Annotated in this window: 93 protein-coding genes, 1 pseudogene and 1 riboswitch; of the genes and pseudogenes, 43 read left to right on the top strand and 51 right to left on the bottom strand. The window is 73.0% G+C overall.

Features of this window, described 5'->3' with window-relative positions; translation table 11 throughout:
• Positions 1-353: 353 nt before the first annotated feature.
• Positions 354-995, bottom strand: a complete 642-nt coding sequence (locus AB0D45_RS13295) for a DNA-3-methyladenine glycosylase (RefSeq protein WP_361610124.1) — start codon at positions 993-995, stop codon at positions 354-356.
• 134 nt (positions 996-1,129) lie between these two features.
• Here AB0D45_RS13295 and AB0D45_RS13290 point away from each other — a divergent pair, with 134 nt between their 5' ends.
• The 3 genes from AB0D45_RS13290 to AB0D45_RS13280 all read left to right on the top strand — a co-directional run bounded on the left by AB0D45_RS13290 (position 1,130) and on the right by AB0D45_RS13280 (position 3,138).
• Positions 1,130-1,912 carry a sporulation protein gene (locus tag AB0D45_RS13290; protein ID WP_361610123.1) on the top strand — a complete coding sequence of 261 codons (783 nt, stop codon included), beginning with the start codon at positions 1,130-1,132 and terminating at the stop codon, positions 1,910-1,912.
• 40 nt (positions 1,913-1,952) lie between these two features.
• Complete coding sequence (locus AB0D45_RS13285) at positions 1,953-2,486, top strand: YbhB/YbcL family Raf kinase inhibitor-like protein (RefSeq protein WP_361610122.1); 534 nt, start codon at positions 1,953-1,955, stop codon at positions 2,484-2,486.
• A 148-nt stretch (positions 2,487-2,634) separates the two neighbouring features.
• Positions 2,635-3,138, top strand: coding sequence for an HNH endonuclease (locus AB0D45_RS13280; RefSeq protein ID WP_361610121.1), 504 nt, complete (start codon positions 2,635-2,637; stop codon positions 3,136-3,138).
• Positions 3,139-3,201: 63 nt separating this feature from the next.
• Here AB0D45_RS13280 and AB0D45_RS13275 read toward each other — a convergent pair whose 3' ends face one another.
• The 4 genes from AB0D45_RS13275 to AB0D45_RS13260 form a co-directional block, all read right to left on the bottom strand.
• Positions 3,202-3,978 carry a sulfite exporter TauE/SafE family protein gene (locus tag AB0D45_RS13275; RefSeq protein WP_362458043.1) on the bottom strand — a complete coding sequence of 259 codons (777 nt, stop codon included), beginning with the start codon at positions 3,976-3,978 and terminating at the stop codon, positions 3,202-3,204.
• Positions 3,979-4,075: 97 nt separating this feature from the next.
• The gene (locus AB0D45_RS13270; protein WP_361610120.1) at positions 4,076-5,050 is read right to left on the bottom strand and encodes an SPFH domain-containing protein; all 975 of its coding nucleotides are present in this window, start codon (positions 5,048-5,050) and stop codon (positions 4,076-4,078) included.
• Positions 5,051-5,134: 84 nt separating this feature from the next.
• Complete coding sequence (locus tag AB0D45_RS13265; RefSeq protein ID WP_361610119.1) at positions 5,135-5,560, bottom strand: NfeD family protein; 426 nt, start codon at positions 5,558-5,560, stop codon at positions 5,135-5,137.
• Between the two features lie 73 nt (positions 5,561-5,633).
• The gene (locus AB0D45_RS13260; protein WP_361610118.1) at positions 5,634-6,434 is read right to left on the bottom strand and encodes an ABC transporter ATP-binding protein; all 801 of its coding nucleotides are present in this window, start codon (positions 6,432-6,434) and stop codon (positions 5,634-5,636) included.
• A gap of 133 nt (positions 6,435-6,567) precedes the next feature.
• On the opposite strand from AB0D45_RS13260, the gene AB0D45_RS13255 reads away from it, so the two are divergent.
• Positions 6,568-7,341 carry a hypothetical protein gene (locus tag AB0D45_RS13255; protein ID WP_361610117.1) on the top strand — a complete coding sequence of 258 codons (774 nt, stop codon included), beginning with the start codon at positions 6,568-6,570 and terminating at the stop codon, positions 7,339-7,341.
• A 159-nt stretch (positions 7,342-7,500) separates the two neighbouring features.
• Here AB0D45_RS13255 and AB0D45_RS13250 read toward each other — a convergent pair whose 3' ends face one another.
• The 3 genes from AB0D45_RS13250 to AB0D45_RS13240 form a co-directional block, all read right to left on the bottom strand.
• The gene (locus AB0D45_RS13250; protein WP_361607130.1) at positions 7,501-7,746 is read right to left on the bottom strand and encodes a chaplin; all 246 of its coding nucleotides are present in this window, start codon (positions 7,744-7,746) and stop codon (positions 7,501-7,503) included.
• Between the two features lie 149 nt (positions 7,747-7,895).
• On the bottom strand, positions 7,896-8,555 hold the full coding sequence (locus AB0D45_RS13245; protein ID WP_361607127.1) for a response regulator transcription factor: 660 nt from the start codon (positions 8,553-8,555) through the stop codon (positions 7,896-7,898).
• On the bottom strand, positions 8,548-9,696 hold the full coding sequence (locus AB0D45_RS13240; RefSeq protein WP_362458024.1) for a GAF domain-containing sensor histidine kinase: 1,149 nt from the start codon (positions 9,694-9,696) through the stop codon (positions 8,548-8,550). The genes AB0D45_RS13245 and AB0D45_RS13240 overlap by 8 nt, the downstream gene beginning before the upstream one ends.
• A 471-nt stretch (positions 9,697-10,167) precedes the next feature.
• Between AB0D45_RS13240 and AB0D45_RS13235 the strand changes: the two genes are divergently transcribed.
• Complete coding sequence (locus AB0D45_RS13235; RefSeq protein WP_361607121.1) at positions 10,168-10,821, top strand: transglycosylase SLT domain-containing protein; 654 nt, start codon at positions 10,168-10,170, stop codon at positions 10,819-10,821.
• 86 nt (positions 10,822-10,907) lie between these two features.
• On the opposite strand, the gene AB0D45_RS13230 is transcribed toward AB0D45_RS13235, so the two are convergent.
• Positions 10,908-13,412 (bottom strand): FHA domain-containing protein, encoded by a 2,505-nt coding sequence (locus AB0D45_RS13230; RefSeq protein ID WP_362458021.1) that lies wholly within the window; start codon positions 13,410-13,412, stop codon positions 10,908-10,910.
• 377 nt (positions 13,413-13,789) lie between these two features.
• On the opposite strand from AB0D45_RS13230, the gene serB reads away from it, so the two are divergent.
• The 5 genes from serB to AB0D45_RS13205 all read left to right on the top strand — a co-directional run bounded on the left by serB (position 13,790) and on the right by AB0D45_RS13205 (position 19,081).
• A complete protein-coding gene (gene serB, locus AB0D45_RS13225; RefSeq protein ID WP_361607115.1) occupies positions 13,790-14,989 on the top strand; it encodes a phosphoserine phosphatase SerB in 1,200 nt (399 codons plus the stop codon).
• 235 nt (positions 14,990-15,224) lie between these two features.
• On the top strand, positions 15,225-16,019 hold the full coding sequence (locus tag AB0D45_RS13220) for an SDR family oxidoreductase (RefSeq protein WP_362458018.1): 795 nt from the start codon (positions 15,225-15,227) through the stop codon (positions 16,017-16,019).
• Positions 16,019-17,311, top strand: coding sequence for an aminotransferase class I/II-fold pyridoxal phosphate-dependent enzyme (locus AB0D45_RS13215; RefSeq protein ID WP_362458015.1), 1,293 nt, complete (start codon positions 16,019-16,021; stop codon positions 17,309-17,311). The genes AB0D45_RS13220 and AB0D45_RS13215 overlap by 1 nt, the downstream gene beginning before the upstream one ends.
• On the top strand, positions 17,308-18,255 hold the full coding sequence (locus AB0D45_RS13210) for a diiron oxygenase (protein WP_362458012.1): 948 nt from the start codon (positions 17,308-17,310) through the stop codon (positions 18,253-18,255). The genes AB0D45_RS13215 and AB0D45_RS13210 overlap by 4 nt, the downstream gene beginning before the upstream one ends.
• Complete coding sequence (locus AB0D45_RS13205; protein WP_362458009.1) at positions 18,248-19,081, top strand: tryptophan 2,3-dioxygenase family protein; 834 nt, start codon at positions 18,248-18,250, stop codon at positions 19,079-19,081. The genes AB0D45_RS13210 and AB0D45_RS13205 overlap by 8 nt, the downstream gene beginning before the upstream one ends.
• A 61-nt stretch (positions 19,082-19,142) precedes the next feature.
• On the opposite strand, the gene AB0D45_RS13200 is transcribed toward AB0D45_RS13205, so the two are convergent.
• The 4 genes from AB0D45_RS13200 to AB0D45_RS13185 form a co-directional block, all read right to left on the bottom strand.
• Positions 19,143-19,664, bottom strand: coding sequence for a histidine phosphatase family protein (locus tag AB0D45_RS13200; RefSeq protein WP_362458007.1), 522 nt, complete (start codon positions 19,662-19,664; stop codon positions 19,143-19,145).
• 88 nt (positions 19,665-19,752) lie between these two features.
• Positions 19,753-19,947 (bottom strand): hypothetical protein, encoded by a 195-nt coding sequence (locus AB0D45_RS13195; protein WP_362458004.1) that lies wholly within the window; start codon positions 19,945-19,947, stop codon positions 19,753-19,755.
• 157 nt (positions 19,948-20,104) lie between these two features.
• Positions 20,105-20,224: an SGM_5486 family transporter-associated protein gene (locus AB0D45_RS13190; protein ID WP_361607094.1), complete on the bottom strand. Its 120-nt coding sequence runs from the start codon at positions 20,222-20,224 to the stop codon at positions 20,105-20,107.
• A 5-nt stretch (positions 20,225-20,229) separates the two neighbouring features.
• The gene (locus AB0D45_RS13185) at positions 20,230-21,510 is read right to left on the bottom strand and encodes an MFS transporter (RefSeq protein ID WP_362458001.1); all 1,281 of its coding nucleotides are present in this window, start codon (positions 21,508-21,510) and stop codon (positions 20,230-20,232) included.
• A gap of 84 nt (positions 21,511-21,594) precedes the next feature.
• Here AB0D45_RS13185 and AB0D45_RS13180 point away from each other — a divergent pair, with 84 nt between their 5' ends.
• A complete protein-coding gene (locus AB0D45_RS13180; protein WP_362457998.1) occupies positions 21,595-22,272 on the top strand; it encodes a FadR/GntR family transcriptional regulator in 678 nt (225 codons plus the stop codon).
• A 12-nt stretch (positions 22,273-22,284) separates the two neighbouring features.
• Here the strand turns inward: AB0D45_RS13180 and AB0D45_RS13175 are convergent, their stop codons facing one another.
• The 5 genes from AB0D45_RS13175 to AB0D45_RS13155 form a co-directional block, all read right to left on the bottom strand.
• Entirely contained in the window at positions 22,285-22,716 is a 432-nt protein-coding gene (locus AB0D45_RS13175) for a hypothetical protein (protein WP_362457995.1), read from the bottom strand.
• 226 nt (positions 22,717-22,942) lie between these two features.
• Positions 22,943-23,713, bottom strand: a complete 771-nt coding sequence (gene fabI, locus AB0D45_RS13170) for an enoyl-ACP reductase FabI (protein WP_361610519.1) — start codon at positions 23,711-23,713, stop codon at positions 22,943-22,945.
• A gap of 5 nt (positions 23,714-23,718) precedes the next feature.
• Positions 23,719-24,438, bottom strand: a complete 720-nt coding sequence (fabG, locus tag AB0D45_RS13165) for a 3-oxoacyl-[acyl-carrier-protein] reductase (RefSeq protein ID WP_362457992.1) — start codon at positions 24,436-24,438, stop codon at positions 23,719-23,721.
• Between the two features lie 125 nt (positions 24,439-24,563).
• Positions 24,564-25,871, bottom strand: a complete 1,308-nt coding sequence (locus AB0D45_RS13160; protein ID WP_362457989.1) for a hypothetical protein — start codon at positions 25,869-25,871, stop codon at positions 24,564-24,566.
• 184 nt (positions 25,872-26,055) lie between these two features.
• Positions 26,056-31,629: a hypothetical protein gene (locus tag AB0D45_RS13155; protein ID WP_362457986.1), complete on the bottom strand. Its 5,574-nt coding sequence runs from the start codon at positions 31,627-31,629 to the stop codon at positions 26,056-26,058.
• A gap of 399 nt (positions 31,630-32,028) precedes the next feature.
• Between AB0D45_RS13155 and AB0D45_RS13150 the strand changes: the two genes are divergently transcribed.
• Genes AB0D45_RS13150 through tyrS form a run of 3 tightly spaced genes read left to right on the top strand, consistent with a single transcriptional unit; the run spans position 32,029 to position 36,268 of the window.
• The gene (locus tag AB0D45_RS13150) at positions 32,029-33,552 is read left to right on the top strand and encodes a TldD/PmbA family protein (RefSeq protein WP_362457984.1); all 1,524 of its coding nucleotides are present in this window, start codon (positions 32,029-32,031) and stop codon (positions 33,550-33,552) included.
• Positions 33,552-34,946, top strand: coding sequence for a metallopeptidase TldD-related protein (locus AB0D45_RS13145; protein ID WP_362457981.1), 1,395 nt, complete (start codon positions 33,552-33,554; stop codon positions 34,944-34,946). The genes AB0D45_RS13150 and AB0D45_RS13145 overlap by 1 nt, the downstream gene beginning before the upstream one ends.
• A gap of 53 nt (positions 34,947-34,999) precedes the next feature.
• Positions 35,000-36,268, top strand: coding sequence for a tyrosine--tRNA ligase (gene tyrS, locus AB0D45_RS13140; protein ID WP_361610512.1), 1,269 nt, complete (start codon positions 35,000-35,002; stop codon positions 36,266-36,268).
• Between the two features lie 90 nt (positions 36,269-36,358).
• Here the strand turns inward: tyrS and AB0D45_RS13135 are convergent, their stop codons facing one another.
• Complete coding sequence (locus AB0D45_RS13135; protein ID WP_362457976.1) at positions 36,359-36,637, bottom strand: GlsB/YeaQ/YmgE family stress response membrane protein; 279 nt, start codon at positions 36,635-36,637, stop codon at positions 36,359-36,361.
• Positions 36,638-36,814: 177 nt separating this feature from the next.
• Between AB0D45_RS13135 and AB0D45_RS13130 the strand changes: the two genes are divergently transcribed.
• A complete protein-coding gene (locus AB0D45_RS13130) occupies positions 36,815-37,147 on the top strand; it encodes a DUF3099 domain-containing protein (RefSeq protein WP_362457974.1) in 333 nt (110 codons plus the stop codon).
• Positions 37,148-37,285: 138 nt separating this feature from the next.
• A complete protein-coding gene (locus tag AB0D45_RS13125) occupies positions 37,286-37,519 on the top strand; it encodes a hypothetical protein (protein ID WP_361605886.1) in 234 nt (77 codons plus the stop codon).
• A gap of 6 nt (positions 37,520-37,525) precedes the next feature.
• On the opposite strand, the gene moaA is transcribed toward AB0D45_RS13125, so the two are convergent.
• From moaA to AB0D45_RS13110, 3 genes are all read right to left on the bottom strand, one after another.
• On the bottom strand, positions 37,526-38,515 hold the full coding sequence (gene moaA, locus AB0D45_RS13120; protein WP_361605889.1) for a GTP 3',8-cyclase MoaA: 990 nt from the start codon (positions 38,513-38,515) through the stop codon (positions 37,526-37,528).
• A gap of 164 nt (positions 38,516-38,679) precedes the next feature.
• Entirely contained in the window at positions 38,680-40,317 is a 1,638-nt protein-coding gene (locus AB0D45_RS13115) for a cation acetate symporter (RefSeq protein ID WP_362457972.1), read from the bottom strand.
• On the bottom strand, positions 40,314-40,679 hold the full coding sequence (locus AB0D45_RS13110; protein WP_362457970.1) for a DUF485 domain-containing protein: 366 nt from the start codon (positions 40,677-40,679) through the stop codon (positions 40,314-40,316). The genes AB0D45_RS13115 and AB0D45_RS13110 overlap by 4 nt, the downstream gene beginning before the upstream one ends.
• A gap of 254 nt (positions 40,680-40,933) precedes the next feature.
• On the opposite strand from AB0D45_RS13110, the gene AB0D45_RS13105 reads away from it, so the two are divergent.
• Positions 40,934-42,478: a S8 family serine peptidase gene (locus tag AB0D45_RS13105; protein ID WP_362457968.1), complete on the top strand. Its 1,545-nt coding sequence runs from the start codon at positions 40,934-40,936 to the stop codon at positions 42,476-42,478.
• Between the two features lie 72 nt (positions 42,479-42,550).
• On the opposite strand, the gene AB0D45_RS13100 is transcribed toward AB0D45_RS13105, so the two are convergent.
• From AB0D45_RS13100 to AB0D45_RS13070, 7 genes are all read right to left on the bottom strand, one after another.
• Positions 42,551-43,594: a zinc-dependent alcohol dehydrogenase family protein gene (locus AB0D45_RS13100; protein ID WP_361605901.1), complete on the bottom strand. Its 1,044-nt coding sequence runs from the start codon at positions 43,592-43,594 to the stop codon at positions 42,551-42,553.
• 25 nt (positions 43,595-43,619) lie between these two features.
• On the bottom strand, positions 43,620-44,330 hold the full coding sequence (locus AB0D45_RS13095) for a lysoplasmalogenase (RefSeq protein WP_362457965.1): 711 nt from the start codon (positions 44,328-44,330) through the stop codon (positions 43,620-43,622).
• The gene (locus AB0D45_RS13090) at positions 44,327-45,244 is read right to left on the bottom strand and encodes a sterol desaturase family protein (protein WP_362457962.1); all 918 of its coding nucleotides are present in this window, start codon (positions 45,242-45,244) and stop codon (positions 44,327-44,329) included. The genes AB0D45_RS13095 and AB0D45_RS13090 overlap by 4 nt, the downstream gene beginning before the upstream one ends.
• Positions 45,245-45,451: 207 nt before the next feature.
• Entirely contained in the window at positions 45,452-46,669 is a 1,218-nt protein-coding gene (locus tag AB0D45_RS13085) for an amidohydrolase family protein (RefSeq protein WP_362457959.1), read from the bottom strand.
• Between the two features lie 2 nt (positions 46,670-46,671).
• The gene (locus AB0D45_RS13080; protein WP_361605913.1) at positions 46,672-47,970 is read right to left on the bottom strand and encodes an amidohydrolase family protein; all 1,299 of its coding nucleotides are present in this window, start codon (positions 47,968-47,970) and stop codon (positions 46,672-46,674) included.
• Positions 47,971-47,982: 12 nt separating this feature from the next.
• Entirely contained in the window at positions 47,983-48,867 is an 885-nt protein-coding gene (locus tag AB0D45_RS13075; RefSeq protein ID WP_362457956.1) for an SDR family NAD(P)-dependent oxidoreductase, read from the bottom strand.
• Position 48,868: 1 nt separating this feature from the next.
• On the bottom strand, positions 48,869-49,666 hold the full coding sequence (locus AB0D45_RS13070) for an acetoacetate decarboxylase family protein (RefSeq protein WP_362457953.1): 798 nt from the start codon (positions 49,664-49,666) through the stop codon (positions 48,869-48,871).
• Between the two features lie 136 nt (positions 49,667-49,802).
• On the opposite strand from AB0D45_RS13070, the gene AB0D45_RS13065 reads away from it, so the two are divergent.
• The 5 genes from AB0D45_RS13065 to AB0D45_RS13045 all read left to right on the top strand — a co-directional run bounded on the left by AB0D45_RS13065 (position 49,803) and on the right by AB0D45_RS13045 (position 53,481).
• The gene (locus tag AB0D45_RS13065) at positions 49,803-50,426 is read left to right on the top strand and encodes a TetR family transcriptional regulator (protein WP_362457951.1); all 624 of its coding nucleotides are present in this window, start codon (positions 49,803-49,805) and stop codon (positions 50,424-50,426) included.
• A gap of 109 nt (positions 50,427-50,535) precedes the next feature.
• A complete protein-coding gene (locus tag AB0D45_RS13060; protein WP_362458040.1) occupies positions 50,536-51,519 on the top strand; it encodes a DEDDh family exonuclease in 984 nt (327 codons plus the stop codon).
• A 97-nt stretch (positions 51,520-51,616) separates the two neighbouring features.
• On the top strand, positions 51,617-51,850 hold the full coding sequence (locus AB0D45_RS13055; RefSeq protein ID WP_361605925.1) for a hypothetical protein: 234 nt from the start codon (positions 51,617-51,619) through the stop codon (positions 51,848-51,850).
• 79 nt (positions 51,851-51,929) lie between these two features.
• Positions 51,930-52,715, top strand: coding sequence for an SURF1 family protein (locus AB0D45_RS13050; protein WP_362457949.1), 786 nt, complete (start codon positions 51,930-51,932; stop codon positions 52,713-52,715).
• 10 nt (positions 52,716-52,725) lie between these two features.
• Complete coding sequence (locus tag AB0D45_RS13045; RefSeq protein WP_362457946.1) at positions 52,726-53,481, top strand: SDR family oxidoreductase; 756 nt, start codon at positions 52,726-52,728, stop codon at positions 53,479-53,481.
• Between the two features lie 115 nt (positions 53,482-53,596).
• On the opposite strand, the gene AB0D45_RS13040 is transcribed toward AB0D45_RS13045, so the two are convergent.
• The 3 genes from AB0D45_RS13040 to AB0D45_RS13030 form a co-directional block, all read right to left on the bottom strand.
• A complete protein-coding gene (locus AB0D45_RS13040) occupies positions 53,597-54,376 on the bottom strand; it encodes an enoyl-CoA hydratase/isomerase family protein (RefSeq protein ID WP_361605934.1) in 780 nt (259 codons plus the stop codon).
• Between the two features lie 206 nt (positions 54,377-54,582).
• On the bottom strand, positions 54,583-54,804 hold the full coding sequence (locus AB0D45_RS13035) for a helix-turn-helix domain-containing protein (RefSeq protein WP_007263382.1): 222 nt from the start codon (positions 54,802-54,804) through the stop codon (positions 54,583-54,585).
• A 353-nt stretch (positions 54,805-55,157) separates the two neighbouring features.
• Positions 55,158-56,756 carry an ABC-F family ATP-binding cassette domain-containing protein gene (locus tag AB0D45_RS13030; protein WP_361609019.1) on the bottom strand — a complete coding sequence of 533 codons (1,599 nt, stop codon included), beginning with the start codon at positions 56,754-56,756 and terminating at the stop codon, positions 55,158-55,160.
• A 256-nt stretch (positions 56,757-57,012) separates the two neighbouring features.
• On the opposite strand from AB0D45_RS13030, the gene AB0D45_RS13025 reads away from it, so the two are divergent.
• Positions 57,013-57,903 carry a neutral zinc metallopeptidase gene (locus AB0D45_RS13025; protein WP_362457942.1) on the top strand — a complete coding sequence of 297 codons (891 nt, stop codon included), beginning with the start codon at positions 57,013-57,015 and terminating at the stop codon, positions 57,901-57,903.
• A 60-nt stretch (positions 57,904-57,963) separates the two neighbouring features.
• Positions 57,964-58,359 carry a VOC family protein gene (locus AB0D45_RS13020; protein WP_362457939.1) on the top strand — a complete coding sequence of 132 codons (396 nt, stop codon included), beginning with the start codon at positions 57,964-57,966 and terminating at the stop codon, positions 58,357-58,359.
• 74 nt (positions 58,360-58,433) lie between these two features.
• On the opposite strand, the gene AB0D45_RS13015 is transcribed toward AB0D45_RS13020, so the two are convergent.
• Together AB0D45_RS13015 and AB0D45_RS13010 are read right to left on the bottom strand one after the other, a co-directional pair.
• Positions 58,434-59,759, bottom strand: a complete 1,326-nt coding sequence (locus AB0D45_RS13015) for a hypothetical protein (protein ID WP_361609021.1) — start codon at positions 59,757-59,759, stop codon at positions 58,434-58,436.
• A 231-nt stretch (positions 59,760-59,990) separates the two neighbouring features.
• Entirely contained in the window at positions 59,991-61,121 is a 1,131-nt protein-coding gene (locus AB0D45_RS13010) for an alpha/beta fold hydrolase (protein WP_361609013.1), read from the bottom strand.
• Between the two features lie 386 nt (positions 61,122-61,507).
• Here AB0D45_RS13010 and AB0D45_RS13005 point away from each other — a divergent pair, with 386 nt between their 5' ends.
• From AB0D45_RS13005 to AB0D45_RS12975, 7 genes are all read left to right on the top strand, one after another.
• On the top strand, positions 61,508-62,782 hold the full coding sequence (locus AB0D45_RS13005) for an inorganic phosphate transporter (RefSeq protein ID WP_362457936.1): 1,275 nt from the start codon (positions 61,508-61,510) through the stop codon (positions 62,780-62,782).
• 28 nt (positions 62,783-62,810) lie between these two features.
• The gene (locus AB0D45_RS13000; RefSeq protein WP_362457933.1) at positions 62,811-63,032 is read left to right on the top strand and encodes a hypothetical protein; all 222 of its coding nucleotides are present in this window, start codon (positions 62,811-62,813) and stop codon (positions 63,030-63,032) included.
• 157 nt (positions 63,033-63,189) lie between these two features.
• Positions 63,190-63,276, top strand: a riboswitch (cobalamin riboswitch).
• Positions 63,277-63,334: 58 nt separating this feature from the next.
• The gene (locus tag AB0D45_RS12995; protein WP_362457930.1) at positions 63,335-64,324 is read left to right on the top strand and encodes a cobalamin biosynthesis protein; all 990 of its coding nucleotides are present in this window, start codon (positions 63,335-63,337) and stop codon (positions 64,322-64,324) included.
• Positions 64,321-65,841, top strand: coding sequence for a cobyric acid synthase (locus AB0D45_RS12990; protein ID WP_362457927.1), 1,521 nt, complete (start codon positions 64,321-64,323; stop codon positions 65,839-65,841). Before AB0D45_RS12995 ends, AB0D45_RS12990 begins: the two co-directional genes overlap by 4 nt.
• A 220-nt stretch (positions 65,842-66,061) precedes the next feature.
• The gene (locus AB0D45_RS12985) at positions 66,062-68,182 is read left to right on the top strand and encodes a putative cobaltochelatase (protein ID WP_362457924.1); all 2,121 of its coding nucleotides are present in this window, start codon (positions 66,062-66,064) and stop codon (positions 68,180-68,182) included.
• Positions 68,182-68,781 (top strand): cob(I)yrinic acid a,c-diamide adenosyltransferase, encoded by a 600-nt coding sequence (gene cobO / locus AB0D45_RS12980; RefSeq protein ID WP_361610884.1) that lies wholly within the window; start codon positions 68,182-68,184, stop codon positions 68,779-68,781. Before AB0D45_RS12985 ends, cobO begins: the two co-directional genes overlap by 1 nt.
• Before the next feature lie 5 nt (positions 68,782-68,786).
• Entirely contained in the window at positions 68,787-70,145 is a 1,359-nt protein-coding gene (locus AB0D45_RS12975) for a cobyrinate a,c-diamide synthase (RefSeq protein ID WP_362458037.1), read from the top strand.
• A gap of 20 nt (positions 70,146-70,165) precedes the next feature.
• Here the strand turns inward: AB0D45_RS12975 and AB0D45_RS12970 are convergent, their stop codons facing one another.
• The gene (locus AB0D45_RS12970) at positions 70,166-70,948 is read right to left on the bottom strand and encodes a ZIP family metal transporter (RefSeq protein ID WP_362457921.1); all 783 of its coding nucleotides are present in this window, start codon (positions 70,946-70,948) and stop codon (positions 70,166-70,168) included.
• Positions 70,949-71,064: 116 nt separating this feature from the next.
• On the opposite strand from AB0D45_RS12970, the gene cobC reads away from it, so the two are divergent.
• Positions 71,065-72,474 (top strand): Rv2231c family pyridoxal phosphate-dependent protein CobC, encoded by a 1,410-nt coding sequence (gene cobC, locus AB0D45_RS12965; protein ID WP_362458034.1) that lies wholly within the window; start codon positions 71,065-71,067, stop codon positions 72,472-72,474.
• A gap of 129 nt (positions 72,475-72,603) precedes the next feature.
• Positions 72,604-73,788 (top strand): CapA family protein, encoded by a 1,185-nt coding sequence (locus AB0D45_RS12960; protein WP_362457918.1) that lies wholly within the window; start codon positions 72,604-72,606, stop codon positions 73,786-73,788.
• A gap of 3 nt (positions 73,789-73,791) precedes the next feature.
• Here AB0D45_RS12960 and AB0D45_RS12955 read toward each other — a convergent pair whose 3' ends face one another.
• Positions 73,792-74,694 carry an SCO1860 family LAETG-anchored protein gene (locus AB0D45_RS12955; protein ID WP_362457915.1) on the bottom strand — a complete coding sequence of 301 codons (903 nt, stop codon included), beginning with the start codon at positions 74,692-74,694 and terminating at the stop codon, positions 73,792-73,794.
• A 197-nt stretch (positions 74,695-74,891) separates the two neighbouring features.
• Positions 74,892-75,986: an amidohydrolase family protein gene (locus AB0D45_RS12950; protein WP_362457912.1), complete on the bottom strand. Its 1,095-nt coding sequence runs from the start codon at positions 75,984-75,986 to the stop codon at positions 74,892-74,894.
• 64 nt (positions 75,987-76,050) lie between these two features.
• Between AB0D45_RS12950 and AB0D45_RS12945 the strand changes: the two genes are divergently transcribed.
• Complete coding sequence (locus AB0D45_RS12945; RefSeq protein WP_362457909.1) at positions 76,051-77,121, top strand: aminotransferase class V-fold PLP-dependent enzyme; 1,071 nt, start codon at positions 76,051-76,053, stop codon at positions 77,119-77,121.
• A 19-nt stretch (positions 77,122-77,140) separates the two neighbouring features.
• Here AB0D45_RS12945 and AB0D45_RS12940 read toward each other — a convergent pair whose 3' ends face one another.
• The 8 genes from AB0D45_RS12940 to AB0D45_RS12905 form a co-directional block, all read right to left on the bottom strand.
• Positions 77,141-78,208, bottom strand: a complete 1,068-nt coding sequence (locus tag AB0D45_RS12940) for an aminotransferase class V-fold PLP-dependent enzyme (protein ID WP_362457906.1) — start codon at positions 78,206-78,208, stop codon at positions 77,141-77,143.
• A 70-nt stretch (positions 78,209-78,278) separates the two neighbouring features.
• Positions 78,279-78,983 carry a DsbA family oxidoreductase gene (locus AB0D45_RS12935; RefSeq protein WP_362457903.1) on the bottom strand — a complete coding sequence of 235 codons (705 nt, stop codon included), beginning with the start codon at positions 78,981-78,983 and terminating at the stop codon, positions 78,279-78,281.
• A 72-nt stretch (positions 78,984-79,055) separates the two neighbouring features.
• Entirely contained in the window at positions 79,056-79,544 is a 489-nt protein-coding gene (locus tag AB0D45_RS12930) for a GNAT family N-acetyltransferase (protein WP_362457900.1), read from the bottom strand.
• Positions 79,545-79,607: 63 nt separating this feature from the next.
• Positions 79,608-81,056 (bottom strand): penicillin-binding protein 2, encoded by a 1,449-nt coding sequence (locus AB0D45_RS12925; RefSeq protein WP_362457897.1) that lies wholly within the window; start codon positions 81,054-81,056, stop codon positions 79,608-79,610.
• 62 nt (positions 81,057-81,118) lie between these two features.
• Positions 81,119-81,781 carry a response regulator transcription factor gene (locus AB0D45_RS12920; protein ID WP_362457894.1) on the bottom strand — a complete coding sequence of 221 codons (663 nt, stop codon included), beginning with the start codon at positions 81,779-81,781 and terminating at the stop codon, positions 81,119-81,121.
• Positions 81,778-83,148, bottom strand: coding sequence for a histidine kinase (locus AB0D45_RS12915; RefSeq protein ID WP_362457891.1), 1,371 nt, complete (start codon positions 83,146-83,148; stop codon positions 81,778-81,780). Before AB0D45_RS12915 ends, AB0D45_RS12920 begins: the two co-directional genes overlap by 4 nt.
• Positions 83,149-83,278: 130 nt before the next feature.
• A complete protein-coding gene (locus AB0D45_RS12910; RefSeq protein WP_362457888.1) occupies positions 83,279-84,400 on the bottom strand; it encodes a hypothetical protein in 1,122 nt (373 codons plus the stop codon).
• A gap of 95 nt (positions 84,401-84,495) precedes the next feature.
• Positions 84,496-85,296 carry an IclR family transcriptional regulator gene (locus tag AB0D45_RS12905; RefSeq protein WP_362457885.1) on the bottom strand — a complete coding sequence of 267 codons (801 nt, stop codon included), beginning with the start codon at positions 85,294-85,296 and terminating at the stop codon, positions 84,496-84,498.
• A gap of 137 nt (positions 85,297-85,433) precedes the next feature.
• Here AB0D45_RS12905 and AB0D45_RS12900 point away from each other — a divergent pair, with 137 nt between their 5' ends.
• From AB0D45_RS12900 to AB0D45_RS12885, 4 genes are all read left to right on the top strand, one after another.
• Positions 85,434-86,972, top strand: a complete 1,539-nt coding sequence (locus AB0D45_RS12900; protein ID WP_362457883.1) for an aldehyde dehydrogenase (NADP(+)) — start codon at positions 85,434-85,436, stop codon at positions 86,970-86,972.
• Positions 86,973-87,013: 41 nt separating this feature from the next.
• On the top strand, positions 87,014-87,235 hold the full coding sequence (locus tag AB0D45_RS12895; protein ID WP_361599216.1) for a hypothetical protein: 222 nt from the start codon (positions 87,014-87,016) through the stop codon (positions 87,233-87,235).
• 53 nt (positions 87,236-87,288) lie between these two features.
• The gene (locus AB0D45_RS12890) at positions 87,289-88,542 is read left to right on the top strand and encodes a TerD family protein (protein ID WP_362457880.1); all 1,254 of its coding nucleotides are present in this window, start codon (positions 87,289-87,291) and stop codon (positions 88,540-88,542) included.
• A gap of 113 nt (positions 88,543-88,655) precedes the next feature.
• Positions 88,656-88,835 carry a hypothetical protein gene (locus tag AB0D45_RS12885; protein ID WP_361599210.1) on the top strand — a complete coding sequence of 60 codons (180 nt, stop codon included), beginning with the start codon at positions 88,656-88,658 and terminating at the stop codon, positions 88,833-88,835.
• 89 nt (positions 88,836-88,924) lie between these two features.
• On the opposite strand, the gene AB0D45_RS12880 is transcribed toward AB0D45_RS12885, so the two are convergent.
• Positions 88,925-90,373, bottom strand: coding sequence for an alkaline phosphatase PhoX (locus tag AB0D45_RS12880; RefSeq protein WP_362457877.1), 1,449 nt, complete (start codon positions 90,371-90,373; stop codon positions 88,925-88,927).
• Between the two features lie 225 nt (positions 90,374-90,598).
• Positions 90,599-92,104: a hypothetical protein gene (locus tag AB0D45_RS12875; protein WP_362457874.1), complete on the bottom strand. Its 1,506-nt coding sequence runs from the start codon at positions 92,102-92,104 to the stop codon at positions 90,599-90,601.
• 350 nt (positions 92,105-92,454) lie between these two features.
• Here AB0D45_RS12875 and AB0D45_RS12870 point away from each other — a divergent pair, with 350 nt between their 5' ends.
• From AB0D45_RS12870 to AB0D45_RS12860, 3 genes are all read left to right on the top strand, one after another.
• Positions 92,455-94,296 (top strand): endonuclease/exonuclease/phosphatase family protein, encoded by a 1,842-nt coding sequence (locus tag AB0D45_RS12870; RefSeq protein ID WP_362457871.1) that lies wholly within the window; start codon positions 92,455-92,457, stop codon positions 94,294-94,296.
• A gap of 56 nt (positions 94,297-94,352) precedes the next feature.
• Positions 94,353-94,820: a GNAT family N-acetyltransferase gene (locus AB0D45_RS12865; RefSeq protein WP_362457868.1), complete on the top strand. Its 468-nt coding sequence runs from the start codon at positions 94,353-94,355 to the stop codon at positions 94,818-94,820.
• 137 nt (positions 94,821-94,957) lie between these two features.
• A complete protein-coding gene (locus AB0D45_RS12860; protein WP_361599196.1) occupies positions 94,958-95,212 on the top strand; it encodes a hypothetical protein in 255 nt (84 codons plus the stop codon).
• An 83-nt stretch (positions 95,213-95,295) separates the two neighbouring features.
• Here AB0D45_RS12860 and dapD read toward each other — a convergent pair whose 3' ends face one another.
• Both dapD and AB0D45_RS12850 read right to left on the bottom strand, forming a co-directional pair.
• A complete protein-coding gene (dapD, locus tag AB0D45_RS12855) occupies positions 95,296-96,276 on the bottom strand; it encodes a 2,3,4,5-tetrahydropyridine-2,6-dicarboxylate N-succinyltransferase (protein ID WP_362457865.1) in 981 nt (326 codons plus the stop codon).
• 9 nt (positions 96,277-96,285) lie between these two features.
• Complete coding sequence (locus AB0D45_RS12850) at positions 96,286-97,542, bottom strand: MFS transporter (RefSeq protein ID WP_362458031.1); 1,257 nt, start codon at positions 97,540-97,542, stop codon at positions 96,286-96,288.
• 95 nt (positions 97,543-97,637) lie between these two features.
• Here AB0D45_RS12850 and AB0D45_RS12845 point away from each other — a divergent pair, with 95 nt between their 5' ends.
• On the top strand, positions 97,638-98,552 hold the full coding sequence (locus AB0D45_RS12845; protein WP_362457862.1) for a winged helix-turn-helix transcriptional regulator: 915 nt from the start codon (positions 97,638-97,640) through the stop codon (positions 98,550-98,552).
• A gap of 91 nt (positions 98,553-98,643) precedes the next feature.
• On the opposite strand, the gene AB0D45_RS12840 is transcribed toward AB0D45_RS12845, so the two are convergent.
• Positions 98,644-99,183, bottom strand: a complete 540-nt coding sequence (locus AB0D45_RS12840; protein WP_362457859.1) for a TetR family transcriptional regulator — start codon at positions 99,181-99,183, stop codon at positions 98,644-98,646.
• On the bottom strand, positions 99,183-99,506 hold the full coding sequence (locus tag AB0D45_RS12835) for a multidrug efflux SMR transporter (protein ID WP_361599184.1): 324 nt from the start codon (positions 99,504-99,506) through the stop codon (positions 99,183-99,185). Before AB0D45_RS12835 ends, AB0D45_RS12840 begins: the two co-directional genes overlap by 1 nt.
• A gap of 106 nt (positions 99,507-99,612) precedes the next feature.
• Here AB0D45_RS12835 and AB0D45_RS12830 point away from each other — a divergent pair.
• Positions 99,613-100,138, top strand: a pseudogene (locus AB0D45_RS12830) (hypothetical protein); the annotation flags it as partial.

Here is a 100,138-nt window from a genome sequence, read left to right as displayed (position 1 = left end):
TTCTCAAGGAACGGACGCTTCCTTTGTACTCACCCTCTCGGGCTTTCCTCCGGGCTTTCGTTCTGTGTTGTTCTTGCGTTTCCGACTCTATCAGACTCTTTCGCCGTGTCGTTTCCGACTCGGTTTGGAATTCCGATGGCCTTCTGAAGGGCCTTGCCTTTCGGCGTTGTCACTACGTTAACGCTTTTCCCTTGCGGCTCATAATCGAGCCCGTCGGCGGGAAATCCGGGCATGCCGAATGGGACCCCGCCAGGGGTAAGTCGTAGGTAGTGGTTTGGCCGCTCTGGGGGTCTGCGGAAGGCAGCGCCCCGTTCAAGCGGCTCGGGCTACGTTAGGCGTCGGCCAGGGCCGAGTCAAGTCGAGCGGCGGCGCGGCGCGTGGGCGCGGTACGGGCTCACCGTCGGGTCTCCGGTGATCCAGTAGCGGTAGGGGTGGGCGGCTCCGGCTCCGCTCACTCCTGTGCGGGGGCCGTTGCCGACCAGGTCGGGCGGCGTGGAGGTGCCGGTCAGGAGGGACAGCGGCGCGTCGGGGCCGTCGCAGAGGTCCGCACCGTCGAGGGAGCGGTCCACGTCCAGGGCCGTGGCCAGACGGGCCGGCCCCTTGGCGAGTTCGTGCGGGTTTCTGGCTGAAAGCCGACGTTTCGCGGCCAGGTCAGCGCCCACCGTCACCTCCCCCGCCCGCAGCAGCACCCCGCTCGCGTGGCCCGGTGGTCCGCACACCAGGTTGAGGCTGAACCACATGCCGTAGATGAAGTAGACGTACGCGTGGCCGGGCGGTCCGAACATCGAGGCGTTGCGGGCGGTGCGGCCCCGGAAGGCGTGGGAGCCGGGGTCGGCCTCGCCCGCGTACGCCTCCACCTCCGTGATGCGCAGTTCCATGGGGCCGTCCGGGGTCCGGCGTACCAGGATCCGGCCCAGCAGATCGGGGGCCACCGTGAGGACCGGGCGGTCGAAGAAGGACCGGGGCAGGGGCGTACGGTCGGGTCGCGCGCTCATCCGGTCGAGCGTACTGGAAGGCGCGCCCCTGCAACCGGGGCCTAAGGTTCCGCGTTGGTAAGGGGTAGACGCGACGCAGTCAGCAGGGCTGGCCTGGTCGCCAGGTCCTTAGATCCGTATAGGGGAGATTGAGCATGGGGTTCAGGAAGCTGTTCGCGAGCCTGGGTGCCGGCGGGGCGTCGGTGGACACGATCATCACGGAGCCGAACGTCGTGCCGGGCGGGATCGTCCAGGGCGAGGTGCGCATCCAGGGCGGGTCCGTGGAGCAGCAGATCGAGGGCCTGTCCGTCGGGCTCCAGGCGCGGGTGGAGGTGGAGGGCGGCGACAGCGAGTACAAGCAGGACATCGTCTTCACCAAGCAGCGCCTCGGCGGTGCCTTCAAGGTGCAGGCCGGTGCGCTGCACGTGGTGCCGTTCGGGCTGGAGATCCCGGCGGAGACGCCGATCACCCACTTCGGGGGCCAGCACCTGCACGGGATGAACATCGGGGTCAGCACCGAGCTGGAGATCGCGCGCGCGGTGGACGCGGGCGACCTGGACCCGATCAACGTGCACCCGGTGCCGGCGCAGCAGGCGATCCTGGACGCGTTCCGGCAGCTGGGCTTCACCTTCCGCAGCGCGGACATGGAGCGCGGGCACATCCGCGGGACGCGCCAGACGCTGCCGTTCTACCAGGAGATCGAGTTCCTGCCGCCGTCGCAGTACCGGGGGCTGAACCAGGTCGAGCTGACCTTCGTCTCGGACGGGCGCGAGATGGACGTCGTCCTGGAGATGGACAAGAAGCCGGGGCTGTTCAGCGAGGGCAGCGACACCTACCGCTGCTTCCAGGTCGGCCTGCAGTCGTACGAGGGGACCGACTGGGCGGCGTACCTGAACCAGTGGATCGCCTCGGTCGGTTCACAGCGCAACTGGTTCTAGGCTCGGGCCCGTACCCCTCATCCGATCCAGGAGGACAGCAGTGGCCGAGCAGAACAGGGCGCCCCTTCCGCACGCCTTCCACCCCGAGGTGGAGGCCTTCACCGTGACCAGTGCGGACGTCGCGCCGGGTGCGGATCTGGCGGAGGCGCAGGTGCTGACGGGGGGCAACGTCTCGCCGGAGCTGCGGTGGGAGGGCTTTCCCGAGGGCACGAAGAGTTTCGCGGTGACCTGCTTCGACCCGGACGCGCCGACGGGCAGCGGGTTCTGGCACTGGGTGCTCTTCGACATCCCGGCCTCGGTGACCTCGCTGCCGGCCGGCGCGGGCAGCGGGGACTTCGAGGGGCTGCCGGAGGGGGCCGTGCACGCGCGGAACGACTACGGCACCCGGGACTTCGGCGGTGCGGCCCCGCCGCGCGGAGAGCGGCACCGGTACGTGTTCACCGTGTACGCGGTGGACCGGGAGCAGCTCGGGACGGACGAGGACTCCTCGCCGGCGTCGGTCGGTTTCCACCTCCGGTTCCACGCCATCGGCCGTGCGCAGCTGATCGGCGAGTACGAGTCGCCGGCCGGCTGATCGTTCTTGATCTGTTTGCCCGGTCCTGGTCTAAAGGAGGCCAGGACCGGGCATTTTTATTGCGTTGTCCCGCGTGGCGCGCGCGGCCAGAGTGGTTGCGGGCCTTGCCGCCAGGGTGGTCGCGGGCCTGCACACGGAGGTGGGCGAGATGCGGGACACGCTGGTACTGAACGCGAGCTTCGAGCCGCTGTCGACGGTGACGCTGAACCGGGCCGTGGTGCTGGTGCTCCAGGACAAGGCCGTGGTCGAACAGTCTCATCCGGAGCTGCGCGTGCGGGCGGCGACCATGGAGCTGCCGATGCCGCGGGTGATCCGGTTGTGCCGCTACGTGCGGGTGCCCTTCCGAAGACATGCTCCCTGGTCGCGGAGGGGGGTGCTGGTACGGGACCAGCACCGGTGCGCGTACTGCGGCAAGCGCGCGACGACCGTGGACCACGTGCTGCCCCGGGCTCAGGGGGGCGGTGACACCTGGCTGAACACGGTGGCCTCCTGTGCGGAGGACAACCACCGCAAGGCGGCGCGGACGCCGGAGGAGGCGGGGATGCCGCTGCTGCGCAAGCCCTTCGTGCCGTCTCCGGCGGACGCGATGCTGCTCGCCCTGGGGGTGCGGGGGCAGGACGCGCTGCCCGACTGGCTGGCGCGTTCCGCCTGAGTCGCGTCTGCCCCGTCCGTCGTGGTGTGCCGCGCGCTGGGCGACGTATCTCCTCTACGTCGCTCAGCGGAGCAGCAGCTGGACGATGGCCAGGATCCCGACCGTGACGATGACTCCGCGCAGGGCGGTCGGGGGGAGCCGGCGGCCGACCTTGGCGCCGATCTGGCCGCCGATGGTGGAGCCGACGGCGATGAGGAGCACGGCCGTCCAGTCGAAGTCGGCGACGAAGAGGAAGAAGACGGCGGCGATGCCGTTGACGAGGGCGGCGACCACGTTCTTGACGGCGTTGATCCGTTGCAGGTCGTCGTGGAGCAGCAGGCCCATCAGGCCGACGTAGAGCACGCCCTGCGCGGCGCCGAAGTAGCCCCCGTACGCGCTGGAGAACAGCATGCCGGCCAGCAGCGCCGGTCCGCCGTCCGCGCGGCCCGGACCGCCGCCGGCGGCTTCCTGGCGGCGGCGCAGGGCGACGGCGAGGCGGGGCTGGAGGACGACGAGCACGAGGGCCAGGCCGATGAGGACGGGCACGATCGTGTCGAAGGAGTCCGGGGGCAGGACCAGGAGCAGGACGGCGCCCGCGAGTCCGCCGACGAGGGAGACGGCGCCGAGCCGGACGATGCGGGCGCGCTGGCCCTGGAGTTCCTTGCGGTAGCCGATGGCTCCGCTGAGGGAACCGGGCACCAGGCCGAGGGTGTTGGAGACGTTGGCGGTGACCGGGGGCAGGCCGGTGGCGAGCAGCACCGGGAAGGTGATCAGGGTGCCGGAGCCGACGATGGTGTTGATGGTGCCGGCGCCGATTCCGGCGGCGAAGACCGCGAGCGATTCCCAGAGGGACATGGACATGGACATGGACGGAGCCATCCCCTTTGCGTGAGTGAGTCGCCTCCCCGCCGTGAAGGTCGAGGGGCCTCACCGATCATGCCCGAAGGGGAGGGCCGCGTCAGTCGATGGGGGGCTGTTCCCGGCGCTCGGCGGGACGGTCCTGGGCGGGTACGCCCTTGCCGGGGTTCTGCGGGTTGAAGCCGGCCGAACCGCCGCCGAGGGGGCCGAAGTTGCCCATGGCGCCCGAGAGGCCCTTGAGTGCGTCTCCGATCTCGCTGGGCACGATCCAGAGCTTGTTGGCGTCGCCTTCGGCGATCTTCGGGAGCATCTGGAGGTACTGGTAGGCGAGGAGCTTCTGGTCGGCGTCGCCGGCGTGGATGGACTCGAAGACCGTACGGATGGCCTGCGCCTCGCCCTCGGCCCGCAGCGCCGCGGCCTTGGCCTCGCCTTCCGCGCGCAGGATCGAGGACTGCTTCTCGCCCTCGGCGCGCAGGATCTCCGACTGCCGGACACCCTCGGCCTGGAGGATCGCGGCGCGCTTGTCGCGGTCGGCGCGCATCTGCTTCTCCATCGAGTCCTGGATGGAGGTCGGCGGCTCGATGGCCTTCAGTTCGACGCGGTTGACGCGGATGCCCCACTTGCCGGTGGCCTCGTCGAGGACCCCGCGCAGGGCGGCGTTGATCTCCTCGCGGGAGGTGAGGGTCCGCTCCAGGTCCATGCCGCCGATGATGTTGCGCAGGGTGGTGACGGTGAGCTGCTCGATGGCCTGGATGTAGCTGGCCACCTCGTACGTCGCGGCGCGGGCGTCGGTCACCTGGTAGTAGATGACGGTGTCGATGTTGACGACCAGGTTGTCCTGGGTGATGACCGGCTGCGGCGGGAAGGGGACGACCTGCTCGCGCAGGTCGATCCGGTTGCGGATCGAGTCGATGAACGGGACGACGATGTTGAGGCCCGCGTTGAGGGTGCGGGTGTAGCGGCCGAACCGCTCGACGATGGCCGCGCTGGCCTGCGGGATCACCTGGATCGTCTTGACCAGGGCGATGAAGACCAGTACCACCAGGATGATCAGGACGATGATGATCGGTTGCATGCTGTTCCCCGTGCCCTTCCGGCTGTCTGTGCTGCCCCGTTGAGCGGAGTCTCGCAGACCCCGGGGCCGCGGGTGGGCTGCTTGCTACATGACGACCGCGGTCGCTCCGTCGATGTCGATGACGTCGACGGACTGGCCGGGTTCGAAACTGGTGTCCGAGTCGAGGGTACGGGCGGACCAGATCTCCCCGGCCAGCTTGATGCGGCCGCCGCTGCCGTCGACCCGTTCGAGCACGAGGGCGGTCCTGCCCTTCAACGCCTCGATGCCGCTGCGGTGTTGGGGCTGGTCCCGGTGGCGGTTGGCGAGGGGCCGGACGACGGCGACCAGGGCGACCGAGACGATCACGAAGACCAGGACCTGGGCCACCGCTCCCCCGCCGACGGCCGCGGTGACGGCGGCCGCGACCGCGCCGACCGCGAACATGCCGAACTCCGGCATGGCGGTCAGGACGAGGGGGATGCCCAGTCCGACCGCGCCGATGAGCCACCACACCCATGCGTCGATGTCCACATGGTCATGGTAGGTCGGGCGGGCGCGGCCGGACAGGGCGCGAACGGCGGCCTTGGCGCCGGGCCCGGGCCGTCTAGCGCAGCGGCAGGCCCTGGGCGCTCCAGCGGTCGTGCTCGTTGCGTTCGACGACGAGCGGGAGGCCGAAGCAGAGGGAGAGGTTGCGGGAGGTCAGCTCCAGCTCGATGGGACCGGCGGTGACGACCTTGCCCTGGCGGATCATCAGGACGTGCGTGAAGCCGGGGGCGATCTCCTCGACGTGGTGGGTGACCATCACCATGGAGGGGGCGAGGGGGTCGCGGGCCAGGCGGCCGAGGCGGCGTACGAGGTCCTCGCGGCCGCCGAGGTCCAGGCCGGCGGCGGGCTCGTCGAGGAGGAGCAGCTCGGGGTCGGTCATCAGGGCGCGGGCGATCAGGGTGCGCTTGCGCTCGCCCTCGGAGAGGGTGCCGAACTTGCGGTCGAGGTACTCCGTCATGCCGAGGCGGTCGAGGAACGCGCGGGCGCGCTGCTCGTCGATGTCCTCGTACTCCTCCTGCCAGGTCGCGGTCATGCCGTAGGCGGCGGTGAGCACGGTCTGCAGGACGGTCTGCCGCTTCGGGAGCTTGTCGGCCAGCGCGATGCCGGCGACGCCGATGCGCGGGCGCAGCTCGAAGACGTCGCTGCCGGGCTTGCCGAGGGTGCTGCCGAGGATGGTGGCGGCGCCCGTGGTGGGGAAGAGGTAGCTGGAGGCGAGGTTCAGCAGCGTGGTCTTGCCGGCGCCGTTGGGGCCGAGGATCACCCAGCGCTCCCCCTCCTTCACCGACCAGGAGACCTGGTCCACCAGAGCCCGGCCCTCGCGGACCACGGATACGTCCACCAGCTCCAGAACATCGCTCATGAGCGTGTTGTCACCCCTTGCAGTCACGGTTCTCTGTGCGCCGGCAGGCGCAGCCCCAGGGGAAAACCTACGCCACTGGCGGAGGGCTCCGGGCGCCAGGCCGGGTCGGGGCGCCGATCCGTAGAGTGGGGGGATGCTTTTCGAACCACGTTCAGGGCGGCTGGCCGCCTGGGGGAACGCTCTGCTGGCCGGTCTGGTCTCGCCCGACGAGGCGGCGCTGTCGATCGTGGGCGAGGACGCCGTGCACCGGGTGGCCGGGCTGCCGGGGGAAGCGGAGCCGGTGGGGCTCACGCTGGCGCTCGGGCGGCTGCGGGCGCTGGGGGCGACCGGGCTGCGGGTGGCGCTGCCGGTGGCGGGGCATCCGCTGGGGCTGAGCGGGCCGCCGGAGTTCAACGCGCGGGCGCTGGAGGCCGAGGAGGCGGTGGTGTGCGCCGGGGCCGCGCTGGGACTGGTGCCGGAGGTCTCGGAGGCGGGCCCGGCCGGTGACGTCCACGTCTCGGTGGTGTGGCACTGCCTGCCGGTACGGGAGGCCCCGCCGGCGGACGTGCCGTCGCTGGGCGAGGCGGAGCGGGAGCTGGCGGAGGCGCTGCGGGAGGCGACGGTGGTGCTGACCCGGCTGGACGTGGCGGCGTCGGGGCCGGTGGCGGACGCGGCCCTGTCCGCGTACCGGGCGCGGGCGGAGGCGGGGCGTGACGTACTGGCGCCCGGGTATCCGGCGCGGGCGGTGCGGGTGCTGGCGCTGGCGCAGCGGGTGGACCTGATGGTGTCGCTGGCGTACGAGCGCGGGCACGGGGGCGCGGTGGCCGCGTCCGAGATGGCGGCGCGGGCGGAGGCGCTGCGGCCGGTGGAGCGGGTGGCCCGGCGGGCGCTGGTGGCGGCGTACAACGCGGCGGTGGAGGAGCGGTAGCCTCCGGCGCTTCCGGCGGGTCCGGGCCGCCGCCGTGCGCGGGCTGCTCCCGTCCTGCGCCCTTTAGCGGGGGCTCCGCGTCCCGAACGCCGACGCGAGGGAAACGGTACGGCCCCGCTTCCAGGGGAGAGGGGGAAGCGGGGCCGGCGGGGGCGCGGGTCAGGCGTTGACGCCGGTGTTGCCGAAGGCGCCGTTGAGCAGGCCGATCACGTTGACGGAGTTGCCGACCACGTTCACGGGGACCTGCACGGGGACCTGGAGCAGGTTCCCGGAGGCCACGCCGGGCGAGTTCAGGGCCTCGCCCTCCGCGGACGCACCGCCGTGCGCCGAGGAGACACCGGCGCCGGCGGCGAGGAGGCCGCCCGCGACCATGGTGACGGCTGCGGCCTTCTTGAAGTTCTTCACGTTCTCGTCCTCCAGTACGTCTGCCGCGACCAGCCGCCGCGGCACGCCATGGAGAACGGCCGCCCCGCCGCCCGGATACGCCATGTGGGCTACATACACCCGACCGTATGAATCTCAGCTCAGCCCACGACTTCAGGCGGCTTGGCCCGCTACTCCGTGATGCCGTGCCTGACCGCCCACAGCGCGGCCTGCGTCCGGTCGGAGAGGTCGAGCTTCATGAGGATGTTCGAGACGTGCGTCTTGACCGTCTTCTCCGACAGGACGAGGGCCCGGGCGATCTCCCGGTTCGAGCGCCCGTCCGCGATCAGACCGAGCACCTCCCGTTCGCGGTCGGTCAGCGCCCCGGGGCGTCCCCCCGGCCCGCTCTGGTCGTCCTGGGCCGCGAGCAGCGCCTCCGCCACCTCCGGCTGGAGCAGGACGTGGCCGGCGTGCACGGAGCGGATGGCTCCGGCCAGGGCGTCGGGGTCGATGTCCTTGTAGAGGTATCCGGCGGCGCCGGCCCGCAGCGCGGGCACCACGGTCCGCTGTTCCGTGAAGCTGGTGACGATCAGGACGCGCGCCGGGTTCCCGAGGTCCCGCAGCCGGCGCAGGGCCTCGATGCCGTCGGTGCCGGGCATCTTCACGTCCATGAGGATCACGTCGGGGCGCAGTTCCTCGGCGCGGGCGGTGCCCTCCGCCCCGTCGGCGGCCTCTCCGACCACCTCGATGTCCTCCTGTACCTCCAGGAAGGTGCGCAGGCCGCGTCGGACCACCTGGTGGTCGTCGACCAGCAGGACGCGGATCCGGCCGCGGCCGGGGACGTCAGCCACCGGGGACCTCCATTTCGATCGTGGTGCCCTCGCCGGGCTCCGAGCGGACCTCCAGCCGGCCCCCGGCACCGCTCGCGCGGTCCCGCATGGAGACCAGCCCCAGGTGGCGGCCGGCCTTGCGCACGGTGGGCGGGGAGAAGCCCCGGCCCCAGTCGCGCACGCGCAGGACGGCGCCGCCCTCCAGGGTGCGGGCCAGGGTGACCTCGACGCGGTCGGCGCCGGAGTGGCGCAGGGCGTTGTGGAGGGCCTCCTGGGCGACGCGCAGCAGCGCCTCCTCCTGGGCGGCGGGCAGCGCCCGTACGCCGTCGCAGGTGAAGGTGACGCGTGCGGTGTGGGCGCGGTCCAGTACGCGGACGTGGTCGCGCAGGGTGGCGACGAGGCCGTCCTCGTCCAGTGCGGCCGGGCGCAGCTCGGTCACGGCGGCGCGCAGCTCGTCGGCGGCCTGCGCGGCGAGCGCGGCGACCTGCTGGAGCTCGCCCTTGGCGCGGCCCGGGTCGCGGTCCACGAGCGCGGCGGCCGCCTGGGCGGTCAGGCGCAGGGAGAACAGCTTCTGGCTGACGGCGTCGTGCAGCTCGTGGGCGAGCCGGGAGCGCTCCTCGGCGATGGTCAGCTCGCGGCTGCGCTCGTAGAGGCGGGCATTGGTCAGGGCGATGGCCGCGTGCTGGGCGAGGAGGGAGAGGAGCTCCTCGTCCTCGTCGGTGAAGCCGCGGCCGGCGCCCGGGGCGCCGCGCTTGTTGGCGAGGAAGAGGGCGCCGAGGTTCTCCTCCCCGTCGCGGATGGGCAGGCCGAGGAAGTCGGACATCTCGGGGTGGGCGGCGGGCCAGCCCCCGAAGCGCGGGTCCTTGCGGACGTCGGCCAGCCGCTCGGGGGTCTCCTCGTGGAGCATCGCGGCGAGGATGCCGTGCTGGCGGGGCAGCGGGCCGATGCGGCGCCACTGCTCCTCGCTGATGCCGTCGACGACGAACTGGGCGAAGCCCCCGTGGTCGTCCGGAACGCCCAGGGCCGCGTATTCGGCGTCCAGCAGTTCGCGGGCGGAGGCGACGATCGTGCGCAGGACGTCCTGGACCTCCAGTCGGCGGCTCATGGCCAGCAGCGCGGTGCTGACGGCCGCCAGTCCTCCCGTAGCGGGTCCGTTGTGCATGGGGTCACCGTACCGGCGGCCCTGACCTGGGGTATCGGGCTGCGGGTGTAGGTCCGGGGGCGGAGGGCATACGGCTTGGGGAGGGGTTGGGGGGGCGGTTCTCTGCCCTGGGGATGAGGCCTGCGGGCGGGCAGGTCGTCCGGAAGTCGGAGTTCGGTCACCCATTGAATTGCGGGAGCAACTCTGGGTGAAACCGTTACGTGCCCGATGTGAGCCCGGGCATAGGACGCACATCACTTACGAAGCCGCGTAGTGGACGAATAAGGGCGCGGTCAGTGCTGCTGCGCCTAGCGGCGGGGGCGTAAATGCCGCTCCACCGGGGGGCCCTGATCCACTAAGCGGGATCGTACGTCACACCTTTGCCATGCGATTTTGCCGCCGCTAAGAATGGCTGCCGTCGCACAGCGCCGCGGATCCCGGATCCGAGCGGCGCTTTCCTGCGGCCCCCGCTATTCGAAGAGGTTGCCCCGCATGTCTGCTTCCAGCACTCCCGGTCACAGTCGTCTGACGAAGGCGTACAAGCTGTCGATCGCCGGTGTCGCCACCCTCGGTGCCGCTGCCCTCGCCTTCTCCCTCGTCCCCGCCGAGACCGGTACCGGGACCGCTCAGGCTCAGACGATCGCGGTCGCCCCGGTGGCCTGGACCCAGTCCGTGCAGCAGAACGTCGGCGCCCAGCAGGCCGTCGCCGACCAGAAGGCCAAGGACGCCGCGGCGAAGGCCAAGGCCAAGGCGGAGGCCCAGGCGAAGAAGGACCGCGAGGCCAAGGCGGCGGCGAGCCGTTCCGCGGCCCGCACCCCGGTCTTCGCGAACAACCTCGACGGCTGGATCAAGGAAGCCCTCTTCATCATGAAGCGCGAGGGCATCCCCGGCACCTACGCCGGCATCCACCGCAACATCATGCGCGAGTCGAGCGGCAACCCGCGCGCGATCAACAACTGGGACATCAACGCCCAGAACGGCATCCCGTCCAAGGGTCTGCTCCAGGTGATCGCCCCGACCTTCAAGACGTACCACGTCAAGGGCACCAAGTTCGACCAGTACGACCCGGTCGCGAACATCGTCGCCGCGTGCAACTACGCCGCCGACCGCTACGGCTCGATGGACAACGTGAACAGCGCCTACTGAGCGCACCCCACGCCCCCCATGCGCCTCAGGGCGGCCCCCGGAGTCCCGGGTGCCGCCCTGAGGCGTTCGGTGCGTCGGCGCACCGGCTACTTGCGCATGACCTCGGGCTCGTGGCGGCGCAGCAGGCGGGCCACCGCGAAGCCGCAGATGACGCCGAGCAGCACCAGCACGGAGATGTCGAGGAACCACTGGCCGGCGGTGGGGTCCCACAGCGGGTCGGTGTTCGTGGGGTTCTCCGGGTCCCACGGCGCCATGAGCTTGCCGAGGTCCAGCGTGGTGCCGGCCGCGGCGACCGACCAGCGCGACGGCATCAGGTAGGCGAACTGCTCCAGCCCGATCTTGTCGTACAGCTGGAAGAGGATGCCGGTGAAGACGACCTGGATGATCGCGAACATGACCAGCAGCGGCATGGTCTTCTCGGCGGTCTTCACCAGCGAGGAGATCACCAGGCCGAACATCATCGCGGTGAAGCCGAGCGCCGTCACCGAGATGCAGAGCTCGGCGGCCGGCGACATGAACAGGCCCTCGGCGGGCAGCTTGCGCGGGGTGAAGCCGATGGCGCAGATGATCACGCCCTGGACGGCCGTGATCACGCCGAGGACGATCACCTTCGACATGAGGTACGCCGACCGGGACAGGCCGGTCGCGCGCTCGCGTTCGTAGATGACGCGTTCCTTGATCAGCTCACGGACCGAGTTGGCCGCGCCCGAGAAGCACATGCCGACCGCGAGGATCAGCATGATCGTGCCCGCGTCGCCGTTGAAGCGGGACGGCTTCACCGGCGGGGCGAGGCCGAACTTCGCGGGGATCACCGTCGAGACGATGCCGAGGACGGCGGGCAGCAGCACCATCAGGGCCAGGAAGCCCTTGTCGGAGGCGATCACCGAGACGTAGCGGCGGATCAGCGTCCACAGCTGCGAGCCCCAGCCCTGCGGCTTCGGCGGGTTCAGCTGCTGCGGCGTGGGCATCGCGACCGGCTGCGGGGCGACCGCGTCGAGGTCGGCGGCGTACAGCTGGTAGTGCTGGGAGCCCTTCCAGCGGCCGGCCCAGTCGTACTCGCGGTAGTTCTCGAAGGCGGAGAACACGTCGGCCCAGGTGGTGTAGCCGAAGAAGTTCAGCGCCTCGTCCGGCGGGCCGAAGTAGGCCACGGACCCGCCCGGGGCCATCACCAGCAGCTTGTCGCACAGGGCCAGCTCGGCCACGGAGTGGGTGACGACCAGGACGGTGCGGCCGTCGTCGGCGAGGCCGCGCAGCAGCTGCATGACGTCGCGGTCCATGCCCGGGTCGAGGCCGGAGGTCGGCTCGTCCAGGAAGATCAGCGACGGCTTGGTCAGCAGCTCCAGGGCCACGGACACGCGCTTGCGCTGGCCGCCCGAGAGCGAGGTGATCTTCTTGTCCTTGTGGATGTCGAGCTTGAGCTCGCGCAGCACCTCGTTGATGCGGGCGGCGCGCTCGGACTCGGCGGTGTCGCCGGGGAAGCGGAGCTTGGCCGCGTACTTCAGGGCGGTGCTGACCTTCAGCTCCTTGTGCAGGATGTCGTCCTGCGGGACCAGGCCGATGCGCTGGCGGAGCTCCGCGAACTGCTTGTACAGGTTGCGGTTGTCGTAGAGGACGTCACCCTGGTCGGCGGGCCGGTAGCCGGTGAGGGCCTTCAGCAGCGTCGACTTGCCCGAGCCGGAGGGGCCGATGACGCCGATGAGCGACTTCTCGGGGACGCCGAAGGTGACGTCCTTGAGGATCTGCTTGCCGCCGTCGACCGTGACCGTGAGGTGGCGCGCCGAGAAGGAGACGTCACCGGTGTCGACGAACTCCTCGAGCCGGTCGCCGACGATCCGGAACGTCGAGTGGCCGACGCCGACGATGTCGTTCGGGCCGAGCAGCGCGGTGCCGGACTTGGGCAGCGCCTGACCGTTGACGTAGGTGCCGTTGTGGCTGCCGAGGTCGTGGATCTCGAAGCGGCCGCCGGTGGAGCGGAACTCCGCGTGGTGGCGCGAGACCTGGAGGTCGGAGACGACGAGCTCGTTCTCCAGGGCACGGCCGATGCGCATGACGCGGCCCACGGCGATCTGGTGGAACGTCGTCGGGCTGCGGTGGTCGCTGTAGCCGGGGGCCGCGGACTGCGCGGGGGCGCCGCCGGCCTGCTGCGGCGGCACGTACGGCTGCTGGTGCTGCGGCTGCTGCTGCGGCTGGTCCCAGGCGGGCTGCGGCTGCTGGTGCTGGTGCGCCGGGGCCTGGTAGGCAGGTGCCTGTGCGTGCTGTTGCGCCTGGTAGGCCGGCTGCGGGGCGGGCGCCGCCGCGGCGGCCGCGCTCAGATCCAGCCGCGGGCCGTCGGTCGCGTTGCCCAGGTGGACCGGCGTGCCGGCCACGAGCTCCGTCTGCTGGACCCGCGCGCCGTGCACGTAGGTGCCGTTGGTGCTGCCGTGGTCCTCGATGGCCCAACCCCGGCCGTTCCAGCTGATGGTGGCGTGCCGCCACGACACCCGGGCGTCATCGATCACCACGTCTCCCTGGGGGTCGCGCCCCAGCGAGTACGACCTGGACGGATCGAGCGTCCAAGTCCTTCCGTTCAATTCCAGTACGAGTTCCGGCACTCCAGCCCCACTTAAGTCCCCCGAGAATCCCCCTGGCGTCAGGGAGTCCGACGTCAGGGAGTCTAGGGATGGCGAACATCCGGGGGAACTATTTCAGGCCTGGGGCCACATGTGGAATCGGGGCCTTCGCGGGCGGGGGCGAAAGGCGCCCGGAGAGTGAGATACGGGACGTCTCACCCCCCGGCGCCCGGTCCCGCGGTGGCCGCGCGGCGCGTGGTGAGCGGGTGGCTCGGGGCGCGGGTCCCGCCCTTCGCCCGTTCCCCGGGGCTCCGCCCCGGACCCCGCGCCTCGAACGCCGGCGGGGCCGGCGCCGGCTGCGCCCGAAAGGTGGGACGGGGGTCCAGGGGGGCGGGGTGGGAAGATACGGTGTGGGCACCATGAGCGCTTCGCAGACCTCCGACGTCCCCACCCTCCTCGTCAAGATCTTCGGCAAGGACCGTCCCGGGATCACCGCCGGGCTGTTCGACACCCTCGCCGCCTACTCCGTCGATGTCGTCGACATCGAGCAGGTCGTCACCCGCGGCCGCATCGTCCTGTGCGCCCTCGTCACCAAGCCCGCCGCCGGCTCCGAGGGCGAGCTGCGCTCCACCGTGCACAGCTGGGCCGAGTCGCTCAAGCTCCAGGCCGAGATCATCTCCGGCACCGGTGACAACCGGCCCCGCGGCAGCGGCCGGTCCCACGTCACCGTCCTCGGGCACCCCCTCACGGCGGAGTCCACGGCCACCATCGCGGCCCGGATCACCGCGACCGGCGGCAACATCGACCGCATCTTCCGTCTCGCCAAGTTTCCGGTGACGGCGGTCGAGTTCGCCGTCTCCGGCGTCGCGACCGAGCCGTTGCGCACCGCTCTCGCGACCACCGCCGCGCAGATCGGCGTGGACGTGGCCGTGGTGTCGGCGGGGCTGCACCGCCGGGCGCAGCGCCTGGTGGTCATGGACGTGGACTCGACCCTGATCCAGGACGAGGTCATCGAGCTCTTCGCCGCGCACGCCGGCTGTGAGGCCGAGGTCGCCGAGGTGACCGAGCGGGCCATGCGCGGTGAGCTGGACTTCGAGCAGTCCCTGCACGCCCGGGTCGCGCTGCTGGCGGGGCTGGACGCGTCGGTGGTGGACAAGGTCCGCTCCGAGGTGCGGCTGACGCCCGGTGCCCGGACCCTGATCCGGACGCTGAAGACGCTGGGCTACCAGGTGGGTGTGGTCTCGGGCGGGTTCACGCAGGTGACGGACGACCTGCGGGAGCGGCTGGGGCTGGACTTCGCCTCGGCCAACACCCTCGAGATCGTCGACGGGAAGCTGACCGGGAGGGTCACCGGCGAGATCGTGGACCGGGCGGGCAAGGCGCGGCTGCTGCGCCGCTTCGCCGGGGAGGCCGGGGTGCCGCTGTCGCAGACGGTGGCGATCGGTGACGGCGCCAACGACCTGGACATGCTGAACGCCGCCGGGCTGGGTGTGGCCTTCAACGCCAAGCCGGTGGTCCGCGAGGCCGCCCACACCGCCGTGAACGTGCCCTTCCTGGACGCGGTGCTGTACCTGCTCGGCGTCACCCGCGAGGAAGTGGAAGCGGCCGATCTGGCCTGAGGCGCCCACGGCGCCCGAGCCGGCGCCGACGCCGGCTCCCCGTACGCCCGGCCGGATCCCTCCGGCCGGGCGTCCGTCGTCCGGTGACCCCGCGCGAGGCGGAGTCCAGGCGCCTCCGATCCGAACTGGCTTCCGCTGAAGTCCACTTGGCCTCACATCACTGACCGCGTTGTCGGATCCCGACAACGGCGACCGGTCAGCCTTGATCGCCAAGGGGACGACGTTGACTCGTAGTGTGCTCATCACCGGAGGCTCGGGCGGGATCGGCCGGGCCTGCGTGGAGAGGTTCGCCTCGGAGGAGGACTGGACGGTCTGGTTCACCTACCGCAACGGCCGGGAGCGGGCCGAACGGCTGGTGCACGAGCTGGCCCTCACCGGCCGGGCCAAGGTCGAGGCCTTCCCCTTCAGCCAGGGGGACTGGGACGAGCACGAGCAGCTGTTCGACCGGCTGCCGGGCCCGGTCGACGTCCTGGTCAACAACGCCGCCGTGGGGTCGAAGACCATCGAGCACTACACCGACGGCGCGCCGCAGGACAAGGCCGCCGCGTTCTTCCGGATCAACGCGGTGGGCCCGCTCTGGCTCAGCGAGCAGGTGCTGCCGGGGATGCTGGAGCGCGGCTTCGGCAAGATCATCAACATGTCCAGCGTGGGCGGCGGCATCTTCCAGTTCCCCGGCTTCCACCCGGCCGACGGGATGAGCAAGGCCGCTCTGACCTATCTGACCCGTCACCTCGCCGCCGAGCTGGTGCACACCCCGGTGCAGGTGTTCGCCCTCTGCCCCGGCGCCGTCGACACCACCATGTTCCGGGCCAGCACCCTGGAGAAGCTCTCGCCCGAGGAGCGTGCCGCCCTCTCCGCGCGGCTCCCCCAGGGCCGGATGATCACGTCCCGGGAGATGGCGGAGCAGGTGTGGTGGCTGGCGGGTGAGCATTCCGCGCCCCTGCACGGCGCCGTCATCGACGCCTCCATGGGTCTCGGCGTCCACCCGGGCCTGCTCACCGGCGCCGGCGTCGACAGCGGGAGGGCCTGATGGCCGCCCCCCGCCCCCGCGTCTCCCGCCAGGCCGCCCGGCTCCTCGCCGACACCCCGGCGATCGCCGAGGCCCACTTCCGCGCCGAGGCCGAGCCGTACGACGCCCGCACCCGCCCCGACGGCTACCTCAACCTGGGCACCGCCGAGAACCGGCTCCTGTGGGACCTGCTCGAGGACCGGCTGGCCACACTGGAGCCCCTGAACGAGGCCACCGCCCGGTACGCGCCGCTGCACGGCACGGACGTGCTGCGCGAGCGCGTGGCCGCGCTGCTCTCCGGCACCTGCCGCACCCCGCTGGACCCGCAGGACCTGGTGGTGATCAGCGGGGCGACCGGGGCACTGGACGCGATCGCCTCCGTCCTGTGCGACCCGGGCGAGGCCATCGTGGTGCCGGCCCCGTACTACGGCGCCTTCGACACCGACCTCGGCGGCCGCTCGGGCGCCCGGATCCTGCCCGCCCCGCTCGGCGCGGCCGACGGCTTCCGGCTGACGGCCGCAGCGGTCGACCGGGCGCTGGTGGAGGCCCGGTCGCGGGGGATCACCGTACGGGCGGTCGCGCTCTCCTCCCCCTCGAACCCGATCGGCGAGGTCCACCCGCCCGAGGTGCTCGCCGCCCTGCTGCGCGTGGTCCGCGAGCACGACGTCGACCTGGTCTCGGACGAGATCTACGCCCACGCGGTCTTCGGCGAGCAGGCCTTCACCAGTGCCGCCGACCCGGCCGTCAACCCCGACTGGGCCGAACGCACCCACGTGGTCTGGGGTTTCGCGAAGGACTTCGGGCTGCCCGGCCTGAAGACCGGTGTCCTGCACACCCGCGATCCGCGGGTAGGGGAGGCCGCGCGGGCGATGGCGTACTTCGCGCCCGTCTCCACCGCCACCCAGCAGACCCTCGCCGGGCTGCTCGCCGATCCGGAGTGGGTGGCGTCCTTCCTGGCGGCGGGCCGCCGGCGGCTGGGGGCCTCGTACGAGCACCTCGTCACCCTGCTCGACGCGCACGGGATCCCGTACGCCCCGGCCGCAGCGGGGTTCTCCGTCTGGCTGGACCTCGGCCGGTGGCTGCCCGGCAGCGGGTTCGAGGCCGAGCGGCTGCTGTGGCGGGAGCTGTTCGAGAAGGCCAGGGTCAGCATCCTGCCCGGCGGGGCGTTCCGCTCGCCCGAACCGGGCTGGTTCCGGCTGTGCCACACCGTCGAGGCCCCGCTGGTCGCCGAGGCGGTCCGCCGGATCGCCGCCCACCTGGACACCGCGTCCCCCTCCCCCGTCCCCTCCTCGTCGAACGGATCGCGCCCATGAGCACCGCCCCCGGCCCCCTGGACCGCTGGTACGAAACCGCCGGCGTGCGCGGCGGAGTACGGCGGATCTTCCACGCCGAGGCCGAACAGGGCCGGGTCTTCTTCCCGGACGCCCTGGTACCGCACCTGTCCCACCCCGAGGTGAAGGCGCTGGCCCCGGAGCGGGTCCGGGAGGTTTCCGTACGGCACCTGTACCAGTTCCTGCACTCGACCACCCACCTGGAGACCCGGGTGGTCAACGGGGCCGCCGAGCCGGTCGCCAACGGCAACGCGGGACTGCACTTCCCCACCGCGCTGCGGATGGACGCCTTCAAGGTGTACTGCGACGAGGGCTACCACGCCCTGTACAGCCTCGACCTGGCCGACCAGGTGGCCGCCGTCACCGGCATCGCCGTCCCGGACGTCGACTACGGCGGCTTCGTCACGGCGCTCCAGGAGACCGGCCGGCGGCTGCTGCCCGAGGATCCGGTGCTGGCCGGGCAGTTGCAGGCGGTGGTCTTCGAGACGCTGATCACCGCCGTCCTCAACGAGGTGCCGCAGGACCCGACGGTGGTGAGCACCGTACGCGAGCTGATGCGCGACCACGCCAAGGACGAGGGGCGCCACCACCGCTTCTTCTCCGCGTTCTTCCTGGAGCTGTGGGCGCGGCTCGACGGGCGGCGCCGGGTCCTCGCGGCCCGTGCGCTGCCCGCCATGATCCGCGCGGCGCTCGACTGGGACCTGGAGCCGGTGCGGGTGTCGCTGCGGCTGGCGGGGCTGGACGAGGACCGTGTGGACGCCGTCCTCGCGGACAGCTACGGCGGCAGCGCGGGCGTGGACCGGATCCAGACGATCTCCCGTTCCACCCTGCGGCTGTGCGCCCAGGCCGGCGCCTTCGACCTGCCCGGTGTCGCGGACGCGTTCGCCGCCCACGGACTGCGCGCCCCGGAGGACACCGATGTCTGAGACCGCCACCCGCCCCGGGCCCGTGACGTACTCCGGCTACCTGCGGCTGCCGGAGCTGCTGGCGCTCCAGGTGCCGCTGGCCGACGGGGTGGACGACGAGCTGCTGTTCATCACGGTCCACCAGGTGCAGGAGCTGTGGTTCGGCCAGCTGCTGCGCGACCTGGCCGGCGCCCGCGACCGGATGCTGGAGGGTGATCCGCGGGGCGCCCGGGCACGGCTGGTCCGCTCGGTCGCCCTCACCCGGGCGTCGGTCGCGGCGATCCTCCCGCTGCGGGCCATGCCGCCGCGGGAGTTCCACGCCTTCCGCGGGGCGCTGGGCACCAGCAGCGGTGCCCAGTCCGCGCAGTACCTGGAGATCGCGGCGCTGTGCGGTGCGGACTGGGTGCACGGGGAGTACGGCTCCCGGGTGGTCGCGGGGCTGACCCGCGACGAGCGGGAGCGGCTGCGCGGGCGGCTGGCGGAGCCGACCCTGTGGGAGGCGTTCGTGGGGCTGCTGTCCAAGGCCGGTTTCGCGGTGGCGACGCGGGAGGAGCGGTGGGAGGCGTACGCGCGGCTCGCGGGGCGCCCGCGGGACGGTGACCCGGCGCTGTGGGCGGAGCTGGCGGAGCTGGCCGAGGCGCTGGTCGACCACGACGAGGTGTGGACCGAGTGGCGGGGCTGCCACGCGCTGCTGGTGGAGCGGCAGATCGGCGGCCGGCCGGGGACGGGCGGCAGCAGCGGAACGGCCCACCTGCGGGCTTCGGTGTACCGGCGGTTCTACCCGGAGCTGTGGGAGGCCCGCGACGCGGGCTTCTCCGCGCCGGCGGCCCGCTGCCCGCTGGGCTGAGGACGGACGGGAGCCCGGGGCGCGGGGCCCCGGGCTCCTGCGGCGTGCGCGGACCGGTGGCTCAGTGCTCCTTGGGCGTCCAGTAGTCCAGCAGGGTGCCCACCCCCGGTTCGAGGGACTTCCACGATCCGGTGAAGGAGACGACGGCCAGCGCGGCGGTCGGGAAGCCCGTACGGGTCATCCGTGTCAGGGTGTCGCCCTCGGCGCGCCCGGAGAGGGTGTCGGCGAGGGCGTGCATGGCGGGGTTGTGGCCGATGAGCACGACGTCGGCCACCTCGTCGGGGGTCTCGTTCAGCAGCGCGATGAGCTCGCCCGGCGAGGCCTCGTACAGCCTGTCCTCGTACACGGTCCTCGGCCGGGCCGGCAGTTCCTGGACGGCGAGCTTCCACGTCTCCCGGGTGCGGACGGCGGTGGAGCAGAGGGCCAGGTCGAAGGTGATGCCGGTCTCGGCGAGCTTCAGTCCCACGGCCGGCGCGTCCTTGCGGCCGCGTTCCGCCAGCGGGCGGTCGTGGTCGGACACGTCGGGCCAGTCGGCCTTGGCGTGCCGGAGGAGGGCGATCCTGTGGGGTGTGTCGGCGCTCATGGCTCCCAGCTTCGCACGAAACGAGCCACGGGGCGCAGGGTGTTGGGGGGCCGTCCCCCTGCCGTGGGGCGTGTCCGGCGCATGCGGGTCAGCCGACGGCGCGCAGCAGCTGCCGGCTGACCTGGACCAGTGCGGAGGGCTCGCCGGGGGCGGCGTGCGCCTGCGCGGAGCCGGCGAGGAGGAGCAGGAGGAGGCCGAAGGCGAGCGCGGGCAGGGCCAGCGTCCACCAGTGCAGGCGGGCGTCGCGGCCGAAGGCGCGGGGAGCGGGTGTGGGGGCCGGCATGGCCGCCTCCTGGGGTGTGCGGGTGGGACGGGCTCGCTGCCTCGAATCTATGGATCCGAGGGTGCGGTTCCCATCGGGGGCACACCCCAGCCGACCCTGAAACGGGCCCCCTAGGGGGTGGTGGGGTTATCCCCACCCTCCCCGTGGGCCCCCGGTGTCAGGGGGAGGCGATGGTCGCGACGACGGAGATGACCACGGTCACGATGAGCATCGCGCCGAGCACGAGGCCCAGCTTCTTGTGGCCGTTCTGGGGGTTGGGTTCGAGTACGGGCGACATGCCGTTCAGTCTCGCATGCCGCATTCGTCCTCGATCGTGCGGTCCCGGCCCGCCAGGACGCCGAGGGCGATCTGGGGGACGAGCAGGCCGGCCATCAGGGCGAGCGGCAGGTCCCAGCCGCCGCTGTGCTGGTAGAGGGTGCCGATGACCAGGGGTCCGGGGATGGAGATGAGGTAGCCGGTGCTCTGGGCGAAGGCGGAGAGCCGCACGACCCCGGCCGGGGACTTGGCGCGCAGCCCGATCATGGTGATGACCAGGGGGAAGGCGCAGTTGGAGATGCCGAGCAGCAGGGCCCAGGCCCAGGCTCCGCCGGCGGGGGCGAGGTAGAGCCCGAGGTAGCCGGCGAGTCCGAAGACGCCGAGGACGGCGGCGATGGGGCCCTGGTGGCGCATCCGGCCGGCGAGGCCGGGGATGACGAAGGCCAGGGGGACGCCCATGACCATGGTGACGGCGAGCAGGACGCCGGCGGTGGAGGCGGAGACGCCGGCGTCGCGGAAGATCTGCGGGAGCCAGCCCATGGTGACGTAGGCGCCGGTGGCCTGGAGGCCGAAGTAGCAGGCCAGGGCCCAGGCGGTGCGGCTGCGGACGACGGAGGGCCCGGCGTCCGCGGCCCGGGCCGCGGGCGCGGCGGCCTTCTCGCGGCGGCTCGCGGCGGCGACGGGAAGCCACGGCAGTACGGCGGCCGCGGCGAGGGCCGCCCAGACCAGCAGGCCGGTGCGCCAGCTGCCGCCGAGGGCGTCGGTCAGCGGGACGGTCGCGGCGGCGGCGAGGGAGGTGCCGGCGGCCAGGGCCATGGAGTAGAGGCCGGTCATGGTGCCGACCCGGTCGGGGAAGTAGCGCTTGACGATCACCGGGAGCAGCACGTTGGTCAGGGCGATGCCGGCGAGGGACAGGGCGCTGGCGGCGAGGAAGCCGGCGGCGGCGTCCGCGAAGGGGCGGATCAGCAGGCCCGCGGCGACGGCCGCCATGCCGGCGCAGACGACGGCGGCCGGGCCGAAGCGGCGGGAGAGCCGGGGCGCGGTGACGCCGAACACGGCGAAGCAGAGGGCGGGGACGGAGGTGATGAGCCCGGCGACGGTGCCGCTCATGTGGAGGCCGGTGCGGGCCTCCTCGAAGAGGGCGCCGAGGCTGGTGATGGCGGGTCGCAGGTTGAGGGCGGCCAGCACGATCCCGACGACGAGCACCGGACCCAGCCACGTGGGGGCGGCGTCGGCGGGGGCGGGCCGGGCGGCGGAGCCGCGCTCGACCGCCGGGCGGTTCATGGTCTGGATGTCTTCGTCCTGCATCCCACCATCATAGAATCATGGGATGATTGGTTGTCCAGTCTTGCCCGGTCTCGTCCGGTCGACCCCGAGGGGATCCCACCCGCCATGCCGCTGACCTCGCCCCGGCGCTCCGCCCTCGTCGATCAGGTGATCGCCCAGCTGCGGAACCAGATCACCTCCGGCGAGTGGCCGGTCGGCAGCCGCATCCCCACCGAGCCCGAGCTGGTGGAGCTGCTGGGCGTCGCCCGCAACACCGTGCGGGAGGCGGTCCGCGCCCTGGCGCACAACGGCCTCCTGGACATCCGCCAGGGTTCGGGTACGTACGTGCTCGCCACCAGCGAGCTGGCCGGGGTGATGCACCGGCGCTTCGCGGGGGCCGACCCCCGGCACATCGCGGAGCTGCGCTCGACGCTGGAGTCCTCGGGAGCCCGGCTGGCGGCGGAGCGGCGCACCGAGCGGGACCTCGTCCAGCTGGACGCGCTGCTGGCGCGGCGCGAGGAGGCGTGGGAGAGCGGGGACGCGGAGCGGTTCGTGGCGGCGGACGTCAGCCTGCACATGGCGGTGGTGACGGCCTCGCACAACGAGGTGCTGATCGAGCTGTACGCGGACCTCGGCGACCTGGTGGCCGACTGGCTGCGGGCTGACGTCGGCACGGAGCTGGATCCGGCGGACCACCTGGACCACGCCCGGCTGATCGCGGCGATCCGGCGCGGGGACGCGGACGCGGCGGCGGTGGAGGCGGCGGGCTACCCCTTCGTGTGCCTGGGCGGGGGATCGGCGTAGGGGCTCCCGCCGTCAGGGAGTGCGCTGGTGGCTCACCCAGGCCGTGCGGACCTCCTTCCAGCAGCGGCCGGTGAGCTTGGTGCGGCCGGCCGGGTCCAGGGGGACGAGGTCGCCGTCGCCGTCCACGTCCCACCAGCGCTCGCACTCGACGTGGAGCCGGAGCAGGTCGGTCGCGGGGTAGCCGTTGTGGCAGGACGCCACCACCGTCGAGCCGGTGATCGCGGTGTCGCAGTCGGAGCCGAAGAGTTCCTCGGGGAGCGGGGCGGGCCGTACGGGTGGCTCGCCGGGGATGTCGGCGTAGTCCACGGTGGCGGGGGCCGCGGCTTCGGGACCGGGCGCGGGCTCCCCCGCGCCGGGGTGGGCGACGGCCCCAGGGCCCAGGAGGCCGGTCAGCACCACTGAGGTGACCAGCAGCGATACCGCTCGGCTCGGCCTCGCGCGCATGCCCGTACCTCCTCCCCGAAACGCCGGGAAGATCCCGACTTGGTCATTTTGCAGGCATCGGTCACGGTTTTCGACTCGGGAAGATCCGGTCGGACGCCGGACATCCGATCGAACGGGGCCCCGTGAAGGCGCTCCGGAGGGCGCCGCGGCACACGCAAACGGCGGTGGCCGCGCCTTCCCGAGGGGGAAGGCGCGGCCACCGCCGTACTACAGGGAGATCCGGGGATCAGGCACCCATCGCGTGCAGGCCGCCGTCCACGTGGACGATCTCGCCGGTGGTCTTGGGGAACCAGTCTGACAGCAGGGCCACGACGCCCCGGCCCGCCGGCTCCGGGTCGCTCATGTCCCACTCCAGCATGGAGCGGTGGTTCCAGGTGTCCGCCAGGTCGGAGAAGCCCGGGATGGACTTCGCGGCCATCGAACCGAGCGGACCGGCCGAGACCAGGTTGCAGCGGATGTTCTCCTTGCCCAGGTCACGGGCGAGGTAGCGGCTGGTGGCCTCCAGGGCGGCCTTGGCCGGGCCCATCCAGTCGTACTGCGGCCAGGCGAACTGCGCGTCGAAGGTGAGGCCGACGACGGCCGCGCCCTCCGCCGGGAACAGCGGCTTGCAGGCCATGGTCAGCGACTTCAGCGAGAACGCCGAGACGTGCATGGCGGTGGCCACCGACTCGAACGGCGTGTTCAGGAAGTTGCCGCCGAGGGCGTCCTGCGGGGCGAAGCCGATGGAGTGGACGACGCCGTCGAGGCCGCCGAGCTCGTCACGGACCAGCTGCTCCAGACGGGCCAGGTGCTCGTCGTTGGTGACGTCGAGCTCGATCACCTTGACCGGCTTGGGCAGCTTCTTGGCGATGCGCTCGGTCAGCGTCGGCCGCGGCCACGCCGTGAGGATGACCTCGGCGCCCTGCTGCTGGGCCAGCTTGGCGGTGTGGAAAGCGATGGACGACTCCATCAGCACCCCGGTGATGAGGATGCGCTTGCCCTCGAGAATTCCACTCATGGTGATCAGTGACCCATGCCCAATCCGCCGTCAACGGGAATGACGGCTCCGGTGATGTACGCGGCGTCGTCGGACGCCAGGAAGCGGACGGCTGCCGCGATCTCCTCGGGCCGCGCGTAGCGGGCCAGCGGCACCTGGGCCACGATGCCCGCGCGCTGCTCGTCGGTGAGCACCTTCGTCATGTCGGTGTCCACGAAGCCGGGGGCGACCACGTTGAAGGTGATGTTGCGGGAGCCCAGCTCTCGGGCGAGGGAGCGGGCGAAGCCCACCAGCGCGGCCTTGGAGGCGGCGTAGTTCGCCTGGCCGGCCGAGCCCAGCAGGCCCACGACCGAGGAGATCAGGACGACGCGGCCCTTCTTGGCGCGGAGCATGCCGCGGTTGGCGCGCTTGACGACCCGGAAGGTGCCGGTGAGGTTGGTGTCGACGACGGACGCGAAGTCCTCCTCCGACATGCGCATCAGCAGCGTGTCCTTGGTGATGCCGGCGTTGGCCACCAGCACCTCGACGTTGCCGTGCTTCTCCTCGATCTCCTTGTAGGCCTGCTCCACCTGCTCGGAGTCGGTGATGTCGCAGCGCACCGCCAGCACGCCGAGCGAGGCGAGCTCCTGCGGGGGCTCGCCCGAACGGTACGTGATGGCGACCTTGTCGCCGGCCTCTGCGAAGGCTCGGGCGATGGCGAGGCCGATGCCCCGGTTTCCTCCGGTGACGAGAACCGAGCGGCTCAACGGATCACCCTTTCCCTAGCGGTCTCAATGGCAAAAACCTATAGCCCGGGCAGGGCATACGGAGAATCGGGCTCCGACAGGGCCTCACCACCCGCTCTGTCGAGTCCCTACAGAAGCGGTGTGGTTCAAGGCCTCCTGCGGTCGGCCTTCGACAGCTCGCCGCACAGTTCCCGCAGCCGTACGTCACGCAGTACACCGCGATGCGCGAGCGTGTTCCGGCTGCTCACAAGGAGTCTCAGCAAGCCCGCATCCTCTATGGGCAAGGCGAGGGTTCCCTCTATATGGGCGGAAAGCAGCCGCCCCACCTCCCATTCCAGGAAGGCCTGCTCCGGATGATCCCGCAGATAGCCCTGCGGGGGCCGAACCCGCGGATCGAAGACAACCGCCTCGACCGGCCGAGTGAGATGGGCCATGGCCCGCGTCGCGAGGCGGGCCCGAGCATCCTCTATCCAAGGGAGGACCACACGCTGCTGCGCCTGGGACACCAGTGCGTCGAGCCGGGCTCGGGCCTGACCCCGGGGCCCCGCATGCCAGGCCGACGGGTGCATGCGCAGCCGCCCCTCCCACGCGGCCACTGCCCCTGTGGCCCATGCCTCCCGCAGCCGGACATCGGGTTTGCGTCGGGCGCCCGTTTGCGTAAGTCCTCGCGGCCAGTCCTCGGCCGCGGGGCCGGGCCCGTCCGCCAGTGCCGAACCCAAGGCGTCGAGCAGCGTGTGGTCCGCCCCATCCCAGACGTCCGCGAGGCGCTGGGCCAGCGCGACGTCCGGCCCGGCGACCTCCACGACGGTCTCGGCGCGGACCGCTCGCACGATCCGGTCCCGCAAGGCGTCACTGTCCCGTCGCACCAGCGCGCGGGTGCCACTCGTACGCGATGTGATCGACACCATAATGTCCGAGCGCCCCACAGTGCCCCACCACCAGCGCACGGAGGTGTTCGCTCCGTCCAGTCCCAGTTCGTCGGGAAGCGCAGCCGGCAGATCCCGAAGCCGGGCCACGACGAACAGCAGCGGACGCTCACTCGGCGGCAGCCCAGCTTCCTTGACTGCGGCCGCCAGCGCATGGAAAAGCCGCTGGATCCCGCCACCGCGGCCGACGGAGGTGTCCCCCTCGGCCCAAGCCCGGATGCCGACGACGAGCCGCCGTGCGTGCTCGTCAGCGACCAGATGGGGAAGTGCCCGGTCTGCTTCGACCGACAGCTCCTTGCCTATGCGGGTCAGGAGACTCGAGGCCGGACCGCTGTCGCTGGGGGTTTCGCGCAGCCCGCCGCCCGCATGTGACGGTGTCGGCCAGCCAAGGTCGAAGCCGTCGTCATAGCCCTCCAGGTACGGCAGGTCATCGCCCGGCCAGAGCTCGGCGGGCCCGGCTACGGAAGGGCCTGCCGAGCTCTCAGTGCCGTCGACCGGGTCCGGCTCCGCCACCGGGACGTCGAGCACCCTCGACGAGGCGAACAGAGCCTCTGCATACAAGCGGTCGGCGTGCCCCTCGTCTACCAGATGGTCCGGAAGCAGCCATAGGCAATTCTGCCCCGATGATCGTTCCGCTGCGATGTCGTGGAGCTGCCCTCGCACCCCGGGGAGATCGGTGAGATGCCAACCCCGAGGCCCGCGCGTTGGCATCTCACCGCTCCCTGGAGGCCCAGGACCGGATAGCCCGGTAGGTGACTGGCTCCACTGCGAATCCCCCCTCGGTCTCGTCGAGGAGGCCGAGGTGGTCGAGTCTGGCCAGCCAGCTCTCCGTTTCCGTGGAGGAGAGCTCCACCGCCGCTTCGACGTCATCCCGAGGCAGTCCCTGGCCCTCCTCCACGTAGGCCGTCCACGCGGCGGCAAGCTCCAGGTCCCTCGGGGCGAGCCCGGACTGCCTGAGATGATGCTCGACGTTGGTGGGCTTCTCGATGAGCAGCCTGATCCGTTCGAGGGCGCTGTCGAGCGTCGCACCGTGCTGAGCCACGTCAGCCACCGCGACCTCCGCCCAATGAGGCCAGCCGCCCGTCGCAGCGACGAGCCGGGCCCTGTCCTCGCGGGCCACGAACGGACACTCCGACCAGGCGCGCAGAGCGTCCGTCGTCCAACGGTCAGGGCTGAGCACCCGCACGGAGAGTTCCTCGCCCTGGCCGCCGCCCAGCACCTCACCCACTTGGGCGGCATCCGCGAGCACAACGACCGATCGGTTCTCCTTGCCGCCGCTGCGCCTTTCGGCATGCGGAACCAGCTTCTCCGCGGCGGGGCCGGCATGCTTCACGAACGACCGGAGCGTCTCGCGCAGCTCTTCGGCAGAGGCTCCGCGGAGGTCGGCCGTGAGGAGGTGCGCCTTGCGCTGACCCCGGAGCGTCTTGCCGAGATCTCCGCCCCGCACATGCTTGAGGACCTCCACACCGCGCGACTGCGCAAAGACCTCAGTGGCCTTCAGTACCTGGCCGGGGCGGTGCAGCTCGGTGACACCCACCACGCTGACCCCGGGCTGGGCAGCCTCGTGCAATTGCCCCTCCGTCAGCGGGCTGTAGCGCTGGATCTGCTGCGGATCTCGGCCGAGGATGCGCCGGGCCGACCTGGGGTTGTAGTCATAGGGAAGAGTGAACTCGGTTTCCTGCAGTTCGAGTTCGAGCTCTTCGCGGGTGCCCAGCATGTTGACCACATTGGGACTCCGAACGGCGAACCTGGAGTGGTCCCCGAGCTGGTACAGCAGCCCGAGCCCCACCATCTCCGTCAGGAAGATCTGCACCTGTTTCACCCCAAGGGGCTCGAAACCCGCAGGCCACGCCTCACGCGCCAGCTGCAGCAGTTCTCGGGGCGTGTAGTCACCTCGGTACCCGTCCTCCAGGCTGCGCAGGGCGATCACCAGGGCGAGTACCCGGTACCGATCCTCGAGATTGATGGTGAACCTGAGCCGCTCAGCGATCCGTCTGCGCACCGTCTCCGATGCCGCCACCTGCTGCACGTCGGCCTCGGTGATGCGCACCGGTCCGTCCGCGAAGTCGTAGGGACGGGCATGCAGGGTCTCCACCAATTCCCGGCAGAAGATCTGCACGAGGTTGGCCTGGTAGTTGGTGATGGCGAGGATGCGCCAGACCAGTTCGGGCCTCTCAAAGGTGTAGCCGAGTGCGGCCATCGGCTCTGTGACGAGGCGAATGGCCGCCGCCTGCATGAGGGGACCCACCAGCACGTCCGGTCCGCCGTGGACGGTGGACACATTGGAGAGGTGGCCGAATCGCTGAACCTGGTGGAGGCCAGCGAACACGATCTTGAAGCGTCGTTCGGTCTGCTCCATGAGCCGCTGGAACTGCATGACGTTCGGAAAGGTCGATTCGCTGCCCAGCTTGTACGCCCGCCGCGAGTCGGTGTTGAGGAACGAGTCCGCCTCGTCGGCCAGTACGAGCAGCCGTCGGCTCTCGTCCGCGTCCAGCCATTCTCTGATGCGCTTGACGACGATCTCGGGACCTGCGCGGTCGGACATCCGGTTGTCGAAGACGTTCTCCCTCTTCAGGGCCTCGACCAGCCGGCTCCAGATCTGCTCAGGCGCCTCCGCGTGTCCTATCTCGGCCTTGAGTAGATCGAGGTAGACCGCGACGTTCTCCTCTCGCCTGCTCGGGAAGATCTCCGCGACGCGCCGCAACAGAGCCGACTTGCCCAGCTGCCGGCCTCCGTAGAGGAACATGCCGCTGTCGCGACCCATCACCTCGCCCATCTCCTTGTCCCGCCCGTAGAACACCTCCTGCGGGACGAGACCAGCGACGAAGGGGGTATAGGGGTTGTACGCGGCCCAAGGCAGCGTTACTCGCTGGAGCGAGCGGAAGGACCCCGGCGCGCGGACTGCCATCCAGCCCAGCACGGCCGGGTCGACGACCAGCGCCTGCTGGGCGTTCTTGCGTGCCGCGACCGCCAGCCCCCGGCGCCCCTCCACCCCGAGCGGATGCAGGTAGAGGACGATGTTCGCACCGACGTCCGCGTCCTCCAGGTGCGCCAGCGGACCGTCCGCGGGCTGCTCCTCCCAGACCAGCATGACCGTGTAGGACGTCGCACGTGAGCCGAGCGCCGCAACGTAGCCGGGCCGCTCCGCGACCCTGGCCTTGGCTCGGAACCTACGCATCCCGTGGCCCCGCATCAGCTGCTCGGAGTTCAGCTGGCTGCTTGTCATTTCCAGGCCCAGGAGCCTCAACACCTGCAGGATGTGCTGCTGCCAGTGGCTGGTACGGCCCGGCTGAGTACACAGGGCCTTCCATGACTCCAGTCCCGCCCTGGCCGCCTGGGTGCGCGAGGCGTCGTCCGCCGCGCCGAACCGGTCCGCCCACCACGTGGCGTCCACACCGTCGCCGCCGGCCTTCGGCACTCCGGGCCCCACAAGTCCCGCTACGAATTCCGCGAGCTCGGAACCGTCGTCCTCAGGCCGCTCCGGCAGCGCCTGTCGGCTCGTCGCAAGGGCGAGGAATTCCTGGGCCGTGACGGTATCGCCCTCCTCGATAAGCCGGGCGATCCGCTCGTGGTCCTCGACGGTGAGCTGAATGTCCGGATCGGTGCGGAGACGTGCGAGATCCTGGCGAAGCCTGTTCGTGGACTCGTTGACCAGAGCCTTGAGCTCGGTTTCCAGGCCTTCGAGGGAGTCCAGCGCAAGTCGGTAGCGACCCGACTCCTCACCGTCCGCAAACTCTTGCAAGCGGCCGGTGAAGTCCCGTTCGATGTCAGGCGCGAGGTTCAGATTCAGGGTTCGGATCTCCGCCAGCAAGCCAGCGGCGGAACGGTGCTTGTCGGCGAGTCTCCTGCGCCAGTCATCGTACGACTGGGCGCAACGGCGGGCCGCCCCCTCGACCCATTCGGGGTGGGGCGAGCCGTAGGCCGACGGGTCCTTTTCCACAGCCATGACGAGGGCCTTGGCGAGGTGGAGGTCGCCCAGTTCGGTGTAGCGAGACAGTGCCGTCTCCACGTCGGCGGAGCCGAGCAGCCCGGCCATCAGGCGCGCGGTCCGGGGGTCGCCGAGCGTGGGGCGGCCCGAAGCGTCACGCGGCAGGTCCGGAAGACCGAGCAGACAGTCGTCCGGCGGGATGGTGCCCCCGTCCACCCGCAGCCGTTCAGCGCCACCCTCGCGGTTCGGCAAGTCGCCGGACAACCACCCACGCAGCACTCCGAGGGCAGCCCCTCCGACCCCGGGCAGAGGCCCCTCACCACGCAGCTCCCGCAGCGCAGCGGCCAGGCCGGTCACCCCCGGCTCGCTACCGAGGACGGGGCGCGAGGCGGCGCTCGCGGCCTCCGCCTTCATGACGATTTCCCCCACGACCCTGCAGATGCCGAGCAGCTGGCGAAACGCGCCCGCCGTGATCGGCTCTTTGGCCTGCTTCGGGGTGCGGAACTGTGCGTCCGTCTCCTCGATGAGGCTGCGGACCGCTCCCTCCCGCAGCAGCTGGTCGCCCAGCGCTCGGAAGTCGGCACCGCCCCCGCCCTGCTCGGCCCATTGGATGACACTGTTCAGCGCCTCGCGCAGTCGACCGGACGGGCCCAACAGGTACTTGAGGACCTGGGATGCCCTCTGGTACTGGGTCTTGCGGTGCGGCAGGTCGTCGAGGAGGCGACGGGCGGTCTTGCCGATTTCCTCCCGGCTGCTGTGCTCCTGCTGGCCCTCATCGGCCTGGAGCGCGCCCGGAACGAACGTGCGGCCGTTGCGAACGGCGGCGACCAGGACATTGAGCAGTTCCTGCCAAGGGGCGGTAAGCCCAGAGGGCATGCTGAAACCGCTGACCAGGGGATGCGCCCAACGAGCCGTGAGACCCGTTCGCAGCGCCGCTGCCAAGGCCACGAGATACGCCTCGCGGTCTTGCGCGGCGAGATCGGAGTCGAAGTCGTGGGCGATCTGCACGGGGGTGGCGTCCGCCACGGAGATGCAGGCGTACGCGGCAACCGTGAAGGCAAGAGCCTGTGAGCGGGAGGCGGGCTCGTCAGAAGCCGCCGTCATCCAATACGCCTCTGCCATGCGACCGTCCCTCATCAGACGTGCCACAGGTGAGGACTCACCCGTTTCCCAAGGCGCGCGCGGGTCCCAATCGGGCTTGCCGATCCCGTCGGGCCACCACCCCTCTGCCGGTTCCGTCTCGAGGCCGAGCGTCGACGGGGCACCGGTCGGCGCCCCATCCGCAATGTCGCCGGATTCGGCCGACGGGCGGACTTCGAACGCCTCGGAACCCTGCTCCTCCTCGATGGGGCAGTCCGTCACATCGATCTCGGCCCCCCGCCCCACGGCGAGAGCCGTCGGCGGCTGCACCTCCGCTGCGCCAGCCGGCCGCGCGTCCTCACCGCCAATCTCCGTGAGGGCTGCTGCTTCGGCGTCGGCTTCGGATGACAGGTTCTCCGCTTCCGGGGGCTCCGCTCTGAGCCCCCCGTCCGTACCACTCACCTCGCTCCCGTCGACCTCGCCCGCGTCTTCGGCGGCCCAGTCCTGGGCCGACGCGCCTCCATGGGTGGGCTCTGGGGGGGTCGGCTTCTCCGCACCGGCTTCCTGGGACACCACGGCCGCTTCCAGGCCCGCTATCTCACCCTGGACGCTCTCGAGTAGTCCCCGGAGGCTGGCCGCCTCCTCCTCGCCCTCCGCCATGTCCAGCAGATCTACGTACGACTGCGCCTTGCGACGCAGTGTCGCCAGGCGCTCAGCCCGATTGTCGGCCAGGCGCTTCAGCTCGGCCTCAATTTCCGCGTATCCCTGATCGGCAGGCCACGCGCAGCCCACCGTGGACAGTCGCCTCGCCAGATCCTCGCGGGCGGCACACCACGCGGCGACGCTCGCGGCCAGATCCTCGGGCCTACTGACGACGCGCCCTGCTTCCACCTGGTCGGCGGCTGGACGCAGCATGGAAGCCAACTGGCCACCCAGCGTTTTAAGTGCTTCGAGGGCCTCCTCGGATGTCGGCAACATGCCTGCTCCCTCGCTCTCGTCCGCGCTTCCATCGATCACATCCGAGTCGGCCTCGGCCGCGAAAGCACGACCGACCTCGCGGGCGTCCCTCGGCGGTTGCCGGTCCGCCGCGACCCGCAGCTCGTCCTGATGCTCCGCGGCCATGGCGGCGATCGGGGGGTCCCCGGCCTCCGCGGTCAATAGGCCGTACAAGGCGCAGCGCGCGATGGGAGGTGGCAGAACGGCGAGCATCGCGGTCAGCTGCGCAGGGGTGGGATCAGCCAGCACGTCCTTCGTGAAGTGGTACTCACGCTCCAACATCCTCGCAGCCCAGCCCAGCCCGCAGGAAGCCATGCGGGCGAGCTGCGCGTGATGCGCCATCGTCAGCCAGACCCGCGTGGCCCGGACCTCGCGCCTGGCCGGGGAAGCCGACTCCGATCCCACTCGGTGCACACACGCCTTACTGCGCAGGCAGTGATGTCGTGTCAGGAGCAACCGGACCTCAGACTCCGTCAGAGAGGTTGCCCAAGACCGGAGTTCGCCAGCCCACGCATGCATGGGTAGATCATCTCACCCTCCTCTCGCGAGGTCTACGAGATCGCGCAGATCGCCTGGCCCACCGGCGGCTATATGCACTACGCCTACACACCCTGTCGTGATTCACTTCCGATGCGACTGAACTACGCGGAATGACCCCAGCCACAGAGAGTGAGGCCGCCCGTGGTCCACGGAATTGATCCGTCTTTCACCGCGCTGCCCCTGCGGGCGCTCGCCGACGCGGCACTCGCCCGGGCGCGCGCGCTGGGCGCCGACCATGCCGACTTCCGGCTGGAGCGGATCCGCAGCGCCTCCTGGCGGCTGCGCGACGCCAAGCCCTCCGGCGGCTCCGACAGCACCGACCTCGGGTACGCGGTCCGGGTGGTGCACGGCGGCAGCTGGGGCTTCGCCTCCGGCGTGGACCTGACCATGGACGCCGCCGCCAAGGTGGCCTCGCAGGCCGTGGCCATGGCGAAGCTGTCCGCACAGGTGATCAAGGCGGCCGGCTCGGACGAGCGGGTGGAGCTGGCCGAGGAGCCGGTGCACGCCGACAAGACCTGGATCTCCGCCTACGACGTGAACCCCTTCGAGGTGCCGGACGCCGAGAAGTCGGCCCTGCTCGCCGACTGGAGCGCGCGCCTGCTGGCGGCCGAGGGCGTCGCGCACGTGGACGCCTCGCTCCTCGCCGTCCACGAGAACAAGTTCTACGCGGACACCGCGGGCACCTCGACCACCCAGCAGCGGGTACGCGTCCACCCGCAGCTCACCGCCGTCGCCGTCAACGGCACCACCGGCGAGTTCGACTCCATGCGCACCATCGCCCCGCCCGCCGGGCGCGGCTGGGAGTACCTGACCGGCACCGGCTGGGACTGGGACGCCGAGCTGGAGCAGATCCCCGCCCTGCTCGCCGAGAAGATGCGGGCCCCCGGCGTCGAGGCCGGGCGCTACGACCTGGTCGTGGACCCGTCGAACCTGTGGCTCACCATCCACGAGTCCATCGGCCACGCCACCGAGCTCGACCGGGCGCTGGGCTACGAGGCGGCGTACGCGGGGACCTCCTTCGCCACCTTCGACCAGCTGGGCAAGCTCAAGTACGGCTCCTCGATCATGAACGTGACCGGTGACCGCACGGCCGAGCACGGCCTGGCCACCATCGGCTACGACGACGAGGGCGTCGAGGCGCAGAGCTGGGACCTGGTCAAGGACGGCACCCTGACCGGTTACCAGACCGACCGGCGGATCGCGCGGCTGACCGGCCTCGGCCGCTCCAACGGCTGCGCGTACGCCGACTCCCCCGGGCACGTGCCCGTCCAGCGGATGGCGAACGTCTCGCTCCAGCCCGATCCGGGCGGCCTGTCCACCGAGGACCTGATCGGCGGGGTGGAGCGCGGGATCTACGTGGTCGGCGACCGCTCCTGGTCGATCGACATGCAGCGCTACAACTTCCAGTTCACCGGGCAGCGGTTCTTCCGGATCGAGAACGGCAGGCTGGCCGGACAGCTGCGCGACGTCGCGTACCAGGCCACCACCACGGACTTCTGGGGCTCGATGGAGAAGGTCGGCGGACCGCAGACCTACGTCCTGGGCGGGGCCTTCAACTGCGGCAAGGCGCAGCCGGGCCAGGTCGCGGCGGTCTCGCACGGCTGCCCGTCCGCCCTCTTCCGCGACGTGAACATCTTGAACACCACCCAGGAGGCCGGACGCTGATGTCGATGAACCGCACCAAGCCCCACGAGATCGTCGAGCGGGCCCTGGAGCTGTCCACCGCCGACGGCTGCGTCGTCATCGCGGACGAGGAGTCCAGCGCCAATCTGCGCTGGGCCGGCAACGCGCTCACCACCAACGGGGTCACCCGCGGCCGCACCCTGACGGTCATCGCCACCGTCGACGGCAGGGAGGGCACGGCCTCGGGGGTCGTGACGCGCTCCGCCGTCACCGCCGCCGACCTGGAGCCGCTGGTCCGGGCCGCCGAGGCGGCCGCCCGCGGTGCCGGCCCCGCCGAGGACGCCCAGCCGCTGGTGACGGGCACCCCGGCCTCCCTGGACTTCACCGACGCCCCGGACGAGACCTCCTCGGCGGTGTTCGCGGACTTCGCCCCGGCCCTCGGCGAGGCCTTCGCCCGCGCCCGGGCGGGCGGCCGGGAGCTGTACGGCTTCGCCCACCACGAGCTGACCTCCACCTACGTCGGCACCTCGACCGGTCTGCGGCTGCGCCACGACCAGCCGAACGGCACCCTGGAGCTCAACGCGAAGTCCCCCGACCGCTCCCGGTCCGCCTGGGCCGGCCGGGCCACCCGCGACTTCAAGGACGTGGACCCGACCGCCCTGGACGCGGAGCTCGCCGTACGCCTCGGCTGGGCCGAGCGGAAGATCGAACTGCCGGCCGGCCGGTACGAGACCCTGCTGCCGCCGACCGCGGTGGCCGACCTGCTGATCTACCAGATGTGGTCGGCGGCCGCCCGGGACGCGGCGGAGGGCCGGACGGTCTTCTCCAAGCCCGGCGGCGGCACCCGGATCGGGGAGCGGCTGTCGCAGCTGCCGCTGACGCTGCGCAGCGACCCGAACGCACCGGGCCTGGAGTCCGCGCCGTTCGTGATCGCGCACAGCTCGGGCGACGACGCGTCGGTCTTCGACAACGGCCTGCCGGTCCCGGCGACGGAGTGGATCAGCGGCGGCGAGCTGGCCCGGCTGACCACGACCCGGCACAGCGCCGCTCTGACCGGGCTGCCGCTGTCCCCGGCCTTCGGGAACCTGATCCTGGACGGGGGCGGCGAGAAGTCCCTGGAGGAGATGGTGGCGGGCACCGAGCGGGGTCTGCTGCTGACCTGCCTCTGGTACATCCGGGAGGTCGACCCGGCCACCCTGCTGCTCACGGGGCTGACCCGGGACGGGGTGTACCTGGTCGAGAACGGGCAGGTCACGGGCGAGGTGAACAACTTCCGGTTCAACGAGTCGCCGGTGGACCTGCTGTCGCGGGCCTCGGAGGCCGGGCGGACCGAGAAGACCCTCCCGCGCGAGTGGGGCGACTGGTTCACCCGGGCCGCGATGCCCGCTGTCCGCATCCCGGACTTCAACATGAGTTCGGTCAGCAAGGGCGTCTGACCGACCTAGACTGAGCTCGGTATTTCCCGGAGATCATGAGGAGTCGAGAGACCGTGACGGACATCGTCGACGAACTGAAGTGGCGCGGGCTGTTCGCCCAGTCCACCGATGAAGAAGCGCTGCGCAAGGCCTTCGCGGACGGTCCGGTCACGTTCTATTGCGGCTTCGACCCGACGGCGGCCTCGCTGCACGTCGGGCACCTGGTGCAGGTGCTCACCGTCCGCCGGCTCCAGCAGGCCGGCCACCGGCCGCTGGCGCTGGTGGGCGGGGCCACCGGCCAGATCGGTGACCCGCGCCCGACGGCGGAGCGCACCCTGAACGACCCCGAGACGGTCGCGAACTGGGTGAACCGGCTGCGTACGCAGATCGAGCCGTTCCTGTCCTTCGAGGGCGAGAACGCGGCGGTCATGGTCAACAACCTGGACTGGACGGCCGGCCTGTCCGCCATCGAGTTCCTGCGGGACATCGGCAAGCACTTCCGCGTCAACAAGATGCTGACGAAGGACTCGGTCGCCAAGCGGCTGGACTCCGAACAGGGCATCAGCTACACGGAGTTCAGCTACCAGCTGCTCCAGGGCATGGACTTCCTGGAGCTGTACCGCCGCTACGGCTGCACCCTCCAGCAGGGCGGCTCCGACCAGTGGGGCAACCTGACGGCGGGCCTCGACCTGATCCACCGGGTCGAGCCGGGCGCGCACGTGCACGCGATGGCGACCCCGCTGATGGTCAAGGCGGACGGCACCAAGTTCGGCAAGTCCGAGAGCGGGGCCGTCTGGCTCGACCCGGAGATGACCACCCCGTACGCGTTCTACCAGTTCTGGCTGAACGTGGACGACCGGGACATCTCCACCTACATGCGGATCCTGTCCTTCAAGTCCCGCGAGGAGCTGGAGGCGCTGGAGGCGCAGACCGCCGAGCGTCCGCAGGCGCGCGCCGCGCAGCGGGCGCTGGCGGAGGAGCTGACCACGCTGGTGCACGGCGCGGACCAGTGCGCCGCCGTGATCGCCGCGTCGAAGGCGCTGTTCGGCCAGGGCGAGCTGGCGGAGCTGGACGAGGCCACGCTGGCCGCGGCCCTCTCCGAGCTGCCGCACGCCCGGGTCGCCGAGCTGGGTCCGGTGGTGGACCTGTTCGCGGAGACCGGCCTGGTCGCCAGCAAGTCCGCCGGCCGCCGGACCGTGAAGGAGGGCGGCGCGTACGTGAACAACGCGAAGGTCACCGCCGAGGACGCGGTCCCCGCGCAGGAGGACCTGCTGCACGGGCGCTGGCTGGTGCTGCGCCGCGGCAAGAAGAACCTGGCCGCGGTGGAGGTCACCGGCGCCTGACGGGCACGGGACGCGGCGAAGGGGCCGGTGCGGACGCTTGTCCGCACCGGCCCCTTCGCCGTGCGCCGCCGGAGGCGGCCCGGCGTCCCGCTAGGCGGTGCGGCGCCTGTTGCCCCGCAGGGCCATGTAGACCATGTCGCCGAGGCCGACGATGACGACGGCGCCCACCAGTTGCAGCAGGTGCCGGATCCAGTCGATGCCCTTGGTGTCCTCGACGCCGATCCAGCGCGAGACGGCGTTGCCGAGGATGGCGCCGGCGATGCCGAAGAGGGTGGACAGCCAGATGGGCTGGTGCTGCCTGCCCGGCAGGACGGCCCGGGCGATGAGACCCAGCACGAAACCGACGATGATCGCCCACAACCATTGCATGTCGAGCCTCCTCGTGGCGCGTTGTGCGCATGTGGGCCCAGTCTCGGCCCGTCCGGCGTACCGCGCATGTCGGACACTGCCGTTCGGGGGCACCCCCTCTCCTCGCTCCCGCGCGGGCGGCGTACCGTGGAGTGGTCCGGACCGGGGTGCGTCCGGCGGGTGGATCGGTGGTGGAGCATGCAGCGGACGAAGCGGAACGGGCCCGAGGTCTTCCGGATCACCGGGGCCCGCATGGGGCTCGCCGAGGACGTACGGGGGCGCCAGCGCCGGTACGTCATCTCGATGGGGATCCGGACCCTGTCGGTGATCGCGACGGTGATCCTGTGGAACGTGGAGCGCCATGTGGCCGTGGTGACGCTGGCGGCCGGGCTGCTCCTGCCGTACATCGCCGTGGTGATCGCCAACGCGGGGCGCGAATCGGCGCCCTCGCTGCCCTCGCACTTCGTGCCCGCCCCTGTGCGCCCCGCACTGGATGCGGGAAACCTCAATAAAAGCTCAGATCAATCATGAAGTTCCGGTGCACCGCACGGGGTCGTGCGTGACATACTGCCTACGCGCTCCGCATCCCCCGTCGGAGCGACGGACCGACGCCGGGCAGCTCCCCCCGTGGCTGCCCGGCGTCGCCCTTCCGTTTGTAGGGTTGGGGCCGTGACTTCTCCCGAAACCCCCACCTGCTCCGCCAAGGGCTGCCGCGACGCGGCCGTATGGGTCCTGGCGTGGAACAACCCGAAGCTGCACGCGCCGGAGCGGCGCAAGACCTGGCTGGCGTGCGAGGAGCACCGCGAACACCTGTCCCAGTTCCTGGGGGTCCGCGGTTTCCTCAAGGACGTCGTGAAGCTCGACGAGTGGGTCCAGCCCGAGGGCTCCGAGCGGGAGCGCTGAGCGGCCTCAGCCGCCGATCGCCGACATCGGGCGGTCGGGCTGCAGGAAGGACGGGTCGTCGAGGCCGGAGCCGGCCTTCTTGCCCCACATCGCCACCTTCCACAGGCGGGCGATCTCCTCGTCCGGGGCGCCCGAGCGCAGTGCGGAGCGCAGGTCCGACTCCTCGGTGGCGAACAGGCACGTACGCACCTGGCCGTCGGCCGTGAGCCTCGTACGGTCGCACGCGCCGCAGAAGGGCCGGGTGACGGAGGCGATGACCCCGACGGTGGCCGGGCCGCCGTCGACCAGCCAGCGCTCGGCCGGGGCCGAGCCGCGCTCCTCGGCACCCTCCTCGGTGAGGGTGAAGCGGGTGCGCAGGGATTCCAGGATGTCCCCGGCGGTGATCATGCCGTCGCGCTTCCAGCCGTGCTGGGCATCGAGGGGCATCTGCTCGATGAAGCGGAGCTCGTACTCGTTCTCCACGGCCCAGGCGAGCAGGTCGGGGGCCTCGTCGTCGTTCAGCCCCGGCATCAGGACGGCGTTGACCTTGACGGGGGTGAGGCCGGCCTCGCGGGCGGCGGCCATGCCGTCGATGACGTCGTGGTGGCGGTCGCGGCGGGTGAGGGTCTTGAAGACGTCGGGGCGCAGGGTGTCGAGGGAGACGTTCACCCGGTCCAGGCCGGCGGCCTTGAGGGCCTGGGCGGTGCGCTTGAGGCCGATGCCGTTGGTGGTCAGGGACATCCTGGGGCGGGGCTCCAGGGCCGCGCACTGTTCCACGATGCCGACCAGGCCGGGCCGCAGCAGCGGCTCGCCGCCGGTGAAGCGGACCTCGGTGATGCCGAGGCTGGTCACGGCGATGCGGATCAGCCGGACGATCTCCTCGTCGCTCAGCAGGTCGGACTTGCCCAGCCACTGCAGGCCCTCCTCGGGCATGCAGTAGGTACACCGCAGGTTGCACCGGTCGGTGAGTGAGACGCGCAGGTCAGTGGCCACGCGGCCGTACGTGTCGAGAAGCACTGTGGGCCCCCTCCCCTGTCCGGATCTAGAGGTTCTATGCATCGAGCGTACGCGACCTGTGTGTCGCCGAGGGGTGCCCGAATGAACGATACGTAACGTGGCCGCGTCGTAGGGAAGTACGACGCGGCCACGCACGGTGCTGGGACGATTCCGGAAAGCCGCAGTCAGTGGGCCCCGGTGCCGGTGAGCGAGCGCACTTCCAGCTCGGCGAACTTCTGCGGGTCGGCCTCGTCCTTGGACAGGACGGTTCCCAGCCACCCGAGGAGGAAGCCGAGGGGGATGGAGATGATCCCCGGGTTCTCCAGCGGGAACCAGTAGAAGTCGGCGTCCTTGAACATCGAGGTGGGCTTGCCGGAGACGACCGGCGAGAAGAGCACGAGCCCGACCGCCGAGACCAGCCCTCCGTAGATCGACCACAGCGCGCCCTGGGTGGTGAAGCGCTTCCAGAAGAGGCTGTAGAGGATCGTGGGGAGGTTGGCGGAGGCGGCGACGGCGAAGGCGAGGGCGACCAGGCCGGCGACGTTCATGTCGCGGGCCAGGGCCCCGAGGAAGATGGCGACGGCGCCGATGACCACGGTGGACCAGCGGGCGGCGCGCACCTCCTCCTTCTCTGTGGCCTGGCCCCTGCGGATGACGTTCACGTAGATGTCGTGCGCGAAGGACGACGAGGACGCCAGGGTCAGCCCGGCGACCACCGCGAGGATGGTGGCGAAGGCGACGGCGGAGATCACCGCGAGCAGCACCGCACCGCCGGTCGACCCGGGGCCGCCGCCGATCTCCTGGGCGAGGAGCGGCGCGGCGGTGTTGCCGGCCTTGTTGGAGGCCAGGATGTCGGCCCGCTTGAGGAGGGCCGCGGCGCCGAAGCCGAGGGCGATCGTCATCAGGTAGAAGGCGCCGATGATGCCGATGGCCCAGTTCACGGACTTGCGGGCGGCCTTGGCGGTGGGGACGGTGTAGAAGCGGATCAGGATGTGCGGCAGGCCGGCGGTGCCGAGGACCAGGGCGAGGCCGAGGGAGATGAAGTCCAGCTTCGTCAGGCCGTCCTTGCCGTACTTGAGTCCGGGCTCCAGGAACTTGGTGCCCTGGCCGCTGTTCTCGGCGGCCTGGCCCAGCAGGGCGGAGATGTTGAAGTCGAACTTCAGCAGCACCAGGAAGGTGATCAGCAGCGCGCCGGCGATGAGCAGCACCGCCTTGACCATCTGGACCCAGGTGGTGCCCTTCATCCCGCCGATCGTCACGTAGACGATCATCAGCAGGCCGACCAGCGCGACGACGGCGACCTTGCCGCCGTCGCTGGTGATGCCGAGCAGCAGCGAGACGAGCACGCCGGCGCCGGCCATCTGGGCGAGTAGGTAGAAGATCGAGACCACGATGGTGGAGGTGCCGGCGGCGGTGCGGACGGGCCGCTGGCGCATCCGGTAGGCGAGGACGTCGCCCATGGTGTAGCGGCCGGAGTTGCGCAGCGGCTCGGCGACGAGCAGCAGGGCGACGAGCCAGGCCACGAGGAAGCCGATGGAGTACAGGAAGCCGTCGTAGCCGAAGAGGGCGATGGCCCCGGCGATGCCGAGGAAGGAGGCGGCGGACATGTAGTCGCCGGAGATCGCCAGGCCGTTCTGGAAGCCGGTGAACTGGCGGCCGCCGGCGTAGAAGTCGGCGGCGTCCTTGGTCTGGCGGCCGGCCCAGACGGTGATGATCAGGGTGGCGACGACGAACAGCCCGAAGAGGGTGATGATCAGCGGGCGGTGCTCGCTCGCTCCGGCGGCGGCCGTCAGCTGGGGGACCGGGCTCGCGCTCAGGGTCATGCTCCGGCCTCCATGCGCTTCTTGATGGCCTCGGCCTTGGGGTCGAGCTTGGCGGCGGCGTGCCGCGAGTACAGCCAGGCGATCAGGAAGGTCGTCAGGAACTGGGCGACGCCGAGGACCAGCGCGACGTTGATGTTGCCGAAGAGCTTGGTCCCCATGAAGCCGCCCGCGTAGCTGGACAGCAGGACGTAGAGCAGGTACCAGGCGATGAAGGCCACGGTGAGCGGGAAGGCGAAGGACCGGTAGGAGCTGCGGAGTTCGGTGAACTCGGGGCTCTGCTGGACGCGCGTGAACTCTTCGGCCGGCAGGTTCGCCGGGGCCGGTCCCGCGCCGCCCGGCGGCGGCGCTGCTTCGGTGGTCACGGGGGGTTCTCCTTGTGACGCGGGTGCGGTGGGGACGGACAAAACAACCTCCGTGCGGGGGGACGGTGGTGCTGATCCCCCCTGTCAACGGCACGGCCGGCGTGTCGGGACGGTTCAACACCCGCTGTTTCTTCCAGAACTTCTTTCTCGAACGCATGGCGCTGACAGGAACGTCAGCGCTAGGTTCGCCTGTCATGAACCCGTCCGACGCGACCGCGTGCGGACGGCTTTTTCACGGATGATGTGGAGAACCCATGGCTCATCTGGGACACGGCCGCCGGCGAGCTCTCGCCGTTCCGGTCGGCCTGGCGCTCACCGCCTCGCTCGCCTTCCTGCCCTCGGTCGCGGCCTCGGCCGCACCGCTGGGTACGACGGCGGACCCGGTGGCGGCCGCGAAGCCCGCGGCCACCGGCCCGAAGCTGTCCTACGTGGCGAACCTGAACGTGTACGCCACGGCGACGGCGGCCAAGAAGGCCATCGAGCGGGCCGGGGGAACGGTGGTGATAGCCCACGAGCAGATCGGGGTCATCGTCGCGCACTCCCAGAACCCGGACTTCGCCAAGCAGCTGCGGGCGCAGCGCGGCCTGTTCGCCTCGGTCGGCGCCACCCGTACGGCCCCCCTCCAGCCGGTGCAGACCACCGAGGAGGGCACGACCCAGACGCTCAGCGCCGCGGACGCCGCCAAGGCGGCGGCGCAGGCCGAGCCGGGCCAGGAGCCCCTGGAGTCCAACCAGTGGGACCTGCGGGCGATCAAGGCCGACGCGGCTCACCAGATCAACGATGGCAGCCCCGACGTCACCGTCGGCGTCATCGACACGGGTGTCGACGACACTCACCCCGACTTGGCCGCCAACTTCTCCAAGGGGCAGTCGGCCAACTGCGTCGGCGGCGTCGCCGACACCGCCGAGGGCGCGTGGCGCCCGTACGCGGACGGCAGCGACCACGGCACCCACGTGGCCGGCACCATAGCCGCGGCCCGCAACGGGGTCGGCATCAGCGGTGTCGCGCCGGGCGCGAAGGTCGCCGCGATCAAGGTGAGCGAGCCGGGGACCAGCCTCTTCTACACCGAGGCGGTCGTCTGCGGCTTCATGTTCGCCGCCGAGAAGGGGATCGAGGTGACCAACAACAGCTACTACGTCGACCCGTGGAACTACACCTGCAAGAACGACGACGACCAGAAGGCGCTGGTGGAGGCCCTCTCCCGGGCCACCAAGTACGCCGAGCGCAAGGGCGTGCTCAGCGTGGCCTCGGCCGGCAACTCCAACCACGACCTGGCCGCCGCCTCGATCGAGGACACGACCAGCCCGAACGACTCCACCCCGCTGCCGCGCACCATCGACCCGAAGGTCTGCCTGGACCTGCCCACGCAGCTGCCGGGTGTCGTCACGGTCAGCGCGACCGGCGACAAGGGCCTGAAGTCGTACTACTCCAGCTACGGCCTGGGCGTCGTCGACGTCGCCGCCCCCGGCGGCGACAAGTGGCAGGTCCCGGCCACCCCGGACGCCAACGGCCGCGTGCTGTCGACCCTCCCCGGCGGCGGCTACGGCTACAAGCAGGGCACCTCGATGGCCGGTCCGCACGTCGCGGGCGTCGCGGCGCTGCTCAAGAGCGCCCACCCGACGGCCACGCCGTCGCAGCTCCAGGCCATGCTGAAGGCCCAGGCCACGAAGGCGGCCTGCCCGGAGAAGGTCTACGACGCCACCGGCGCCCTGGTCGACGCCACCACCTGCACCAGCAAGTGGGGCCAGACCGCCTACTACGGCTCGGGCGTGGTCGACGCGCTCAAGGCCGTCAAGTAGCGCCGGACGCCGTCTGCGCACGGACGGGCCGGGCGGGGTGCTCCCCGCCCGGCCCGTTCGCGTCCGCCCCGGTCAGGGCTTGATCAGGACCTTCAGCGCGCTGCGGTCGTCCATCGCGCGGTAGCCGTCCGGGACCTCGTCCAGGGACACGGCCCGGTCGAAGACCGGAGCCGGGTCGATCGCGCCGCTCAGCACGTCCTCCAGCAGCTCCGGGATGTAGGCCCGGACCGGCGCCACACCGCCGCGCAGGGTGATGTTGCGGTCGAACATGACCCCGAGGTCGAGGCCGGTGCCGCTGCCGTGCGGGACGCCGACGTAGCCGACGGCCCCGCCGTCGCGGGTGATGTTCACGGCGGTGCGCATGGACTCCTCGGTGCCGACCGCCTCGATGACGGCGTGCGCGCCCTGGCCCCGGGTCAGCTCGCGCACGGCGGCCTCGGCGGCCTCGCCGCGCTCGGCGACCACGTCGGTGGCCCCGAACACCTTGGCGATGTCCGTACGGGCGCTGTGGCGGCCCAGCGCGATGATCCGCTCGGCGCCGAGCCGCTTGGCCGCGAGGACGCCGCACAGCCCGACCGCGCCGTCGCCGACGACGGCGACGGTGGAGCCGGCGCGGACGCCCGCGCCCAGGGCGGCGTGGTGCCCGGTGCCCAGGACGTCGGACAGCGCGAGCAGCCCGGTCAGCAGGTGGTCGTCGGAGGCGGCCGCGGCGGGCAGCTTGACCAGGGTGCCGTCGGCGTGCGGGACCCGGACGGCCTCGCCCTGGCCGCCGTCAAAGCCGACGGAGCCCCAGAAGCCGCCGTGCACGCAGGACGTGTACAGGCCCTCGGAGCAGTAGTCGCAGGTGCCGTCGGACCACATGAACGGGGCGACGACGAGGTCTCCGGCGCGCAGGCCGGAGACGGCGGAGCCGGTCTCCTCCACGACGCCGAGGAACTCGTGCCCGATGCGCTGGCCGGGCTGCCGCGCGGCGTGACCGCGGTAGGCCCACAGGTCGCTGCCGCAGATGCAGGCACGCAGGACGCGGACGACGGCGTCCTCGGGGCGCTGGATCGCAGCGTCGGGCACCTCCTCCACGCGGATGTCGTGCGGGGCGTGGATGACGGTGGCGCGCATGGTGGTGCAGCCCTCCGGAAGTGGTTCAGTCTTGTATGACTTCCCTACCGTACGCCTGCCCGCGGGCGACCGCGCCCAGGGCCAGCAGGCACTGGGCCGCGAGGTAGGTGGCCATGATCCAGAAGTCGGGGCGCGGCAGCTGCGGCCATCCGGCGACCCCGGTCGCGATGAGGGTGTCGGAGAGCAGGAACAGCGCCCCGCCCGCGGCCGCCGCGCGGCCGAGGACGCCGGCGCGGTAGGCCATGGCGGTGAGCAGCAGGCTGTAGCCGGCGACGGGGATCCGCAGGTCGGCGGGCAGGTCGGGCCAGAGCAACGCGACGGTCCCGACGAGCGCGAGGGCGTACGCGGCCCCGGCCGCGCGGCTCGGCCCGCCCCGGCCGGAGGGGCTGCGCTGGCCGAAGAGCACGAGGTAGCAGACGTGCCCGGCGGCGAAGGAGCCCATGCCCACGAGGAAGGCGGGCTCGGCGTCGAAGAGCAGGGCGAGGTCCCCGCCCCAGCCGAACAGCAGGGCGGCGACCAGCAGGCGCGGTGCGCCGCGCGTCAGCGCGTACGCCACCAGCAGCGGCATCAGCAGCGGTTTGGCGAGGACGTGCCCGAGGTGCCAGCCGGCGAGCAGCGCGCCGAGGTCAGCGGCCGCGGCCGCGCCGAAGGCGGCGAGCAGCACGCGTTCGGCGCGCCGGCCGGGGACGGGCCGTACCGCCGCCCAGGACGGCGTACGGGCTCCGGTGGCGCTCACGCGGCGGGCTCCGGCGCCTTCGCGGGCTCGGCGACCGCGCTGGTCCCGGCGGGCTCGGCGGGCTCGGCGGCCCCGCCGGTCCGGGCCGCCGGCTGCCAGCCGGGGCCGCGGAAGACCCGGCCGGCGCGCTCGCGCCAGCTGCGGGCGGCGCGGACGTCGCGGGCGATGGCGGCGTACTCGTGGGTGGCGACGCGCAGCGGGTTGTGGGTGTCGATGTTCTTGGTGAGGCCGTAGACGGGCCGCTCGGTCTCGCCCACCCAGGACCCGAACATCCGGTCCCAGACGATCAGGATGCCGCCGAAGTTGCGGTCCAGGTAGCCGCCTTGGGAGGCGTGGTGGACGCGGTGGTGGGAGGGGGTGTTGAAGACGTACTCGTAGGGGCGCGGCAGCTTCCCGATGCGCTCGGTGTGCACCCAGAACTGGTAGAGCAGGTTGATGCCGTAGCAGAAGGGGATGGCGGCCGGATGCACCCCGACGGCGACCATCGGCAGGTAGAACCACCAGGTGGTGGCGCTGGTCCAGGGCTGGCGCAGGGCGGTGGTGAGGTTGAACCGCTTGCTGCTGTGGTGGACGACGTGGCAGGCCCACAGGATGCGGATGACGTGGTGGAGCCGGTGCTGCCAGTAGTAGAGGAAGTCCTGGACGAGCAGCATCAGCAGGGCGGTCCACCACAGGAACGGCACGCGCAGCGGCGTCAGTTCGTACACGGCGGTGAAGACCGCGACGACCGGGAGCTTCCAGAGCAGGTCGAAGCCGATGCTGCCGAGCCCCATGGTGATGCTGGTGGCCGCGTCCTTGGGGTCGTAGCCGGCGGCGTCCTCGTCGGGATGGAGCCGGTAGCTGACGACCTCCAGCACGGTGAGCAGTACGAAGGCGGGTATGGACCACAGCACGACATCGGGCAGATTTGGCATGGGCGCACCTTAGGGCGGGTTCCGGGGTGCCGCTAGGGGTTGTTACCGATCAGTATCCGACGGGGTTACCCCGGGTACAAGGGGGCGGCCCCACCGGCCCCCGAAACGGCTGCCCCGCGGGCCGGGGCCACCGCCGCGCGGTGGCGCGGACCGCGTCCCGCCGGAGCGCCCCGCCTCTCGTGGCGAGCCGTCCGGCGGCAGGCGGTGTCACCAGACCCGGACCGAGGCGCCCCGGGCGAACGCCGGGCTGGTGGCACCCGGGGGGATCTCCGTCAGCGGTTCGGCGATCTCCGAGACCAGGGGGCCGTGCTTGGCGGCCAGGGCGTCCAGCAGGGCCAGGTCGAAGCCGTACACGCGGGCCGCGTTGCCGCCGACCATGGCCGCGACCTCCTCCTTCGGCAGGCCCGCGTAGGCGATGCGCAGGCCCTCGCGGGAGAAGGGGGCGGTGCCCTCGTCGTGGGGGAAGTCGCTGCCCCACATGATCTTGTCGAGGCCGATCCGGTCCCGTAGCGGGACCTCGTGGGGGCGCATGAAGCTGGCCCCCACGAAGCAGTTGTCCCGCCACACCTGGCTCGGGCCCCGGCCCATGGCCTCGGCCAGGCCCGCGCCGAACTTGGCCTCGGCGGTGGAGGAGGCTGCCACCAGGCGGCCGTGGTAGTAGTCCAGCATCTCCAGCACGCCCGGGATCCAGCCGGACCCCTGCTCCGTCAGCACCAGCTTGAGGCCCGGGTGGCGGTGGAAGGCGCCGCCGAAGACGAGGTGCCACAGGGCGCGGTGCGAGAACCACGTGGTCTCCACCATGAAGACGGCCCGCGCGGCCGGTTCGTCGCCGAGCGGCGGCGAGGCCGAGCCGCCGTGGTGGTTGACCGGGACGTCCAGCTCCGCGCAGACCGCCCAGATCGGGTCGTACGCGGCCGAGTACAGCTCGGGCACCGGCGAGCCCGGCGGGACGCCGGGGAGCAGGACGCCGCCGGTCAGGCCCGCCCGGTGGGTGCGGCGGATCTCCGCCACCGCGGCGTCCACGTCGTTGAGGAGGATCTGCGCGACGCCCGCCCGCCGTCCCGGCGCGTCAGCGCAGAAGTCCGCCAGCCACCGGTTGTGCGCCTGCAGGCCGGCCCAGCGCAGCTCGTACTCCGCGGCCGTGGGCGGCTGCGCCATCAGGGAGGCCTTGGGGAAGAAGGGCGGGATGGTGTTCGGGAAGACGACCTCGGCGACGATGCCGTCGGCCTCGAGCTCGGCCAGCCGGCGCTGGGAGTTCCAGTTGAGGTCGGCCGTGTCGGCGAGGAGGTCCTCGTACGGGTTGACGTAGGTGGCGGCCCAGGCGTCGAAGGCCTCGTGGTGGCGCTTGGCCAGGTACGGCCGGTAGTCGAGCAGGTCGGCGCCGGCGTGGCAGTCCGCCGAGATGACGGTGTAGCGCTCCTCCACGGCTACGACACCCCCAGCGACGGGAAGTCGGCGCCGGTCAGCCAGTGCCGGCCGGTCTCGCGCGAGCGGGCCCAGGAGGCCTCCACCGCCGCCTGGTCGGGGCTCTGGCCCAGGTCGGCGGGGGTGGGGCCGATCCGGCGGGCGATCGGGGCGAGCTCGGCGGTGTCGAAGCCGAAGACCTCGGCGGCGGCCAGGCCCAGCATCCGGCGGGTCTCGGCGACCGGGATGTCGTGGAAGGTGTTCCGCAGCCAGTTGCGGGTGTCGGGCCAGGTCCCCTCGGGGTGCGGGAAGTCCGAGCCCCAGAGGATGTTGTCCACGCCGATCTCGTAGCGCTGGGCGAGCTCGCGGCGCTTGGTGTTCGTGGCGCAGACGAACACCTGCCGGTCCAGGTACTCGCTCGGCGGGCGCTTCAGCTCCGAGAAGGGGGAGAGCTTCTTGCCGCCGTGGGCGCCCAGGTAGAGCCGGTCCATGAACCAGAGCAGGTTCGGCAGCCACCAGCAGCCCGACTCGGCCACCCCGAACCTCAGGCCGGGGTGCCGCTCGAACACCCCGGACCAGAGCAGGAACCACAGCGGGCGGGCCGGCCACCAGGTGACCTCGGAGACGTAGATGCCCAGGTGGTCCCCGTACTCGTGGCGGGGCGCGGCCCCCGAGTGGGTGACGATCGGCATCCCCGTCTCGGCGGCGGCCGCCCACACCGGGTCGTAGCGGCGGTCGTGGTAGGGGGCCTGGTCCACCCACATCGAGGGGATCATCAGGGCGCCCAGGCCCGACTCCTTGGCCCGGTGGACCTCCGCGACGACCTTGGCGGGCTCCGCCGTGACGGGCAGCAGGGCGACCCCGCAGTGGCGCGCGGGGTTCTGGCCGACGAACTCCGCCAGCCAGCGGTTGTGCGCCTGCGCGCCCGCCATGCCCAGCTCGGGGTCCTGGTCGCCGGAGAGGCCGAGGCCCACCCCGAAGGGGGCGGCGGTCTGGCTGTCGACGGCGTCCGCGTCGGGGAAGACGACCTCGGCGGCGACGCCGTCACCGTCGAGTTCCTTGAGCCGCTGGGTGCTGTCCCAGCCGCCCTTGAGGCCTTCCGCGTGGTCGTGGAACCACTTCTCGGCGAAGGCCTCGTTGCGCACGCCGAGCCGGGTGGCCTCCTCGCGGCGGGCGTCGCGCTGGCCGAGGAACTCGTCGAACTGCGGGTGGAAGCGGGAGTCGAGGTAGGGGCGGTACCGCTCGGTCGGCAGGCCGGCGTGGCAGTCCGAGGAGATGATCAGGTAGGGGTCTTCGTACGCGGCGTTGGCGGTGTCACTCACGGCAGACGCTCCTCAGTCGAGGATGAAGCTCTCCAGGTAGGCGGGGTTGGCGCGGTCGAGCATCGACTGCGACCGGGCGCGGATCTGGCGGTCGCTGTGCTCGCTGGCCGGCAGCATCCAGAAGCGGTCGGCGCGGATGCCGTCGACGACGTGCTCCGCGACGTCCTCGACCGGGGTGAAGCGCACCTCGTGCCCGGCCCGCCTCATCGCGGCCTCGTACTGGTCGAGGCTGCGGTACGGCGACCTGCGCGGGCGCTCCTTGGCGTAGCGCTCGGGCCGGTTGCGGTGCGACTCCCACAGGCCGGTGCGCAGCATGTGCGGTCCGGGGAAGAGGACGGAGGCGCCGACGGCCGCGCCCTCCGCCTTGAGGTGGGCGTAGAGGGACTCGGTCAGGGTGACCACCGCCGCCTTGGTGACGGCGTACACCGAGGCGGTGGGCAGCGGGGCGATGCCGCCGTCGCCGGAGGAGGTGTTGACGACGTGGCCGGGGGCGCCGGAGGCGATCATGCGCGGGACGAAGGCCTGGACGCCGTGGAAGACGCCCCAGACGTTGACGGCGAAGGCCCACTTCCAGTCGTTCGGCTCGTGCTCCCACATCCGGCCCTCGGCGCCGGACCCGACGCCGGCGTTGTTGCACAGGACGTGGACGGCGCCGAAGGCGTCGTAGGCGGCGTCGGCGAGGGCGAGGACGGAGTCGCGCTCGCTGACGTCGACGGTGCGGGCGAGCACCTCGGCGCCGTCGGCGGTGAGGTCGTCGGCTGCCTTGCGCAGTGCGGCCTCCTCCACGTCGGCGAGGACCACCTTGAGGCCCTCGGCGGCGAAGCGGCGGGCCATGGCGAGGCCGATGCCGCTCGCGGCGCCGGTGACGACGGCCACCTGTCCGGGTTCGAGCCGCATGTCACACGCTCCCCTCGGGCGGCCCGTCGAGGATCTGCAGCGGGTCGTCGTAGCGCTGGTGGATGTAGGGGAGCAGCGCCTGGGCGCTGACCCGCTCGACGACCCGGCCCTTCTGGTCGGTGGTCTTCTCGCCGATGGTGAGCTCCACGAGGCGGCGTACGGGAAGGTCGGCCACGGGGTCGAACATCGACTCGCGCAGCACCACGTCACCGGTGAGGTGTTCGAGCCTGCGGACCTTCTCGTTGCGGGTGCAGTGCACGAGGACCGGGTCGCCGTCCAGGCCCGAGCCGTCCACCGCGGGGAGGAACTTGAAGTAGAAGTCGGTCTTCACCGTCGGCTCGGGCAGCGGGAGCGCGCCGTCGACGGCGCCGCGCACCTCCACGAAGGCGATCCCGTGCCGGGCGAGGGCGGCCCGTACGACGAGGCCCTCGCGCTCGACGGTGACCTCGCCCAGCTTCTTGGGCTCGCCGAACACCTCCCGGCCCCCGGTCAGGGCCCGCTCGTGGGTCATCGGCATGACGAGCGGGTACCAGCCCTCGACCCCGCCGTGCCGGGCGGCCACCGCCACCGAGCCGGCGCCGAGCGGGTAGCCGGGCAGGTCGACCTTGCTGATGTTGGCCCGGACGAGGGGCCGCTCGGCGGGCCCCAGCGGCGGCGGCAGGACCGCCGCCACGGCGTCGGGGTCGGTCTCCCAGACGGCCACGACGCCGGTGGACCAGATGTCGGGGAGTTTGGCGCTCTTCTCGCGCGACGCCGCGGTCTCGGCCTCGGTGCGCGCTCCGTACCGTATGCGTGCCATGTCTCGCACCACCCTTCTGGGTCCCCCCGGCGGGACCGGGGGCGGTTCTGTAACACAGTTACACCGCTGCCGATGAAGGGTAAAGACCCCTGCACGCACCGGAACTGACGTAGCAACAGATTGGCGAACCGGTCCCATGGCGAGAAACGCACTGACCCGCAAGGAGGTGCTGGAGGCGGCCGCGTCCCTGGTCCGGCGGAACGGTCCGGCGGCCCTGACCATGCGGGGGCTCGCCGCCGAGCTGGGCACGGCGGTGACCTCCATCTACTGGCACGTCGGCAACCGCGAGCAGCTGCTCGACGCCCTCGTGGAGCGGACCGTCCAGGAGATGGGCGCCGTCCGCCCGGCCGGGGACACACCGGCCGAGCGGATCGTCTCGGTGGCCCGGACCCTGCGGCGCGAACTGCGCGCCCGCCCGCACCTGATCGCGATGGTCCACGAGCGCGGGCTCACCGAGCGCATGTTCCTGCCCGCCCAGCGGGCGCTCGTCGACGAGGTGCACGCCGCGGGACTGCGGGGGGCGCGGGCCGCCGACGCGGTGCGCGCCGTCCAGTTCCAGATCGTCGGCTTCCTGCTCGTCGAGCGCAACCGCGAGCGCTCCCCCGCCCAGTCGCCGGGCGAGGGGGAGCTCTGGGATCCGCAGGCCGCCGGCGACCCCGCGCTCGCCCGCGCCCTGGCCCGCCCGGCGGACCCGGAACGGCTGTTCCTGCTGTCGGTACGGGCCTTGACCGATGCGCTGCTCGCGGAGTCCGGCGGATAGGGCCCGGCCCGGTGGCGGAGCCGGGGGGACGGCCCGCTCACCGGGCAGGGGGCGCAGGCGGGCTGAAAAGGCATCGGGCCACGGGTGTCAGTGCGTGCCGATATCCTCTGTGACCATGCTGCACGACCGTACGACCGCAGAGGCGGAATGGCCGACCGCGTACCCACAGGGGTACGCGGTCGTCGACGTGGAGACGACCGGGCTCGCTCGCGACGACCGGATAATCTCCGCGGCCGTCTACCGGCTCGACGCTCAGGGCAACGTGGAGGACCACTGGTACAGCCTGGTCAACCCGCGCCGCGATCCGGGGCCCACCTGGATCCACGGCCTGACCAGTGCGATGCTCCAGGACGCCCCGCTCTTCGAGGACATCGCCGAGGAGTTCGCGGGCCGGCTCGCCGACCGGGTGCTCGTCGCGCACAACGCCATCTTCGACTGGCAGATGATCGCGCGGGAGTACGCGCGCGCCTCCGCGACCGCCCCGGTACGCCAGCGGCTGTGCACCATCGCCCTGTCGAAGGAGCTGAACCTCCCGCTGCCCAACCACAAGCTGGCGTCCCTCGCCGCGCACTACGGGGTGGTCCAGCAGCGCGCCCACCACGCGCTCGACGACGCCCGGGTGCTGGCGGAGGCCTTCCGTCCGTCCCTGCACGCGGCCGCGCGGGACGGCGTGCGGCTGCCCCTGCTGGAGTGCCGTCCGCTGACGGAGTGGTCGGACTCCCCCGCCGCGCCCCGCATCGGCTACCAGTCCTCGTACGGCAACGGCGGCTCCTGGCGGGCCTCGCGCAAGCGGCCCCCGTGCCCGTACCCGAACCCGGGCCGCTTCGAGGACGGCAAGCCGCTGCGGCAGGGCATGCGGGTCGCCTTCTCGGGTGACACCTCCGTGGACCGGGAGCTGCTGGAGGACCGGGCCGTGGAGGCGGGCCTGCACGTCGCGACGAGCGTGTCCCGGCTCACCAGCCTGCTGGTGACGAACGACCCCGACTCCGCGACCTCCAAGACGGTCAAGGCCAGGTCCTTCGGGACGCCGGTCGTGGACGAGGCGGCCTTCACCCAGCTGCTGCGGGACGTCGCGGCGGCCGGCGAGGAGTAGCGCGGGAGCAGCGGGTGTTGCTCCGGCCGGGTGCAGGCCGGGCGACTCACCCCGGTGGATCTTGTTCCGGCCGCCCGCCCCGCACAGCATGCGGCGCATGGCACGTTGTGAGGTCTGCGGAAACGACTACGGCATGTCCTTCGAGGTGCACGCGCAGGGCGCGGTGCACGTCTTCGACTGCTTCTCGTGCGCCATCCACCGCATGGCGCCGATCTGCGAGCACTGCCGGGTCCAGATCATCGGGCAGGGCGTCGAGGTCGAGGACCAGTGGTTCTGCGGTGCGCACTGCGCCCGCGCGGAGGGGAAGGTGGGCATCGTCGACCACGTCTGATCACCCGCCCGCCGCCGCTGCGGCCCCGGAGGGCCACCCGCCCTCCGGGGTCCTCGCCGCTGGGGGTACCGTCGTGGGCGTGTACCGCTTTGTGCTGACCCGGCAGTGGGTGTCCCTCACCCTCGTCACCCTCGTCCTCATCCCCGTGATGATCAAGCTGGGGTTCTGGCAGTTCCACCGCCACGAGCACCGGGTCGCGCAGAACGAGCTGATCGCGAAGAACCTGTACGCGAAGCCGGTGCCGGTGACCGAGGTCACCTCCCCCGGGCACACCGTCCCGAGGGCCGACTACTGGCGCGCCGTCACCGCCACCGGTACGTACGACTCCGCGCACGAGACCGTCGTACGGATGCGCACCTCGAACGACGACAAGGTCGGCTTCCACGTGGTGACGCCGCTGGTGCTGGGCGACGGCCGCGTCGTGCTGGTCAACCGGGGCTGGGTGGCCGGCGGCGACGACCCGCGCGCCTACCCGCCGGTGCCGGCCGCGCCCTCGGGCGAGGTCACGGTGTCCGGGCGGCTCAAGGCCGACGAGACCAGCGGCGGCAGCGGCATCAAGGACCGCAAGGGCCTGCCCGACCGCCAGGTGATGCTGATCAACAGTGGGCAGCAGGCGGCCGCGCTGGGCAGGACCGTGCTCGGCGGGTACCTCGAACTGGTCGCGCCCGGACCGGCCGGCGGCACCCCCGAGCCGGTCGCCGAGCCCGACCACGACTCGATCGGCCCGCACATGGCGTACGCGGTCCAGTGGTGGCTGTTCGCGGCGGCGGTGCCGGTGGGGTGGGTGGTCCTGGTGCGGCGCGAGAGGCGTGACCGCGAGGAGGCGGCGGCGAAGGCCGTGTCGCCGGAGCCCGCTTCGGCGTAGGTTGTCGGGCATGGATCTTGGACTGAAGGACCGTGTCTACGTCGTCACCGGAGCCACGCGGGGCCTCGGCTTCGCCTCCGCGCGGGAACTCACCGCCGACGGGGCGAAGGTCGTGCTCACCGGCAGGGACGAGAAGCGCGTGGCGGACGCGGCCGCGGAACTCGGCCCCCACGCGCTGGGCGTGGCGGTGGACAACTCCGACCCGCGGGCGGCGGAGCGGCTGGTGGCCACGGCGCGCGAGCGGTTCGGGCGCTTCGACGGCATCCTGATCAGCGTCGGCGGCCCCGCGCCCGGCTTCGCGGCGGACAACACCGACGAGCAGTGGGCGGCGGCGTTCGAGACGGTCTTCCTGGGCGCGGTCCGCCTGGCCCGGACGGCCGCGGCCGAGCTGGGCGAGGGCGGGGTCATCGGCTTCGTGCTGTCGGGCTCGGTTTACGAGCCGATCCCCGGCCTGACCATCTCGAACGGCCTGCGGCCGGGGCTGGCGGGCTTCGCCAAGTCCCTGTCGGTGGAGCTGGGCCCGCGCGGGATCCGCGTGATCGGCCTGCTGCCGGCACGGATCGACACCGACCGGGTGCGGGAGCTGGACGCGCTGTCCGGCGACGCGGACGCGGCGCGGGCGGGCAACGAGTCCCGCATCCCGCTGCGCCGCTACGGCACCCCGGCGGAGTTCGGCCGCACGGCGGCGTTCCTGCTCTCCCCGGCGGCGTCGTACCTGACGGGCCTGATGCTCCCGGTGGACGGCGGCGCCCGCCACGGCTTCTGACGCCCGGGGCGCCGACGGCGCGGCCCGGCCGCGAGCGGCCCGCTCCGCGCCCCTCGCGCCACACGCCGGCGGGTGCCGGAAGGACCGGCCCCGCCGTCGCGCCCGCCCGCCGGCCTCAGTCGGAGAGGCCCGCCAGGTCGCGCAGGCGGCGGGCCTGGGCGGCTCGCTCGGCGGCGCGCTGGTCGTCGTACGTACGGGAGGGGGCGCCGCGCAGCAGCGCCTTGGTCTCGATGACGGCGTCGCGCGGCGGGGCCAGCAGGGCGGTGGTGAGGTCCTGGACGGCGGCGTCCAGCTCGTCGGCCGGGACCACGAGGTTGGCGAGGCCCACCCGCTCGGCCTCCTCGGCGTGCACGAAGCGGCCCGTCGCGCAGATCTCCAGCGCGCGGGCGTAGCCGACCAGGGCGGTCAGCGGCTGGGTGCCGGCCAGGTCGGGGACCAGGCCCAGGCTGGTCTCGCGCATGGCGAACTGCACGTCGTCCGCGACCACGCGCAGGTCGCAGGCGAGCGCCAGCTGGAAGCCGGCGCCGATCGCGTGCCCCTGCACGGCGGCGATGGAGACGACGTCATTGCGGCGCCACCAGGTGAAGGCCTCCTGGTACTCGGCGATGGTGGAGTCGAGCAGTTCGTCCGAACCGCGTGCCAGATCGAGGAATGACGGCTCGCCCTCGAAACCCTCGGGGGTGAACGCCTGCCGGTCGAGCCCGGCGGAGAAGGACTTGCCCTCGCCGCGCAGCACGACGACCCGGACGGTGCCGGGCAGCGACCGTCCGGCCTCCGCCAACGCCCGCCAGAGCGCGGGGGATTGGGCGTTTCGCTTGGCCGGATTGGTCAGTGTCACCGTGGCGACCGTGTCGTCGATGGTGAGCCGTACGCCATCCTTGTCGAGCAGAGCCATCTGATGCCTCCGGTGTGCAGTCGTGGCCGCGTACCCGGCCTAAGTGACTGCACAGTAACCACCCGGCCGACCGGAGGGCCGACCGGGGGTCACCGAAGGAACCGTGCGTGGAGCAGGACGGAAACAGACAGCATGGATCAGACAGCGTGAAAGAGCACGGAGCTGTCGGGCGGTCTTCGGCACCGGCCTCGGCCTGACGGCCAGGGTCAGGCCGCAGCCGCCTTCTTGCCGCGCGTCGCGCCACCGCGACCACGCAGCGTGACTCCGGACTCGCTGAGCATCCGGTGGACGAATCCGTAGGACCGGCCGGTCTCTTCGGCCAGCGCCCGGATACTCGCACCGGAGTCGTACTTCTTCTTCAGGTCTGCCGCGAGCTTGTCGCGCGCGGCGCCGGTCACCCGGCTGCCCTTCTTCAGAGTCTCGGCCACCCGTGCCTCCTCATGGGAAGTGCGCTCTGGACTTCTCATGATCACCCCTCCCCGGCTTCCTGGCCACCCATTCAGCAAGGTCGGTACGACGGCATTTCCCGGCCGGTGGACACCCGAGCAGAACGGAATCTCCTCTTCCGGCGCATGACCTCCGTCACATTTCTCCGTTGCCGAAAGGAATCACCAGGTCAGGGGCCGGACGCGGAAGACGGCCGGCCCCGGACGCGCGTCCTTGCGGACGCGGCCGGGGCCGATGAACAGGACGCGAGGGTACGAGACCGTCTCACTCAGATGATGGATCACGTCTGAGCCGAATGATCCATAAGGAACTGGATCAACGCCGCCGCGGACGGTCAGGCGAGGGCGACGAGGTCCCGGTAGTCCGGGCCCCACAGGTCCTCGACCCCGTCCGGGAGCAGGATGATCCGCTCGGGCTCCAGGGCCTCCACGGCCCCCTCGTCGTGCGTGACGAGGATGACCGCGCCCTTGTAGGTGCGCAGCGCGCCGAGGATCTCCTCGCGGCTGGCCGGGTCGAGGTTGTTGGTGGGCTCGTCGAGCAGCAGCACGTTGGCCGAGGAGACGACCAGGGTGGCCAGGGCCAGACGGGTCTTCTCGCCGCCGGAGAGCACGCCCGCCGGCTTGTCCACGTCGTCGCCGGAGAACAGGAAGGAGCCGAGCGTCTTGCGTACGTCGACCAGGTCCAGGTCGGGCGCGGAGGAGCGCATGTTCTCCAGGACCGTGCGCTCGGGGTCCAGGGTCTCGTGCTCCTGGGCGTAGTAGCCCAGCTTGAGGCCGTGGCCGGGCACGACCGTGCCGGTGTCGGGCTTCTCGGTGCCCGACAGGAGGCGCAGCAGGGTGGTCTTGCCGGCGCCGTTGAGGCCGAGGATGACCACGCGGGAGCCCTTGTCGATGGCCAGGTCGACGTCGGTGAAGATCTCCAGCGACCCGTAGGACTTCGACAGGCCCTCGGCGGTCAGCGGGGTCTTGCCGCAGGGCGCCGGGTCCGGGAAGCGGAGCTTGGCGACCTTGTCGGAGGCGCGGACGGCCTCCAGGCCGGACAGCAGCCGCTCGGCGCGCTTGGCCATGTTCTGCGCGGCGACGGTCTTGGTGGCCTTGGCGCGCATCTTGTCGGCCTGCGAGTTCAGGGCCGCGGCCTTCTTCTCGGCGTTCTGGCGCTCGCGCTTGCGGCGCTTCTCGTCGGCCTCGCGCTGCTGCTGGTAGAGCTTCCAGCCCATGTTGTAGACGTCGATCTGGGAGCGGTTGGCGTCGAGGTAGAAGACCTTGTTGACCACGGTCTCGACCAGGTCGACATCGTGGGAGATCACGATGAAGCCGCCGCGGTAGTTCTTCAGGTAGTCGCGCAGCCAGACGATCGAGTCGGCGTCGAGGTGGTTGGTGGGCTCGTCCAGGAGCAGGGTGTCGGCGTCCGAGAAGAGGATGCGGGCCAGCTCGACGCGGCGGCGCTGGCCGCCGGAGAGGGTGTGCAGGGGCTGGCCGAGGACCCGGTCGGGGAGGCTGAGGGCGGCCGAGATGGTCGCGGCCTCGGACTCGGCGGCGTAACCGCCCTTGGTCAGGAACTCGGTCTCCTGGCGCTCGTACTGCTTGAGGGCCTTCTCGCGGGTGGCGCCGGAGCCGGTGGCGATGCGCTCCTCGTTGGCGCGCATCTTCTGGAGGAGCACGTCGAGCCCGCGGGCGGAGAGGATCCGGTCGCGGGCGAGGACGTTGAGGTCGCCGGTGCGCGGGTCCTGCGGGAGGTAGCCGACCTCGCCGGAGCGGGTGATGGTGCCGCCGGCGGGCTGGCCCTCGCCGGCGAGGCACTTGGTGAGGGTGGTCTTGCCCGCTCCGTTGCGGCCGACGAGCCCGATGCGGTCCCCCTTGGCCACACGGAAGGACGCGTTCTCGATGAGGATGCGGGCGCCGGCGCGCAGCTCGATGCCGGTGGCGGTGATCACGGAAATACTCCAGGGCGGTTGGGACGGCGGAAGGGGGGCAGGACGCGCGTTGCTTCGACGCCGCTAATCCGCGAGGAGATTTGCCATGGGATTCATTCTACCGGGGGTGCGCAACCACTTTTCGGGGCCTCCCGTCCCCCGTTCGGCGCACGGACCACGCGGAGCCGCCACGGCGCGTACGAGGATGAACGGGTTGATACTCGCCGCAGGGGCGCCCGGGCGGCCCCGTGGATCTCACCGATAGAGGCGGTGCGGGATGCAGTTCGACGACGACGCCAATCTGGACACCTCCGAGGTCAAGGACGTCCGCGGCAGCCGCGTCCCGGGCGGGAGGGCCACGGTGGGCGGCGGCCTGGTCGGTCTGATCGCACTGGTCCTGGGGCTGATCTTCGGAGTGGGCCCGGAGCAGCTGGGCCTGTCCGACGGGAGCCCGGAGCCCGCGGCCACCGCCTCCTCGGCCGCCCAGGTGCAGCAGACCTGCAGGACGGGGCAGGACGCCAACACCCGCGAGGACTGCCGGCTCGTCGCGGTGGTGAACAGCACCCAGGACTACTGGAGGCAGGAGTTCCAGAAGCGCGGGGGCGCCTACCGCCCGGCGTCGACGGTCTTCTTCGCCGGCCGGGTGAACACGGCCTGCGGGGCGGCTACCAAGGCGGTCGGCCCCTTCTACTGCCCCGGTGACCGGCAGGTCTACCTGGACCTGGGCTTCTTCGACGAGCTGCGCACGACGTTCGGGGCGAGCGGCGGCCCCTTCGCCCAGGCGTACGTCGTCGCCCACGAGTACGGACACCACGTCCAGAACCTGACCGGAACCCTCCAGCGGGCCCAGGACGGCCGGCAGGGCGCGAACAGCAACGCGGTGAAGGTCGAGCTCCAGGCCGACTGCTACGCGGGCGTGTGGGCGCACAACGCGACGAGGACCCCGGACGAGTCCACGGGACGGCCGCTGATCAGCAGCCTCACCGACCAGGACATCAGGGACGGGCTGGACGCGGCGGCGGCGGTGGGCGACGACCGGATCCAGGAGAAGTTCCAGGGCCGGGTCACCCCCGAGTCCTGGACGCACGGCTCGGCGGAGCAGCGCCAGCAGTGGTTCTACCAGGGCTACCGCACGGGCGACATGGCCCAGTGCGACACGTTCCGCTGACGGTCGGCGGCGCCTGCCATGCTGTGACGCGGATCACCGTCACGAGAGGGAGTGACCGCCATGGCAGGCGTTCCGTCCATCTGCCCCACGCTGCTCTACCGCGACGCGAAGGCAGCGATCCGCCAGCTCACGGAGGCTTTCGGGTTCACGCAGGTCGCGGTCTACGAGAGCGATGACGGCTCGGTGATGCACGCGGAGCTGGCGTACGGCAACGGCGCGGTGATGCTGGGCAGCAAGGGGCGCGGCGGCGTCTTCGACCGGGCCATGGAGGCCGCCGGACCGGCGGGGGTCTACGTCGTGGTCGGCGACGTCGACGCCCATCACCGCCGGGCGGCCGAACACGGCGTGGAGATCCTGATGGAGCCGACCGACCAGGACTACGGCTCGCGGGACTACATGGCGCGGGACGCCGAGGGCAACGTCTGGAGCTTCGGGACGTACGCGCCGCAGCTGTGACGCCGCGGCGCGGGCGGGCGTACGCCTCCCCGCGCGCCCGCGTACGGCGAGGCGCCGGGTCGTGGGGGGGCGGGTCAGCCGCCGCCGGTGTGGACCTGGAAGGCGGCCCGGCGGACCGCCTTGGCCAGGGCCGGGTCGGGGTGCGCGGCGGCGAGGGCGACCAGCACCTGCACCGTGCGGGGGTGGCCGACCGCGCGGACCTCGTCCAGCAGCCGGGGGACGGTGGTGCGGACGGCGGAGTCGAGGTGCCGGGCGAGCAGGTCGGCCTCGCCGTGGTCGGCGATGGCCGCCGCCGTGTCCACCCAGAGCCAGGTCGACTCCTCGGGGGTGAGCACGTCCTGGGCCTCGTCGGGGTCCACCCCGTCGTGCTCGGCGAGCCAGAGCAGGGCGTACGGCCGCAGCACGGCTTCCCGCAGGGCCGCGCGCACCTCGGGCTCGGCGGGGGCGCCGACCACCCGCAGGGCCTCGAAGGCCAGCCCGCGCAGCAGGGCGTCCTCGCCGCGGGCGGCGTGCAGCAGCTCGCTGACGGCGTGGCCGACGGGGCGGGCGGCGAGCCAGGCCTGGTATTCGGCGCGGGCCGGTCCGGGGGTGAGCCGGGCACAGCCGTGCAGCATGGCGGCGGCCGACTGCTCGATGTTGCCGGCCGGGCTCTGGGCGGCCACGCAGATCTGCTCCAGCTTCACCCACACGGCCCAGCTGCCGAGGGGGGTGAGGGTGGCCCGGGCGGGGCCGAGGGTGACGGCGTCGACGGCGGCGAGGCCGCCCAGGGCCCAGCGCAGCAGCCGGGCGAGCGGGAGCGGCCGGGGTTCGGCGGGGGCGCCGCAGCCGGTGGCGGTCTCCGCGCCGTAGGGGACCTCGCAGCGCTCGTCGCGCAGTTCGGTGACGCGCTGGCCGAGGAGGTCCAGGAGGTCCGGGACGCTCACCGGGCCGGCGGACAGCTGGAGCAGCGACAGCAGTTGCGGCATCGCCTCGACCACCTCGGCGACGGCCGAGGGGGCGATGTCGGCGGGGGCCGGGTGGACGAGGGACCAGGCGTCGAAGAGGGCGACCCAGCCGCGCAGTACGGCGGTGTCGTCCCGGTCCCACGCGCGCAGCCGCCAGCCGGGGCGGGCGTGTCCGCCGTGCACCTCGACAAGGCCGGAGAGGCGGGCGCGGTCCCAGCCGACCTGGATCTGCCCGTGCGTCAGGCCCAGGTCGTCGGCGGCGCGTTCGACGTCGGCCGCGGGCAGGGCGCCCGCGGGGGCGGGGCGGCCGCCGTCGCCCGCGCCGAGGTGCAGCTCGGCCCAGCGGGCGAGCCGTACCGCGTCGGCGAGGGAGGTGCGGGCGCGGTTCGCCAGGTCCGCCCTGGCGGGGGTGCCCGCCGGGGGCCGGGTGGCCGGCCGGGTTCGCCGGTCGGTCACCGCCTTGCGCGCCGTGGCGACGGAGCGCTGGGAGACGAGTCGGAGTCTGGAGTCGCGAGCCAACTGCTCATCAGGCTTTCGGGACGTCACGGAAGCAGTCTCGCCCGTCACTGGCCGAAAGCCCAAACGGAACCGGTCGTTTCCACAGGTCACGGGCCGGATGAACCGGGAGGAATCCCCCATGCCGTCCCGTCCGCCCCAGGCCCTTCACCCTCCGCGCCGCATCGCACCTCACATGAGGGGGACGAGGAAGCGGCGCAGCGCCTCCTCGTACCGGAGCGGGTCGGCGTTCCACATCGCCCCGTGCCCCGCGTCCATGACGGTGTGCAGGGTGACCAGGTCGGGCCGGGCGGCGGCGAGCCGGCGGGAGGGCTCCCAGGGGGCGATGGTGTCGGCGGGCCCGTGGAAGAGCAGGACGGGGACGCTCAGCGCGCCGGGGTCCGCGGCGGGGGCCCGGTGGTCGGCGCGCAGCCCGGCGCGGCCCTCGGCGGCGCGGACCGCGAGCGGGAGCAGCGGGGCGGGGGTGCGGCGGGCGGCGGCGAGCGCGCGCAGGGTGGTGTGCCAGTCCAGGACGGGCGAGTCGAGGACGACCCCGGAGATCCGCCCGGCCAGGGCGGAGCGCTCGACGGCGCGCAGGGCCATGGTGGCTCCGGTGGACCAGCCGTACAGCACCACGCGGCGGGCCCCGTAGCGCAGGGCGTAGCGGATGGCGGCGTCCAGGTCGCGCCACTCGGACTCGCCGAGGTGGCCGAGGCCGTCGGGGGAGGCGGGGGCGCCGAGGTCGCCGCGGTAGGCGAGGTCGAGCACGGGGAGGCGGTGGCCGTGCAGGAAGGGCATGACCGCCATCGGGTGCTCCCGGGTGGTGCCGAGCCCGTGGACGGTGATCACCCAGGTGCCCCGGGCGCCAGGCAGGAACCAGGCGGGGAGCGGGCCGAGCTCCCCGGGGACGTCCACGTCGGCGTGGTCCAGCCCGAGGGCGGTGCGGGGGTTGCCCCGGTGCACCTGGGGGGTGAGGGCGACCCGCATGCCGGGGGTCAGGCTGCCGTGGGTGACGGCGAGCAGGCGGCGTACGACGGTGTCGGGGGCGTGCGGGACGCCGGTGAGGACGGAGCCGACCACGGCGTGCACCCCGGGCGCCTCCAGTCCGTGGACACCGGGGCGCAGGGAGGCCAGCGAGCGGGTGAGGGCGATCCGGCCGGGGGCGGTGGAGTGGACGCTCAGCGGGGGGCCGCCGGGCAGGGGGCGGCCGGGTTCGGGCCGCAGGGCGGCGTCGGCGGCGTACCGGCCGGCCGCGACCGCGGCTGCTCCGGCACCAATCAGGGTCGTGGTGACGGCCGCTGCCGTCGCTGTGGCGGTACGCACCGCTCCAGTCTCGGGGCGGGGCGGCCGGCGGGCCACCGGAGGAGATCATTCCGGTCAGGAGGCCCGCGTCGGCGGGCGCGGGCCGCGCCGGCCGCGGGGATGCCGCCCGCGAGCTCCGCGAGCGGAATGCGGGGCGGCCTCAAGTGGAGTGATCTAGCTCTCCTCCGGGCGTCCGGAGGGGGATCCCGCAGGACCGCGGAACCTGCCGGAAGGGTCCGTTCACCCCGCTTTGACGTGCATGAACCGGGATAACTACAAAAGAACCGGGCGAATGACCCGATCGTGTGGCGCGTGAGGACACCGTGTCGCCCGAGTCAGTTCATCTTCCGTTCACCCAGGTTGCCTACGGTCGCCGTGCCACTGACGCCAAACAGAAGCCTGGGTAAATGGAGCACATAACGCTTCTCCTCGGGATCGTGATCATCACCGCTCTCGTGTTCGACTTCACGAACGGTTTCCACGACACAGCCAACGCGATGGCGACCACCATCTCGACCGGCGCCCTCAAGCCCAAGACGGCGGTGGCCATGTCCGCCGTGCTCAACCTCGTCGGCGCGTTCATGTCCGTGGAGGTCGCCAAGACGATCTCCAAGGGCCTGGTCAACGAGGAGGGCATCCAGCCCGAGGTGATCTTCGCCGCCCTGGTCGGCGCGATCCTCTGGAACCTCGTCACCTGGCTGGTCGGCCTCCCCTCCAGTTCCTCCCACGCTCTGATGGGCGGCCTGATCGGTGCGGCCGTCGCCTCCGCCGGCCTCGGCGCGGTCAACGGCAGCGTCGTCGTCACCAAGGTGCTGATCCCCGCCGTCGCCGCCCCGATCGTGGCCGGTGCGGCCGCGATGCTGGCCGCGAAGGTCACGTACAAGCTGAACGGCAAGGTCGGCGAGAAGACCTCCGCCAAGGGCTACAAGGCCGGCCAGATCGCCTCCGCCGGCCTGGTCTCCCTCGCCCACGGCACCAACGACGCGCAGAAGACGATGGGCATCATCACCCTGGCCCTGGTCGCCGGCGGCGCGCTCGCGCCCGGCTCCAACCCGCCGGTCTGGGTCATCGTCTCCGCCGGCCTGGCCATCGCCATGGGCACCTACCTGGGCGGCTGGCGCATCATCCGCACCATGGGCAGCGGCCTCACCGACCTCCAGCCGCAGCAGGGCTTCGCCGCCCAGACCTCGGCCGCCAGCGTCATCCTGGCCTCCTCGAACCTCGGCTTCTCCCTCTCCACCACGCACGCCTGCTCCGGCGCCGTCATGGGCGCGGGCCTGGGCCGCAAGGGCGGCGTGGTCCGCTGGTCCACCGCCACCCGCATGTTCGTCGCGTGGGGCCTGACCCTGCCGGCCGCCGCCCTCGTCGCCTCCGGCGCCGAGCTGGTCATGCGCACCGGTGACGTCGGCGTCGCCGCCGTCGCGGCCTTCCTGGTCGCCTCCTGCGCCGCCATCTGGGTGATCTCCCGCCGCCAGGTCGTCGACCACACCAACGTCAACGAGGAGGCCGCGGCCTCCTCCACGGGCGAGCAGCCCGGCGTGGTCACCACCGCCATGGCCGCCGTCGCCGTCCCGCCGGTCGCGGGCACCACCGCCGCGGTGACCGACGAGGACCTCAGGGCCACCATCCCGGCCGTGACGGCCACCCCGGCGACCCCCGCGGCCCCGGCCGCAGCGGTCTGACCCCGAGAACGACAGAGGAAACGGCAGTATGAAGATCGACTGGGCAGCACTCGGCTCCGTCTTCGGGGTCAGCCTCTCCGCCACCGTCGCCCTCGTGGCCCTCTTCTCCCTGGGCCTGGTGGGCCTGTCCAAGCACGAGGCCGCCACCGAGCGGGGCGGGGCCGCGACCATGGCCCGCAGCGGCGCCTACGCCTGCTTCGCGCTCTGCGCCGCGGCCGTCGCCTACGGGATCTACCTGATCGTCAGCTGACACCGGCGCACCGCGTACGAAAGCTCCCTCCGGGTCCACCGGAGGGAGCTTTCGCGTGCCCGCGCCCCTTCCCGGCCCTCCGTCCCGCCAGGTCAACGGCAAGTTGACGGGCGTTCGCGGGGCGTGGTGGACTGCCCGAGCCAACACGGCGGCATGGAGAGGAAGTCCGGTGCGAATCCGGCGCGGTCCCGCCACTGTCACCGGGGAGCGCACGCGGCGCGTGCGTCCCGGGAGCCAGGAACTCTCGCCGCCGGACACGTCGAACCAGGGCGCGGACCCTGAGTGAGGACATACCTGCCACCATGCGTGCCGACCGCGTCTTCGCGTACGGCGTCACGGCGGGCCTGATCGGCGACCGGATCCTCGGGGATCCGCGCCGGGGGCACCCCGTGGCCGCCTTCGGACGAGCCGCCGCCGCCGTCGAGGGCGCCCTGTGGCGCGACGACCGCGCCCGGGGCCTCCTGCACACCCTCGTCTGCGCGGGCGGCGCCGCCGCCGTCGGCGCGCTGGGCGCGCGCGCCGTGCGCTCCCGGCCCGCGGCCGCCCGTATCGCCCTGACCGCCGCGGCCACCTGGGCCGTGGTCGGCGGCACCTCGCTCGGCCGGGAGGCCCGCGCCATCGGCGGGGCGCTCGCCGCCGGGGACGCGGAGGTGGCCCGGGAGCGGCTTCCGCACCTGTGCGGGCGGGACCCCCAGGCGCTGGACGAACAGCAGATGGCCCGAGCGGTCGTGGAGTCCGTCGCGGAGAACACCTCCGACGCGGTGGTCGGGGCCCTGGTGTGGGGCGCCGTCGCCGGGGTGCCCGGGCTGCTGGCCTTCCGCGCCGTGAACACCCTGGACGCCATGGTGGGCCACAAGTCGCCCCGCTACCTGCGCTACGGCTGGGCCTCCGCCCGGCTGGACGACGTGGCGGGCTGGCCCGGAGCCCGGCTGACGGCCCTCGCCGCCGTGGCGGCCGGTCCCGACCGGCGGGGAGCCGTACGGGCCTGGCGCGCGGACGCCGCCGCCCATCCCAGCCCCAACGCCGGCCCGGTGGAGGCCTCCTTCGCGGGTGCGCTCGGCGTCCGCCTGGGCGGGACCCTCGCGTACGGCGGCCGGGTCGAGCACCGGGCGGTATTGAACGGCGCCACCGGACGGCCGGTGGAGGTGGCGGACATCGAGCGGGCCGTACGGCTGTCGCGGCGGGTGACCTGGCTGGCGCTGGGGGCGTGCGTGGTGGCCCGGACGCTGGCCGCACGGACAGTGGCGGCACGAGGACGCGGGGGACGCCGCGTGAGGAGGGCGGGGGCATGAGCGGCGCGAAGCGCGGCGGCGGACTGCTGGTCGCGGGTACGACGTCGGACGCGGGCAAGAGCGTGGTCACGGCGGGCATCTGCCGCTGGCTGGCCCGCCAGGGCGTGAAGGTGGCCCCGTTCAAGGCCCAGAACATGTCGCTGAACTCGTTCGTGACGCGGGAGGGCGCCGAGATCGGCCGCGCCCAGGCCATGCAGGCCCAGGCGGCCCGGGTGGAGCCGACCGCGCTGATGAACCCCGTACTGCTCAAGCCGGGCGGCGACCGCAGCAGCCAGGTGGTGCTGCTGGGCAGGCCGGTGGGCGAGATGAGCGCCCGCGGCTACCACGGCGGACGCCAGGAGCAGCTCCTCGGGATCGTCACGGACTGCCTGGAACAGCTGCGGGGCACGTATGACGCCGTGATCTGCGAGGGGGCGGGCAGCCCGGCCGAGATCAACCTGCGCCGGACCGACATCGTGAACATGGGCATCGCGCGGGCCGCGCGGTTCCCCGTGGTCGTGGTCGGCGACATCGACCGGGGCGGCGTCTTCGCCTCCTTCTTCGGGACGACGGCGCTGCTCTCCCCCGAGGACCAGTCGCTGATAGCCGGGTACATGGTCAACAAGTTCCGCGGCGACGTGTCGCTGCTGGAGCCCGGCATGGAGATGCTGCGCGGCCTGACCGGGCGGTCGACGTACGGGGTGCTGCCCTTCCGGCACGGGCTGGGCATCGACGAGGAGGACGGCCTGCGGGTCTCCCTGCGGGGTGCGGTACGGGAGTCCGTGGTCGCCCCGCCGGTCGGCGAGGACGTGCTGCGGGTCGCGGTGTGCGCGGTGCCGCTGATGTCGAACTTCACCGACGTGGACGCGCTGGCGGCGGAGCCGGGCGTGGTCGTGCGGTTCGTGGACCGGGCCGAGGAGCTGGCCGACGCCGACCTGGTCGTCGTACCGGGCACGCGCGGCACGGTGAAGGCCTTGGAGTGGCTGCGCGAGCGCGGGCTCGCGGCCTCGCTGGCGCGGCGGGCCGCCGAGGGGCGTCCGGTGCTGGGCATCTGCGGCGGCTTCCAGGCGCTGGGCGAGCACATCGAGGACGAGGTCGAGTCCAAGGCGGGCTCCGTGGCGGGGCTCGGACTGCTGCCGGTGCGGGTGCGCTTCGCGGCGGACAAGACGCTGGCCCGGCCGACGGGTACCGCCCTCGGCGAGCCGGTGGAGGGGTACGAGATCCACCACGGGGTCGCCGAGGTGCTGGGCGGGGAGCCGTTCCTCGACGGGTGCCGGGTCGGGTCCGTGTGGGGCACCCACTGGCACGGCTCCCTGGAGTCGGACGGCTTCCGCCGGGCGTTCCTGCGGGAGGTCGCCGCGGCTGCCGGGCGCCGCTTCGTGCCGGCCCCGGACACGTCCTTCGCCGCGCTGCGGGAGGAACAGCTGGACGTGCTGGGCGACCTGATCGCCGAACACGCCGACACGGATGCGCTGCTCCGGCTGATCGAGTCCGGCGCCCCGGCGGGCCTCCCGTTCCTCCCCCCGGGCGCGCCGTGAGCACGGCGGCCCTGCGGGGCTGTTCCCCTACCCGCCCTTCCCCCGTTCCCAGGGGCTCCGCCCCTGACCCCGGTCCTCGAACGCCGGACGGGCTGGACGTTCGGCCCCGCCGGCGTTCGAGGCGCGGGGGTCCGGGGGCGGAGCCCCCCGGGGAACGGGCGCACCCCACTCGTCACAGCCCGTGCCCGCGTACCCGTACCCACGAAGGAGGGGCAACCGTATGAGCACGCCCTACCCGTTCACGGCCGTGGTCGGCCAGACCGACCTGCGCCTCGCGCTCCTGCTCAACGCCGTGAGCCCGGCGGTCGGCGGCGTGCTCGTGCGCGGGGAGAAGGGGACCGCCAAGTCCACCGCCGTGCGCGCGCTGTCCGCGCTGCTGCCGCAGGTGGACGTCGTCCCCGGCTGCCGTTTCTCGTGCGCGCCGGCCGCGCCCGATCCGGCGTGCCCCGACGGTCCCCACGAGCCCGGGTCCACCGCCGCCCGCCCCGCCCGCATGGTCGAGCTGCCCGTCGGCGCCTCCGAGGACCGGCTCGTCGGCGCCCTCGACATCGAGCGGGCCCTCGCGGAGGGCGTGAAGGCCTTCGAGCCGGGGCTGCTCGCCGACGCGCACCGGGGCATCCTGTACGTCGACGAGGTCAACCTGCTCCACGACCACCTCATCGACCTGCTCCTGGACGCCGCCGCCATGGGCGCCTCCTACGTGGAGCGCGAGGGCGTCTCCGTACGGCACGCCGCCCGCTTCCTGCTCGTCGGCACGATGAACCCGGAGGAGGGCGAGCTGCGCCCGCAGCTCCTGGACCGGTTCGGGCTGACCGTCGAGGTCGCGGCCTCCCGGGAGCCCGAGCAGCGGGTCGAGGTGGTGCGCCGCCGGCTCGCGTACGAGGACGATCCCGCCGGCTTCGCCGCCCGCTGGGCCGGGGACGAGCACGAGGTGCGCGCCCGGGTCGTGGCCGCCCGGGCGCTGCTCCCCCAGGTCCGGCTCGGGGACACCGCGCTGCTCCAGATCGCCGCCACCTGCGCCGGGTTCGAGGTCGACGGCATGCGCGCCGACATCGTGATGGCCCGTACCGCGACGGCGCTGGCGGCCTGGGCCGGGCGGACCTCCGTGCGCAAGGAGGACGTCCGGCAGGCCGCCCTGCTGGCCCTCCCCCACCGGCGCCGGCGCAACCCGTTCGACGCGCCCGGGCTGGACGAGGACAAGCTGGACGAGATCCTGGACCGGTTCCCCGACGAGGAGCCGGAGCCCGAGCCGGACCCGGAGCCCGAAGGCCCGGACGACGGCGGCGGCCCGGACGGCGGCCCCGACGGCGGGCCGGACGGGGACGGCGGCGGGGTGCCCCCGCAGGGCGGGCCCGAGACCGGCCACGCCCCCGACGCGCCCGAGGAGACGGCCGCCCCGGAAGCCGAGGCCCCCGAGCCGCAGCCCTCCGCCCCGCAGGCCGGCTCCGGCGGCGGGGCCGAGCAGGCCGCCGTACGGGCCGCCGAGCCGTTCCGCACCAAGATGCTCAGCGTGCCCGGCCTCGGCGAGGGCGCGGCCGGGCGGCGCTCGCGCGCCCGTACCGCGCACGGCCGCACCACCGGCGCCCAGCGTCCCCGCGGCCAGCTGACGAAGCTGCACCTGGCGGCCACCGTGCACGCCGCCGCCCCGCACCAGAAGGCGCGCGGACGCGCCGGGCGCGGCCTCGTCGTGCGCAAGGACGACCTGCGCCAGGCCACCCGGGAGGGCCGCGAGGGCAATCTCGTGCTCTTCGTCGTGGACGCCTCCGGCTCGATGGCCGCCCGGCAGCGCATGGGCGCGGTCAAGGGCGCGGTGCTCTCGCTGCTGCTGGACGCCTACCAGCGCCGGGACAAGGTCGGACTGATCACCTTCCGCGGCGCCGGCGCCGAACTCGCGCTGCCGCCCACCTCGTCGGTGGACGCGGCCGCCGCCCGGCTGGAGCGGCTGCCCACCGGTGGCCGCACCCCGCTGGCGTCGGGGCTGCTCAAGGCCCACGAGGTCCTGCGCATCGAGCGGTTGCGGGACCCCTCGCGCCGGCCGCTGCTGGTGGTCGTCACCGACGGGCGGGCCACCTCGGCGGGGGCCGTCGGCGGCGACCCGCGCGAACTGGCGGGGCGCAGCGCCCGGCTGCTGGCCGCTGACGGGACCGCCTCGGTGGTCGTGGACTGCGAGTCCGGGCCGGTCCGGCTGGGGCTGGCGGGGGCGCTGGCCGCCGATCTGGGCGGGCCCGCCGTGACCCTCGACGGGCTGCGGGCCGACTCACTGGCCGGGCTCGTGAAGAACGTACGCAGCGCAGTGACCGACACTGCGCTGTCCAACAGCGCCACCAGGAGGGCCGCGTAATGCCGCAGGGACAGCCGACCGTCGTACCGGACGACGGACTCACGACGCGTCAGCGCCGCAACCGTCCGCTCGTCTTCGTCCACACCGGCCCGGGCAAGGGCAAGTCGACGGCCGCCTTCGGGCTGGCGCTGCGCGCCTGGAACCAGGGCTGGCCGATCGGGGTGTTCCAGTTCGTGAAGTCGGCCAAGTGGAAGGTCGGCGAGGAGAACGCGCTCAAGGTGCTGGGCGCCTCCGGCGAGGGCGGCCCGGTCGTCTGGCACAAGATGGGCGAGGGCTGGTCCTGGGTCCAGCGGGACGCGCAGCTCGACAACGAGCAGGCGGCCAAGGAGGGCTGGGAGCAGGTCAAGCGCGATCTGGCGGCCGAGACGCACCGGCTGTACGTGCTCGACGAGTTCGCGTACCCGCTGCACTGGGGCTGGATCGACGTGGACGAGGTGATCGAGGTGCTGCGGGACCGCCCCGGTACCCAGCACGTGGTCATCACCGGCCGCAACGCCCCGCAGAAGCTCGTGGAGTTCGCGGACCTCGTCACCGAGATGACCAAGGTCAAGCACCCCATGGACGCCGGCCAGAAGGGCCAGAAGGGCATCGAGTGGTGACGTCCGTGAACGTGCCCCGGCTGGTCATCGCCGCGCCGTCCTCCGGCAGCGGCAAGACCACCGTGGCGACGGGCCTGATGGCGGCCTTCGCGGAGCGCGGCCTCGCCGTGTCCCCGCACAAGGCCGGGCCCGACTACATCGACCCCGGGTACCACGCGCTGGCCACGGGCCGGCCGGGCCGCAACCTGGACGCCTTCATGTGCGGGCCGGAGCTGGTCGGCCCGCTGTTCGCGCACGGCTCCGCCGGGTGCGACCTCGCGGTGGTCGAGGGCGTGATGGGGCTCTACGACGGGGCCGCCGGGCGCGGTGAGCTGGCGTCGACGGCGCAGGTGGCGAAGCTGCTGCGGGCGCCGGTGGTGCTGGTGGTGGACGCCTCCTCGCAGTCGCGGTCGGTGGCGGCGCTGGTGCACGGCTTCGCCTCGTTCGACCCGCAGGTGCGGCTCGGCGGGGTGATCCTCAACAAGGTGGGCTCCGACCGGCACGAGGTGATGCTGCGCGAGGCGCTGGAGGAGGCCGGGATGCCGGTCCTCGGTGTGATGCGGCGGGCCCCGCAGGTGGCGACGCCGTCCCGGCACCTGGGGCTGGTTCCGGTGGCCGAGCGGCGGGCCGACGCCCTCGCGGCGGTGGCGGCGCTGGCCGGGCAGGTGCGGGCGGGCTGCGACCTGGACGCGCTGATGGCCCTGGCGCGGACGGCTCCGGCGCTGGACTGCGCGCCGTGGTCGCCGGCGCCCGCGGAGCCGGCCGTCCCGGGGGGCCGGCGTCCGGTGGTCGCCGTCGCCGGCGGGGCCGCGTTCACGTTCTCGTACGCCGAGCACGCGGAGCTGCTGACGGCCGCCGGAGCCGAGGTGGTCACCTTCGACCCGCTCCGGGACGAGGCCCTCCCCGAGGGGACCGCCGGACTGGTGATAGGCGGCGGGTTCCCCGAGGTGTACGCCCCCGAGCTGTCGGCGAACGAGCCGCTGCGGGCGGCCGTCGCGGACTTCGCCGCCGCCGGCGGGCCGGTCGCCGCCGAGTGCGCCGGGCTGCTGTACCTGGCCCGGTCCCTCGACGGGAAGCCCATGTGCGGGGTGCTCGACGCCGACGCGCGGATGTCGGAGCGGCTCACGCTCGGCTACCGGGAGGCGGTGGCGGTCTCCGACAGCGCCCTGGCCGTCGCCGGGACGCGGATGCGGGGGCACGAGTTCCACCGGACGGTGACCGAGCCCGGCGCCGGGGACGCGCCGGCGTGGGGGTTCGTCCATCCCGAACGCCGCGTCGAGGGCTTCGTACGGCAGGGCGTGCACGCCAGCTACCTGCACACCCACTGGGCGGCGGAGCCCTCGGTCGCCCGGCGCTTCACGCGGGCGGCGGCAGCGTACCGGTGACCCGCTCCCCCGGCCCGGGGTCAGTCCGCGAGGCCGACCACCAGCCAGATCCCGGCCACCCCGCCCACCGTGCACATCAGCGTGGACAGGGCGGGGTGCCTGTGGTGCGCCTCGGGAAGGATCTCGGCGGCCGCCAGGTAGAGCAGGGCGCCGCCGAAGAATCCGAGGTACGCCCCGAGCGGTTCCTCCGGAAGGGTGAACAGCAGGGTGGACGCGGCGCCCACGACCGGCGCCACGGCGTCCGCGAAGAGCATCATCAGGGCCCTGCGGCGGGCGTTCCCGTACAGGCGGGTGAGCGTGTACGTGTTGAACCCGTCGGCGAAGTCGTGGGTGACGACCGCCAGGGCGACGGCCGCGCCCATGCCGCCGCCGACCTGGAAGGCCGCGCCGAGCGCCACCCCGTCGGCCACGCTGTGGCCGACCATCGCGGCGGCCGCCGTGAGCCCGACCTGGGGGACGCGGCCGCCGCCGGGGCCGTGGCCGTGGCCGTGGCCGTGGCCGTCCGGGGTGGTCGCCGCGCCGTTGTTCGCCGCGCCGTGCGCGGCCTGGCGCACGGCGAGCAGGCGTTCCACCACGTGGGCGACCAGGAAGCCGCCCACGAAGAGCAGCAGGGCCAGCGGGACGCCGAACACCTCGCCGCCGGCCGCGTGCATCGCCTCCGGCAGCAGGTCGAGGCCGACCACGCCGAGCATCAGCCCGCCGGCCAGGCCGAGCACCAGGTGGCGGCGGTCGGTGACGCGTTGCGCCGTCCAGCCGCCCGCCAGCGTCATCAGGAACGCGCCCAGAGCCACGATCACCGCCATGTGCCCCTGGATACCGACTGGCGGCCCGGTGCGCACTTCCGCGCGCGGGCGGCGGACGACACGGTGTTGACGACGGACCGAGGAAAGAAGGGGGACTGATCCCGGTGGGTGAGTACGTGACGCGGCTGGTGGTCGGGGTCGGCGGGCGGGCGGGGGTCTCCGTCGCGGAGGTCTGCGCGCTGGTCGAGGAGACGCTGCGGGGGGCCGGGCTGGCCACGGGGGCGGTGACGGCGCTGGCCACGGTGGAGGCGAAGGTGCGGGAGCCGGGGATCGCGGGGGCGGCGGAACGTTTCGGCGTGCCGCTGGTCGGCTATCCCGCCGAGGAGCTCGCGCGGATCGCGGTCCCGCACCCCTCCTCCGCAGTGTGGGACGCCTCCGGGACGGCCTCGGTGGCGGAGGCCGCGGCGCTGGCGGGCGGCGGAGAGCTCCTCGTGCCGAAGCGCCGGTCGGTGGCGGCGACGTGCGCGGTGGCCACCGCCGAGGAGCACGACCTGCGCCACCACGGGGACGCGGAGGTGGCGGACGCGGGCGGCGCGCTGGTGGACCTCGCGGTGAACGTCCGCTCGGACACGCCGCCCCAGTGGCTCAAGGAGCGGATCGCGTCCTGCCTCGGAGACCTCGCCGCGTACCCGGACGGGCGGGCGGCGCGGGCGGCGGTGGCGGCGCGGCACGGGGTACCGGCCGAACGGGTGCTGCTGACGGCGGGGGCGGCCGAGGCGTTCGTCCTGATCGCGCGGGCCCTGGGCGCCGTACGGCCGGTCGTGGTGCACCCGCAGTTCACGGAGCCGGAGGCAGCGCTGCGGGACGCGGGGCACCGGGTGGAGCGGGTGGTCCTGCGGCCCGAGGACGGCTTCCGGCTGGACCCGGCGGCGGTGCCGGAGGAAGCCGACCTGGTGGTCGTCGGCAACCCGACCAACCCGACGTCCGTCCTGCACCCGGCGCGGGCGCTGGCCGCGCTGGCCCGGCCGGGGCGGATCCTGGTGGTGGACGAGGCGTTCATGGACGCGGTCCCGGGCGAACGGGAAGCGCTGGCCGGGCGGATGGACGTGCCGGGGCTGGTGGTGCTGCGGAGCCTGACGAAGACCTGGGGGCTGGCGGGGCTGCGGATCGGGTACGTCCTGGCGGAGCCGGAGGTCATCGCGAAGCTGGCCGCCGTGCAGCCGCTGTGGCCGGTGTCGACGCCGGCGCTGGTCGCGGCGCAGGCGTGCGTGTCGCCGCGGGCGCTGGCCGAGGCGGAGGCCGCGGCGCGGCAGATCGCGGTGGACCGGGAGCACCTGCTGGCGGGGCTGGCGGAGTTCGAGGAGGTGACGGTGTCGGGGGTGGCCGAGGGCCCGTTCGTCCTGATCCGGATCCCCGGCGCGGCGGAGGTCCGCACCCGGCTGCGCGCGCTGGGCTTCGCGGTCCGGCGGGGCGACACCTTCCCGGGGCTGGACGCGACCTGGCTCCGCCTGGCGGTCCGCGACCGCGCGACGACGGGAAGCCTGCTCCAGGCACTGGACCACGCCCTCGCGCTGGCCGCGCGGTAGGGGTCCCGCCGCTGCCCGGCGAGGCGGCCGCCGGCGTCCCGGCGGGGCGGGGCCGGAGGCGGGGTGGCTGCGCGTCGGCCGGGGGCGGCGGCGCCTACGATGGCGGGAACTGCGACGAGGGGGCGGCACATGAAGGCGGCGACGCGAATAGGCCTCGGCCTGGCGGGACTGGCGGTGGTCGGCGGAGCCGTGTACGCCGCGCCCCGGTTCCTGGAGCACGGCGCCGACACCGCCGAGCAGCGGCTCGGGGCCCGGCCCGGCACCAGCAAGGCGGCTCCGGCCGGGACGCCGTTCACGCTGGTGGCGACGGGCGACATCATCCCGTACCCCTCGATCATCCAGCGTTCGCAGGACGACGCCGGCAAGCCCGGCGAGTACGACTTCCGGAAGATACTGGCGGGCGTCAAGCCCCTCGTGGCCGCCGCCGACCTGGCGATATGCCACCACGAGATACCGTACGGAAGGCCCGGCGGCCCCTACACCGGCTACCCCGCCTTCAAGGCGCCGCACCAGCTGGCCGACGCCCTCAAGGACGCCGGGTACGACAGCTGTTCCACCGCCTCGAACCACACCCTCGACGACGGCTACGACGGCCTCACCCGCACCCTCGACCACCTCGACCGCGTCGGCCTGCGGCACGTCGGCTCGGCGCGCAGCGCCGAGGAGGCCAAGGCGCCTGCGCTGCTCTCGGCCGGCGGCGCGAAGGTCGCCCAGCTGGACTACACGTACGGGACGAACGGCATACCGCTCCCGGCCGGCAAGCCCTGGGCCGTGAACTTGATCGACCAGGGCCGGATCATCGCCGACGCCCGCGCGGCGCGGGCGGCCGGCGCGAACGTCGTCGTCCTCAGCATCCACTGGGGTACCGAGTGGCAGACGGCGCCCGACCAGCAGCAGCGCGATCTGGCACAGGCGCTGACGGCCTCTCGCGGGGCCGACGGCCTGCCCGACATCGATCTGGTCCTCGGTACGCACAACCACGTGCCGCAGCCCTACGAGAAGATCAACGGTACCTGGGTGGTGTTCGGCATGGGCGACCAGGTCGCCAGCTTCTACGAGCCCGAGAAGGCCCGGGGCAACATGTCCTCGATCCCCCGCTTCACCTTCGCCCCGGCGGCGGCGTACAGCGGCCGCTGGGAGGTGGTCAAGGCCGAGTACCTGACGCAGTACTCGGACATGGGCCCGCCGTTCCGGGTCGTCTGCGCCTCCTGCGCGGCGGACCGCCCCGAGTACGCCCGGGTCGACAAGGAGGTCACCGCGGCCGTCACCTCGCGCGGTGCCGTCGGCCAGGGGCTGGAGCACGCCTCCCGCTGAGCGTCAGCGGGTCCTGCCGCGCCGGGTCACGACGAGTGCGCCGGCGCCGATGCCGAGCAGGAGCAGGGCGCCGCCGGCGACGTAGGGGGTCACCGAACCGGCTCCGGTCTCGGCGAGGTTGGCCTGCGTCGTGCTCCGCGTCGCGGTCTGCGGCTTGACGTCGGGCGTGGTCGCCGGCCGGGGGCCGGGCGCGGCCCGGCCGGGTGCCTCGCAGTGCGCTTCGGCGAGCACGACCTCGCCGTCGACCTGGGCGACGTTCAGGTTGAGCGGGTTGACCGTCACCTTCAGGCGCAGGGCGGCCGCCGCGGCGGTGGTGGAGGTGGTCTGCGTACCGGAGAGCTCCAGGGAGACCTGGCCGACGCCGGGGACCTCGACCTGGGTGGGGCCGCCGGCGGTCAGGGTGACCTTCTTGCCGAGGGCGGTGACCGTCCCGAGGACGTTCGCGGAGGCGACCGGCTTCTTGCCCGCCTCGCAGACGGCCTTGGAGGTGACCTTCTCCACCTCGACGAGGGAGAGCGCGGGCAGCCCGGGGACGTGCACGCGGGCGTGGGCGAGGTTCGACTCGGCCTGGGCGCGGTCCTTGTCGGCGGTGGCCTTGGCGGTGGCGACGTCCGCCCGCAGGACGCTGACCGGCCGGCCCTGTTCGGCGCCGTCGAGGGTGACGGTGAGGGCCGTCTTCTCGGCGGTGGCGGGGGCGGTGACCTCGTTGAGGCTGGCCTTCAGCGGCACGTGCACGGCCTTGTTGAGCAGGCCCACGTCCAGCCCGGCCCGCAGGACGACGGCGCCGGACGTTCCCTCCTTGCCGGCCGCGCCGTCCGCGGCGAGGGCGGGCGGTGCGGCGAGCAGGGCCACCGCCCCCGTGGCGAGCAGGACGGCCGCGGGCATGCGGAAGGTGTTGCTGTTCAAGATGGTGGAACCCCCGGGGAGATGGGTGCCGCCGCGGCGCCAATGGGGGACATCGCGCACGCCGACGGCTTCGACGTTCGAAATCCTTACGCACGGAGAGTGAACGGTCAGCAGCCTGACGTGAGTTCACCCCAAAGGGTGGTTTCCACGCATGTATTCGATTTTCCGCGCCCCATCGACACCGTCCGGCACACGCGTCAGGCCCGGACCACGCCGTTCACGATCACCCGCTCCGGCTGGGCCAGGGCCCGTACGTCGGCCCGCGGGTCGGCGGCGTAGACCACGAGGTCGGCCGGGGCGCCCTCGGTCAGACCCGGCCTGCCGAGCCATTCCCGTGCCGCCCAGGCGGTCGCCGAAAGGGCGTCCAGCGGCGGGATCCCGGCCTTCACCAGTTCCGCGACCTCCGCGGCGACCAGGCCGTGCGGCAGGGAACCCCCCGCGTCCGTGCCGACGTACACCGCGATGCCCGCGTCCCAGGCGGCCCGGACGGTGTCGTACCGGCGCTCGTGCAGCCGCCGCATGTGCGCGGACCAGCGGGGGAACTTGGCCTCGCCGCCCGCGGCGAGCTTCGGGAACGTCCCGATGTTCACCAGGGTCGGCACGATCGCCACCCCGCGCTCCGCGAACAGCGGGATGGTGTCCTCGGTGAGCCCCGTGGCGTGCTCGATGCAGTCGATGCCCGCCTCGACCAGGTCCCGCAGCGAGTCCTCCGCGAAGCAGTGCGCGGTGACCCGGGCCCCCAGCCGGTGCGCCTCGGCGATGGCGGCCGCGACCTCGGCGCGCGGCCAGCAGGCCGTCAGGTCGCCGGCGTCGCGGTCGATCCAGTCCCCCACCAGCTTCACCCAGCCGTCGCCGCGCCGGGCCTCCCGGCCCACGTACTCCACCAGCCGGTCCGGCTCGATCTCGTGGGCGTAGTTGCGGATGTAGCGGCGGGTGCGGGCGATGTGCCGGCCCGCCCGGATGATCTTGGGCAGGTCCTCGCGGCCGTCGATCCAGCGGGTGTCGGAGGGCGACCCGGCGTCCCGGATGAGGAGGGTGCCGGCGTCCCGGTCGGTGAGGGCCTGCCGTTCGGCGGTCGGGGCGTCGACCGGGCCGTGGGCGTCGAGGCCCACGTGGCAGTGCGCGTCGACCAGCCCGGGCAGCACCCAGCCGGTGACGGTGGTGACCTCGCGGGCGGCGGTCGGCCGCTCGTAGGAGATCCGCCCGCCGACGACCCACAGCTCGTCGCGGACCTCGTGGGGCCCGACGAGCACGCGTCCCTTCACATGGAGCACACCGTTGTGATCACTCATGGCGGCACTGTACGTGCGTGCTGGGTACGCTCGACCGGATACCCCCGACGAAGAGAGCACCGCCGTGACCCACCCCCTGCTGGACCTCCCGCCGCTGACCGCCGAGCGGTTCGCCTCCATCGAGGAGGGGGTCGCGCGGCTGCTGGACACCCGGCACGACGTGGTGATCACCCAGGGCGAGGCGCTGCTCCCGCTGGAGGGGTGCATCCGCTCGGGGGCGCGGCCGGGGTCGACGGCGCTGAACGTCGTCACGGGGCCGTACGGGACCACCTTCGGCAACTGGCTGCGCGACGCCGGGGCACGCGTGGTGGACCTGGCCGTGCCCTTCGACACGGCCGTCACCGGCGAGCAGGTCGCCGAGGCCCTGGCCGCGCACCCGGAGATCGACTTCGTCTCCCTGGTGCACGCCGAGGCGGCGACCGGCAACACCAACCCGGTCGCGGAGATCGGTGCGGCCGTACGGGCCCACGGGGCGCTGTTCATGCTGGACGCGGTGGCCTCGGTGGGCGCCGAGCCGCTGCTGCCGGACGCGTGGGGCGTGGACCTGTGCGTGATCGGCGCCCAGAAGGCGATGGGGGGCCCGGCGGGCGTCTCGGCGGTGTCGGTGAGCGAGCGGGCCTGGGAGCGGTTCGCGGCCAACCCGGCGGCGCCGCGCCGTTCGTACCTCTCGCTGCTCGACTGGAAGGAGCGCTGGATCGACGGCGGCCGCAAGGCGCTGCTCCACGCGCCCGCGCAGCTGGAGATGCTGGCCCTGGAGGCCTGCCTGGACCGGATCGCGGCCGAGGGGTTGGCGGGCGTGCTGGAGCGGCACGCCGCGGCCGCCCGGACCGTCCGGGCGGGTGCGGAGGTGCTCGGGGTCGCACCGTGGGTGGGGAACCCGGCGGAGGCCGCCCCGGTGGCGACCACGCTGCGGGTCGCGGACGCCTCGCTGGTGGTGGCGAAGGCCCTGGCGGCGGACCCGTCGGCGCCGCTCGCGGCGGGTGGCGGGACGCTGGCCCGGGAGATGGTCCGCGTCAACCACTACGGCCCGGCGGCATCGCCGGAGGCGGTCGGGGCGGCCCTGGGGGCGCTGGCCCGCGCCCTGGACGCCGATCCGGCGCCGGCGCTGGCGGCGGCCTCGGCGGCCTGGGCGTAACCTCCGGAGCCGGCTGCGGTCAGCCGGACAGCACGTCCAGCAGCCGGTCGACGTCCGCCTCGGTGTTGTAGAGGTGGAAGGAGGCCCGCAGGGTTCCCCCGCGGGCGGAGGTGTGGATCCCGGCGGCCTGCAGGGCGGCCTGCCGGTGCTCCAGGCCCGCCACCGAGACGATGGCGGCGTCGCCGGGGACGGGCTCGTGGCCGAGGCCCGCGAGTCCGGCCCGGTAGCGGCGGGCGAGGGCGGTGTCGTGGGCGTGGACGGCCTCGACGCCGATGCGTTCCAGCAGGGCCAGCGAGGGTTGCGCGGCGTAGTACGGGAGGAACGCCGCGGACTCGTCGAAGCGGCGCGCGTCGGCCGCGAGTTGCCGCATCGGGCCGTAGCAGGCATCCCACTTGGACTCGGCCGCCACCCATCCCGCGTGCAGCGGCGTCAGGCCGGGCTGGGCGTCCTCGGAGACGGTCAGGTACGAGGCGCCGCGGCCGCCGAGCAGCCACTTGTAGCCGCCGGTGACGGTGTACTCGTACGGCGAGGCGTCGAACGGCAGCCACCCGGCGGCCTGGGTGGCGTCCACGAGCATCCGCGCCCCGTGGGCGTCCGCCGCCGCGCGGACGGCGGCGAGGTCGGCCGTGCGGCCGTCGGCGGACTGTACGGCGCTCAGCGAGACCAGGCGGGTGCCGGGGCGGACGGCTTCGGCGAGGGATTCCAGCGGGGCGAAGCGGACCTTGAGGTCGCCGCGCAGCACGAAGGGGTTCATGACGGAGGCGAAGTCCCGCTCGGGAACGAGGACTTCGGCTCCGGCGGGCAGGGAGGCCGCGATCAGGCCGACGTGGGTGGCGACGGACGAGCCGACGGCCACGCGCTGCGGGTCCACCGCCACGAGCCGGGCGAAGGCGGCCCGCACCCGCTCGACGACGTCGAAGTCACCGGAGCCGCCGGGCAGTCCGGCTCCGGCCGCTTCGGCCAGGTCCCGTACCGCGGCGACGGCGGACCGCGGGAGCACGCCGGCGGCAGCGGTGTCGAGGTAGGTGGTGGAGTGCGCGAACTCGGCGGCGGACAGGCGGGACACGGCGGAGAGCGGAAGATCCATGCCGTCCACTCTGCGCCGCCGCCACCTCAAAGTCCATTGCCGAGTTTTGCGTACGAACCCAAAGGGGTGCTTATACCTGGGGGACCGTGCACGCCCCGTCGGGCTCGCAGGCCTCGGCGGTGGGCGTCTCCACGGTCTCGCGCCCGGCCCAGGCCTGCTCCAGCGCACGGGTGAACACCTCGGCGGGCTGGCCGCCGGAGATGCCGTAGCGCCGGTCGAGGACGAAGAACGGCACGGCGTTCGCACCCAGTTCGGCCGCCTCGCGCTCGTCCGCCCGCACCCGGTCCGCGTAGGCGGAGTCGTCGGCGAGGACCGTACGGGCCTCCGTCTCGTCCAGCCCGGCCTCGACGGCCAGGGCGACCAGCACCTCGGGGTCGAAGACGGACCGCTCCTCGGCGAAGTGGGCGCGGAAGGCGAGGTCGAGGAGCTCCTCCTGCCGTCCGCGGGCGGCGGCCAGGTGCAGCAGGCGGTGGATGTCGAAGGTGTTGCCGTGGTCGCGGCCCTCGGTCAGGTACGCCAGCCCCTCGGCGCGGGCGCTGGCGGCGACGTGCTCCTCCATGCCGCGCGCCTCCTCGAGGGTGCGGCCGTACTTGCGGGCGAGCATCTCCAGAACCGGGGCGGTGACCCCCTTGGCGCCGTTCGGATCGAGCTCGAAGGACCGGAAGACGACCTCCACCTCGTCGCGGTGGGCGAACCCGGCCAGCCCCTTCGCGAACCGGGCCTTGCCGATGTAGCACCAGGGGCAGGCGATGTCGCTCCAGATCTCGACGCGCATGTTCCTTCTTCTCTCCGGGGACGGCTGAGGGACGACTAAGCGGTTTGCGGTTCAACCACCTGGTGTCCCGTCTCATTCCCCGGACGCCGCACCGACCTCCAGCCAGAGCGTGCGGTGGGAGCCGGCGGGGGCGGCGGAATCCGGGCGCCAGCCGTGGGAGGCGTAGAAGGCCTGGGCCCGCAGGTTGTGTGCGTAGACCTCCAGGCGGACCCGTTCGATCCCGGCGCGCCGCCAGGCGGCGAGGCAGGCGGCGTGCAGGGCGGCTCCGGTGCCCCGGCGCCAGTGGCCGGGGTCGACGTGGAGCTGGGTGAGGGTGGTCACGCCGTCGGCGGTGAGGAAGGCCGCGACTCCGGTGACCTCGCCGTCCCGCTCCGCGCACAACACCTGCCCCTGCCACGCCGGGCGGGCCACGGCCCGGGCCCAGCCCTCGCGGGTACGCGCCTGCTCGGTCTCACCCGCGTAGGCCTCCTCGGGGACGCGGCCCCGGTAGTAGGTGGCCCGGGCCCGGGTGTGCAGGGCGGCGATGGCGTCGAGGTCGGCGGCGTGCGCGGTCCGGATCACGGGAAGGGGAACGCGCCGGGAACCGTGTCGGTTCCCGGCGCGTCGGCCCCGTGCGTGCGGCGGCTACTTCTTCAGCCACGCCGCCATCATCTTCTGGGCGATCGGCGCGGCCAGCTTGCCGCCGCCGATCTCGGAGCGGTCGGTGTCCGAGTTCTCGATCATCACCGCCACCGCGATCTGCTTGCCGCCCGCCTTGCCGTACGAGGTGAACCAGGCCAGCGGCGGGATGTTGTTGTTGACGCCGCGCTGGGCGGTGCCCGTCTTGCCGCCCACCTCGGCGCCCGCCACCTGCGCGGGCTTGCCGCCGCCCTCGGTGGCCACCGTGCGCATGGCGTCCTGGAGCATCGAGGCGGTCTTCGGGCTCATCACCTGCTCGGTCTTCGGGTCCTTGAAGTCCTCCAGGACGTTGCCGTCGCCGTCGGTCACCTCCGAGACCATGTGCGGGGCGACGAGCTTGCCGCCGTTCTCGATCGCGGCGGTCACCATGGCCATCTGGAGCGGGGTGGCCTGAACGTCGAACTGGCCGATGCCCGTCTGCGCGACCTGGTCGACGGACAGCTTCTTCGTCGGGTACTTGCTCGGCGGGTTGGTGCGCACCGGGGTGTCGATCTGCGTGTTGAAGCCCAGCTTCTCCGCCATCGCCCGCATCTTCTCCTGGCCGAGCTTGGAGGCCAGCTCCGCGAAGACGTTGTTGCAGGACAGCCTGAGGGCGGTGCGGGCCGACACGTTGTTGCAGGCCTGGTCGCCGGCCTCGCTGGGCAGCTTCGTGCGGGTGCCGGGGATGGTGTAGGCGCCCGGGACGCCGGTCGGCGTGTCGATGCCCGTCACCAGGCCGTTCTCGATCGCCGCGGCGAGGGTGACCAGCTTGAAGGTGGAGCCGGGTGCCTGCGGCTTGCGCAGCGCCACGTTCTCCATGGCCTTGCCCTTGTCGGCGGACAACTGCTCCCAGGCCGCCGAGTCGTTGGCGCCCGTGATCCGGCCGGGGTCGTAGGAGGGGTTGTTGACCACCGCGAGGATCTGCCCGTTCGCCGGGTCGATGGCGACGGCCGCACCCTGTTTGCCGTCGAGGGCGTCGTAGGCCGCCTTCTGGACGTTCTTGTCGAGGGTGGTCAGGACGTTGCCCGGGTCGGCCCGCTTGTTGGTGAGCATGTCCATCACCGTCTTCAGCCGGGTGTCCGAGCCGTTCAGGACGTTCTTGTAGACGCCCTCCAGCATCGTCGTGCCGTAGGCCTGGGAGCTGTAGCCGGTGATCGGCGCGTACAGCGGGCCGTCCACGTACGTCCGCTTGTACCCGAAGTCCTTGCCGCCGGTCTTCGCCGAGCCGGTGATGGCCTCACCGCCCACGATGATGTTCCCCAGCGGGTTCTCGTACTGCCCGATGAGGTTGCGGCGGTTGTTCTTGTCGTCTGCGAGGGCCTGGCCTTGGTACGCCTGCACCCAGGTGACCCGCACCAAAAGGGCCAGCACCAGAAGCAGACAGAAGACCGACGCACGCCTGATCGTCTTGTTCATCCCCCGGAAGGACGTACCAGCAGCCGTGCGCGTTCCGCTCTGCCCGGATTGTGACCGCCTTCTCAGGCTTTCTTCATGATGAAGCCCCCTTCGTAGGCGGCGATGACGGCCTGGGTGCGGTCGCGGGAGTCGGTCTTGGCGAGGACCGCGGCCACGTGCGTCTTGACCGTCTGCGGGCCGACGCCGAGGTGCTCGCTCATCTCGTGGTTGGACAGTCCGGTGGCCATCAGGCGCAGGACGTCGGCCTCCCGGTCCGTCAGACGCGCCGCCCAGGCGGGGGCGGGCGGGGCGGCCGCGGTGTGGGCGGCGGCCAGGGAGCGGACGGCGGCTGGGAAGAGCAGCGAGTCCCCGCGGGCGACGAGGCGGACCGCGCTGATGAGCTCGTCGGGGTCCGCCCGCTTGAGGAGGAACCCGCTGGCGCCGGCGCGCAGCGCGTCGTAGACGTAGGCGTCGTTCTCGAAGGTGGTGACGACCACGATCCGGGGCGGGTCGGGCATGGTCCGCAGGATCTGCCCGGTCGCGCGGATGCCGTCGATCTCCGGCATGCGGACGTCCATCAGCACCACGTCGGGGGCCAGGGAGCGGACCAGCGGGACGGCTTCGGCGCCGGTCGCCGCCTCGCCGACGACCTCCATGTCGGGCTCCGCGTCGAGGATGACGCGCAGGGCGGTGCGGACCATCCGCTCGTCGTCGGCGATGACGATCCGCAGCGGGGGCCGGCTCATCGCCCGGCTCCGGGGAACGCGGCGCCGGGGAACGGGCCGGGGGCGGCGCTGGGGAAGGGGCCGGGGGCGGCGCCGAGCGGCAGGACCGCGCGCAGGCGCCAGCGGCTCCCGTGCGGGCCGGCGTCTATCCGCCCGCCGAGCAGGGCGGCCCGCTCGGCGGCGCCGCGCAGGCCGCGGCCTCCGGTGCGCCGCGGCTGCCCGCCCTCACGGCCGGGCGGGTGCTGGGCCGGCGGGTTGGTCATGGTGATCTCCAGTTCACGGTGGCCGTCGGGTGTGTGGACGCGGATCAGCAGGTCGACGGGGCCCAGGCCGTGGCGCAGGGCGTTGCTCAGGCCCTCCTGCACGATCCGGTAGGCCTCGCGGGAGGCGATCGCCGGGAGCTGGCCCCAGTGCCCCACCGGGCCCGGGTCCTGCCGGCAGGTGATGGCCGTGCCGCCGGCCCGGGTGCGGGACAGCAGCCCGTCGAGGTCGGCGGCCAGGGTCGGGGCGGGCGCGGCGTCGGCCCGGGCCGGGTCCCCGTCCCGCAGCAGGCCGAGCACCGCGTCCAGCTCGCCCACGGTGCGCCGGGTGGTGTCCTCGATCGCGGCCAGCGCCTCCCGTACGAATTCCGGATCGCGGTCGAGCACCCGCCGGGCCGCCCCCGCCTGGAGGGTGACGGCGCTCAGGGCGTGACCCACCGCGTCGTGCAGCTCCCGGGCCAGCCGGTTGCGCACGGCGAGGTCGGCGGCCCGCTCCTCGGCGGCGGCCAGCCGGTCCGCCGCGGTCGGCCCGAGGAGTCCGGGGGCCAGCCGGGCCAGCAGCGCCCCCGCCGCGGCGGAGCAGAGGACGACCAGGCCCAGCAGCCCCGCCCCGAGCAGGGGGGCGACCCAGGGGGCTGCCGCGCTGCCGAACCAGCCCGTCGCGACGGGCCGCGCCCGCAGCGCGGCGGAGAACGGCAGCAGGATCAGCACCACCGCCATGGGCGTCGCCGCGAGGGTCATCCCGCTGATCACGGCCCCGACCCCGAGGTGGAGCGTCCACCAGGCGGAGGCCCGCCACCGGGCTCCCCAGGACCGGGCCGGCCCGTCGGCCAGCAGGTCCCCGGGCACCCCGCTCATGGCCCTTACCGCGGTCACCGACATCGGCCGGACCAGCCCGAACAGCCCGGTGACGGCGGCGAGCGGCAGCGCGGAGGCGTAGGCGGCGAGGGTCAGGGGCAGCGAGGACAGAACGTTCGCCCCGTCGGCCGCGACGCCGACGAAGACCTGGGTGAGCAGGAAGTACGGCATCAGCAGGGCCCCGCCGAGGACCAGGTGCACCCAGCGCAGCCGGGCCCGTCTCCCCAGCACCGCCCCGGGCCACCGACGCAGCACCCCCACCCCGTTCATAACCCGCCCCCCTTCTTCCCGCGCCTTGTTCCCGCCCCTTGTTCCCACGCCGCCCGTTCCCCGTCGGGCGGCGCGGCCCCCGCCGTCCCCGCTCGTCGGCCTCCCCGCTCCCCCGGCCGCCCGCTCCGCCTCAGCCCGCCCGGCGGGAGGGGAGGTGGCGGACGAGGACCGCTGCGGCGAGCAGCCCGGTGATCATCTGGCCAGCGTAGGTCAGGTACATGGCCGTGGTGGCCTCTTCGTTCGTCCCGAAGTTCACCCCGAGAGTCGCGGCCATGGTGAACGCCCCCCAGCTCAGCATCGCCGCCGAGCCGGTCCAGGCGAGGGCCAGCGGCCATCGCGCCGGGCGCCCGCCGCCCCGGCTCAGCAGCACGGTCCCCGCCGCCGCGGCGAGCGCGCACACCGCGTACGCCGCCGACACCACGCCCGACTCGGCCGAGTACGCCGCCACCCGATCGGCGGGCAGCCCCGCGCTGCCGCCGAAGGCCCAGTACAGGTGCGCCGCGGCCACCGCGGTGCCCGCCAGCGCGGCGGCTCCTGCCACCACCCCCGTGGGAGACGGGAGCCGCCGCTCCGGCACGCCCCGCCGGCCGCCGCCCCAGCGCTCCCGCACGTAGGCGACGAACAACCCGGCCAGGGCGATCGCCTGAAGGATGAAACCGCTGTAGACGACGATGAACACCCAGGAGTCGAGGAAGGGTTCCCGGGCCGCCCGGACGGCCTCGCCGGCGCCCATGCCCAGGGCCTTGACGAGCGCTTGGGCGGGGAACCCGAGGACGATCGGGGTGAGCAGCCCGGTGGCGACGTACGCCGGAACGACGAGGAGCCATCCCGGCACCCGTCTGCCCCAGGGTCTGGTGAGCGCCAGTACGAGCACGATGACGGTGGCGTCCATGGCCAGCGTGACCGCGTTGGCCACGGTGATCGGCAGCCCGCCGTCCAGCAGCAGGCTGCCGTCCGGTATCCCGATGCGGCTCCCGGCCAGCCAGGCCGTCTTGAGCGTGAGGTACGGCAGCGTGGCAGCCAGCGCCACGGCGCTCAGGATCCGCCGCCCGGCCCCGAGGCGCCGGCCGCGGGTGGCCTTGTCGCCGCCGTCGAGGCCGGCCGGAGTCGCCGGGTTCGTCAGGCCGGTCGAGTCGGCCGAGTCGGCCGGAGTCGTCGGATTCGTCAGGCCGGTCGGTTCGGTCAGGCCGGTCGGGTCGGTCAGGCCGGTCGGTTCGGTCGGTCCGGTCGTGTGGACTGCTCGTGTCGTCATGTCCCCACGGTCGCCCGCGCCGGCCCCCCTCCACCTCCCCCGTGAAGGTGAACCGCCTCCCCCGTGCGGGGGAGGCGTCCACCGGACCCGGCCCGTCACATCCGCCGCGTCACCACCGACAGCCGGTCCCGCGCTTCGAACAGCGCCGCCTTGATGGCCCGTTCGTGCTCCTCCGTCAGCCGCGCCACCGGCACCGAGCAGCTCACCGCGTCGCGGGCCGGCGTCCGGTACGGCACCGCCACGCCGAAGCAGCGCAGCCCGAGGGTGTTCTCCTCCCGGTCCACCGCGTACCCCTGCTCCCGCACCAGCGCCAGCTCCTCGACCAGTTGCTCCCGGTCGGTCACGGTGTGCTCGGTGACCGCCTCCAGCCGCCTCGGCAGCAGCGCCCGCACCTCCTCGTCGGTGTGCGTGGCGAGCAGCGCCTTGCCCAGGGCGGTCGAGTGGACGGGCAGCCTGCGCCCCACCCGGGTGAAGGGCCGCAGGTAGTGCTGGGACTGCCGGGTGGCGAGGTAGACGACGCTGGTGCCGTCCAGCCGCGCCAGGTGGATGGTCTCGGTGGTGTCGTCGGAGAGCCGGTCCAGGGTGGGCCTGGCCGCCGCGACCACCTCGTCCCCGTCGATGTACGAGCTCCCGACCAGCAGGGCCCGTACGCCGATGCCGTAGCGCGTGCCGGTGGCGTCGGTCTCCACCCAGCCGAGGTTCACCAGCGTGCGCAGCAGCATGTAGAGGCTGGACTTCGGCAGGGACAGGTCGTTCTGGATGTCGGCGAGGCTGTGCAGGCCGGGCCGCGCCGCGAAGTGCTCGAGCAGCAGGACCGTGCGGACGGCCGATTTCACCGGCGCCGCCGTCGCGGGGACCCCGGGCTCGGCCGGGCCGGCCGTCTCGGCTGTCGTCATACGCCTACTTCCCCTCTGGTCGGCTCTGATCGCCTCTTGTCACCCGGTGGACGCGGAAATAGAGTCCGCAACAGACGTGATCATTCATCCACCGGAACGGCGTTCAGAATACTGAACGGTCCAGGAGGTAGCGGGCCATGACAGCGACACCAGTCTGGAGTGTGGACCCCCGCACCGGGAAGCAGCGGGAACGGGTTGCGGCGGAAGCCACACCCGGGGAGGTGGACCGGGCCGTGCGCGCGGCCCACGCCGCCCGCCCCGCCCTGGCGGACGCCACCGTCCGGGCCGGTTTCCTGCGGACCGCCGCCGACCTGCTGGACGGGGCCGCACCGCTCGTGGTGGAGACCGCCGACGCCGAGACCGCGCTGGGGGCCGCGCGCCTCACCGGCGAGCTGGCCCGCACCACCGGACAGCTGCGCGCCTTCGCCGACGTGGCCGAGGAGGGCTCCTACCTCGACGTGCGGATCGACCGCGCCGACCCGTCCCTCAGCCCGCCGCGGCCCGAGCTGCGCCGCTACAAGGTGCCGCTGGGGGTGGTCGCCGTCTACGCCGCCTCCAACTTCCCGCTGGCCTTCTCCGTGCCCGGCGGGGACACCGCGAGCGCGCTGGCCGCGGGCTGCCCGGTGGTGGTCAAGGCCCACCCCGACCATCCGGCCACCTCCGAGCTGTGCGCCTCGCTGCTGCGCCGCGCGGCGGCGGCGTGCGGGCTGCCGGCGGACGTGGTCGCCGTGGTCCACGGCTTCGACGCCGGGCTGGAGCTGGTCCGCCACCCGCTGGTGGCCGCGGCCGGGTTCACCGGTTCCATCCGGGGCGGGCGGGCGCTGTTCGACGCGGCCGCGGCCCGGCCGGTGCCGATCCCCTTCCACGGTGAACTCGGCTCCCTCAACCCCGTCGTGGTCACCCCGGCGGCCGCCGCCGAGCGCGCCGAGGAGATCGGCGCCGGGCTCGCCGGCTCGGTCACCCTGGGCGTCGGCCAGTTCTGCGTCAAGCCCGGCCTGGTGCTGGTCCCCGGGGGCCCCGACGGCGACCGGCTCGCCGACGCCCTCGCCAAGTCCCTCCAGGAGACCGGGCCGGGGGTCCTGCTCGACCACCGGATGCGGGACGCCTTCGTCTCCGGCGTCCGTGAGCGCGCCGCCCTGCCCGGGGTGACCGCGCCCGTCCTGCCGGGGCCGGGCGGCGGGCAGGGCGGCGGGCACACCGTCGCGGCCGGCTTCTTGAGCGTCCCGGCGGCCACCCTGCTGGAGGGCGCCGGGCACGAGCTGCTCCTGGAGGAGTGCTTCGGGCCGGTGACCGTCGTCGTGCGGTACGCCGCCCAGCGCGAGGCCGCCGAGGTACTGGGCCGGCTCGGCGGGAACCTGAGCGCCACCCTCCAGCTGTCGGCCGCCGAGACCGGGGGTGCGCCCGGGCCGGCCGCCGAGCTGATCGCGCAGGTCACGGGGCTGGCGGGGCGGATCGTGGTGAACGGCTGGCCGACCGGGGTCGCGGTGGCGCCGGCCCAGCACCACGGCGGCCCCTACCCGGCGGCCACCTCGCACTCCACCTCCGTCGGCGGCACCGCCATCGAGCGGTGGCTGCGCCCGGTGGCCTACCAGTCGGTGCCGGACGCCCTGCTCCCGCCCGAGCTGCGCGAGGCCAACCCGCTGGGGCTGCCGCGGCGGGTGACCGGCACCGCGTAAATGCGTTGCTGCCCCGCCCGAGGCGGGGCAGGCTGCGCCGCATGCCGAAGCCACAGGGGTTCACGTACGCAGTGCACAGCGACCGCACCGTCCGCATCACGCACCGGGGCCGCGCCGCGGGCACCTTGCGGGGTGCCCGGGCCGACGCGTTCCTGGCCGAGGTCGAGTCCGGTGACGCGCAGCTGGTGATGGCCCGCTGGACCGGCGCCTACAAGATCGGCAACGAGCGCACCGCCAGGAACCACCCCCGCAACCGCCGCTGAAATCAGGGCGGAGAGTAAGGGAACGGCAAAGCCGCTCCGCTCGTTCTCCGGGTATGACCGCTATGACCCCTGGTTCCAACCTGCCGCTCAACACCGACCGCGTGACGGTGGACGTGGCTGCCCCGGTGCGGCTCGACGTGTCGGGGCTCCTGCTCGCGGCGGACGGCAAGGTGCGCTCCGACGCCGACTTCATCTTCTACAACCAGCCCTCCGGGCCCGGTGTCAGCCACCGGTCCGGCGGCGGTTCGGCGCCGGACTCGATCACCGTGGACACCGGCGCGCTGCCGCCCGGCATCGAACGCATCGTGGTCACGGCCAGCCCCGACGCGGCCGGCCAGAGCTTCCAGGGCATCGAGCCCACCGCCACCGTGCGGGACGCGGCGGGCGGCATGGTGATCGCCACCTTCACCCCGCCGCGGCTCGGCCCCGAGACGGCCCTCGTGGTCGTCGAGATCTACCAGCGCGGCGGCGTCTGGAAGGTGCGCGCCGTCGGCCAGGGGTACGCGAACGGCCTCGCGGGCATCGCCACCGACTTCGGGGTCTCCGTGGACGAGGAGCCGGCCCCGCCCGCGGCGGCCGCTCCGGTCGCCCCGCCGGCGCCCGCGGCGCCCCCCGCCCCGCCGGCCGCGCCGCCCGCGTCTCCCTGGCTGGGCGGTCCGGCGGCCACCGCCCCGGCCGCCCCCGCCCCGCCGGCCCCCGCGGCACCGCCGGCCGGGCCGCCCGGGGGCGGGAAGATCAACCTCGACAAGGGGCGGGTCAACCTCCAGAAGAACCAGACCGTGTCCCTGGTCAAGGGCGGCCGCCCGCTACTCTCGCAGGTCAAGATGGGGCTGGGCTGGGAGCCGGCCTTCGGCGGCCGCGACATCGACCTCGACGCGTCCGTCATCGCCTACGGCCCGCAGCGCAACCACATCGACAGCTGCTACTTCGGCAAGCTGTCGATCCTGAACGGCGCCGTCAAGCACTCCGGGGACAACCTCACGGGTGAAGGCGCCGGGGACGACGAGGTGATCGTCGTGGACCTCGGCCGGCTGCCCGCCGACGCCACCGGACTGGTCTTCACGGTGAACTCCTTCTCCGGCCAGAAGTTCACCGAGGTCGCCAAGGCCTACTGCCGGCTGATCGACGCGGCGAGCGGGGAGGAGCTGGTCCGCTTCGACCTGACCGGCGCCGAGCCCCAGACCGGCGTCATGATGGCCAAGCTGATCAAGCAGTTCTCCGGCGAATGGGAGATGACGGCCATGGGCGAGTTTGTGAAGTCCCGCACAGTGCGCGGCATGGTCAAGCCCGCCTCGCAGGCTCTCTGACCAGGTGGGCGGGCATATGCCGAGACCCGCTGCCCGACGGGCGGCGATCCGGGTGATGGATGCCACGCGTAATCCGGAGGTGGCTGTCAGTGCCCGCCCGTAGCCTTGGAAGCATGCAGAAGACACTCCAGCCCGCGGGTCCCGCGCGCCCGTCCGCCGCCGAGGCGAACGAGGCGATACGGCGTCTTGTCGAGACCCGGGTGGACGGCGAGTGGCCTTCTGAGGCGTACGAGTTCCTGCTCGAGGAGTGGGCAGCGGCCTCCCGCGCCGAGGAGATGGCCACCGTTCAGTGAGCGGTCCCGGGGCACAGGATGCCCCGGGGCCGCCGTCCCCCCTTGGGGGAGCGCCACTTCGGCGGGAGCACCTCCGCCGGGCTCCCGCGTCAGCGGGGCGAGCGCCGCCAGGGGCCGGTGATGGCCAGCATGATGCCCGGGTCCTGGATGTTGGCGTACAGGGTGCGCCCGTCCGGGGAGAAGCAGACCCCGGTGAATTCCGAGTACTCGGGCTCCTCGGCCGTCCCGATGTTGAGCTCGTTGCGCGCAAGCGGGTAGACGCGGCCCGATTCGGTGGCCCCGAGCAGGTGTTGCACGCCCTCGCCGTCCTCGGCGATGACCAGGCCCCCGTACGGTGACACGGTGATGTTGTCGGGGCCGTCGTACCCGCCCTCGGCGCCCGGCTCCCGGTTGACCCCGATCAGGACGACGAGCCGGACCGTACGCCGCTTGGGGTCGTAGAACCACACCTGGCCGTCGTGCGCGGTGCCCGGGCTCTCCTCGCGCGCGTAGGAGGAGACGAAGTAGGCGCCCCCGTCGGCCCACCACATGCCCTCCAGCTTGCGCCCCCGGGTCACGGCGCCGGCCGCGAACTGCTTGCGCACCGGCAGGCTGCGCGCGTCGCGGTCGGTCACCTCCACCCAGTCGACCCCGTACACGGTGCCGGTCTTCGTCGCGCGCGAGAGGTCGTCGACGAAACGGCCCTGGCTGTCGAAGCACTTGGCGGCCGCGAGCACCCCGGCGTCGGCGGCGAGGGTACGCAGCTTGCCGCGCCCGTGCCGGAAGCCGTGCGGCGGGGTCCAGCGGTAGAACAGCCCGTTGGGGCCGGAGGCGTCCTCGGTCAGGTAGGCGTGGCCCTGGCGCGGGTCGATGACCACGGCCTCGTGCGCGTACCGCCCGAACGCCTTGACCGGCTGCGGGTCGCGGTTGGCCCTGCGGTCGTGCGGGTCGACCTCGAAGACGTAGCCGTGGTCCTTGGTCATGCCGTTCTTGCCGGCCAGGTCCTCGGTCTCCTCGCAGGTCAGCCAGGTGCCCCAGGGGGTGGCGCCGCCCGCGCAGTTGGTCGACGTACCGGCGATGCCCACCCATTCGGCGACCTCGCCGCCGCGCCGGACCTCCACGACGGTGCAGCCGCCGGCCGCCGCCGGGTCGTAGACGAGGCCCTCGGCGAGCGGTACGGGGTGGGCCCAGCCGGTGCGCGGCCCCTTGAGCTCGTGGTTGTTGACGAGGAGGGTGACGCCGCGGTGCCCCTCGAAGGCGGCGGTGCCGTCGTGGTGGGACGGGGTGCTCTCACCGGAGTCGAGGGTGGTGACGCCGGAACGGGTGATCACCCGGTAGCGGAACCCGGCGGGGAGGGCCAGCAGTCCGGCCGGGTCCGGGACGAGCGGCCCGTAGCCGGGGGCGTGCGGGCGTCCCTGCGCGTCGAGGGCGTCGGGCGTCGGGGCGTCGGCGGCCAGCGCCCCGGGGGCGGTGGCGAGGGCGCCGACCGTCCCGGTCAGTGCGACGCCCGCACCGGCGATGACGGTGCGGGCGGTGAAGTCTCTGCGGCTGAGGGGCATCGGGGCTCCAGGGGTGGGGAGGTGGTGCGCCTGACGTACGGTCGTCGGCGCACACGCTCCCGCCCGTACGTGAACGGCGGCTGAACTACCCGAGAATGCGGACCGAGCCCTTCCCGGAAGCCGGAATGGCGAACTCCGGCACCGGAAACGGCCTGTTGTACACCCCCCGCCCCGGCGCCCGCCACAGGCCGCGCCGGGTGACGGGCGGCGGGCGCCCCCGCGCGGTCAGGCCTGCCGGGAGCGGGCCTTGAACGCCGCCTTCCGCGCCTCCTTGGAGGCCTTCTTGTCCGGGTGCAGCCGGCCCATCGCCTCCAGGACGTACGCCGTGGAGGGGTGGTCCACCCGCCAGACCTGCTCGAAGAAGCCGGCGTGGTGCTCCGTCAGGCTGCTCATGAGCTGCGGCAGCTCCTCGGTCTCCCCGTCCGCCGCGAGCTGTGCCGCGATGGTGTCCACCGTCAGCCAGAACACCATCGCTCCGTCGGGCGCCGGTACGCCGGTCACCCCGTGCTCGGCGAGCCAGACGCGGGCGAGCCCGCCCAGTTCCGGGTCGTCCAGGACCGCCCGCATCGCCGGCTCGGCCTCCGGCCCGGCCGGGGCGAGCGCCTGCTGGCACCGCAGGCGGCGCAGCGGGGCGCCCTCGTCGTCACCGCGGGCGGCGGCCAGCAGCTCGGCCACGGCGTCCGGCAGGGCGCGCCCGGCCAGCCACTGCTCGATCTCGGCCTGGGCGGCGCCCTCCGGGTAGCGGGAGACGGCGTCGAGCAGCGCTTCGGCGCCCTTGTCGGCCAGTTCCCCGACCGCGGGGGCCTCGACCCCGGCCTCCAGCATCCGGGCGCGGACACCGTAGAGGCCGAGCGGGGTCAGCCGTACCATCCCGTACCGGGACACGTCCTCGTCGTCCTCGGGACCGGGCCCGCCGGAGGAGTCGGCGGCACCGGCGTCCGCGAGGTCGTCCTCCTCGGCCAACAGGGCCTCGTCCACGGGCCGGTACTCGACCAGCCCGATGGGCTCCAGCTGGCGGAACTGGTCGTCCAGCCGCATCATCGCGTCCGACACCTGCTCCAGCACGGCGTCGGTCGGATCGCCCATCTCGTCGGGCACGATCATCGACGCGGCGAGCACCGGCAGCGGCACCGGGCCCTCGCCCGCCCCGCCTTCGGCGACGGTGAGCAGGTAGAGGTTGGCGAGGACCCCGTCGAGGAAGTCCGCCTCGCGCTGCGGGTTCCAGTCGAGGCGGTCGAAGTCGATCTCACCGCCGGCGTCCAGGGCGTCGACGAGGTCGTCCAGTTCGGGTACGGCCGCGTCCGCGAGGACGGTGTCCAGGGCCGCCAGCCACAGGTCGAGCACGTCCCCGGGTGCGCCGCCGGCCACCAGCGCGAGGTCCTCGCCGGGGGTGGCGGTGCCGTACTCGGGCTCGCCGCCGTCGGCGCCGTCGCCGCTGTCCTCCTCCGGCTCGGTCACGTCGACCAGGCCGGTGTCGACGGCCACCCGCCAGGCCTGGCTCGCGTACACGGGGGCGTCCTCGTCCGCGGCGTCGAGACCGAGGGCCTCGGCGGCCTCGGGCAGCTGGTCGGACGCGAGTTCGCCGCCGACGTCGACGCGGGTGGCGGGTCCGGCCCAGCGGGCGAGGCGTACGGCGCGGGCGAACAGCGGGGCGACGAGGGCGTCGCGGGCCAGCTCCGCGTCGGAGGGCAGCCGTACCGGCGGCAGCGTGGGGTGCGGCTCTGCGGACATGGGGTGGTTCTCCTCGGACGGGCCGCGCGGGGCGGTGGGGCGGCTGAGCGGTGGGGCGGTCAGGCGGTCGGGTGGTTCCGGGCAGTGTCACGGCGCCGGGCGACGGATGCCGTCCGGCCATGTGGCCGAAAACACATACGGACGGACCGTCAGGCCCGGTGCGGCGACCAAGCGTAGACGCATTCGGCGCAGGCCAGGCGGCCATCACCTTTGGTTCATCGCACAGTCGACCGTCGTATCCCCTGGAGCCCTTGACAACGTCCCTGGTCACCCAGGAAATTGACGCGCGTAGATGTACACGGGCCGTCAAGCGCCCGCACCTTCTCCTCCACACACCGGAGTTCCCGCCCATGCGCTCCTCGCATCCCCGTTCCGCCGCCGTCGCGGCCCTCGTCGCCACCGCGCTGGCCACCGGCCTGCTCGCGGGCACCGCCGACGCGGCCGAAGGCGCCGGGTCCGCCGATCCGATACGCATCCACGACATCCAGGGCACGACCCGGATCTCCCCCCTCAACGGCAAGCAGGTCGCCGGGGTCGAGGGCATCGTCACGGGCGTGCGCACCTACGGCTCCCGCGGCTTCTGGATCCAGGACCCGGACGCCGACGACAACTCCGCCACCAGCGAGGGCGTCTTCGTCTTCACCAGCTCCGCCCCGACCGTCGCCGTCGGCGACGCCGTCAAGGTCTCCGGCACGGTCGGCGAGTACGTCCCCGGCGGTGCGGGCTCCGGCAACCAGTCCGTCACCCAGATCGCCAAGCCCGCGGTGACGGTGGTCTCCTCGGGCAACGCGCTGCCCGCGGCCGCCGCGATCAGCGAGTACACGGTCCCCGCGGAGTACGCCCCGGCGGGCGACCCGGCGGCCGGCGGCAGCATCAACGGCCTCACCCTGGAGCCCTCGCGCTACGCCCTGGACTTCTACGAGTCCCTCGAGGGGATGAACGTCCGCATCGGCACCTCGCGCGTCGTCGGCGCCACCGACCCGTACGCGGAGCTGTGGGTGACGGTGAAGGGCTGGGAGAACCCCGCCAAGCGCGGCGGCACCGTGTACGGCTCGTACGAGTCCCAGAACACCGGCCGCCTCCAGATCCAGCAGCTCGCGCCGCTCGCGCAGCAGCCCTTCCCGGTGGCCAACGTCGGCGACAAGCTCACCGGCACCACCGAGGGCCCGCTCGATTTCAACCAGTTCGGCGGCTACACCCTCGTGGCGCGCACCCTCGGCACCGTGAAGGCGGGCACGCTCGCCCCCGAGAAGACGAAGGCCCAGTCGCCCGGCGAGCTGGCGGTGGCCACGTACAACGTGGAGAACCTCGACCCGAGCGACCCGCAGGAGAAGTTCGACAACCTCGCCAAGGCGGTCGTCGACAACCTGGCCTCGCCCGACATCGTGGCCCTGGAGGAGATCCAGGACGACAACGGCGCCAAGAACGACGGCACGGTCTCGGCCGAGCAGACGCTGACGAAGTTCACCGAGGCGATCAAGGCCGCGGGCGGCCCCGCGTACCAGTGGCGCTCGATCGCCCCGGAGAACAACAAGGACGGCGGCGAGCCCGGCGGCAACATCCGCCAGGTGTTCCTGTTCAACCCGGCCCGGGTGTCCTTCACCGACCGCGCCGCGGGCGACGCGGTGACGGCGACCGGTGTGACGCAGGAGAAGGGCAAGGCCGCCCTGACCCACTCCCCCGGCCGGATCGACCCGGCGAACCCGGCGTGGGCCGACAGCCGCAAGCCGCTGGCCGGCGAGTTCGTCTTCCGCGGCCGCACCGTCTTCGTGATCGCCAACCACTTCGGCTCCAAGGGCGGCGACGAGGGCCTGGTCTCGCACCACCAGCCGCCGGTGCGCAAGTCGGAGGAGAAGCGGCTCCTGCAGGCGCAGGCGGTGAACGGCTTCGTCAAGGAGCTGCTGGCGGTCGACAAGAACGCGGCCGTCCTCGCGGTCGGCGACATCAACGACTTCGAGTTCTCCGGGACGGCGAAGGCGCTGGAGGACGGCGGGGCGCTGTACTCGGCGATCAAGTCGCTGCCGAAGGCGGAACGTTACTCCTACGTCTACCAGGGCAACGCGCAGGTGCTGGACCAGATCCTGACCAGCCCCTCGATCAAGAACTTCAGCTACGACAGCGTGCACATCAACGCCGAGTTCTCGGCGCAGAACAGCGACCACGACCCGCAGGTGCTGCGCTTCCGTCCGTAACCCGGCCGCAGGGGCCCGGCCACCGTCCCGGGCCGGGCCCCTGTCACAATCCGGCCATGATCCTCCGTACCGCGACCCGTCAGGACCTGCCCGCCGTACTCGCCCTGCTGGCCGACGAGGAGCGGGTCCTCGATCCGGCCTCGGTCACCGTCGGCGAGGCGCACGAACGGGCCTTCGCCGCCATCGGGGCGGATCCGCGCAACGAGATGCTGGTCCTCACCGCGGAGGAGGCCGGCGGACCGGGGGCAGAGGTGCTGGGCTGCCTCCAGCTGACGTACGTCCCGGGTCTGGGACAGGGCGGCCGCGACCGGGCGCTGGTGGAGGCGGTACGGATCCGCGCGGACCGCCGGGGCGGCGGCCTGGGCGCGGAGCTGATGCGCCTCGCGGTCGAGCGGGCCCGCGCGCGGGGCTGCGGGCTGGTCCAGCTGACCAGCGGCAAGCGGAGGTCCGCCGCGCACCGCTTCTACGAGCGCCTGGGCTTCGCACGCAGCCACGAGGGCTTCAAGCTGCGGCTGGATCCGTAGGCCGGCCGCACCGCGCCGGGGCTCCGGCCCTGGCGTGACGCTGGACACACCGGTGCCAAAATCTTCCGGTTGTGGTGTTGAGTGTCCCCACGCCCGAACTTGCCCTCCTTGTACCGTCCGCACCCCGGGAGGACCGCGTGTTCCCCTCCATCTCCCTCGCCCAGGAAATCGGCGTCGCCGTCCTCCTCGTGGCGGCCCTCGTCTGGGTCTTCGGCCTCGGCCACATGCTGTGGGACAGCCGCTTCCACCACCCGGAGCCGGGCTCCCCCGAGGGCCTCGCCGCCATCCCGGGCCAGCGCGGCGCCGACGCGCACCCGATGGAGTCGGTCCAGCTGACGGAGGCGGAGGAGCAGGCCTTCGCGGGCCTGATCCGCACGCTCCCGCTGCACTGACGGCCCCCGCCCACGACGAGTGCCCTCCCGGTCCGACCGGGAGGGCACTCGCTGCTGACGGGCCGACGCCTGCCGGCGGGGCGTCAGTTGTGGCTGTGCAGGACCTCGTTCAGGCCGCCCCAGTTCGCCTTGTACGGGCGGGCCTCGACGGCGCCGGTGACCGAGTTGCGGCGGAAGAGGATGTTGTCGGCGCCGGACAGCTCCAGGGCCTTGACGATCTGGCCGTCCGGCAGGGTCACCCGGGTGCCGGCGGTGACGTAGAGGCCGGCCTCGACCACGCACTCGCTGCCCAGCGCGATGCCGATGCCCGCCTCCGCGCCGATCAGGGTGCGCTCGCCGATCGAGATGATCTGCTTGCCGCCGCCGGAGAGGGTGCCCATGGTGGACGCGCCGCCGCCGATGTCGGAGCCGTCCCCGACCACGACGCCCGCGGAGATGCGGCCCTCGACCATGGAGGTGCCCAGGGTGCCGGCGTTGAAGTTGACGAAGCCCTCGTGCATGACGGTGGTGCCCTCGGCGAGGTGCGCGCCGAGGCGGACGCGGTCCGCGTCGGCGATGCGCACGCCCTTGGGGGCGACGTAGTCGGTCATGCGGGGGAACTTGTCGATCGAGGTGACCTGGAGGTGCAGGCCCTCGGCGCGGGCGTTGAGCCGCACGGTCTCGACCTGGTCGACGGCGACGGGGCCCAGGGAGGTCCAGGCGACGTTGGCCAGCAGGCCGAAGACGCCGTCCAGGTTCTGGCCGTGCGGCTTGACCAGGCGGTGGCTCAGCAGGTGCAGGCGCAGGTACGCGTCGTGCGCGTCCAGCGGCTTGTCGTCCAGGGAGGCGATGACGGTGCGGACGGCTACGACCTCGACGCCGCGCACCGCGTCCGAGCGGACGGCCTTGGCGGCGGCCGCGCCGAGGAGCTCCACGGCCCGCTCGGCGGTGAGGCGCTCGGTGCCGGCCGGGCCGGGCTCTGCGGTCAGCTCGGGGGCGGGGAACCAGGTGTCGAGGACGGTGCCGTCGGCGGCGAGGGTGGCAAGTCCGGCGGCGACGGCGCCGGTGGTACGCGTAGCAGTCATGCCCGAAACCTAACCGGCGACGGCCCGCGGTCGCGAACCGGTCTCATGTGCCGGTCGGGCGGCGTGTCGCTCCCCCGGCCGGCCGGCCGCCCGCGCCTCGCTCCGGTGCCGGGCCAGTACGACCGCCCCGGCGCCCGCCGCCAGGGCCGCGCACAGCGGCCACAGCAGGCCGGGGGCCGCCGCGTACAGGGCTCCGCCGGCGGGCGGGGCGAGGACGGTCCCGCTGACGGAGACCCCGGCGTACAGGCTCTGGAAGCGCCCGACGGCGTGCTCGGGGGCCTGGTCGGCGACGTACGCGGTGGCGGTGGTCTTGTAGAGGATCTCGCCGAGGCTGAGCAGCACCATCATGGCGACGGCGGTCGCGAGGCCGGCGCCGAGGAGCAGTGCCGCGTAGCCGGCGCCGACCAGCACCAGCCCGGTGCCGATGACCGCCAGGGGCGGCCGGGCGCGCAGGGCGACGGCGGCGGGCAGTTCCAGCAGCAGGATGACGGCCCCGTTGAGGGCCATGACCAGCCCGAAGGCGCGGACGTCGAGGCCGTGGTCGGCGAGGAAGACGGGGAAGACGGAGTACTGCTGCCGGTAGACCACGTCCACGACCAGGACCGCACCGAGCAGTACCAGCACGCCGGGGCGCGCCCGCAGCGCCGCCCACACCCCGTCGCGGCCCCGACCCCCGTCCGGGGCCGCGGCGGGTGTGCGGGCGGCGCCGCGGGCGGGGACGACGCGGGCGGTCCAGACGGCGAAGAAGAGGGTGCCGAGGCCGTCACCGACGAACAGCCAGTCGTACGAGATCCCGGACGCGACCAGGGCCCCCAGCGGCGGGCCGAGGGTGAAGCCGCCGTTGGACACGCAGCGGACGACCGCGAAGGCCTGTCGGCGGGCCCCTTCGGGGACGGTGACGGCGACCAGGGCGGCGTTCGCGGCCCGGACGACGCCGGCCGCGTACTGCGCCAGCGGCAGGGCGGCGTACAGCAGCGGGGTGGGCAGCAGCGGGAAGACCGTCAGGGCGGCGCCGCCGAGGGCGGAGGCGGCGAGCAGCACCCGGCGGTGGCCGAAGCGGTCGCCGTACCAGCCGCCGGTGAAGTTGCCCGCGACGAGCCCGATGCCGCCGATGCCGGTGACCAGGCCCGCCTGGGCTGCCCCGAGGCCGCGCGGGCCGCTCAGGTACAGGAAGACGAAGACGAAGGTGACGCTGACGACGGCGTTGACGAAGACCCCCGCGGCCAGCAGCCACACGACCCTCGGTACGTCCTTGAACCCTTGCAGCACACCGCCACCCCCGCGCCCCGACCGAGTAAGTTCCTTTTGGGAACGGACTATGTCAGCATGACAGCCTTGGGTCAACGGACTAAGGAGGTCCCATGGCCCAGCGCACGCACCTCGGTGACGCGGACTGCTCCATCGCCCAGGCCCTCGACGTCGTGGGCGACTGGTGGACGCTGCTGATCGTGCGCGACACCGCGCGCGGCCTGTACCGCTTCGACGAGCTCCAGCGCGAGCTCGGGATGTCCCGCAAGGTGCTCGCCGAGCGGCTGAAGCTGCTGGTCGAGGCCGGGGTGCTGACGCGCGAGCCGTACCGGGAGCGCCCGGTGCGGCACGAGTACCGGCTGACCCCGCGCGGGCGGGGGCTGCTGCCGGTCCTGGTGGCCCTCCAGGACTGGGGTGACACCTGGGTCCTGGGAGAGGGAGAGATGACGGCGACGGCCGAGGAGTCCTCGAAGGAGGCCGTACGGGTCCACGCGCTGCGCGGCACCCGGCTGCCGGAGCTGCTGCTGCCGGACCGTTTCGGCGAGCTCCGCGACCCAGTGGCGGACACCCCGTTCACCGTCCTGTACTGCTTCCCCGGCGCCTACGCCCGGGCCGAGTCCTACCCGCCCGGCTGGGCCGGGATCCCGGGGGCGAAGGGCTGCACACTGGAGTCGTGCAGCTTCCGCGACCAGCTCGCGGAGTTCACCGCCGCCGGAGCCACCGTGCACGGGGTCTCCACGCAGCGGCCCGACGAGCAGCGGGAGTTCGCGGAGCAGGAGCAGCTGCGCTTCCCGCTGCTGTCGGACGCCGGACTGGACCTGGTGACGGCCCTGCGGCTGCCGACGTTCCGTGCGGCGGGGGTGAGCCGGATCAAGCGGCTGACGCTGGTCGTGGACCGGGACCGCACGGTGCGCGAGGTGCTGTACCCGATCGGCGACATCGAGGCGAGCGTGACGGCGGCCCTGACGGCGGTGCGCGCCGGCGGCTCCGCGAACCAACCGCCCCAGCCCGGCGGCTCCCCGGGCTGACCGCCCCGGCCCGGCGGCTCCCCGGGCCGACCACGGGGCCCGGCGGCTCCGCCGGGCCGGCCGCGCGGCCCCGGCACCGGGCCGCCCCGCCTCAGGCCCCCGGCCTCAGCACCCGGGCCAGGACCTCGTGGGCGTACGGCTCGTCGTACGGGGCGCCCGTCAGCAGCACCTGGAGGGCGACGCCGTCCATCACCGCCACCAGCGCCCGCGCCGTGACCGGGTCGGTGTGCTCCTCCAGCGCGTCCGCCAGGGCCCCGCACCATTCGGCGGCGACCGGCCGCAGCGCGGGCCGGCGCAGCGCGGCCAGGTAGAGCTCGTACTCCAGCTCCGCCCGGCCCCGGTCTGCCGACAGGGTCTCGCCCAGCAGCCGCGCCAGCGCCCCGGCGAGGTCCTCGCCCGGGCGCACGGCCAGGACGGGGGCGAAGGCCTCGGCCGCCTGCCGCAGGGCGGCGGTCAGCAGGTCGTCCAGGGTCGCGAAGTGGTAGGTGGTCGAACCAAGCGGTACGTCCGCCTCCGCCGCCACGCTGCGGTGACTGAGCCCCCCGATGCCCTTGGCCGCCACCACCCGGATCGCGGCGTCGATGATCCGCTGACGGCGCCCGGGGTCGTACCGCCGCACTCCGGCGGCCATCAGTGCGCCGTCCCGCCCAGGTTCAGCAGCACCACGCCGCCGATGACCAGGGCGATCCCGGCGATCTTCGCGGCGGTGGCCGCCTCCCCCAGGAACACCATGCCGATGGCGGCGATTGCGGCGGTACCCACCCCGGCCCAGATCGCGTACGCGGTGCCGACCGACATCGACTTCAGCGTCCGCGCGAGCAGGGTGAAGGCGATGACGTAGCCCAGCAGCGTGCCCAGCGAGGGCCACAGCCGGGTGAAGCCGTCGCTGTACTTCATGGCGGTGGTGCCGGCGACTTCCGCGGCTATGGCCGCGGCGAGCAGGACGTAGGGCATGTGTACGACGGTACCCATCGATGCGTACACATGTACACACGCACGCCCGCAGACACCCGCGCGGCGCGGGGCTACGGTGTCCCCCTCAGGGGACGGGGGGCCGCGCATGGCGCAGTACGGGACCCACACGGGCGGCGGCTGGCTGCCCCCGCCGCGACCCCGGCCCGGCGTGGTGCCGCTGCGGCCCCTGGGGCCCGGGGACATCCTCGGGGGCGCGGTCACCACCCTGCGCCGGTACGGCGGCGCGCTGGGCGGCGCGCTGCTCCTCGGCCAGCTGACGGCCGGGCTGCTGGTCGCCGCGGCAGCCGGGGCGGCGACCCTCGCCTCCCTCAGCCGCAGCTCCGGCAGCCGGGTCTTCGTGTGGACCCTGTTCCCGGCGGCGGCCCTGTTCCTGCTGTTCACCTGCGCGCTGGCCACCGCCTTGACCGCGGTGCTGCTGCGCCCGGCGGTGCTCGGCCGGCCGGTCACCGCGCCGGGGCTGCTGCGGGCGGCGCTGCCCCGGACGCCGGGCGTGCTCGGCGCGCAGCTGCTGGCCCTGCTCACCGCGGCGGCCCCCCTGGCGGCCGGGGCGGCGGCCGGGGGGGCGGCCCCCCCGCGGCGGCCGCGGGGGCCCCGCCCCCGGTGGGGCGGGG

This window comes from Streptomyces sp. NPDC048352, assembly GCF_040651895.1.
GTDB lineage: Bacteria > Actinomycetota > Actinomycetes > Streptomycetales > Streptomycetaceae > Streptomyces.
Note: the sequence above shows the minus strand (reverse complement) of the source record. Positions and strands in the feature narration are given on the sequence as shown.

Coding starts and splice junctions, on each gene's coding strand:
- AB0D45_RS12970 (WP_362457921.1), bottom strand. CDS start 70,948: ATGGCGGTGATCGTGGCTCTGGGCGCGTTCCTGATGACGCTGGCGGGC.
- AB0D45_RS13190 (WP_361607094.1), bottom strand. CDS start 20,224: ATGTCGCCCGTACTCGAACCCAACCCCCAGAACGGCCACAAGAAGCTG.
- AB0D45_RS12910 (WP_362457888.1), bottom strand. CDS start 84,400: ATGACGACACGAGCAGTCCACACGACCGGACCGACCGAACCGACCGGC.
- AB0D45_RS12935 (WP_362457903.1), bottom strand. CDS start 78,983: ATGCGCGTCGAGATCTGGAGCGACATCGCCTGCCCCTGGTGCTACATC.
- AB0D45_RS12895 (WP_361599216.1), top strand. CDS start 87,014: ATGCCGAAGCCACAGGGGTTCACGTACGCAGTGCACAGCGACCGCACC.
- AB0D45_RS12990 (WP_362457927.1), top strand. CDS start 64,321: ATGAGCGGCGCGAAGCGCGGCGGCGGACTGCTGGTCGCGGGTACGACG.
- AB0D45_RS13135 (WP_362457976.1), bottom strand. CDS start 36,637: ATGCAATGGTTGTGGGCGATCATCGTCGGTTTCGTGCTGGGTCTCATC.
- AB0D45_RS12915 (WP_362457891.1), bottom strand. CDS start 83,148: ATGAACGGGGTGGGGGTGCTGCGTCGGTGGCCCGGGGCGGTGCTGGGG.
- AB0D45_RS13270 (WP_361610120.1), bottom strand. CDS start 5,050: ATGCAACCGATCATCATCGTCCTGATCATCCTGGTGGTACTGGTCTTC.
- AB0D45_RS13040 (WP_361605934.1), bottom strand. CDS start 54,376: ATGGCTCTGCTCGACAAGGATGGCGTACGGCTCACCATCGACGACACG.
- AB0D45_RS12890 (WP_362457880.1), top strand. CDS start 87,289: ATGACCGCTATGACCCCTGGTTCCAACCTGCCGCTCAACACCGACCGC.
- AB0D45_RS13185 (WP_362458001.1), bottom strand. CDS start 21,510: ATGCAGGACGAAGACATCCAGACCATGAACCGCCCGGCGGTCGAGCGC.
- AB0D45_RS13100 (WP_361605901.1), bottom strand. CDS start 43,594: ATGCGCGCCACCGTCATCCACGCCCCGCACGACATCCGCGTGGAGGAG.
- AB0D45_RS12840 (WP_362457859.1), bottom strand. CDS start 99,183: ATGGCCGCCGGAGTGCGGCGGTACGACCCCGGGCGCCGTCAGCGGATC.
- AB0D45_RS12950 (WP_362457912.1), bottom strand. CDS start 75,986: ATGAGTGATCACAACGGTGTGCTCCATGTGAAGGGACGCGTGCTCGTC.
- AB0D45_RS13075 (WP_362457956.1), bottom strand. CDS start 48,867: ATGCGGCTCGAACCCGGACAGGTGGCCGTCGTCACCGGCGCCGCGAGC.
- AB0D45_RS13105 (WP_362457968.1), top strand. CDS start 40,934: ATGGCTCATCTGGGACACGGCCGCCGGCGAGCTCTCGCCGTTCCGGTC.
- AB0D45_RS12870 (WP_362457871.1), top strand. CDS start 92,455: ATGCGCTCCTCGCATCCCCGTTCCGCCGCCGTCGCGGCCCTCGTCGCC.
- AB0D45_RS12885 (WP_361599210.1), top strand. CDS start 88,656: ATGCAGAAGACACTCCAGCCCGCGGGTCCCGCGCGCCCGTCCGCCGCC.
- AB0D45_RS13090 (WP_362457962.1), bottom strand. CDS start 45,244: ATGCCAAATCTGCCCGATGTCGTGCTGTGGTCCATACCCGCCTTCGTA.
- AB0D45_RS13240 (WP_362458024.1), bottom strand. CDS start 9,696: ATGCACAACGGACCCGCTACGGGAGGACTGGCGGCCGTCAGCACCGCG.
- AB0D45_RS12845 (WP_362457862.1), top strand. CDS start 97,638: ATGGCCCAGCGCACGCACCTCGGTGACGCGGACTGCTCCATCGCCCAG.
- AB0D45_RS12875 (WP_362457874.1), bottom strand. CDS start 92,104: ATGTCCGCAGAGCCGCACCCCACGCTGCCGCCGGTACGGCTGCCCTCC.
- AB0D45_RS13235 (WP_361607121.1), top strand. CDS start 10,168: ATGTCTGCTTCCAGCACTCCCGGTCACAGTCGTCTGACGAAGGCGTAC.
- AB0D45_RS13210 (WP_362458012.1), top strand. CDS start 17,308: ATGAGCACCGCCCCCGGCCCCCTGGACCGCTGGTACGAAACCGCCGGC.
- AB0D45_RS13175 (WP_362457995.1), bottom strand. CDS start 22,716: ATGCGCGCGAGGCCGAGCCGAGCGGTATCGCTGCTGGTCACCTCAGTG.
- AB0D45_RS12920 (WP_362457894.1), bottom strand. CDS start 81,781: ATGAGCCGGCCCCCGCTGCGGATCGTCATCGCCGACGACGAGCGGATG.
- dapD (WP_362457865.1), bottom strand. CDS start 96,276: ATGACTGCTACGCGTACCACCGGCGCCGTCGCCGCCGGACTTGCCACC.
- AB0D45_RS13280 (WP_361610121.1), top strand. CDS start 2,635: ATGCGGGACACGCTGGTACTGAACGCGAGCTTCGAGCCGCTGTCGACG.
- AB0D45_RS13070 (WP_362457953.1), bottom strand. CDS start 49,666: ATGGCACGCATACGGTACGGAGCGCGCACCGAGGCCGAGACCGCGGCG.
- AB0D45_RS13275 (WP_362458043.1), bottom strand. CDS start 3,978: ATGTCCATGTCCCTCTGGGAATCGCTCGCGGTCTTCGCCGCCGGAATC.
- AB0D45_RS12865 (WP_362457868.1), top strand. CDS start 94,353: ATGATCCTCCGTACCGCGACCCGTCAGGACCTGCCCGCCGTACTCGCC.
- AB0D45_RS13180 (WP_362457998.1), top strand. CDS start 21,595: ATGCCGCTGACCTCGCCCCGGCGCTCCGCCCTCGTCGATCAGGTGATC.
- AB0D45_RS13020 (WP_362457939.1), top strand. CDS start 57,964: ATGGCAGGCGTTCCGTCCATCTGCCCCACGCTGCTCTACCGCGACGCG.
- AB0D45_RS13155 (WP_362457986.1), bottom strand. CDS start 31,629: ATGTTGGAGCGTGAGTACCACTTCACGAAGGACGTGCTGGCTGATCCC.
- AB0D45_RS13295 (WP_361610124.1), bottom strand. CDS start 995: ATGAGCGCGCGACCCGACCGTACGCCCCTGCCCCGGTCCTTCTTCGAC.
- AB0D45_RS13215 (WP_362458015.1), top strand. CDS start 16,019: ATGGCCGCCCCCCGCCCCCGCGTCTCCCGCCAGGCCGCCCGGCTCCTC.
- AB0D45_RS12995 (WP_362457930.1), top strand. CDS start 63,335: ATGCGTGCCGACCGCGTCTTCGCGTACGGCGTCACGGCGGGCCTGATC.
- serB (WP_361607115.1), top strand. CDS start 13,790: ATGAGCGCTTCGCAGACCTCCGACGTCCCCACCCTCCTCGTCAAGATC.
- AB0D45_RS13130 (WP_362457974.1), top strand. CDS start 36,815: ATGCAGCGGACGAAGCGGAACGGGCCCGAGGTCTTCCGGATCACCGGG.
- AB0D45_RS13205 (WP_362458009.1), top strand. CDS start 18,248: ATGTCTGAGACCGCCACCCGCCCCGGGCCCGTGACGTACTCCGGCTAC.
- AB0D45_RS13255 (WP_361610117.1), top strand. CDS start 6,568: ATGCTTTTCGAACCACGTTCAGGGCGGCTGGCCGCCTGGGGGAACGCT.
- AB0D45_RS12905 (WP_362457885.1), bottom strand. CDS start 85,296: ATGACGACAGCCGAGACGGCCGGCCCGGCCGAGCCCGGGGTCCCCGCG.
- AB0D45_RS12960 (WP_362457918.1), top strand. CDS start 72,604: ATGAAGGCGGCGACGCGAATAGGCCTCGGCCTGGCGGGACTGGCGGTG.
- AB0D45_RS13005 (WP_362457936.1), top strand. CDS start 61,508: ATGGAGCACATAACGCTTCTCCTCGGGATCGTGATCATCACCGCTCTC.
- AB0D45_RS12835 (WP_361599184.1), bottom strand. CDS start 99,506: ATGCCCTACGTCCTGCTCGCCGCGGCCATAGCCGCGGAAGTCGCCGGC.
- AB0D45_RS13065 (WP_362457951.1), top strand. CDS start 49,803: ATGGCGAGAAACGCACTGACCCGCAAGGAGGTGCTGGAGGCGGCCGCG.
- AB0D45_RS13145 (WP_362457981.1), top strand. CDS start 33,552: ATGTCGATGAACCGCACCAAGCCCCACGAGATCGTCGAGCGGGCCCTG.
- AB0D45_RS13200 (WP_362458007.1), bottom strand. CDS start 19,664: ATGAGCGCCGACACACCCCACAGGATCGCCCTCCTCCGGCACGCCAAG.
- AB0D45_RS13025 (WP_362457942.1), top strand. CDS start 57,013: ATGCAGTTCGACGACGACGCCAATCTGGACACCTCCGAGGTCAAGGAC.
- AB0D45_RS12880 (WP_362457877.1), bottom strand. CDS start 90,373: ATGCCCCTCAGCCGCAGAGACTTCACCGCCCGCACCGTCATCGCCGGT.
- AB0D45_RS13045 (WP_362457946.1), top strand. CDS start 52,726: ATGGATCTTGGACTGAAGGACCGTGTCTACGTCGTCACCGGAGCCACG.
- AB0D45_RS13000 (WP_362457933.1), top strand. CDS start 62,811: ATGAAGATCGACTGGGCAGCACTCGGCTCCGTCTTCGGGGTCAGCCTC.
- AB0D45_RS13195 (WP_362458004.1), bottom strand. CDS start 19,947: ATGCCGGCCCCCACACCCGCTCCCCGCGCCTTCGGCCGCGACGCCCGC.
- AB0D45_RS13260 (WP_361610118.1), bottom strand. CDS start 6,434: ATGAGCGATGTTCTGGAGCTGGTGGACGTATCCGTGGTCCGCGAGGGC.
- fabI (WP_361610519.1), bottom strand. CDS start 23,713: ATGAGTGGAATTCTCGAGGGCAAGCGCATCCTCATCACCGGGGTGCTG.
- cobO (WP_361610884.1), top strand. CDS start 68,182: ATGCCGCAGGGACAGCCGACCGTCGTACCGGACGACGGACTCACGACG.
- AB0D45_RS12900 (WP_362457883.1), top strand. CDS start 85,434: ATGACAGCGACACCAGTCTGGAGTGTGGACCCCCGCACCGGGAAGCAG.
- AB0D45_RS13290 (WP_361610123.1), top strand. CDS start 1,130: ATGGGGTTCAGGAAGCTGTTCGCGAGCCTGGGTGCCGGCGGGGCGTCG.
- AB0D45_RS12925 (WP_362457897.1), bottom strand. CDS start 81,056: ATGAACAAGACGATCAGGCGTGCGTCGGTCTTCTGTCTGCTTCTGGTG.
- AB0D45_RS13115 (WP_362457972.1), bottom strand. CDS start 40,317: ATGACCCTGAGCGCGAGCCCGGTCCCCCAGCTGACGGCCGCCGCCGGA.
- AB0D45_RS12985 (WP_362457924.1), top strand. CDS start 66,062: ATGAGCACGCCCTACCCGTTCACGGCCGTGGTCGGCCAGACCGACCTG.
- AB0D45_RS13055 (WP_361605925.1), top strand. CDS start 51,617: ATGGCACGTTGTGAGGTCTGCGGAAACGACTACGGCATGTCCTTCGAG.
- AB0D45_RS12940 (WP_362457906.1), bottom strand. CDS start 78,208: ATGGATCTTCCGCTCTCCGCCGTGTCCCGCCTGTCCGCCGCCGAGTTC.